General features: G+C 59.0%; 104 protein-coding genes and 4 pseudogenes (2 of these 108 cut by a window edge). 75 read left to right on the top strand and 33 right to left on the bottom strand.

All coding sequences use genetic code 11. The annotated features are described in order from the left end of the window. The 4 genes from ACQRAX_RS03645 to flgA form a co-directional block, all read right to left on the bottom strand. Window positions 1–360: the start of a flagellar brake protein gene (locus ACQRAX_RS03645; protein WP_412038177.1), read on the bottom strand. Its footprint begins 384 nt before the window's first position; only the first 360 of its 744 coding nucleotides appear in the window; the start codon lies at window positions 358–360; its stop codon lies beyond the left edge, outside the window. Between the two features lie 80 nt (window positions 361–440). Further along, window positions 441–908, bottom strand: coding sequence for a flagella synthesis protein FlgN (locus ACQRAX_RS03640; protein WP_412038178.1), 468 nt, complete (start codon window positions 906–908; stop codon window positions 441–443). Window positions 909–953: 45 nt separating this feature from the next. Further along, entirely contained in the window at window positions 954–1268 is a 315-nt protein-coding gene (gene flgM, locus ACQRAX_RS03635; protein ID WP_412038179.1) for a flagellar biosynthesis anti-sigma factor FlgM, read from the bottom strand. A gap of 166 nt (window positions 1269–1434) precedes the next feature. Continuing rightward, entirely contained in the window at window positions 1435–2187 is a 753-nt protein-coding gene (flgA, locus tag ACQRAX_RS03630) for a flagellar basal body P-ring formation chaperone FlgA (protein ID WP_412038180.1), read from the bottom strand. Window positions 2188–2258: 71 nt separating this feature from the next. Here flgA and ACQRAX_RS03625 point away from each other — a divergent pair, with 71 nt between their 5' ends. Both ACQRAX_RS03625 and cheR read left to right on the top strand, forming a co-directional pair. Next, on the top strand, window positions 2259–3188 hold the full coding sequence (locus tag ACQRAX_RS03625; protein WP_412038181.1) for a chemotaxis protein CheV: 930 nt from the start codon (window positions 2259–2261) through the stop codon (window positions 3186–3188). Window positions 3189–3240: 52 nt separating this feature from the next. Further along, window positions 3241–4068: a protein-glutamate O-methyltransferase CheR gene (gene cheR / locus ACQRAX_RS03620; RefSeq protein ID WP_412038182.1), complete on the top strand. Its 828-nt coding sequence runs from the start codon at window positions 3241–3243 to the stop codon at window positions 4066–4068. A gap of 129 nt (window positions 4069–4197) precedes the next feature. Here cheR and ACQRAX_RS03615 read toward each other — a convergent pair whose 3' ends face one another. The 3 genes and pseudogenes from ACQRAX_RS03615 to ACQRAX_RS03605 all read right to left on the bottom strand — a co-directional run bounded on the left by ACQRAX_RS03615 (window position 4198) and on the right by ACQRAX_RS03605 (window position 7180). Then, the gene (locus ACQRAX_RS03615; protein WP_412038183.1) at window positions 4198–4815 is read right to left on the bottom strand and encodes a GAD-like domain-containing protein; all 618 of its coding nucleotides are present in this window, start codon (window positions 4813–4815) and stop codon (window positions 4198–4200) included. Window positions 4816–5197: 382 nt separating this feature from the next. Continuing rightward, window positions 5198–5815: a GAD-like domain-containing protein gene (locus ACQRAX_RS03610; RefSeq protein ID WP_412038184.1), complete on the bottom strand. Its 618-nt coding sequence runs from the start codon at window positions 5813–5815 to the stop codon at window positions 5198–5200. Between the two features lie 18 nt (window positions 5816–5833). Continuing rightward, window positions 5834–7180, bottom strand: a pseudogene (locus tag ACQRAX_RS03605) (DUF6861 domain-containing protein). Window positions 7181–7516: 336 nt separating this feature from the next. Here ACQRAX_RS03605 and flgB point away from each other — a divergent pair. From flgB to ACQRAX_RS03535, 14 genes are all read left to right on the top strand, one after another. Then, a complete protein-coding gene (flgB, locus tag ACQRAX_RS03600) occupies window positions 7517–7924 on the top strand; it encodes a flagellar basal body rod protein FlgB (protein WP_412038185.1) in 408 nt (135 codons plus the stop codon). 3 nt (window positions 7925–7927) lie between these two features. Beyond that, entirely contained in the window at window positions 7928–8371 is a 444-nt protein-coding gene (gene flgC / locus ACQRAX_RS03595) for a flagellar basal body rod protein FlgC (protein ID WP_045189108.1), read from the top strand. Window positions 8372–8386: 15 nt separating this feature from the next. Then, window positions 8387–9118: a flagellar hook assembly protein FlgD gene (flgD, locus tag ACQRAX_RS03590; protein ID WP_412038186.1), complete on the top strand. Its 732-nt coding sequence runs from the start codon at window positions 8387–8389 to the stop codon at window positions 9116–9118. 31 nt (window positions 9119–9149) lie between these two features. After that, on the top strand, window positions 9150–10475 hold the full coding sequence (flgE, locus tag ACQRAX_RS03585; RefSeq protein WP_412038187.1) for a flagellar hook protein FlgE: 1326 nt from the start codon (window positions 9150–9152) through the stop codon (window positions 10473–10475). A gap of 72 nt (window positions 10476–10547) precedes the next feature. After that, on the top strand, window positions 10548–10736 hold the full coding sequence (locus ACQRAX_RS03580; RefSeq protein ID WP_412038188.1) for a hypothetical protein: 189 nt from the start codon (window positions 10548–10550) through the stop codon (window positions 10734–10736). A gap of 190 nt (window positions 10737–10926) precedes the next feature. Next, window positions 10927–11667: a flagellar basal body rod protein FlgF gene (locus ACQRAX_RS03575; protein ID WP_412038189.1), complete on the top strand. Its 741-nt coding sequence runs from the start codon at window positions 10927–10929 to the stop codon at window positions 11665–11667. A gap of 45 nt (window positions 11668–11712) precedes the next feature. Further along, on the top strand, window positions 11713–12498 hold the full coding sequence (gene flgG / locus ACQRAX_RS03570; RefSeq protein WP_412038190.1) for a flagellar basal-body rod protein FlgG: 786 nt from the start codon (window positions 11713–11715) through the stop codon (window positions 12496–12498). A 54-nt stretch (window positions 12499–12552) separates the two neighbouring features. After that, window positions 12553–13248: a flagellar basal body L-ring protein FlgH gene (flgH, locus tag ACQRAX_RS03565; RefSeq protein WP_412038191.1), complete on the top strand. Its 696-nt coding sequence runs from the start codon at window positions 12553–12555 to the stop codon at window positions 13246–13248. Window positions 13249–13260: 12 nt separating this feature from the next. Continuing rightward, on the top strand, window positions 13261–14370 hold the full coding sequence (locus tag ACQRAX_RS03560; protein WP_412038192.1) for a flagellar basal body P-ring protein FlgI: 1110 nt from the start codon (window positions 13261–13263) through the stop codon (window positions 14368–14370). Window positions 14371–14381: 11 nt separating this feature from the next. Beyond that, window positions 14382–15584, top strand: coding sequence for a flagellar assembly peptidoglycan hydrolase FlgJ (gene flgJ, locus ACQRAX_RS03555; protein ID WP_412038193.1), 1203 nt, complete (start codon window positions 14382–14384; stop codon window positions 15582–15584). A 10-nt stretch (window positions 15585–15594) separates the two neighbouring features. After that, window positions 15595–17631 carry a flagellar hook-associated protein FlgK gene (flgK, locus tag ACQRAX_RS03550; RefSeq protein ID WP_412038194.1) on the top strand — a complete coding sequence of 679 codons (2037 nt, stop codon included), beginning with the start codon at window positions 15595–15597 and terminating at the stop codon, window positions 17629–17631. Between the two features lie 13 nt (window positions 17632–17644). Next, window positions 17645–19219 carry a flagellar hook-associated protein 3 gene (locus ACQRAX_RS03545; protein ID WP_412038195.1) on the top strand — a complete coding sequence of 525 codons (1575 nt, stop codon included), beginning with the start codon at window positions 17645–17647 and terminating at the stop codon, window positions 19217–19219. A 78-nt stretch (window positions 19220–19297) separates the two neighbouring features. Beyond that, entirely contained in the window at window positions 19298–22864 is a 3567-nt protein-coding gene (locus ACQRAX_RS03540) for a glycosyltransferase (protein ID WP_412038196.1), read from the top strand. A gap of 55 nt (window positions 22865–22919) precedes the next feature. Further along, window positions 22920–25685: a glycosyl transferase gene (locus ACQRAX_RS03535; RefSeq protein ID WP_412038197.1), complete on the top strand. Its 2766-nt coding sequence runs from the start codon at window positions 22920–22922 to the stop codon at window positions 25683–25685. 66 nt (window positions 25686–25751) lie between these two features. On the opposite strand, the gene ACQRAX_RS03530 is transcribed toward ACQRAX_RS03535, so the two are convergent. From ACQRAX_RS03530 to ACQRAX_RS03495, 8 genes are read right to left on the bottom strand one after another with little or no spacing between them, the layout of a single operon-like run. After that, window positions 25752–30158: a glycosyltransferase gene (locus ACQRAX_RS03530; RefSeq protein ID WP_412038198.1), complete on the bottom strand. Its 4407-nt coding sequence runs from the start codon at window positions 30156–30158 to the stop codon at window positions 25752–25754. Continuing rightward, a complete protein-coding gene (locus tag ACQRAX_RS03525; protein ID WP_412038199.1) occupies window positions 30155–30571 on the bottom strand; it encodes a sugar 3,4-ketoisomerase in 417 nt (138 codons plus the stop codon). The genes ACQRAX_RS03530 and ACQRAX_RS03525 overlap by 4 nt, the downstream gene beginning before the upstream one ends. Further along, window positions 30562–31710 (bottom strand): DegT/DnrJ/EryC1/StrS family aminotransferase, encoded by a 1149-nt coding sequence (locus ACQRAX_RS03520; RefSeq protein ID WP_412038200.1) that lies wholly within the window; start codon window positions 31708–31710, stop codon window positions 30562–30564. Before ACQRAX_RS03520 ends, ACQRAX_RS03525 begins: the two co-directional genes overlap by 10 nt. Next, the gene (locus ACQRAX_RS03515; protein WP_412038201.1) at window positions 31694–32176 is read right to left on the bottom strand and encodes an acyltransferase; all 483 of its coding nucleotides are present in this window, start codon (window positions 32174–32176) and stop codon (window positions 31694–31696) included. The genes ACQRAX_RS03520 and ACQRAX_RS03515 overlap by 17 nt, the downstream gene beginning before the upstream one ends. After that, complete coding sequence (locus ACQRAX_RS03510; protein WP_412038202.1) at window positions 32173–33321, bottom strand: hypothetical protein; 1149 nt, start codon at window positions 33319–33321, stop codon at window positions 32173–32175. Before ACQRAX_RS03510 ends, ACQRAX_RS03515 begins: the two co-directional genes overlap by 4 nt. Then, on the bottom strand, window positions 33314–33985 hold the full coding sequence (locus ACQRAX_RS03505) for an NTP transferase domain-containing protein (protein WP_412038203.1): 672 nt from the start codon (window positions 33983–33985) through the stop codon (window positions 33314–33316). Before ACQRAX_RS03505 ends, ACQRAX_RS03510 begins: the two co-directional genes overlap by 8 nt. After that, window positions 33961–34563, bottom strand: coding sequence for an HAD-IB family phosphatase (locus tag ACQRAX_RS03500; RefSeq protein WP_412038204.1), 603 nt, complete (start codon window positions 34561–34563; stop codon window positions 33961–33963). The genes ACQRAX_RS03505 and ACQRAX_RS03500 overlap by 25 nt, the downstream gene beginning before the upstream one ends. Beyond that, window positions 34560–35327, bottom strand: coding sequence for a class I SAM-dependent methyltransferase (locus ACQRAX_RS03495; RefSeq protein WP_412038205.1), 768 nt, complete (start codon window positions 35325–35327; stop codon window positions 34560–34562). The genes ACQRAX_RS03500 and ACQRAX_RS03495 overlap by 4 nt, the downstream gene beginning before the upstream one ends. A 363-nt stretch (window positions 35328–35690) precedes the next feature. Here ACQRAX_RS03495 and ACQRAX_RS03490 point away from each other — a divergent pair, with 363 nt between their 5' ends. From ACQRAX_RS03490 to flhB, 27 genes are all read left to right on the top strand, one after another. Next, on the top strand, window positions 35691–36623 hold the full coding sequence (locus tag ACQRAX_RS03490) for a ketoacyl-ACP synthase III (RefSeq protein WP_412038206.1): 933 nt from the start codon (window positions 35691–35693) through the stop codon (window positions 36621–36623). 252 nt (window positions 36624–36875) lie between these two features. Then, on the top strand, window positions 36876–37727 hold the full coding sequence (locus tag ACQRAX_RS03485) for a flagellin domain-containing protein (protein WP_412038207.1): 852 nt from the start codon (window positions 36876–36878) through the stop codon (window positions 37725–37727). A gap of 72 nt (window positions 37728–37799) precedes the next feature. Continuing rightward, window positions 37800–38165 (top strand): flagellar protein FlaG, encoded by a 366-nt coding sequence (locus ACQRAX_RS03480; protein WP_412038208.1) that lies wholly within the window; start codon window positions 37800–37802, stop codon window positions 38163–38165. Between the two features lie 110 nt (window positions 38166–38275). Next, on the top strand, window positions 38276–39622 hold the full coding sequence (gene fliD, locus ACQRAX_RS03475) for a flagellar filament capping protein FliD (protein ID WP_412038209.1): 1347 nt from the start codon (window positions 38276–38278) through the stop codon (window positions 39620–39622). A 128-nt stretch (window positions 39623–39750) separates the two neighbouring features. Beyond that, entirely contained in the window at window positions 39751–40146 is a 396-nt protein-coding gene (gene fliS, locus ACQRAX_RS03470; protein ID WP_412038210.1) for a flagellar export chaperone FliS, read from the top strand. A gap of 9 nt (window positions 40147–40155) precedes the next feature. Beyond that, window positions 40156–40452 (top strand): flagellar protein FliT, encoded by a 297-nt coding sequence (fliT, locus tag ACQRAX_RS03465; protein WP_412038211.1) that lies wholly within the window; start codon window positions 40156–40158, stop codon window positions 40450–40452. 170 nt (window positions 40453–40622) lie between these two features. Continuing rightward, complete coding sequence (gene fleQ / locus ACQRAX_RS03460) at window positions 40623–42098, top strand: transcriptional regulator FleQ (RefSeq protein ID WP_412038212.1); 1476 nt, start codon at window positions 40623–40625, stop codon at window positions 42096–42098. A gap of 205 nt (window positions 42099–42303) precedes the next feature. Beyond that, window positions 42304–43518, top strand: coding sequence for a sensor histidine kinase (locus ACQRAX_RS03455; protein ID WP_412038213.1), 1215 nt, complete (start codon window positions 42304–42306; stop codon window positions 43516–43518). Then, complete coding sequence (locus tag ACQRAX_RS03450) at window positions 43515–44894, top strand: sigma-54-dependent transcriptional regulator (RefSeq protein WP_412038214.1); 1380 nt, start codon at window positions 43515–43517, stop codon at window positions 44892–44894. Before ACQRAX_RS03455 ends, ACQRAX_RS03450 begins: the two co-directional genes overlap by 4 nt. Before the next feature lie 119 nt (window positions 44895–45013). Further along, window positions 45014–45340, top strand: coding sequence for a flagellar hook-basal body complex protein FliE (gene fliE, locus ACQRAX_RS03445; RefSeq protein ID WP_010224994.1), 327 nt, complete (start codon window positions 45014–45016; stop codon window positions 45338–45340). Window positions 45341–45355: 15 nt separating this feature from the next. Beyond that, window positions 45356–47137 carry a flagellar basal-body MS-ring/collar protein FliF gene (gene fliF / locus ACQRAX_RS03440; protein ID WP_412038215.1) on the top strand — a complete coding sequence of 594 codons (1782 nt, stop codon included), beginning with the start codon at window positions 45356–45358 and terminating at the stop codon, window positions 47135–47137. Further along, the gene (gene fliG, locus ACQRAX_RS03435; protein ID WP_412038216.1) at window positions 47130–48149 is read left to right on the top strand and encodes a flagellar motor switch protein FliG; all 1020 of its coding nucleotides are present in this window, start codon (window positions 47130–47132) and stop codon (window positions 48147–48149) included. The genes fliF and fliG overlap by 8 nt, the downstream gene beginning before the upstream one ends. Window positions 48150–48206: 57 nt before the next feature. Next, complete coding sequence (gene fliH / locus ACQRAX_RS03430; protein WP_412038217.1) at window positions 48207–48968, top strand: flagellar assembly protein FliH; 762 nt, start codon at window positions 48207–48209, stop codon at window positions 48966–48968. Beyond that, window positions 48958–50325, top strand: a complete 1368-nt coding sequence (fliI, locus tag ACQRAX_RS03425; RefSeq protein ID WP_412038218.1) for a flagellar protein export ATPase FliI — start codon at window positions 48958–48960, stop codon at window positions 50323–50325. The genes fliH and fliI overlap by 11 nt, the downstream gene beginning before the upstream one ends. Window positions 50326–50331: 6 nt before the next feature. Further along, a complete protein-coding gene (gene fliJ / locus ACQRAX_RS03420) occupies window positions 50332–50784 on the top strand; it encodes a flagellar export protein FliJ (RefSeq protein WP_412038219.1) in 453 nt (150 codons plus the stop codon). Between the two features lie 93 nt (window positions 50785–50877). Continuing rightward, on the top strand, window positions 50878–51177 hold the full coding sequence (locus ACQRAX_RS03415; RefSeq protein WP_412038220.1) for an STAS domain-containing protein: 300 nt from the start codon (window positions 50878–50880) through the stop codon (window positions 51175–51177). Between the two features lie 8 nt (window positions 51178–51185). Then, window positions 51186–52886: an ATP-binding SpoIIE family protein phosphatase gene (locus ACQRAX_RS03410; protein WP_412038221.1), complete on the top strand. Its 1701-nt coding sequence runs from the start codon at window positions 51186–51188 to the stop codon at window positions 52884–52886. 25 nt (window positions 52887–52911) lie between these two features. Further along, window positions 52912–53259 (top strand): Hpt domain-containing protein, encoded by a 348-nt coding sequence (locus ACQRAX_RS03405; RefSeq protein ID WP_412038222.1) that lies wholly within the window; start codon window positions 52912–52914, stop codon window positions 53257–53259. Window positions 53260–53340: 81 nt separating this feature from the next. Beyond that, window positions 53341–54627, top strand: coding sequence for a flagellar hook-length control protein FliK (locus tag ACQRAX_RS03400; RefSeq protein WP_412038223.1), 1287 nt, complete (start codon window positions 53341–53343; stop codon window positions 54625–54627). A gap of 117 nt (window positions 54628–54744) precedes the next feature. Beyond that, on the top strand, window positions 54745–55242 hold the full coding sequence (gene fliL / locus ACQRAX_RS03395; RefSeq protein WP_412038224.1) for a flagellar basal body-associated protein FliL: 498 nt from the start codon (window positions 54745–54747) through the stop codon (window positions 55240–55242). A gap of 9 nt (window positions 55243–55251) precedes the next feature. Beyond that, entirely contained in the window at window positions 55252–56220 is a 969-nt protein-coding gene (gene fliM, locus ACQRAX_RS03390) for a flagellar motor switch protein FliM (protein WP_101293421.1), read from the top strand. A 49-nt stretch (window positions 56221–56269) separates the two neighbouring features. Beyond that, window positions 56270–56737, top strand: coding sequence for a flagellar motor switch protein FliN (gene fliN, locus ACQRAX_RS03385; protein WP_412038225.1), 468 nt, complete (start codon window positions 56270–56272; stop codon window positions 56735–56737). Next, entirely contained in the window at window positions 56738–57190 is a 453-nt protein-coding gene (fliO, locus tag ACQRAX_RS03380) for a flagellar biosynthetic protein FliO (RefSeq protein ID WP_412038226.1), read from the top strand. Then, on the top strand, window positions 57190–57942 hold the full coding sequence (gene fliP / locus ACQRAX_RS03375) for a flagellar type III secretion system pore protein FliP (protein WP_412038227.1): 753 nt from the start codon (window positions 57190–57192) through the stop codon (window positions 57940–57942). The genes fliO and fliP overlap by 1 nt, the downstream gene beginning before the upstream one ends. 20 nt (window positions 57943–57962) lie before the next feature. Next, window positions 57963–58232 carry a flagellar biosynthesis protein FliQ gene (gene fliQ / locus ACQRAX_RS03370; RefSeq protein WP_412038228.1) on the top strand — a complete coding sequence of 90 codons (270 nt, stop codon included), beginning with the start codon at window positions 57963–57965 and terminating at the stop codon, window positions 58230–58232. A gap of 7 nt (window positions 58233–58239) precedes the next feature. Continuing rightward, the gene (gene fliR, locus ACQRAX_RS03365) at window positions 58240–59016 is read left to right on the top strand and encodes a flagellar biosynthetic protein FliR (protein WP_412038229.1); all 777 of its coding nucleotides are present in this window, start codon (window positions 58240–58242) and stop codon (window positions 59014–59016) included. A 2-nt stretch (window positions 59017–59018) separates the two neighbouring features. Further along, window positions 59019–60155 carry a flagellar biosynthesis protein FlhB gene (gene flhB / locus ACQRAX_RS03360; protein ID WP_412038230.1) on the top strand — a complete coding sequence of 379 codons (1137 nt, stop codon included), beginning with the start codon at window positions 59019–59021 and terminating at the stop codon, window positions 60153–60155. Window positions 60156–60200: 45 nt separating this feature from the next. On the opposite strand, the gene ACQRAX_RS03355 is transcribed toward flhB, so the two are convergent. The 3 genes from ACQRAX_RS03355 to ACQRAX_RS03345 are packed head-to-tail and all read right to left on the bottom strand — an operon-like array spanning window position 60201 to window position 65348. After that, window positions 60201–60932 (bottom strand): hypothetical protein, encoded by a 732-nt coding sequence (locus ACQRAX_RS03355; RefSeq protein ID WP_412038231.1) that lies wholly within the window; start codon window positions 60930–60932, stop codon window positions 60201–60203. A gap of 1 nt (window position 60933) precedes the next feature. Continuing rightward, complete coding sequence (locus tag ACQRAX_RS03350; RefSeq protein WP_412038232.1) at window positions 60934–64419, bottom strand: T6SS effector BTH_I2691 family protein; 3486 nt, start codon at window positions 64417–64419, stop codon at window positions 60934–60936. Continuing rightward, on the bottom strand, window positions 64416–65348 hold the full coding sequence (locus tag ACQRAX_RS03345) for a DUF4123 domain-containing protein (RefSeq protein ID WP_412038233.1): 933 nt from the start codon (window positions 65346–65348) through the stop codon (window positions 64416–64418). Before ACQRAX_RS03345 ends, ACQRAX_RS03350 begins: the two co-directional genes overlap by 4 nt. 235 nt (window positions 65349–65583) lie before the next feature. On the opposite strand from ACQRAX_RS03345, the gene flhA reads away from it, so the two are divergent. The 14 genes from flhA (at window position 65584) to ACQRAX_RS03275 (ending at window position 79628) form a co-directional block, all read left to right on the top strand. Then, a complete protein-coding gene (gene flhA / locus ACQRAX_RS03340) occupies window positions 65584–67713 on the top strand; it encodes a flagellar biosynthesis protein FlhA (RefSeq protein WP_412038234.1) in 2130 nt (709 codons plus the stop codon). A gap of 11 nt (window positions 67714–67724) precedes the next feature. Then, window positions 67725–69035, top strand: a complete 1311-nt coding sequence (gene flhF, locus ACQRAX_RS03335) for a flagellar biosynthesis protein FlhF (protein WP_412038235.1) — start codon at window positions 67725–67727, stop codon at window positions 69033–69035. A 119-nt stretch (window positions 69036–69154) separates the two neighbouring features. Continuing rightward, entirely contained in the window at window positions 69155–69988 is an 834-nt protein-coding gene (gene fleN / locus ACQRAX_RS03330) for a flagellar synthesis regulator FleN (protein WP_412038236.1), read from the top strand. Further along, on the top strand, window positions 69985–70725 hold the full coding sequence (gene fliA / locus ACQRAX_RS03325) for an RNA polymerase sigma factor FliA (protein ID WP_412038237.1): 741 nt from the start codon (window positions 69985–69987) through the stop codon (window positions 70723–70725). Before fleN ends, fliA begins: the two co-directional genes overlap by 4 nt. 104 nt (window positions 70726–70829) lie before the next feature. After that, window positions 70830–71204, top strand: a complete 375-nt coding sequence (locus ACQRAX_RS03320; protein WP_036990294.1) for a chemotaxis response regulator CheY — start codon at window positions 70830–70832, stop codon at window positions 71202–71204. Window positions 71205–71223: 19 nt separating this feature from the next. After that, window positions 71224–72012, top strand: coding sequence for a protein phosphatase CheZ (locus ACQRAX_RS03315; RefSeq protein WP_045189019.1), 789 nt, complete (start codon window positions 71224–71226; stop codon window positions 72010–72012). 12 nt (window positions 72013–72024) lie between these two features. Next, window positions 72025–74214, top strand: coding sequence for a chemotaxis protein CheA (locus ACQRAX_RS03310; protein ID WP_412038238.1), 2190 nt, complete (start codon window positions 72025–72027; stop codon window positions 74212–74214). Between the two features lie 44 nt (window positions 74215–74258). Beyond that, window positions 74259–75365: a protein-glutamate methylesterase/protein-glutamine glutaminase gene (locus tag ACQRAX_RS03305; protein ID WP_412038239.1), complete on the top strand. Its 1107-nt coding sequence runs from the start codon at window positions 74259–74261 to the stop codon at window positions 75363–75365. Next, entirely contained in the window at window positions 75365–76105 is a 741-nt protein-coding gene (locus tag ACQRAX_RS03300; RefSeq protein ID WP_412038240.1) for a flagellar motor protein, read from the top strand. The genes ACQRAX_RS03305 and ACQRAX_RS03300 overlap by 1 nt, the downstream gene beginning before the upstream one ends. A gap of 3 nt (window positions 76106–76108) precedes the next feature. Continuing rightward, on the top strand, window positions 76109–76996 hold the full coding sequence (gene motD / locus ACQRAX_RS03295; protein WP_412038241.1) for a flagellar motor protein MotD: 888 nt from the start codon (window positions 76109–76111) through the stop codon (window positions 76994–76996). A 45-nt stretch (window positions 76997–77041) separates the two neighbouring features. Beyond that, window positions 77042–77830 (top strand): ParA family protein, encoded by a 789-nt coding sequence (locus tag ACQRAX_RS03290; protein WP_412038242.1) that lies wholly within the window; start codon window positions 77042–77044, stop codon window positions 77828–77830. Continuing rightward, window positions 77830–78693: a CheW domain-containing protein gene (locus tag ACQRAX_RS03285; protein ID WP_412038243.1), complete on the top strand. Its 864-nt coding sequence runs from the start codon at window positions 77830–77832 to the stop codon at window positions 78691–78693. Before ACQRAX_RS03290 ends, ACQRAX_RS03285 begins: the two co-directional genes overlap by 1 nt. Window positions 78694–78754: 61 nt before the next feature. Continuing rightward, entirely contained in the window at window positions 78755–79234 is a 480-nt protein-coding gene (locus tag ACQRAX_RS03280) for a chemotaxis protein CheW (protein ID WP_028945467.1), read from the top strand. A gap of 1 nt (window position 79235) precedes the next feature. Next, window positions 79236–79628 carry a DUF2802 domain-containing protein gene (locus ACQRAX_RS03275; RefSeq protein WP_412038244.1) on the top strand — a complete coding sequence of 131 codons (393 nt, stop codon included), beginning with the start codon at window positions 79236–79238 and terminating at the stop codon, window positions 79626–79628. A 180-nt stretch (window positions 79629–79808) separates the two neighbouring features. Here the strand turns inward: ACQRAX_RS03275 and ACQRAX_RS03270 are convergent, their stop codons facing one another. Beyond that, window positions 79809–80144, bottom strand: a complete 336-nt coding sequence (locus ACQRAX_RS03270; protein ID WP_412038245.1) for an EscU/YscU/HrcU family type III secretion system export apparatus switch protein — start codon at window positions 80142–80144, stop codon at window positions 79809–79811. Continuing rightward, the gene (locus ACQRAX_RS03265; RefSeq protein WP_412038246.1) at window positions 80141–81709 is read right to left on the bottom strand and encodes a flagellar hook-length control protein FliK; all 1569 of its coding nucleotides are present in this window, start codon (window positions 81707–81709) and stop codon (window positions 80141–80143) included. Before ACQRAX_RS03265 ends, ACQRAX_RS03270 begins: the two co-directional genes overlap by 4 nt. Window positions 81710–81873: 164 nt before the next feature. Here ACQRAX_RS03265 and ccmA point away from each other — a divergent pair, with 164 nt between their 5' ends. The 10 genes from ccmA to ACQRAX_RS03215 are packed head-to-tail and all read left to right on the top strand — an operon-like array spanning window position 81874 to window position 89241. Beyond that, window positions 81874–82506 carry a cytochrome c biogenesis heme-transporting ATPase CcmA gene (gene ccmA / locus ACQRAX_RS03260; RefSeq protein WP_412038247.1) on the top strand — a complete coding sequence of 211 codons (633 nt, stop codon included), beginning with the start codon at window positions 81874–81876 and terminating at the stop codon, window positions 82504–82506. Then, a complete protein-coding gene (gene ccmB, locus ACQRAX_RS03255; RefSeq protein WP_028945462.1) occupies window positions 82503–83171 on the top strand; it encodes a heme exporter protein CcmB in 669 nt (222 codons plus the stop codon). The genes ccmA and ccmB overlap by 4 nt, the downstream gene beginning before the upstream one ends. Window positions 83172–83214: 43 nt before the next feature. Next, complete coding sequence (locus ACQRAX_RS03250; RefSeq protein WP_412038248.1) at window positions 83215–83991, top strand: heme ABC transporter permease; 777 nt, start codon at window positions 83215–83217, stop codon at window positions 83989–83991. Then, window positions 83988–84164, top strand: coding sequence for a heme exporter protein CcmD (gene ccmD / locus ACQRAX_RS03245; protein WP_045188995.1), 177 nt, complete (start codon window positions 83988–83990; stop codon window positions 84162–84164). Before ACQRAX_RS03250 ends, ccmD begins: the two co-directional genes overlap by 4 nt. Further along, window positions 84161–84616, top strand: a complete 456-nt coding sequence (gene ccmE / locus ACQRAX_RS03240) for a cytochrome c maturation protein CcmE (protein ID WP_045188993.1) — start codon at window positions 84161–84163, stop codon at window positions 84614–84616. Before ccmD ends, ccmE begins: the two co-directional genes overlap by 4 nt. An 11-nt stretch (window positions 84617–84627) precedes the next feature. Then, window positions 84628–86601, top strand: coding sequence for a heme lyase CcmF/NrfE family subunit (locus ACQRAX_RS03235; RefSeq protein ID WP_412038435.1), 1974 nt, complete (start codon window positions 84628–84630; stop codon window positions 86599–86601). Further along, entirely contained in the window at window positions 86598–87134 is a 537-nt protein-coding gene (locus ACQRAX_RS03230; RefSeq protein WP_412038249.1) for a DsbE family thiol:disulfide interchange protein, read from the top strand. Before ACQRAX_RS03235 ends, ACQRAX_RS03230 begins: the two co-directional genes overlap by 4 nt. Beyond that, window positions 87131–87607, top strand: coding sequence for a cytochrome c-type biogenesis protein (locus tag ACQRAX_RS03225; protein ID WP_412038250.1), 477 nt, complete (start codon window positions 87131–87133; stop codon window positions 87605–87607). Before ACQRAX_RS03230 ends, ACQRAX_RS03225 begins: the two co-directional genes overlap by 4 nt. After that, complete coding sequence (ccmI, locus tag ACQRAX_RS03220) at window positions 87600–88814, top strand: c-type cytochrome biogenesis protein CcmI (RefSeq protein WP_412038251.1); 1215 nt, start codon at window positions 87600–87602, stop codon at window positions 88812–88814. Before ACQRAX_RS03225 ends, ccmI begins: the two co-directional genes overlap by 8 nt. 10 nt (window positions 88815–88824) lie before the next feature. After that, entirely contained in the window at window positions 88825–89241 is a 417-nt protein-coding gene (locus tag ACQRAX_RS03215; protein WP_412038252.1) for a hypothetical protein, read from the top strand. A gap of 70 nt (window positions 89242–89311) precedes the next feature. Here the strand turns inward: ACQRAX_RS03215 and ACQRAX_RS03210 are convergent, their stop codons facing one another. The 3 genes from ACQRAX_RS03210 to ACQRAX_RS03200 form a co-directional block, all read right to left on the bottom strand. After that, on the bottom strand, window positions 89312–90205 hold the full coding sequence (locus ACQRAX_RS03210; RefSeq protein WP_412038253.1) for a hypothetical protein: 894 nt from the start codon (window positions 90203–90205) through the stop codon (window positions 89312–89314). A 178-nt stretch (window positions 90206–90383) separates the two neighbouring features. After that, on the bottom strand, window positions 90384–91076 hold the full coding sequence (locus ACQRAX_RS03205; protein ID WP_412038254.1) for a hypothetical protein: 693 nt from the start codon (window positions 91074–91076) through the stop codon (window positions 90384–90386). 230 nt (window positions 91077–91306) lie between these two features. Then, window positions 91307–94417 carry a hypothetical protein gene (locus tag ACQRAX_RS03200; RefSeq protein ID WP_412038255.1) on the bottom strand — a complete coding sequence of 1037 codons (3111 nt, stop codon included), beginning with the start codon at window positions 94415–94417 and terminating at the stop codon, window positions 91307–91309. A gap of 173 nt (window positions 94418–94590) precedes the next feature. Between ACQRAX_RS03200 and ACQRAX_RS03195 the strand changes: the two genes are divergently transcribed. The 3 genes from ACQRAX_RS03195 to ACQRAX_RS03185 all read left to right on the top strand — a co-directional run bounded on the left by ACQRAX_RS03195 (window position 94591) and on the right by ACQRAX_RS03185 (window position 101084). Then, window positions 94591–96636 (top strand): hypothetical protein, encoded by a 2046-nt coding sequence (locus tag ACQRAX_RS03195; RefSeq protein ID WP_412038256.1) that lies wholly within the window; start codon window positions 94591–94593, stop codon window positions 96634–96636. A 156-nt stretch (window positions 96637–96792) separates the two neighbouring features. Next, window positions 96793–99108 (top strand): autotransporter outer membrane beta-barrel domain-containing protein, encoded by a 2316-nt coding sequence (locus ACQRAX_RS03190; RefSeq protein WP_412038257.1) that lies wholly within the window; start codon window positions 96793–96795, stop codon window positions 99106–99108. 53 nt (window positions 99109–99161) lie between these two features. Beyond that, window positions 99162–101084 carry a hypothetical protein gene (locus ACQRAX_RS03185; RefSeq protein ID WP_412038258.1) on the top strand — a complete coding sequence of 641 codons (1923 nt, stop codon included), beginning with the start codon at window positions 99162–99164 and terminating at the stop codon, window positions 101082–101084. Between the two features lie 163 nt (window positions 101085–101247). On the opposite strand, the gene ACQRAX_RS03180 is transcribed toward ACQRAX_RS03185, so the two are convergent. Further along, window positions 101248–102141 carry a LysR substrate-binding domain-containing protein gene (locus ACQRAX_RS03180; protein WP_412038259.1) on the bottom strand — a complete coding sequence of 298 codons (894 nt, stop codon included), beginning with the start codon at window positions 102139–102141 and terminating at the stop codon, window positions 101248–101250. A gap of 154 nt (window positions 102142–102295) precedes the next feature. On the opposite strand from ACQRAX_RS03180, the gene ACQRAX_RS03175 reads away from it, so the two are divergent. The 3 genes from ACQRAX_RS03175 (at window position 102296) to ACQRAX_RS03165 (ending at window position 104488) form a co-directional block, all read left to right on the top strand. After that, a complete protein-coding gene (locus tag ACQRAX_RS03175; RefSeq protein ID WP_412038260.1) occupies window positions 102296–103237 on the top strand; it encodes a DMT family transporter in 942 nt (313 codons plus the stop codon). 39 nt (window positions 103238–103276) lie between these two features. After that, window positions 103277–103615 carry an FKBP-type peptidyl-prolyl cis-trans isomerase gene (locus ACQRAX_RS03170; RefSeq protein WP_412038261.1) on the top strand — a complete coding sequence of 113 codons (339 nt, stop codon included), beginning with the start codon at window positions 103277–103279 and terminating at the stop codon, window positions 103613–103615. 210 nt (window positions 103616–103825) lie between these two features. After that, window positions 103826–104488: a histidine phosphatase family protein gene (locus ACQRAX_RS03165; protein WP_412038262.1), complete on the top strand. Its 663-nt coding sequence runs from the start codon at window positions 103826–103828 to the stop codon at window positions 104486–104488. 14 nt (window positions 104489–104502) lie between these two features. Here ACQRAX_RS03165 and ACQRAX_RS03160 read toward each other — a convergent pair whose 3' ends face one another. Further along, window positions 104503–104940: an Lrp/AsnC family transcriptional regulator gene (locus ACQRAX_RS03160; protein ID WP_412038263.1), complete on the bottom strand. Its 438-nt coding sequence runs from the start codon at window positions 104938–104940 to the stop codon at window positions 104503–104505. Window positions 104941–105070: 130 nt separating this feature from the next. Between ACQRAX_RS03160 and ACQRAX_RS03155 the strand changes: the two genes are divergently transcribed. Continuing rightward, entirely contained in the window at window positions 105071–105976 is a 906-nt protein-coding gene (locus ACQRAX_RS03155; RefSeq protein WP_412038264.1) for a DMT family transporter, read from the top strand. Here ACQRAX_RS03155 and ACQRAX_RS03150 read toward each other — a convergent pair. Further along, on the bottom strand, window positions 105963–106655 hold the full coding sequence (locus ACQRAX_RS03150) for an alpha/beta hydrolase (protein ID WP_412038265.1): 693 nt from the start codon (window positions 106653–106655) through the stop codon (window positions 105963–105965). The two genes, ACQRAX_RS03155 and ACQRAX_RS03150, sit on opposite strands and share 14 nt — an antisense overlap. 136 nt (window positions 106656–106791) lie before the next feature. Between ACQRAX_RS03150 and ACQRAX_RS03145 the strand changes: the two are divergent. Further along, window positions 106792–107709 (top strand): annotated as a pseudogene (locus tag ACQRAX_RS03145) (class I SAM-dependent methyltransferase); the annotation flags it as partial. A 37-nt stretch (window positions 107710–107746) separates the two neighbouring features. Here ACQRAX_RS03145 and ACQRAX_RS03140 read toward each other — a convergent pair. The 7 genes and pseudogenes from ACQRAX_RS03140 to ACQRAX_RS03110 all read right to left on the bottom strand — a co-directional run. Then, window positions 107747–108010 (bottom strand): annotated as a pseudogene (locus tag ACQRAX_RS03140) (PepSY domain-containing protein); the annotation flags it as partial. After that, window positions 108003–108293 (bottom strand): annotated as a pseudogene (locus ACQRAX_RS03135) (PepSY domain-containing protein); the annotation flags it as partial. The pseudogenes ACQRAX_RS03135 and ACQRAX_RS03140, both read right to left, overlap by 8 nt. Window positions 108294–108446: 153 nt before the next feature. After that, window positions 108447–110615: a TonB-dependent receptor gene (locus tag ACQRAX_RS03130; RefSeq protein ID WP_412038266.1), complete on the bottom strand. Its 2169-nt coding sequence runs from the start codon at window positions 110613–110615 to the stop codon at window positions 108447–108449. Window positions 110616–110702: 87 nt separating this feature from the next. Then, window positions 110703–111089: a DUF2946 domain-containing protein gene (locus ACQRAX_RS03125; protein ID WP_412038267.1), complete on the bottom strand. Its 387-nt coding sequence runs from the start codon at window positions 111087–111089 to the stop codon at window positions 110703–110705. A 43-nt stretch (window positions 111090–111132) separates the two neighbouring features. Then, window positions 111133–113172, bottom strand: coding sequence for a mechanosensitive ion channel family protein (locus ACQRAX_RS03120; RefSeq protein ID WP_412038268.1), 2040 nt, complete (start codon window positions 113170–113172; stop codon window positions 111133–111135). A 143-nt stretch (window positions 113173–113315) separates the two neighbouring features. Beyond that, the gene (locus tag ACQRAX_RS03115) at window positions 113316–114317 is read right to left on the bottom strand and encodes a sulfate ABC transporter substrate-binding protein (RefSeq protein ID WP_412038269.1); all 1002 of its coding nucleotides are present in this window, start codon (window positions 114315–114317) and stop codon (window positions 113316–113318) included. A 93-nt stretch (window positions 114318–114410) separates the two neighbouring features. Beyond that, window positions 114411–114857: the 3' portion of an ion transporter gene (locus ACQRAX_RS03110; RefSeq protein ID WP_412038270.1), read on the bottom strand. Its footprint extends 378 nt past the window's final position; 447 of the gene's 825 nt are visible here — the last part of the coding sequence; its start codon lies beyond the right edge, outside the window — the gene reads right to left on this strand; it ends in the stop codon at window positions 114411–114413.

Raw genomic sequence — 114857 nt, 5'->3', positions numbered from 1 at the left:
GTGGTAAGCCACTTCAGTCGGCAGCGCACCGCGATAGCAGCGATGGCCGTCAACTTCGCTGATGCTCAGCGGGGTAGAACACTCCCAAGCGATACGCACGCCATCATGAAAGCCCTCGACCCGAAACGGCTCGCCATTCTCAAGGTAGCGTTCGCCGTCGCGAGGAATCATTTCATCAAACGCCAGGCGATTGTTTTCGCGGTCGACTTCGACCACATAACTCTGGAAGCGCTGGCTACGTTCGTGGAAGGTGATGATCAGTGGGTCATGGCTCTCTTGCAGCGACCGCAAGTTGGCGGCAATTTCCAAAGGGGTGGTAAGCACCTTTGGAGGCTGCGGAGCTTCTGCTTCATTGAACACGGGTAATCAATCTCCAGGCAAAAACGGCACACGCAAGTAACGGCATTTTGCCAGTATGTTTCGCGCCTTGATACAGGGAATCAAGCCTGGCTGAGCGCCCGCGGCTTGGCCAGGGGCGAGGTCGACCCGCGGGCATCATAGAGCGACGGTGATTCGCCACCCATGAGGATTCTGATCTGATTGGCGGTGGTGCTTTGCTGAAGCTGGATCGCGCGGCCATTGCGCTCGTTCACGGTCTGGCAGTCGGCAAGCAGTTTGCCCAGGACATCCAGCTGTTGCAGAAGCAGCTCGCCCAGGTCCGACTGGCTGGCCAGTTGCGCAACGCCTTCGCGGTCCTGGCTCAGGCCAAGATTTGCGAGCAGTTCACTGCGGCGCCGACCTTGCTGATCAAGAAGGATCACCAGCGATTGCTTGCGCGCCAGGATTTCTTCCAGCAGCGGCATGTCGCGGCCGTGCAGGGCAGTCGCCTCGGAGTGCAGCAATTCGAGCAATTGTTGCGCTGGAGCAAAATCATCTTCGATCAATTGCAGCAAGGTAGTGTCGTGCATGGCTGGCTCTTTGGTTCAAGCGTCCTGAAGTCAGCGCGCCAGGGGCTAGCGCTGGGCTTCGAAATTAAGCAGTTTGCTGGCGACGCGGTTGCTGTCGACCTGGTAGCTGCCGTCGGCGATAGCCTGTTTCAACTCCGCCACCCGGGCGCTGTTGACAATCGGCTGGTCGCGCAGCTTGTCGCTGACCTTTTGCAACTGCTGGGCCTCGTGGCTGAGGTGTACGGCTTCCCCGCTGGCGCCGCCCTGGGCGACAGTGTCGGCCTTGGTTGCGCGGGTTTCGGTGGCACTTTCCTGGCTGTTGCCAGTGCGCACGCCGGTAACCGCCGGGGAGTTATTCAAACGACTGAAGTCGATGACCATGATCAGAAAACCTCTGGGTATATGGACGCTTGCCTTGTTTTCGGCCAAGCCGAAAGAAACTTTAGGCGCAATTACTCTGCAACCTGCACGGCATTCGGCGCACCCAATGGGACACAGTTTAGGAAAAGCAGTTCCTGATCGCCAGAGTTCTTCGCAGTTCGCGCCTTTACATGGCCACTTCCACCTGGCCCGGCGCAGTTACCCTGGCCTTGACCACCCGTTTGGAATTGAGGTTGCGGACCCGAATTTGCTCGCTAAGGCCGCCTTTGCTCAGCGCTTCGCCGGGCATGCGCACGGCAAGGCTGCCGCTGCGCGCGGTGATGACCACCTGATCGCCCTTGCGGATCACTTCGGCTTGCTCCAGGTGTTGCGGTGTCAGTACCTGGTCCATGACCGTCGGTCGGATAAGTTTGAGTCCAAGTGCCTGGTCCAGGCTGCTGAGAAAACCCTGGTTCAGTACGCCGACGTCGCGCTCGCGCAAGGCGACGTCCTGTTCACCGACAATACTCTCGCGCTTGAGCGGTCGGACCACGGTCACGACATTGCGAAACAGGCGCACCTGGGCGGGCACAAACACCGTCCACGGCGAGCTGCCCTCGCAACGAACCTTGATGGTCACGCGGCCTAGTGGCTGCGCCGGACTTTCCAGGCTGGCGTCGAGCTGACGGTCACATAACGGCATGCGCAGGCGCGGATCAAGGCTGTTGACCTGAATTTCATAACGCCCTTCGGTCTGGCTGTTGGCCAGGTAATCTTCAACGGTGAATTCAAGAAACCCTTGGGTGACACCGATAAGCTGTTCAGGCAAGGTAAAAGTGTCAGCCAAGGGGCGCACGCCAGGAGCCACCAAACACAGCGCAGCAAGGAGGCTGGGCAGGTGGCGGGTCAGGCGTCGGAAAAATGTCGTTTTCGTGTTCATACGATTAAAAAAAGCAAAGCGCGTGCCGACACTGGGTACGAAGCTGTAGCGTTAGGTGAAGGAGTTCTGGCATGGCTGGTGTAATGGATTCGGTGAACCAGCGCACACAATTGGTGGGGCAGAATCGTCTGGAGCTGCTGCTGTTTCGTCTCAATGGCGAGCAACTCTACGGGATTAACGTATTCAAGGTGCGGGAAGTGCTGCAATGTCCGCCCCTGACCGTGATGCCCAAGTCCAACCCGGTAGTGCGCGGTGTCGCGAATATTCGTGGGGCAACCATCCCGATCCTCGATCTGGCGATGGCGACTGGAATGCCCGGTCTGAGTGAGGAGTTGCGCAACAGCTTCGTTATCATTACCGAGTACAACACCAAGACCCAGGGGTTTCTGGTGCACTCGGTGGAGCGCATCGTCAACATGAATTGGGAGGAGATCCATCCGCCACCCAAGGGTACCGGGCGCGATCATTACCTGACCGCGGTGACCCGAGTCGACAACAAGATGGTCGAGATCATCGATGTGGAGAAAATTCTCGCCGAAGTCGCACCGACTTCCGAGGCCATCTCTGCCGGTGTGGTCGATGCCGAGGTACAGGACAAGGCGGTATTGCTGCGCGTACTGACGGTCGATGATTCGTCGGTGGCGCGCAAGCAGGTCAGCCGTTGTCTGCAGACGGTCGGGGTGGAGGTGGTGGCGCTCAATGACGGTCGCCAGGCGCTGGATTACCTGCGCAAGCTGGTCGATGAGGGCAAGCGTCCGGAGGAAGAATTCCTGATGATGATCTCCGATATCGAGATGCCGGAGATGGATGGCTACACCCTGACGGCCGAGATCCGCAGCGACCCGCGCATGCAAAAGCTGCACATCATCCTGCATACTTCGTTGTCCGGGGTGTTTAACCAGGCGATGGTCAAGAAGGTTGGCGCGGATGATTTCCTCGCCAAGTTCAAGCCGGATGACCTCGCCCAGCGCGTCGTTGATCGGATCAAGGCCACGCACTAGCGGCCGGGGGGTGACCCCCTGGCGGTTCACACGATTTAAGAGGCGGCATCATTTGTCTACGGGTAATTTGGATTTCGAACAGTTCCGGGTCTTCCTGGAAAAAGCCTGTGGCATCCTGCTGGGCGAAAATAAGCAGTACCTGGTCTCCAGCCGTCTCAACAAGCTGATGGAGCAGCAGGGCATCAAGTCCCTGACTGAACTGGTGCAGCGTATTCAGAGTCAGCCGCGCAGCGGATTGCGTGAGCAGGTGGTGGATGCCATGACCACCAACGAAACCTTGTGGTTTCGCGATACTTACCCCTTTGAAGTGCTCAAGAACAAAGTCTTGCCGGAGCAGATCAAGGCCAATCCGGGGCAGCGTCTGCGCATCTGGTCGGCCGCCTGTTCCTCAGGGCAGGAACCGTATTCGATTTCCATGGCGATCGACGAGTTCGAGCGCAGCAATATCGGTCAGTTGAAAATGGGCGCGCAGATTGTTGCCACTGACTTGTCCGGGACCATGCTCAATAACTGTAAGAGCGGCGAATACGACAGCCTGGCCATTGCTCGCGGCTTGTCCCAGGAACGCTTGCAGCGTTACTTCGATGTCAAGGCGCCGGGGCGCTGGGCGATCAAGGCGCCGATTCGCAGTCGCGTGGAGTTTCGCTCGTTCAACCTGCTCGACAGCTATGCCGCGTTGGGCAAGTTCGACATCGTGTTCTGCCGCAACGTGTTGATCTACTTCTCGGCCCAGGTCAAGAAAGACATCCTGCTGCGTATCCACGGCACCCTCAAGCCGGGTGGCTACCTGTTCCTCGGTGCGTCCGAGGCGCTCAATGGTTTGCCGGATCACTACCAGATGGTGCAGTGCAGTCCGGGGATCATCTATCAGGCCAAGTGAGGGGCGCTGGAGGATTGTGTCAGGGCCATGCGACTCAAGCGCCGTGCACGCGGCGCGCGAGTTTAGTCGGCGCTCTTCAGTTCTACGAGCTCTCAGGCGGAATGCATGGCAGTTCAAAACTATGCGCCATCAGATGCCCGTGAAACTGTAGGGCTGAAGATCGGTGATCTGCGACAAAAATATCAAGTGCTCTACAATTTTGAATTTTTCGAGATGTTCGAGCGTCTCAGGGCCGCCTCGCTTTAGCGCTGGTGTAAAGCCATACATCTCGTCATCGCGAAGAAGCCCCAGCTTCTTCTTTGCTGGGCTGAACAGTTCGCCGTAATCATTGGTATCTACCCGTTTTGACACCAAGTAGGCCCTGACCCCTTTATCCATTTTGTCTCCGGTATAAATAGAATCGTGAGTTCTGTAACGCGAGAGAATGCTGGTGATCTTGAGTGATGCCCCAGTCTTCTCATCCCAGAGATACAGATCACCGAACGCGCTTCTGGCAATCACATGGTAGGTGTCGAGTGTCTCGAGTTTGGTGTCTTCAAGCCAGGAGGCTACAACGCCATCATACTCTTGAGGGTTGACCATCCAGAAAATACCGTCGCTGTAGCCGCACCACCCATGCTCGCTCCAATACGCTAATAACTGGTCGGGAAGCTTCCCGTGGTAGCGTTGAATGCTTGAGGGTGGAACCTCTCTGCGCTCGATTGGAGACCCGAACGCTTCCAGAAAAATGGAAAATGCCTCATCCATACTCTAATTTTCCCTAGCATTTATGAAGATTAACATTAACCAATGTTTTTCCACGCGAGGCTTCAGGTACTGCCTGCGCGGCATTCCTTAAGTGTTCGATCTTCGTTTTCCATTGCGGCCCAATACTGGCGTTCACCTGGCGTTCACCTGGCGATCTCCAAAATCCGAAATCACATCTTTCCCCCGGCGATGAGGTCAGGATTATGCAGGGCCGCGTGTGCAATGGCATGCTATAGGGCTTGTCTGTGGAAGGTTTCTTGTCTTTCCCGGCAGGTTGATTCACCTGCGCCGGCTGTGGATCATCCAGCGCCCCCTTGCGCCGCTCCGGCACCCGCAGATCCGGCCGCTTCTTAAATCCCTCTTCATGCTTGAGTATCCAAGGTCAGAAATCAGAGAAGCTGTAAGGTTCAAGCCCTGCGATTTGCGATAGAAGGATCAGGTGCTCTATAGCTTTGACCTTTTCAAGATTTTCGAGGGTGGCGCGTCCTCCGAGCATTATTGCCGGAACGAACGCGTACATTTCATCATTTTTCAATGTGCCTAACTTTTTCTTTGCAGAGTCAAAAAGATTGTCGAAGTCGTTATATTCTTTCTCCCGTGACAGAAAGAAGTTGTGGACTTCTCTAGTAGCATCGCTTTCGCTGAATTGATAATTATCACCTGTGTAGCGTGATAGTAGGCTGGTGATCTTTACTGAGAATCCGCTTTTTTCACCCCAAAGGTACAAATCGCCAAAAGCGCTTCTGGCGATCAAGTGATAAGTGTCGCGATTTTCCAGGTTCGTGCCTTCGAGCCAAGATGCGATGACGCCCTCATATTCTTGGGGGTCAACTAACCAAAAGATACCATCGCCAAAGCCGCACCAGCCATGTTCTTTCCAATATGACAGCAGCAGTTCGGGTAGTTTGCCTCTAAAGCGTTCAATGCTCGTTGGAGGAACTTCACGGCGTGAGATGGGTGTGCCTACTTTTTCGATGAAGATGGAGAATACTTCGTCCATTTACGATCCCCTGACTGCCTAGCATTTATGCAGATTGATACTCATATAAATTGGCGCGTCGCTCGATTTTGGTGCATTTTCGGCAGCTTTTTTGAGGTTGGCTATCTTGGCTCGCCATTGTGCGCCAATGCTGGAGTTGACTCGCCTGTCGCCAAAGTCTGATATCACGTCTTTTCCTCCGGCGCTCAAGTCGGGGTTGTGCAATGCAGCAAGGGACGCCATTGTCTCTTTAGCTTTTATTGCTGACATTTTCATGGCTTCAAGTGGACTCATTTCTGCGAGCAACTCTCTCTGGATCCTTTTTTGCAGCTTATCTTGCAATTCTCTGCGTGCGGTTCGGGCGATGGCTGGGTCACGTTTTACTGGATTGGCAATGTTCTCAAGAAACTCTTCAACCGATAATCGGTTCAGTCCTTCCTGCTGGCCTTTCAATTGCCGCTCGAACTCACCAATCTTGGATGCCGGTCATTTATCAGCCTTGAAGCACTCTACTGTATGTAAAGGCATGCTACCGGTCTTGCCGGTAGAAGGCTCCTTGTCTTTCCCGGTAGATCGATTCTGCTGCCCTGGGAGATGATCATTCAGCGCACCTTTGCGCCGCTCCGGCACCTGCAGATCCGGCCGCTTCTTAAGTCCCTCTTTATGTTTGAGTATCCACTGCCCGAGTCGAGCCCCTCTGCTGCTGGTGGCCATCTCCTGCGCCAGCACGCCGGCATTCCCGCGCCCACGGGTGAGGTAGGACACAATTGCCCCCAGTAGCAGTACCACGACATCCACATGGCCCAAGGCAATGTGGTGGGCGGCTCGGGATATCGCATGCGGATCGTCCTGGCTGAACGGGCTTAACCCCTCATCGCCGCGCGTCCCGTCCCAGGCGGTGCGGATGCCATCCCGGTAGTACTCGCCGATGCGCGGCAAGCCGTCGATAAAGAATTCGGCGATGGACGACAGGCCCAGTACACCGAGGATCCAGCCGCCGACCTTGAGGCCCATCACCGCGCCAGCGCCGGCAAAGGGGATGGCCCCGGCACCTGCGCCAAATGCCCCGATCCCGGCGCCAATGGCACCGCCGCCCAGGGTGCTGCCGACGACGATCATCGCCATCTGCCTTACGACGATGAGCAACTCATCGAGAATGCTGGTGATTTCCAGCTCGGCGAAGCGCTGGCGCAACCTATGTGCGGCTTGCCATTCTGCCTTGTTGAAGGCGGACTGCACCGCCCTGACCCGGCGCAGGTTGAGGGCCAGCGAGGCGACCTGTTTGTTGAGGTGGGTACGCAAATGGGCGCCTCCTTGATAGCCCATTTCATCCGTGATGCGCGATTCGATCTCGTGCCATGAGGGCACAAGGTGGCTCAGAAACATAAGGGTCTCCCTGACAACTCTGTGCAGGGGGAAATCACATCATGAATCGAGGGTAAATATTTCCGCGTGAGCTGTAGGAGGATTCCCAAATATCTCTCAATGAGGCGTGTGCTCCAGGCCCAGCCAATGTGACGTCAATTTTTTGTTTTGCCGTTTTTGCCACCCGGTAATTGCCGCTTTCCCTTCTCGAGGCGGAAACACTTTGCCGCTTTTCTGGCATGGCGTTGTCAATGTTGCCCGTCCAGCCCAGTGTTTTCGGGCTTTCAGAGTGTTGGCACAGCCCTTGCTATAGCTTGGCCAACGAGATTCCGGTCAACCTTCGAAGGTTTCCCCGACATGAGCATCAGCTTCGACAAAGCGCTTGGCATTCACGAAAAGGCACTGGGCTTTCGCGCCCAGCGTGCTGAAGTGCTGGCCAACAACATCGCCAACGCCGACACGCCCAACTACAAGGCGCGTGACATGGACTTTGCTTCGGTATTGGCGGCGCAGAGCGAGAAGACCAGCAAGGGCCACTTCTCGCTGGATCGCACCAACACCCGGCACATCGAGGCTGAAGGCCTGAGCATGGGTGACGAAACCCTGCAGTACCGCACGCCGATGCAGCCTTCGGTCGACCAGAACACCGTCGATGCTCAGCTTGAACAATCGAGCTATGCGGAAAACGCCGTCGGTTTCCAGGCCAGCTTTACGCTGCTCAACAGTAAATTCAAAGGGCTGGTATCGGCCCTGCGCGGAGAGTAAGTCATGTCCCTCGCCAGTGTGTTCAACATTGCCGGTAGCGGCATGAGTGCGCAGACCACCCGTCTGAACACCGTCGCTTCGAACATTGCCAACGCCGAGACCGTCTCGTCGAGCATCGATCAGACCTACCGTGCTCGTCATCCGGTGTTCGCCACCACCTTCCAGCAGGCACAGGGTGGCGTCAGTCAGTCGCTGTTCCAGGATCAGGACGCGGCCGGTCAGGGCGTTCAGGTGCTCGGTGTGGTCGAAGACCAAAGCAACCTTGAGGCACGCTACGAGCCGAATCACCCGGCGGCGAACAAGGACGGCTACGTTTACTACCCGAACGTCAATGTGGTCGAGGAGATGGCGGACATGATCTCTGCCAGTCGCTCGTTCCAGACCAACGCCGAGTTGATGAACACGGCCAAGACCATGATGCAGAAGGTCCTGACCCTGGGTCAGTGATAAGGGACGAAGCCAATGGCAAGCATTAACGACACCACCGCCGGGGTAAACCTGAACGACGTACTCAAAGCGTCGGTCAAGCAGACCTCCGACACCAACAACACCAGTGGCGTTGCCTCGGCAACCAACAGCAAGAGCGGCAACCAGGCGTTGGGCAAAGACGCGTTCCTGCAGATGCTGGTTACCCAGATGCAGAATCAGAACCCGCTCGATCCTCAGGACAACAGCGAGTTCGTCGCCCAGTTGGCGCAGTTCAGTAGCCTGGAAGGCATCACCACGCTCAACGAGACGGTGACGGCGATTTCCGGCAACTTCAAATCGTCCCAGGCGCTGCAGGCGTCATCGTTGGTTGGTCGCTCGGTGATCGTCCAGACCGACAAGGCCATGGTCGACACCACCAAGAGCTTCACCGGTTCCGTGGTAGTGCCGCAGTCGCTGAGTAACGCCACCGTCACCATCACCGACAAGGATGGCAAGGTGGTCAAGACCATCGACATGGGTGAGCAGAAGGCCGGCAATTCCGAGTTCGTCTGGGATGGCACCAATGACGCCGGTGAGAAGGTCGATCCTGGTACTTACACCTTTGCCGCCAAGACCACCATCGAAGGCAAACAGTTGGATATGTACACCCTGCTGCCCGCCACGGTCAGCAGCGTCACCCTCAGTCAGACCGGCGGCGAGATGATGCTCAATCTCGCTGGCCTGGGCAGCATCGCACTGTCCAAAGTCCAAACCATCGGTATATAGAGCCGGCTAACGCGGCACAAGGAGTTGAAAGATGTCATTCAATATCGGCCTTAGCGGTCTCTATGCAGCCAACAAGCAACTGGACGTGACCGGCAACAACATCGCCAACGTTGCCACCACCGGTTTTAAATCCTCGCGTGCGGAATTCGCCGACGTGTATTCGGCCAACAAGCTGGGTGTCGGCAGTCAGAGCGTGGGTAACGGCGTGCGCCTGGCTTCGGTGTCGCAGCAGTTCACCAACGGTGAAATCACCAATACCGGCAACGTGCTGGACATGGGTATCCAGGGGCAGGGCTTCTTTGTGCTGAGCGACAACGGCTCGCTCAGTTACTCCCGTGCCGGTGCCTTCCAGACCGATAAAGACAATTACGTGGTAACCGCCGATGGCCTGCGCCTGCGCGGCTACGGTGTGGATGAGAATGGCAAGATCATCAATGGCGTGCTGACTGATCTTAAGATCGACACCTCGGCGTTGGCGCCAAAGTCCACCACTTCGATCAATCAGGGTATCAACCTGAACTCGTCGGACAAAGTTATCCCGGCGACCACCACTTTTGACCCAAGTGATGACACTACCTGGAACAAGACCTTTGCTACCAAGATCTATGACAGCCAGGGTAACGAGCACGTCATGGATCAGTACTACGTCAAGACCGACACCAATGAGTGGAAGTCGTACACCCTGATCGACGGTCGCAACCCGCTTGATCCAAGCCAGGAGCCACCGCAGCCGCTGGAAGGAACTATCACCTTCAAACCGGACGGTAGCGTCGACACCATGACGGCCGGCGCTGTTGGGTCTGGCTACGAAGTTGAGAACAAGGTCTTCAAGTTGACCGGTTGGGTGCCTGCCACCATTACCGATCCGGACGCCAAGCCACCGGTATGGGGCTCCAACGGTTCGGAAGCGAGCGCGGGTGGTATCGCCATCGACATGAATGCGACCACCTCCTACAACACTCCGACCACGCGTCTGTCGCAGAGCCAGGACGGTTACGCTACCGGCATCTTGTCGAGCCTGAGCATCGACTCCAGCGGTGTGATGTTCGCCAGCTTCAGCAACCAGCAGTCGCGCGCGATTGGTCAGGTAGCGATCGCTTCGTTTGCCAACGAGCAGGGCCTGCAGCCTATGGGGGGTACGCGTTGGGCGGAAACCTATTCCTCGGGCATTCCGGGTATTGATGCGCCGAAGACCGGCACCCTGGGCGCCATCGCTTCCAACTCGCTGGAGGCCTCGAACGTCAACCTGACTAACGAGTTGGTCGAGCTGATCAAGGCGCAGAGCAACTATCAGGCAAACGCCAAGACCATCTCTACCCAGAGCACCATCATGCAGACCATCATTCAGATGACCTGATACGGGTATGAGGCAATAGGTATGGATAGGCCCCTTTCTCGGAAGGGGTCTTTCATTTCGGAGGTGTCGATCATGTTGCAGCGAATGGCGTTGCTCTTGTTTGCGCTGTTGCTGGTGTCTCAAGTCCGGGCCGATGCTGCGCCTTGGTACCGTTGGGAAAGCCAGGCCGATGGCCGTCTGGTGTGTGCCCAGTTTTCTCCGGGCGATGGCTGGAAGCGTTTTGCCGGCCCCTTCAATAATGGCGCATGCCGTGCCTACTGAACCTTGCCGCTAGCGGCAAGCGGGCGCCGTAATTTCGACGGCGCTACTCTCCGTTGTATTCTCCTGCAACGCGCAAGCCCTTGTCTGGCGGGGCTTTTGGCTACTTCTGCAAAGTTGGTTTGAAACTTGCTACAAGCACTGCAAAGCAGCGGCGAACGGCAAGTGTTCGCCAGCGCAGGGGAGAAATACTGTGGACAAGATGCTGTACGTGGCCATGACCGGTGCCAGCCAGAACGCGCTGGCGCAGAAGGCGCATGCCAACAACCTGGCGAACATTTCCACCACCGGTTTTCAGCGTGACCTGGAGCAGGCGCGTTCGATGCCGGTGTTCGGTGACAGCTTTCCGGCGCGCGCCTACGCGATGACCGAGCGCCCGGCGACGGATTTCTCGCCAGGTTCGATGCTGGAAACCGGGCGTGACCTGGACGTGGCCATTGGTGGTGACGGCTTTATCGCCGTGCAAGCGCCTGATGGCAGCGAAGCCTATGTGCGTACTGCGAGTATGAATATCGATGCCCTGGGGGTGCTGCGTGCCGGCAACGGCATGCCGATCATGGGCAACGGTGGGCCGATTGCCGTGCCGCCAGAGCAGAAGATCGAGGTCGGTGAAGACGGCACCATCACCATCCGCGCCATGGGCGAGGGGCCGCGGGTGATGGCCGAAGTCGACCGGATCAAGATGGTCAACCCTGACCTCAAGACCATGAGCAAAGGCCTGGACGGTTTGATCCACACCAACAATGGCCAGCCGGCGGTGGCTGACGCCAACGTCAAACTGGTGTCGGGCTTCCTTGAGGCCAGTAACGTCAACGCCGTCGAGGAAATGACCTCGGTGCTGGCGCTGTCCCGTCAATTCGAACTGCACATCAAAATGATGACCACGGCCAAAGAAGGCGATGAAGCCATGGCTCGGGTTTTGCAGATCGGCTAATTACATAGACGTAGCGCCGTAAAACAGGCGCACGAGGAGAACAGCATGCTTCCGGCTCTTTGGGTGAGTAAAACCGGTCTGTCCGCTCAGGACATGAACCTGACCACCATTTCCAACAACCTGGCCAACGTCTCGACCACCGGCTTCAAACGTGATCGTGCCGAGTTCCAGGACCTGCTGTATCAGACCCGCCGCCAGGCTGGTGCCCAGTCGACCCAGGACAGTGAGCTGCCTTCGGGCCTGCAGCTGGGTACCGGTGTGCGCATTGTTGGCACGCAGAAGAGCTTCACCGCCGGTAGCCTGCAGACCACTGAGAACCCGCTGGACATGGCGCTCGATGGCCGCGGTTTCTTCCAGATCCTGCAGCCCGATGGCACTGTCTCGTACACCCGTGACGGTACCTTCCATCTGGACTCCGATGGCCAGATCGTCACCGCCAGCGGTTTCGCCCTGGAGCCGGCCATTGTCGTTCCGCCAGAAGCGCAAACCTTCACTGTCGGTCGTGACGGCACGGTGTCGATCACCATCGCCGGCAACCCGGCTGCGCAGGTCATCGGCAATATTCAAACCGCCGACTTCATCAACCCGGCCGGATTGCAGGCAACCGGTGGCAACCTGTTCCTGGAAACCGCAGCCAGCGGTGCGCCACAGGTGGGTACGCCGGGCCTGAACGGTTTCGGTGTGGTCCAGCAGCAGACCCTGGAAAACTCCAACGTCAGCACCGTGGAAGAGTTGGTCAACATGATCACCACCCAGCGTGCTTACGAGATGAACTCCAAGGTCATTTCCACCGCTGACCAGATGCTCTCGTTCGTTACCCAGAACTTGTAAGTGAAGTCTTCGAGGTCGCTTTAACGGCGCCTGTTACACCGTGAGGTCAGAGTCATGAGTCGTTTGTTATCCATACTTGCCCTGAGTGGGATCAGCGTGCTGGCTGGCTGCGTTTCGCCGCCGCCCAAGCCCAATGATCCGTACTACGCGCCAGTATTGCCGCGTACGCCACTGCCGGCGGCGGCCAACAACGGCTCGATCTACCAGGCCGGTTTCGACCAGAATCTGTACAGCGACCGCAAGGCGTTTCGGGTGGGTGACATCATCACCATCACCCTCAATGAACGCACTCAGGCGAGCAAGAATGCCAACTCGCAGATCGCCAAGAACAGTAAGGCCGATATCGGCCTGACCTCGTTGTTCGGCTCCTCGATGACTACTAACAACCCGTTCAGTGATGGCGACCTGAGCCTCAGTGCTGGCTACAGTGGTGACCGGGCGACCAAGGGTGATAGCAAGGCCGGGCAGGGCAACAGCTTGACCGGTTCGATCACCGTCACCGTGGCTGACGTGCTGCCTAACGGCATCATCGCCGTGCGCGGTGAAAAGTGGCTGACGCTCAACACCGGTGATGAGCTGGTGCGTATTGCCGGCATGATTCGCGCCGATGACATCGCTACCGACAACACCGTGCCTTCGACGCGAGTGGCGGATGCGCGCATCACTTACTCGGGCACCGGGTCCTTTGCTGACGCCAGTCAGCCGGGATGGCTCGACCGTTTCTTCCTCAGCCCGCTTTGGCCTTTCTAGGTTCGGATGACCATGTTCAACTTCAAGCAGCTGATGACCGCCGCGCTTCTGATGACCGTCGCGTTTGCCGTGCAGGCTGAACGTCTGAAGGACATTGCCAGCATTTCCGGCGTGCGTAGCAACCAGCTGATCGGCTACGGCCTGGTGGTGGGGCTCAATGGCACGGGTGACCAGACCACCCAGACGCCGTTCACCCTGCAGACCTTCAACAACATGCTGTCGCAGTTCGGCATCAAGGTGCCGGCCGGTACCGGCAACGTGCAGCTCAAGAACGTCGCGGCGGTCTCGGTGCATGCCGATCTGCCGCCGTTCGCCAAGCCGGGGCAGGTGGTGGATATCACCGTGTCCTCGATCGGTAACTCCAAGAGCCTGCGCGGCGGCAGCTTGTTGATGACGCCGCTCAAGGGTATCGACGGCAACGTCTATGCCATCGCTCAGGGCAACCTGGTGGTCGGCGGCTTTGATGCTGAAGGCCGCGATGGTTCGAAGATCACCGTCAACGTGCCGTCAGCTGGACGCATCCCGGGTGGCGCGTCGGTAGAGCGTGCCGTGCCCAGTGGTTTCAATCAGGGCAACAGCCTGACCTTGAACCTCAATCGGCCCGACTTCACCACCGCCAAGCGTATCGTCGACAAGGTCAACGAACTGCTCGGCCCGGGTGTGGCCCAGGCCCTGGATGGAGGTTCGGTGCGGGTGACTGCGCCGCTTGATCCAAGCCAGCGGGTCGATTACCTGTCGATCCTCGAGAACCTGGAAATCGATCCGGGGCAGGCGGTGGCCAAAGTCATCATCAACTCGCGTACCGGCACCATCGTCATAGGCCAGAACGTCAAGGTGTCGCCGGCCGCGGTGACCCACGGCAGCCTGACCGTGACCATCACCGAAGACCCGATCGTCAGCCAGCCAGGGCCGTTTTCCAATGGCGAAACGGCTGTCGTACCACGCTCGCGGGTCAATGCCGAGCAGGAAGCCAAGCCAATGTTCAAGTTCGGTCCGGGTACCACCCTGGATGAAATCGTCCGTGCAGTGAATCAGGTGGGCGCAGCCCCGAGTGACTTGATGGCGATCCTTGAAGCGTTGAAGCAGGCCGGCGCGCTTCAAGCCGACCTGATCGTGATTTAAGGGACGCACGCATGGACATGCCGAAAAACCCAATGACCACGATGGCTGATAGCGGCGCGTACACTGACCTCAATCGACTCAGCTCGTTGAAGGTTGGTGATCGCGACAGCGAGGCTAACCTGCGCAAGGTTGCCCAGGAGTTCGAGTCGCTGTTTCTTAACGAGATGCTCAAGTCGATGCGTTCGGCCAGTGACGTGCTGGCCAAGGACAACCCGCTCAATACCGAAACCACCAAGCAGTACCAGCAGATGTATGACCAGCAGCTGGCGGTGAGTATGTCGCGTGAAGGTGGCGGTATTGGTCTGCAGGATGTGCTGATGCGTCAGTTGTCCAAGCAGAAAGCCGCCTCTGCGAGCAACACCAGCCCGTTCCCGCGCTTCGATATCGCGCCGAAGCCACTGGGTGCGACGGCGGTGGGCGTGGCCGAGCGACCGCAGGAAACCGCCGTCACCCGCAACGATGTGGCAGCCCTAAATTCGCGGCGCCTGGCCTTGCCGAGCAAGCTCACGGATCGCTTGCTGGCGGGCCTGGTGCCCGCAGCTGGCGCTGTACCGGGCACCACCAACACTGCACCGATCCCAGGCCGTTCGACCCTCACCGGCGACGCTGTGGCCAAGGGTGACTGGCAGCCGGCGCAAGCCTTTGCCGCGCCGGGCAACCTGCGCATTTATGGGCGTGTCATGGCGCAGCCGCCATTGGCGCCGGCCAAGCGTGCTTTCAGCTCTTCTGATGACTTTGTCGCCACTATGTTGCCGATGGCGGAGCAGGCGGCCAAGCGCATCGGTATCGATCCGCGTTACCTGGTGGCTCAGGCGGCGCTGGAAACCGGCTGGGGCAAGTCGGTCATGCGTCAGGACGATGGCCGCAGCAGCCACAACCTGTTTGGCATCAAGGCCACGGGTAATTGGCAGGGCGATCAGGCGCGGGCGATCACCAGCGAGTTCCGCGATGGTCAGTTCGTCAAGGAGACGGCGGCGTTCCGTTCCTACGCTTCCTATCAGGACAGTTTCCATGACCTGGTGAGCCTGTTGCAGAACAACGCTCGCTATAAAGAAGCGGTCAAGGCTGCCGATAAACCGGAACAGTTTGTACGCGAGCTGCAGCGGGCCGGTTACGCAACCGACCCGGATTACGCGAGCAAGATCTCGCAGATCGCCAAGCAAATGAAATCCTACGAAAGCTACGCAGCGATTGGCACCACTACGCAACTATAAGGTTTGAACCATGGCGAGTTTGATCAACATCGGGATGTCGGGGCTCGGCGCCAGTCAGTCGGGCCTGCACACCACGGGTAACAACATTACCAACGCCGATGTCGCTGGTTATTCGCGCCAGCAGAATGTGCAGCGGTCCAATGGCTCGCAGCAGAACGGCAACGTGTTCATCGGCACAGGTACCACCCTGTCCGATGTGCGCCGGGTCTACAACAGTTACCTGGAAAGCCAGCTGCGTACCACCACGTCGCTCAATAGCGATGCGGCGGCGTACCTCAATCAGGTTGCACCGCTCGACAGCATGCTGTCCGATGCCGACACCGGCATTACCGGCGCCTTGAAAAGCTTCTTCACCGCCATGCAAAGTGCGGCAGCCAAGCCCAACGAAGATGCATCACGCCAGTTGCTGCTGACCAGTGCCCAGTCGCTGAGCAAGCGTTTCAATACCATCGCCAACCAGCTCAACGAACAGAACAGCAACCTCAATGGCAACTTGACCTCGATGACCGATCAGGTCAACAAGTTGTCGGCGACCATTGCCCAGTACAACGACCAGATTTCGCAGATGCAGGGCACCCCGAACGACCTGCTCGACCAGCGCAACGAGGCCGTGCGCCAGTTGTCCGAACTGGTCGGTACCCAGGTCGTTGAGCGTGAAGGCAACCTGGATATCTACCTGGAGAACGGTCAGCCGCTGGTGATGGGCAAGACCATCAACACCCTGCAGACCGTACCAAGCAAGAGCGATCCGACCCGCGTCAGTATCCAGCTCAACCGCGGCACCACAGTGATGGACGTCACCTCCAGCCTCAACGGTGGCGAGATTGGCGGCCTGCTGCGTTATCGCAGCGAAGTGCTTGACCCGTCGCTCAACGAGCTGGGGCGCGTGGCCCTGGTCATGGCTGACCAGATCAACCGCCAGTTGGCCCAGGGTATCGACAAGAACGGCGAATTTGGCGCCGCTTTGTTCAACAACATCAACAGCCCTGAGCTGATCAGCCAGCGCAGCATTGCCAAAGCCGGCAACACCGGCAACGGTAGCCTGGATGTGATCATCAAGGACACCGGCAAGCTGAGCACCAGCGATTACCAGGTGACCTTCACCAGCGCCACCGGCTACAGTGTCAAGAAGCTGCCAGATGGCACCGCTTTGGGGCCTTACGACATCAACGATGACCCGGCGCCGGTAATCGATGGTTTTACCCTCAAGCTCAGTGGCGGTACTAACAGCGCCGGCGACAGCTTCAAGATCACCCCGACGCGCAACGCTGCCAGCAACCTGGACACCGTGCTCACCGATCCCAAGCGCCTGGCGCTGGCCTCGCCGTTGACCGCGACCAGTGGTTCGGGCAACCAGGGCACCGGCATCATCGCGCAGCCGGACCTGACCTCGGCCTTGGACATCTACGATCCAGCCCAGCGTCTTGACCTGCAGAACGGCCTGAAGTATTCGACACCGGTGAAACTGGTGTTCGGTGATGATAAAACCACCCCGCAGACCTACAAGCTGCTCGATGCCCAAGGCGGCACGCTGGGTACCGGCACGATCATTCCGGGCCAGGCCAACAAACTGCAGTTCTCGGTGCCGATGGTCGACTCCACTGGGGCACCGATCAACGATGCCAACGGTAACCAGAAGACCTTCACCTTTGAGATGGAAGTCTCGGGTTCGCCTAAAGAAGGTGACAACTACACCATCGCCATGACCGGTTCGGGCTCGGACAACAACCGCAACGGCCAGGCGGTGATTGATCTGCAGACCAAGGGGACGGTGGAAGTAGGTGCCAACGGCAAAGGCATCAGCCTCACCGACGCCTACGGCAAGCTGGTGGAAAACGTCGGCGGCAAGACTGCCCAGGCGCAGATGGACGTGGATTCGACCACGGCTCTGCACACCTCGGCCAAAGCTTCGCGCGATTCGCTGTCGGGCGTTCAGCTCGATGAAGAAGCCGGCAACCTGATCAAGTACCAGCAGTACTACACGGCCTCGTCGCAAATCATCAAAGCGGCGCAGGATATCTTCACCACACTGATCAATGCCCTTTAAGGAGTGGTAGACCGTGCGTATTTCTACTTCCCAGTTCTACCAAACCAGCGCTTCGAACTATTCGAACAATTTTTCCAATCTGGTCAAGACCGGTCAGCAGGCCAGTGACAACATTCGCGTGCGTACGGCTGCCGATGATCCGGTCGGTGCGGCGCGCCTGTTGCAGTTGCAGCAGCAGAGCAACCTGATTGATCAGTACGACGGCAACATAACCAGTGTGCGCAACAGCCTGGGTACGTCCGAATCGACGCTCAACGGTATCAGTAACATTCTGGCACGGGTCAAGGAGTTGGCGATTGGGGCGGGCAACGGCGGCTATACCGATGCCGACCGTAAAGCCAATGCCCAGGAACTGACCCAGCTCGAAGAGCAGCTCTACAGTCTGATGAACAGCCGTGACGAGAACGGCAAGTACATTTTCTCAGGCTCGCGTGGCGATACCCAGCCCTACGTGCGCAATGCTGATGGCACCTACACCTACCAGGGTGACCAGAGCACGTTGAGCCTGCAGGTGGGTGACATGCTCAGCATGGCCACCAATGAAAGCGGCTATGCCGTGTTCGAACAAGCCCTGAACACCAGCCGTAGCCAAGCTTCACTGACCGCGCCGACGCCGGATGATGGTCGTGTACGCTTGTCGGATGGCCAGGTTTCCGGTAGCACGGCGTATAACGATCGTTTTCGCAGTGGTGAACCCTACTCCATTTCGTTCATCAGTAGCACCGAGTTCAAGATCACCGACGCCAACAACAATGATGTCACGTTGGAAGCAACCGGCGGCGGCACATTCAATCCAAAGGACTCCGGCAGTATCAGTTTCCGGGGTGTCGACATGCGTCTGGACATCAATTTCCAGGATGGTGACAGCACCGACCCGGATGCGGCCATTGCCGGACATACCTTCAATTTGTCTTCAAAGCCCGATTCGATTAGTGGTTCGCGCAGCCCAGGTAACCCCTCGTCGTCGCAAATGACCGGGGCAAATATCGTTGATCCGGCGGCATACCACGATGCATTCCCTGGTGGTGGCGCAGTCATCAAATTCACCAGTGATACCGCCTATGAGGTCTATGCCCAGCCAATGGGGCCGGATGCCCGCCCGGTTGCCACGGGTACCTTGACGGGAACTACGGCCACCATTGCTGGTGTCGAGTTTGACTTCAGCGGTGCGCCGAATGCGCCGCAGGGCGGCGATCAATTCGCTGTCAAGGTGGATAGCCACCAGACTCAGAACATCCTCGACACCATCTCCGAGTTTCGCAAGGCGCTGGAGATGCCAGTGGATACAGATCTTGCGTCCAAGCAGAAGTACCAGGCAGCTCTGGATTCGGCGATTGGTAACTTGGAAAGTGGCGCCAACAAGATTGCCGAAGCCATCAGCTCGATCGGTGCCCGCGGTGCGGCATTAGATGTTCAGGCCAGCACCAACGAAAGCCTGAAGATCGCCAATACCCAGACGCAGGGCTCGATCCGCGATGCTGATCCTGCGGAAGTGCTGATTCGGTTGAACCTGCAGCAAACCATGCTGCAAGCGTCGCAGTTGGCCTTCTCCAAGATCTCCTCGCTGAGCCTGTTCAATCAGCTCTGATCGATTCCCTTCGCAGTGTCTCCTCTGTGAAGACGCCGTCGGCTGTCTTCACAGAGCGCTTTTCCCAGGTCTGTCATCGTGAACGAACGCGCCCTCGTCAGTATTGCCATTGCGGCCTTCAATCCAGAGTTTTTTCGCCGGGCACTGCTCAGTGCAGTCGGGCAGGATTATGCCCATCTGGAGATCGTCATCTGCGATGACAGCTCAGGCAATGAAATCGAGTTGATTACCAACGAGCTGGCTGAGCAATCGCCCGTGCGGCTACGTTATCTACGCAATACCACCACACTGGGGTTCGCGCGCAATCTGCAGCAGTGTCTGGAACAGGCTAGTGGGCAATTCATCAAGTTTCTTTGTGATGACGATGTGTTGTTTGCTGGCTGCATCAGCCGGCAGGCGCAGATTCTGGCGGCTTGCCCGGAAGTAAGTCTGGTCATCAACCAGCGCTTACTGTGTGCTGCCGATGACAGCTTGCTTCCCTCTCGGGCAAGCAACTGTGTGATTTCGCCTGGCAGCGCGGTGCTCAAGGGCGGTGATCTGCTGGAGATTATCGCTGAAGCGGCGACGAACCTGTTTGGTGGGATCAGCCATGCCTTGTTTCGTCGTTCGCTGGTACAGGAATACCTCCCTACGCTGGTGCAGGATGGCCAAGGATTTGTCGCTCGTCTGGACCTGGCGCTGTACGCGTGTCTTCTGCGTCGGGGGCATCTGGCCTGCATCAATCAGGTGTTGAGCCTGGAACGCATGCATGCGGCACAGCTCAGCCATCACACATCCATGTGCCTGGCTTTCAAGAGCGAAACCGACTGGTTGGTACAGATGCTGGCTTCGAGGACAGGTGAGCCTGCACCAGCCACTGGCTGGGTGCGTTATGTTCCGTTGGAGCGTTATTGCGCCGGGCTGGATATAGGCTGGGAAGAGTTCGAACTGCAGCGCATGTATACCGGCCAGTTAGCCAATTATCAGCAGCAAGTCGGTACCAGCAGCCTGAGTTTTGCCCAATGGTATGCCGAATGGTTGGAGTGCCGTAGCCTGTGCGCGGGACAACTGCGCATGTTGCCCAAGCGCATTGAACTGTGGCCTATCAAACCACGTATCGTGCCGGTGATTTCGTCGTGCAACGGTGATGACGCAGCGCTACGCATTACGCTGGAGAGCCTGGCGATACAGTCCTATGCGCCGAGTCGGACCTGGATATCGGCGCGGGGTGAGGTAAAAATCCCGGACATTGCTGGTATCCAAGTGCAGCGTATGCTGCTCGGTGAAGGGTTCGAGCAACTCAACCAGCGGCTGACTGATACTGACGAGCTTGATTGGGTCTTGCTGTTGCAGGCCGGTGATCGTTTGCATCCGCACGCCTTGGTCATCATGGCCGAGCGAATGGCGGTGCAGTCCGAGCGCTTGTGTTTGTATACCGACGAAGGGGCGAATGACAACTTGCAAGCCTCGGCGCCAGTGTTCAAGCCGGACTTCAATCTCGATCTGATGCGCAGCATGCCCTACGTTGGTCGCCTGCTGGCGTTCAATTGCCAGGCGTTGCGGGAGGCAGGCGGCTTTAACGACGATTTTGGTGTATTGGCGCCGCAGGATCTGTTGTGGCGCCTGGTCGAGACGCGTGGGCTGCAGGTGGTCGAGCACATTGCCGAGTTGTTGGTGCAGTGCCAGGTAGCCTACGCCGACTGGCTGCGCGATCCCGCTTGCCAGGCGCAAGCCCCGCGCATCCTCCAGGCTCACCTGCAACGGTTGGGAGTGGCTGCACAGGTCCAGCAGGTGGAAGGAACGCTGATGTCGCGGGTGTCGTACCTGCACGAGGTGACCCCGAGCGTATCGATCCTGATCAATGCCGGTTGCGTTCTGCAAGCCCTGGTACGTTGTGTCGAGTCGATTTTCGAGCGCACCGCCTATGGTAACTATGAAGTATTGATAGTCGTCAAAGGTGACGAGCCTGACCCGATTCGGCAGTGGCTCGGCGCGATGCGTGAACTGGGCAGTGATCAGCTACGGATTCTGGAGGTCGACACCCAGGGCGCAGCCAAAAGCCTCAATCAAGCCAGCCAACAGGCACGGGGCGACTACCTGCTATTGCTCGACAGCAGTTGTGTGATGCTCGACGAGCAATGGTTGAGTGAACTGATAAGCCATGGGCAGCGCCCTGAAGTCGGCGTGGTCGGGCCCAAGCTTTGCGGGGCAAATGGCAAGGTGCTTGGCGCAGGCCTGGTTCTAGGCTTGCATGGTCCGGCGAACAGCCCGTTCGAGGGCAGCGCTGTGGATGCTGGCGGCTACATGAACCGCCTGAGCCTAGTGCAGAACTGGAGCGCCGTCAGTCAGGACTGCATGTTGGTTCGGCGCGAAGTGTTCCTTGAACTCGACGGCCTGGATACTGATACCTTGCAGTGCGGATTGTTCGATGTGGATTTCTGCTTGCGTGTTCGGGAGCTGGGTTACCTGGTGGTATGGACGCCTTTTGCATGGGTCGCCAAGTCGGCGGATGTAGCGCCGCGGGAACTACGGCGAGATGATAAGGATGCGTTCTATCAGCGCTGGCTGTCACGTGTTGCCCAAGACCCGGCCTATAACCACAACCTGAGCCTGAAACAGTCCTGTTTCAACCTTGAGCCAGGCTTACGCAGCGGCTGGGACCCGTTCATCAGTCGCGCCTTGCCCCATGTCCTGGCCTTGCCAATTAACACCACAGCGATCGGACATTATCGAGTAGCCCAGCCATTTAGCGAGCTGGAAAGTGCTGGCTGGATCCAGGGGCGGATCAACTATGGCACCCCCGGCATGATTGAACTGGAGCGGGAAAAGCCGGATGTCATCATCGTTCAGTGCCGCTATAGTCCGGCAGCGGTCGAGGAGTGCGCGCGCATCAAGCGGTTCTCCAGCGCGCGACGCATCTACGAGATTGATGACTACATCATTGACGTTCCGCAAAAGAATGATCATGGCCGCAACATGCCAGGCAACATGCGTGAACTGGTCAGTCGCGCCATCGGCCTGTGCGATCGGCTGGTGGTATCAACTGAACCTTTGGCCGATGCATTGTCCTGCATGCACACAGACATTCGTGTCGTCCCCAACATGCTCGCCGCGCCACTGTGGAGTGGTTTGGTGACCCGCCGTCAGACGTCGGCGCGACCAAGGGTTGGCTGGGCGGGAGGCACCAGTCACCGTGGAGACCTGGAGTTGATCGCTGACGTGGTCAAGGCGCTTGCCGACGAAGTCGATTGGGTGTTCTTTGGCATGTGTCCGCAATTGCTGCGGCCTTATGTGAAGGAGTTTCACAAAGGCGTACCGCTGGCCCTTTATCCGCGCAAATTGGCCAGCCTCAACCTTGATCTGGCGCTTGCCCCGCTTGAAGTCAATCTGTTCAACGACTGCAAGAGCAATTTGCGCCTTCTTGAGTACGGTGCTTGTGGCTTTCCGGTGATCTGTACCGATACCAAGGCCTATACCGGCTACCTGCCTTGCACGCGAGTAAGTGAAAACACCACCGAACAGTGGTTGGCGGCGATTCGCATGCACCTGGACGACCCTCAAGCCAGTTATCGCCAGGGTGATGCCTTGCGCGAGGCGGTGCTGCGTGACTACGTGTTGATGCCTCACAACCTGCAGCAATGGGCGAATGCCTGGTTGGCAGACTGATCCGTTCCGCCTGGCAAGGGCCGGGTGGAGAACCTACAACGTGAATAGGTGCCCTATGGCCGAAATTGCAACCGGGTTGCGCGATGACGTGACTGTCGTCCTGTTGGGACATGAACAACCGGATCACCGGGGCCGTGCCATCCATTATTACCAGCAACTGGGGGTACCTTGCCTGGCGCTTGAGCATGTTGCAGACAGCTCGTGCAATGAGCGTTTGAACGTAGTGCTGGAGCGGGTTACAACGCCTTTCGTGGTGCTGGTGGGCGACGCTGACTTTCTCTTGTTGCCAGCACTCGCTACGGCGGTCAACCGCTTGCAGGAGCAACCCGATGTCATCGCGGCGCAAGGTTACAGCCTGGCCTATCGGCCAGGTAATCGCGAGGTGGCCTATCACAAGTGCGGTTCGGCAATTACCCAAGAGTTGCAAGAAGGGGCTATTGCCCGCCTGAAACAGTACGCCATCGCTGGGCAGCAGGCCTGGCGTGCGGTAATGCGCGTGCCGGTGCTTAACGCGCTGCTGAGGGACTTGCCGGATGATCTGGAATTCGCCACTTGGCGTACGGCGCTGTCCTGGGCGTTGCTGGCTCAGGGGCCGATTGCTCACTTGGCGCAGACCGATGTGGTTTGTGAGTATGCAAACTCGACGTTGAGCCCGGTAGCTCGCGCAGAACGCCTGGCCAGCGCCGTGCGCGTACTACGTCAGTGGGATAGCGAGCGTCAGGCGCTGTGTGCTGACGATTTGGGTTTCGCCGTACTGAGTCATTTTGTGCGCATGACCTACGACCACGGCGAAGCGCCTTTGCTGTTTACCTCGCGGTGGAACAGCGTGAAGGATGAGCCGCCACGTCAGTTCGAACCCACTCAATTTGTCGAGTTGCCTTATTACAATGGCGAACTATTCACCCAGCTGTCGACGCTTGAGTTCCTCTGGCATGCCTGGCCAACCGGCCAGGCTCACCGCCATGCCCTGGAAGGAACTTGGGTGCGCCAGCGTGAGCTGCTTATCGTACATCCCAACGACACTGCGGAAAGTTTGCAAGAGCGGTATTGGAAGGCGCAAGCCCTGAGCTTGTTCAACCCGCAGGTTTGTCAGCGTCTGCTCTCGACCCTGACCGGCGCAGACGATCAGCAGCTTGCCCAGGAGTTAAGTGATTGGCAGGCGCGCTTGCAACAGTTTCCGGGTATCGATCCGGCCGTCTGGCTCAGCGCAATGCCGTCTGGTCAAGTACTCGATGCCATTGCAGCCGCAACACCGGATGCCGTCGCGCAGCAAACGGTGTTGGCACATCTGGCCAAGCGTCCCGCCAGCCAGGTCGCCTTCGTGGTGCTAGACCTGGATAACGATGACCATGCCCTGCAGGCCACCTTCGACAGCTTGTTGGCCAGTGGCTTGCGCAATTTCAAATTGGTAGTGCTCAAGGCTGGCAAGCCCCCCGCGATCACCACGCCTCGCGATACTTTGCATTTCGTTCAGGTTACAGCGGGGAACTGGGTCTCGCATGTGAACCAGGTCGTGCGCCAACTGCCCAGTGAATGGCTGATGTTGTTGCAGGCTGGCGATGTGTTGACCACCGGCGGCCTGATGCGCCTGCAGGTGGAACTCGCTGAAGCGCCAGCTTGTCTGGCAATCTGTGCCAATGAAGTCCAGCGCGACGCTGATGGCCGTTTGCTCAGTGTGGTGCGTCCAGGTGGCAATCTGGACTTGTTGCGCAGCCGCCCAGACCTGATGTCCCGGCATTGGCTGGTACGCCGCCAGACGGTGCTCGACGTGGGGGGCTACAGCGAAGCGCATCGTCACGCGCTTGAGTTTGATCTGTTGTTGCGCCTGGTTGAACAGAACGGTTTGGGGTGTCTGGCGCACATGGACGAATACCTGGTCATTGGCCAGCAAGCGTCAACGAGCATGAATGCAGACGCCCTGTCTACACTCAATCGCCATCTGGCCCAGCTCGGCTATCGCGGTCAGGTTAGTGATCAGGGGGAGGGTGGACTGCTGATCGATTTCCGTCATTCCTCCACCCCACTGGTCAGTGTTCTGCTCGGCGCGGAAGGTGATCTGACGCAACTGCAGAGCTGCCTGACCAGCGTATTCCAGCGTACGCGTTATCCACGCTTCGAAGTACTAGTGGCCTGCGCAGGGGATAAGGCCGAAGCCTGCGCTACCGTCCTGAATGCTTTCGGCCCGCGCGTGCGCCTGTTGGCCGGTGATGCCAGAGATTCACGTAACGAACTGTTGAACCTGGCAGCCAGTCAGGCGCATGGGGAATACCTGATACTGCTGTCAGAGCGATGCCAAGTGTTGACCCCGGCCTGGATTGAGGGCTTGCTCAATCAGGGGCAGCGGCCCGAAGTGGGGGTTGTCGGCGCTCGCCTTTTGTCCCATAACGGCAATATCAGTCATGCTGGTTTCGACCTGCTCTGCGGCCCACGGGTTCATGCGCCCTGGACGGCGTTGTCGTTTGAGGAAGCCTCCAGCGTCTGGTGCGCGGCGGCGGTGCGCAGTTGTGTGGCGGTTTCCGGCGATTGCCTGATGGTGCGCAAAGCAGTGTTCGATCATTGCGGCGGCTTACAGCCGATAGCCGGTGCTGACATCGATCTGTGCCAGCGGGCGGCTGAAGCTGGACAATTGGTCATCTGGACGCCTCAGGCACAGCTGCTCGACAACGCTGTTCCAATGCCAAATGCTGACCAATGCCAAGGCTTGCAGTTGCTTTGGCCGGCAGCGTTCGGCAGCCGCATGGTGGTTGATGATCGCAGTGGTGTAGACATGTCCAGAACCGGGGTAACACCTGAGCTGGAGTGGCTCGCAGCGTTGAGCTAAAAACGAAGCAATAAAAAGCCGGGTCAGATGCCCGGCTTTTTATTGCTCAATCGCCTGCTTCAGTCGTCAGCCGGCAAGCCAGGCATGGCGCCAAGCTTGTAATCGGTCGCCTTCAAGCATCCAATCTCGACGTACCACTGCCTGCAGCTCAGCGCCGAGGCGTGCGGCGGCATCCAGGTCGCAAAGGTGTGAGCGGATAGCATCCAGCCAATCCTCAACACGATTCTTCACCCGCGTAACCGGCAATGCGCCATCCTGATAGCTGCGTAGGTCGCTGCAGATCACCGGATAGCCACAAGCGCCAAGCTCAAGCAGCTGCAGATTGCTCGCGCACTCGTTGAATACGTTCTGTTCCAAGGGGGCCAGTGCAAGGTCCAGGTTCAGTTTAGCTAGCACTGTGGGGTACTGATCGAGAGGCACCTCGGCATGATGCTCACTGATGCAAGGGCGAAGGTTGTCCGGGCATAGGCCGAAGAACACCCATTCGACTTCGTCTGTCAAAGCCTTGACCACATCGACCATCATCGCCATGTTGCCGCCAAGGCCTGCGCGACCTACCAGGCCTACGCGAGGTTTGGCGGTTGTTCGACGTTGGCCTTGCAGCCCCTGCCAGGCGCCAGGCAACAGGTGACTTCGGACCACTCGAATATCGCTGTGCAGCCCTGCAAACACTTCGGCAAGAGGCTCGCTGGAAACAACGAAGCGATCGACGAATGGCAGTCCCTGGCGCATTGACTTGACCACGTCTTCGACAGGTATGCCTTTCATCTGTTCCGGGAGGTAAGTATCTAGCTCGTAGACTTTGAAGGCATGCGACAACGTCTTCATTCGTCGCATGGCGCTCAGGCGTTCTTCATCGAGCAGCCGTTGCAGGATAATGCTGTCCGGCGCAAAGCGCTCCAGGTCAGGGGCATGCATCATTCCCAGGGACAGTGCACCATCAATCAGGCCGGCCTGCTGCAGTGCCGAGAAAGGTTGCACGATGCGTTGGTAGCTGCTGGCGGAGCTGTCGGCCGGGTGAGCCAGTACAGTCGGCAAGGGCTTCCAGGAGGAAAGCGGCCGCCAGGACAAGTCGCTGTCTGCGAGTTTGAAGCCACCAGATTGTGCCAGGGAAAAGTTTGGATTGTAGGCTGAATCTCGTGCCAGTGCGGGCAACCACTTCTCATAGAGGGCTTGCTGCTCGTCCAGCGAGCTCGCCGCCGGGGAGTCGCCGCCGAGCATCAATTTGGCATGAGCGGCCCAGACGGTCAGATAGCCAGCCTGCTTTACCCGCAGGCACAGGTCGAGGCCCAAGTAGCGATCCGCCACATCGCTAGCCAAGCCGCCCAGCGCCTCATGCAGTTCACGACGGATCATCAGGCATTCGCTGCTCACAGCACTGTAGTTCTGGTCGACTTTGAGTCGTTGCATGTAACCCGTGGATTCCATGGCCTCGCCAGCGAAGGCGTGCCCCATTGGCCCTTCCAGGCCCAGAATCAGGCCGGCATGACGAACCTTGCCGTCAGCAGACAACAATTTGCCTCCCACCACGCCCACCTCAGGGCGTTGGGCATGGTTGAGCAGTTCATCCAGCCAGTCGCCATCGATGATCGCCGCCTGAGGTGAAAGCAGCAGCAGATAGTCACCCACGGCCTGCGAGGCAGCAAAATCAATGATCTGTGCCTGTGCCGCCTGGACGTTCATAGGGTGAATAGTACGAAGCCGTTGTTCGCCCAGGCCAGCCATTGCCTGGAGCCAGCTATGGACCTCGCCTGCGGACGGCTGGTTTTCGATCAGTAGCAGTTCGTAATGGGGATAGCGGGTAGTTGTCAGCAAGCTTTCAACGCAGCGCTGCAAGTGTGCCAGTTTGTCACCGGCCATGATCAGGATCGACACCAGTGGTTGTTGGGCGTGCCCGTAACGGATCCGGTAGTGCCCTGGGTCGTCGCAGAGGATATCCGCCTGTTCGTAGCCCCGTGCCTGAAGATGCTCAAGGATGGCTCGCTTTTCATCCGCCACCTCAATCAGTTGAGGTGAACTGGTCACCAGCAACGGCTCTGCCACGTGCCCCAGGCCGTCCAGCCCGGCCAGGGTTATCAGGCGCAGGATCAATTCGAATTCCAGTGCCTGGGGGTAATCCGCATTGAACCCTCCAGCCTGCACAACTACTTCACGTCGGAACAGCCAATGACGACCCATGGCTGCTGGCAGGCTCAATAGGTAATCCAGGTTGAAATCAGGGTGCAGTGCCGCACCAAGGCAGCCCTCCGCCTGGCGGTACATTTCGTCGCAGTACACGGCCCGGGTGTTTGGTGCCGTCAGCAGTTCCAGGCCCGTGATGAGTAGGCCATTGGGGGTCAGCTCATCGCCTGCTTCAAGCAGGTTCAGCCACTCGAAGGACGACTCGCCAACCACCTGGTTGAGACGCCCAATCCAGTTGTCGCTTGTTACCGCGATGATCGGGCCGTGGAAGTGTTGCGCCGCGTCAGGCGCCACTGTCAGCAGTAGCGATTGAATGTTGGGATAGGTCTGGCGGGCACTTTGCAGCGATGCGAGAGTAGCATCGAGCTTGGCGGATTGCCCTTTAAGATCGAGCACGAGAACACCGAACGTCGGACCCTGGCCATGTTGCTGCAGGCGTTCCTCGACCAAGCGCAATTGCTGTGGTGTCAACGTTCGTTGTGCAAGCCAATCCTGCATGCCTGCTGTGCGCTCCTGGGCCGAGAGGTAGAGGCCAAGGCGCTTGAGCATGTCTCGACGGCCGCTGCGAATCACCTCGCTGCCAAGGTCCGTGTGACGGTGGTAAAGCTCGCGATACAGTTCGGGATAATTACTAAATGCCAGTTCAGAGCGACGAGTCGGGTCGCATTCGGCTTCTCGCATGCGCACCTCCACTGTCTCCCCCTGCACGTGGTGAAACGGTGTACGTACGGCAAGTTGCAGCAGCAAGTCCCAATCCTCCAGGGCCTGCAGCGACTCGTCAAAACCGCCACTGCTGGCGATCAGCGCACGTGGACAGGCAAAGGTGTTGACCGGGATGTAGTTATTGATGAACAGGCGTTCTTTGCTGTACTGGTCGTGCAAGTAGCGCTGCTCACGGCCTCGCTCGACGCGTTCATTGCCAACCAGTGCCTCCGAGATGAAGATCGCATCGGTGTAAACGATCTCGCCAGGATGGGCGTCAATTGCCTGGGCCAAGGTCTGCAGATGATTTGGCAGATAACGATCGTCATCATCCAGGTAGGTCAGGTAGCGTCCGCGAGCGATGCGATGCGCGGTGTTGCGCGCGGCGGCCGGACCTCGGTTGCGACCTTGGCGCAGATAGGTAATTGGAAAGTCGAAGTCTGCGATCAGCGTTTCTACAGGGGCGCCATTATCGTTCACCAGAATGACTTCAAAGTCCTTCAGTGATTGTTGTGCCAGGCTGGCCAATGCATCCGCCAGCAGGGTGGGGCGATTGTAGGTTGTGAGGATGACAGAGAACAGGCACTCAGACGTGACCTCCAGGTTTTGCACGGGAGCGAAGAGCATTTGGCGAATCAGCTCTTTTCGCTGTGCAAAACCTGCCTGAACCTCTGCCGGGTAGCCTGCCAGGCGACGTTGATAGAGCTGCCAGATGGCTGTTGCGCCGCGCTGCAGGCGTTGGCGAGCAGCAGGTTCTTGCAGGTTCAGCTCAAGAATTCGGGTGTGTTCGGCCAGGGGTTTGTCGGAGGCATAGAAGTCTTTAGAGATCTGTCCACCGTGAATGCGATAGCCTACCGTCGCTTGATTCAGGAACAGGAAGTCAGGGGCTACCTGAGCCATGCGCGTCCACAGTTCCCAGTCGCCCGCCAGCATATTGGCACGATGGATATTACCGTCTGGCAACGTCAGGCGCGGGAAAATGCTGCGTCGGAAGATGGCGGCAGATGGCGTGATATAGCTGTCATGGCTGAGCAGGTCGATCAGTTCGTCGCGCCCACCGACATAATGGTTGGCACGGTGACCTGGGTGGACGGCATGTTTGAGTACCTTGCTGTGCTCGTCGATCCACATGCACTGGGTGTAGCCCAGCGCCACCTGAGGATGCTGGTCCATGGCCTCCACAAGGCTGTGCAAGTGGCCAGGGTAGATCAGGTCGTCAGAACCGAGCACGACCACATAGCGACCAGAGCCGGAGCGCAAGCATTGGTTGTAGTTATCAATCATGCCAAGGTTACGGGCATTGACCTGGTAGCGCATGCGTGGGTCGTGGCGGTAGCGCTCCAGTACTTCCACGCTGTTGTCCGGGGAGCAGTCGTCGAACACGATCAGCTCAAGGCGCACACCTTCCTGCGCCAGCACCGATTCGATGGTCTGGTCAAGAAAGATGGCGTTGTTGTAGGACATCACTGCAACGGTTACGTCCACCGTTGGTGCCTTGGGCTTGCGGCGGCGCCCCTTGGCCTCGCGTACTCGGTCAAGGCCGTCGAGCAAACGTGCGATGGCCGCTTCCTGTCGATTCAGCTGAGTCATCGGCGTTCCCCTTGCACGACCGACTGGAACGTTTCGTAGTCCCGGTAATAGTCACTTTCGTCAAAGCGTTCGGAAGCCAGGACCATGCATACCGAGCCGCTGGAAAAGTTGTCGATTTCCCGCCAGATCATTGGCGGAATATACAGCCCGTAGTAGGAGCGGTTCATGTGGTACTTGAAACGGGTTCGACCATCATCGAGCAAGATATCGAAGCTGCCGGACATGGCGATGAGTAGTTGATGCAAGCCCTTGTGCGCATGCCCCCCGCGATGCGAGCCGCCTGGCACGTCGTACAGGTAATAGACACGCTCGATGCCAAAGGGAATGTGCTGGTCGGACTCGATGAAGGTGAGGTTGCCGCGGGGGTCCTCGATTTTGGGCAAGTCAATGATCTTGCAGTCTTTCAAAGACATGACGACTCCTTGGGCTTGGCCGCTGCGACATGGCCGGTGAAACGATTGCAGGCCTCGATCACCGCCTCGACCAATGCTTCTGGCATTTCTGGGTAGAGTGGCAAGCTGAGAATTTCTCCAGCTTGTTGCTCGGTGATCGGGAAGGTTTGTCCGGATAGCTCCTTGTAGGCGGCTTGCCGGTGAATCGGGACTGGATAATGGATCAGCGTGGGGATACCGCAGGCCTGCAGGTGGGCCTGGAGCGCATCGCGTGCAGCGCAGCGCACCACGAACAGGTGCCAGGCGTGAGAAGTTGATGGTTTGCCTACCTGAGGCAGCTCAATCAAAGGATTGCTGATTTCTGCCAGGTAGCGTTGGGCCAGGGTTCGGCGCGCGGTGATGTCGTCATCCAGGCGTCGCAGTTTTACTCGCAACATTGCCGCTTGCAGTTCGTCCAGGCGTGAATTCACACCTTTGACGGTGTGTACGTACTTTTCACTGGAACCATAGTTGCGCAGGCAGCGGACCGCTTCGGCCAACTGCGGATCGTCGCTGGTCACCGCACCAGCATCCCCCAGTGCGCCAAGGTTTTTGACCGGAAAAAAACTGAAGCTCGCCGCGTCTCCCAGGGCGCCCACCGAGCGTCCACTGGTATCGAATGCACCATGGGCCTGGGCGGCGTCTTCGATCAATAGCAGGTTGTGCTTGTCGGCAACCGTGCGCAGCCGATCCATATCAGCCAGGCGGCCATACAGGTGAACGGCAATGATCGCTCCGGTGTTCGGGCCGATGGCTGCCTCCACGCGCTGCGGATCGATAAGGAAGCTGTGTTCCTCAGGCTCCACCAATACCGGAACACAACCGGCCTCGTTTACCGCCAGGGCAGTGGCAACGAAAGTATTGTCAGGCAGGATCACTTCTGCGCCCTTGGCCAATCGACCTAACTGGCAGTATGCCTTGAGGATCAGGCTCAAGGCGTCCAGGCCATTGCCCACACCGACTGCATGGTCGACCCGGCAGGCCTTGGCGAACTCTTGCTCGAAGGCCTCCACTTCCGGGCCCAAGACAAACCAGCCGGAGCGCAATACTCTCAAGAATGCCTCAGTCAGCTCGGCTTCGTCGCGAGCATTGAGCAACTGCAGATCAAGAAAGCGATGCATTGTCGTTATCCAGGTAGCGCACGATGCGTGCAGGGTTACCGACTACCAGCGCCCGGGCGGGCACGTCGCGAGTCACTACCGCGCCAGCGCCGACCATGGCATGTTCGCCAATGGTCAGGCCGGGCAGGATCACGGCTCCGGCGCCCACGGAGGCGCCGCGCTCTATGCGCGTCTCGGGGAAATGCTGCGGCCATTGTTGCGAGCGCGGAAAACGATCATTGGTGAAGGTGGCGTTGGGCCCGATGAACACGTCGTCGGCGATACGCAGCCCATCCCACAACTGCACGCCACATTTCACCGTTACCCGGTCACCGATCACCACGTCGTTCTCGATAAAACAGTGCGCGGTAATGTTGCAGTCGCGGCCGATGCGGGCGCCTGGCAGGATTACTACGAATTGCCAGATACGCGTGCCTTCGCCAATGTTGCTGCTCTGTACGTCGGCCAATGGATGGCGTTGGCTCATGCCATCAGCTCCTTGAGCACAGCGACTACGCGCTGTCCGGCTTGGCCGTTGAAGCCGTGGAAAAAATCATCGATTGCCGCGCGACGGGAGGCACCTTGCGCGTCTTCGCCATGGCTTAGTTGGTCAAGAAACTTGCAGATACCGAGAGCATCGCTGGTGGACTGGTAATGACGGACTACGGCGCTACCTTCTTCGTTGAGTCCCAGGCCATCGGGATTGCAGAGGTACAGCACGGGTTTGCCGGTGCCCAGGTACTCCATCAGGAACGAGCCTACATCGCTCATCATCGCTTCGCTGGCAGCGAAGGCATGCCGGTGGTCGGCTCGCCCATCCACAATCACACCGCGTGCAAGCAACTCATTCTTGAGCGCCAATATGCCTGAGGCATCAAGGATGTTCAGATTGATCAGCTTTTGCCACAGCAGCGGGTGCGGACGAAATACCAGGGCCAGGTCTGGGCGACTGGCGAAAATGTCGAGCATGTCGCCAGCCAGTTGGTCGAACGTCGACCAGAGGTCACCGTCGAACGAAAAATGCGCATTCCAGAGTACAGCACGGCGCCCGGCGATTGCTTCACGCAGTGCCGGGTCCACCTCGAAGTTGGCCAGGTCCATCAGGCCATCCATGCGCGGGTGGCCAGTGACCTGGACGTGACCTGCGCCTGTGGGGCAATGGCGGGCGAACATCTGGCGTACTCCTTCGGAGCGCACGAACACCGCGGTGGCCAGGGCTGTCACGGGCTGTCCGTACTGGTACACATAGTTATGCTCGCCGCCACCTACCTCCAGGCCGTAGGGAATGTAGGCAGTGCAGGGTACGCGTTGGCGCAGGTTGGCAAAGCGATAAGCTGGCGGTCTAGTTTCGTCGTAGGGTGAGGTGTACAGCACAGCATCCAGGCCTGCCTTGTCCAGGTCAAAGGCATCCCAGGCCAGGAATGGCACACCCATGTCATTCAGGTGTGCCTCTGCCGCCTCGCGCTGCCATTGGTAATCGTTGTGGATGAAGGGCAGCATGACCACTATCACTTCCAGGTTCGCATCGTCGCGAGCTGCTTCCCAGACTGTGCGCACGTTGGCCCATGATTCAGGCAACTGGTAGAGGATGGCCAAGCGACGCTTGAAGGTTGAAGCTTTGTCGTTATGCATGCGCGTCTCTTTCCTGCCAACCACTGGCTATTACCTGGCGCGCCATGTCCAGGTCGGCAGTGGTGTCAATATCGAATGCCTTCAGGTCGGCCGCACGGATTGGCAAATACGGCTCAAGTGCTTGATAGACGTAGATGGGTTTATCTACGACCAAGTGCGGTTCGATCACGGCAATCCCCGTCCACTCCAGAGGGTGGTGCGGCTCGCGGGTGAAGCCAACGACTGACTCGCCATCGGCATCCAGCAACACACGAACGCCATCGCTGGTGGTGTAATGCGAGGTACCGATGAGTTGCCGATGTTCTCTGGCAGCCTCCATGAAGGCGAGGAACGAGCTTTCCTCGACTACAGTGTCGGCATCGATCACCAGAAACCTTTCCTGCAAGTGCTGTGAAACCCGATGCAGGCTTTGCAGGGTATTGGTTCGGGCGAACTCGGGGTTGCGCACAATGATCAGGTCGTTGCGCAGGGACATGGCATGAGCAATCACGTCCTCCTCTTGAAAGCCCACCACCAGCCAGATGGTCTCTGCCCAGGACAGGCGCTCCAGGTGGTAGTCGAGCAACGAGCGACCGTTCACCTCAACCAGGCATTTCGGCTTGTTCAAGCCCAGTCGCGAGCCGATGCCGGCTGCGCAAATCACAACATGCTTAATAGGCGACATAGGGCTTTCCCGTCGTTAATGACGAAATCACTCAGCTTGACCAGCAGGTGATTGGGCGAATGGGTGCCACCATAGGCGATACGCCAGTCGGCAGCTTCGAACATGGGGACGTCATTCATGCCGTCGCCAACTGCGATGATCCGATCAAAGCGGTCGCGAAGGCTGGTGACAGCGTCACCCTTGTGCAAAACATGCTGGATGCCAAGTAGGTTCTCGTCTTCGAAACTGGCGGTCGAGGTGAAGCTCTGGATGCCGAGGCGATCCAGCACCGGCCTGACCCAGACGTCCAGATTGCCAGTTACCACAAAGCACTGATCTGGTCGGCTGCGGATGAAGTCAAGCATGTGCGGATCGAACACCACTTGTTCGGACAACGCTGCATGAATCCAGTCCAGCCTGGCGTCGCGAAGCAGGCGCACACGCAACTTGAACGACTTATCAAACGGCAGCACGCCATTGATCGTCGCCTCAGTCAGGACGGATATCTCATCTTCGAGACCGACCGAAGAGGCAATCAGTGGCAGTAGCTCTTGACGCGTCAGCGTACCGTCCAGGTCGAAGCAGTAGGCGGTTTTCATGGGCATGCAGCCTTTTGCACAATGGTGTAGTACTGGCGTGTCTCAGCGCGCTTCTCCAGGTTGTCCGGGAAGAGGAACTCAGCAACCTGAACGTTGAAACAGCCCGGTTCCAATGCTTGATCCAACAGCTGATCAAGCTCGCCGATGGTCCGGTAGATTGCTGAATATTCCTGCTTCAGTTCGTTGGAATAGAAGCGATCCAAGGTAAAACGCTCTCCTACGCCGACCGGCTCGCGTAGATAAATATGGCCGCCAGGGGCACATAGGCGACCGGCGTCAGCAAGCACCTTGGCGCAGTCCTCATCATTCAGATAGATCAGAAGACCGGAAACGATTACCAGATCGTAACGAGGCGCAACTATCAGCGCGTCTGGGTCGATAGCGGTGGCCGACATGACCTGAAAGCGCAGCCCAGGCTTTGCGCGTCGCTGCGCCTCGGCCCCGGCCTTCTCGATCAGGGATGCCGAGAAGTCGATGCCGAGGTAGTTGGCATTAGGAGTATGATCATGGATAAACCACCCCCAGCGACCAATGCCACAGCCGATATCGAGGACGCGGCTGCCAGGGGCGAGCCGTAGTTGTGGCGCCAGTGCCTGCTTTTCCGCTTGGTCACGTTGGTCGACCAGTTCAGGACTCTGGTCTTGGTACATGGTCGCGCTGAGAACATTGGCGTAGTCACACTTTCCACGCGCATCGAAGAAGGCTTGGGTCGCGCTGTAGTCAATGTCAATCCGCTCGCCTTTCAATCGGCCCCGGGTGTTCATAGTCTTTCTCGCAAATAGGTGCAGTCAGCAGACGCGCTCAAGAATCAGCCCACGTCAGGTTTCCGACGTTGGCTGCGAGGATAAGCAAAAGATTTGCCAAGCCGTGTGATTGCTTCTTTTATCGAGGCGGCAAGCATTGTGCGCAGAGGGCGTTGCGGCCTGGCGCTGGCGTTTTTGGCGTGATGAACGGTGGGTCGCCTGGCACGACTGATACCGACAAGAAGTCATAAGCGTGACTTGGCAGTCGAAACGTGCATCTCTAAGCTATTGAGTCAGCGGGCAGCCACGTCGGCGCGGCATGCGATTCCTTGTGCCAAGGTTCCAGCACCCGCGAAAATCCGCCATATCTATCGGGAAGCCACAATGATTGGCATCAAAAGCATCGCGAGTTACGTACCTGCTGAAGGCGTGGATAATTACGCCCAGGGTGCGAAATTCGGCAAGGATCAGGATTTTATCTTCGGCAAGATAGGTTCGACTTTTCTGCCGCGCAAGGACGCTACCCAGGAAACTTCTGACCTGTGTGTTGAAGCGGTCAAGGCGTTGTTTGCTGCCAATCCGGCGCTGGACCCGGCATCAATCGATGCGTTGATTGTCGTGACCCAGAACGGCGATGCCGAAGGTCTGCCGCACACTGCTGCCATCGTCCAGCGCAAGCTGGGCCTGCCGACGCACATTGCTGCGTTCGATATTTCCCTGGGCTGCTCTGGCTACGTGTATGGCATCTATGCCTTGAAGGGGTTCATGGAGGCCGCTGGTCTGAAGAACGGCCTACTGATAACCGCTGACCCCTATTCGAAGATCGTCGATCCCGAGGACCGCAACACCACCATGTTGTTCGGCGATGCCGCCACGGCAACCTGGATGGGGGAGGATGCCGACTGGCAACTGGGTAAGTCGCTGTTTGGCACCGATGGTGCCGGTGCCGAGTTTCTGCGTACCACCGACGGCAAGTTCTATATGAACGGCCGTCAGGTCTACAACTTCGCCTTGGTCAAAGTGCCGGCACACCTGCAGCAGTTGCTTGAGGCCAGTCAGTTACAGGCGCAGGATATTGATCTGTACTGCCTTCATCAGGGCAGCGCGGCGATTGTCGACGCCGTCTCCCAGCGTTTCGAGGGGAGTGAGCCGGGCAAGTTCGTCAAGGATATGGTCGAGACAGGGAACACCGTGTCGTCGAGCATCCCGCTGCTGCTGGAGAAGCATGTTCTCGGTTCACAGCACAAACGTGTCGCGCTGAGCGGATTCGGTGTGGGTTTGTCCTGGGGGTCTGCGATCATCGAGCGTCGCGACTGAAACCAGGGAGCTGAAATCAACGCCGCCGCTTTTCGGGCGGCGTTTTGGTTTCTGCCCGGCAGGCGCAATGCCTTTAAAAGGCATCGATTCCCCCCGATTTTATTGGGCTGGCAGGATGCCAGTAATATTTTTCGAAAAAACCCTAAAGCAACTTGCCTTGACGACGATAACTACTACGAAGGTTCTCTGTGCCACACCCGGCGAATTGCCAAGGCCGGAAGCCGTAGTACCCAATCCAACGAGGAATTCGTCATGGCTTTGACTGTAAACACTAACACTACCTCTCTGGGCGTTCAGAAAAACCTGAACCGTGCTTCCGACGCACTGAGCACCTCGATGTCCCGTCTGTCCTCCGGTCTGAAAATCAACAGCGCCAAAGATGACGCTGCCGGCCTGCAGATTGCAACCCGTATGACTTCGCAGATCCGTGGTCAGACCATGGCAATCAAAAACGCCAACGACGGTATCTCCATCGCCCAGACTGCTGAAGGTGCGATGCAAGAGCAGACCAACATTCTGCAGCGTATGCGTGAGCTGGCTCTGCAATCGCGTAACGACTCCAACAGCGAAGACGACCGTAAAGCACTGGACAAAGAGTTCCAGGAAATGCTGAAGGAAATCGACCGTATCGCTGGCAGCACCCAGCTCAACGGCAAAAACCTGATGGACGGTTCCGCCAGTTCCATGGTCTTCCAGGTTGGTTCGAACGCCGGTGGCGTCAACCAGATCACCGTCGACCTGACCAAAGACATGCGTTCCACCGGCGACCTGGCCAGCCTGTCGGGCCTGAGCATCCTGGGTAGCGACAGCGCCGAAGCTGCCACTAACTTCGACGCAGCCATCAGCGGTATCGACAAGGCACTGCAAGGTATCAACGATGTTCGTGCTGACCTCGGTGCTGCACAAAACCGTCTGACCAGCACCATCAACAACCTGCAAAACATCAACGAAAACGCCGAAGCTGCTCGTGGCCGTGTACAGGACACCGACTTCGCTGCTGAAACTGCTCAGCTGACCAAGCAGCAGACTCTGCAGCAAGCTTCGACTTCGGTTCTGGCTCAAGCCAACCAGCTGCCATCTGCCGTACTGAAGCTGCTTCAGTAATCGCCTGATGGTTGTCGGCGGGGGAGTGCATCTTGTGCGCTCCTCCGCCTTTTGCATTGAGAGGTGGTAGACATGGATATGAGCGTCAAGCTGAATCTGTCCTATCCGGTCGCGCGTCCGGTCGAGCAGGCTGCGGACAAGCCGACCACCCAGACCGTTCAGGCAGTTCAGGCAGTCAAAGAAGCAAAGGCGTCTACCCAGGACAATCAGTCCGAGATTGAAAAAGTAAAATCTGCGGTCAGGGACATTGAGACATTTCTCGCCTCGAACCGCCGCAATCTAGAATTTTCCACGGATGAAGAGTCCGGCAGAATTGTCGTCAAAGTGATCGCCAGTGAGACTGGTGAGCTGATTCGTCAGTTGCCCTCGGAAGAGGCCCTGCGAATTGCCCACAGCCTGAGCGATGTGAACAGCCTGCTGTTCGACGCCAAGGTCTGATACCTTAAAGATTCAAGTGTCCGCTAGGGTGGTTGGCTAGGGGCAGCGCAACGGAGAGGGAGTTACCCATGGCAAGCCCAATTATAGCGAGTATCGGCACCGGTTCCGGTATGAACATCGGTGACATCGTCAAGGTACTGGTTGATTCCGACACCGCCGCCAAAGCGGGTCAGATCAAGCGCCAGACCGCCAACAACTCAGCGATGATCTCGGGTGTTGCCTCGCTCAAGGGCGCCTTGTCCACATATCAGGCTGCTTTGAATAAACTCAATGACAAGGACTCGCCATCCTTTCTCGCCTTTGCCGCGACCAGTGGCAATGACAGCTTGGTTAGTGCAAAGGCGAACAACTCTGCGGTGCCGGGTAGTTACCTGGTAGAGGTAGATAAGCTTGCCACCTCCTCTCGGGTCGCCAGTAAAGTGTTCTCCGGTGCAGATGCGCCTATTTCCGAGGGCACGCTGGAAATCACCCAGAATGGCAAGGTCTACAAGGTTGAGGTTGGGGCCAATGCGACCCTTCAATCGGTGCGCGACAGTATCAACAGTGCTTTGGGCAAGGACGGCATTACCGCCAACATCATTAATGACGGCACTGGCTCGCGCCTAGTGTTCGGCTCGACCACCACCGGTAAAGATTCGGATATTTCCGTGGCTGGCATCCCGGAATTGGTCATCGACAATACCAATGAAATGTCGGGTGATGCGGCTGGTCGTATCGGTGCGCTGGCTATCGATGCTGAGGTCAGAATCGATGGTATTGCCGTTACCAGCAAATCAAATCAATTGAACAGTACGGTCAGTGGTCTGAGCCTGGAGCTGAAGGCCGAGGGCAGCAAAACCACGGTTACAGTTGGGGTTAACAATGAGGGTCTAAAGAAAGACGTTCAGACCTTTGTTGATGCCTACAATGCGGTGGTCAAGACAGTCGCTAACTTGACCTCGACCGGCAAGGATGCTGACGGTAATACAGTCTTGGGGCCGCTGACCGGTGATCCGGCTACACGTGCGCTGCTGGCTTCGCTGCGTTCGGAGCTTGCCGTTGCCCAGACTGGCGGAGGGCTTACTTCGCTGAGTCAGTTGGGTATCAACACGACTAAGGACGGCACCCTTGAGTTCAACGACGTCAAGTTCAGCGCGGCATTGAATGACAAGAAACTTGGTGGCGAGGTGCAGGCACTTTTCACTAAAGATGACGGCGTGATCGCGCGGATGAATAAGGCCATAGAGCCGTTCCTGCAGTCGGGCGGAACGCTCGACAAGCGTAGCGATGCGCTCAATCGTTCGCAGCGCCAGTTGGAGTCACAGCAAGAAGCGCTGGACTATCGAATCGAAAGCCTGACAGCATCGTTGACCAAGAAGTACATCGCCATGGATGTCGCGGTCGGCAAGCTCAAGGCCCAGGGCGATAGCATCGCTTCGCTGTTCGATGCCCTAAACGCCCAAGCCAAAAAGTCCTGATTGATCAATCGCCAAAAGCCCGGCAGCATCGTTTAGGTGCGCCGGGCTTTTTCATTTTCTCTAAAGTTTTTTGACGCCCAGGCGATACAATCGCTATACGAAACCTTTTAGTTGTGACGAGGTAGAACATGAATCCGATGTTGGCTCTTCGCCAGTACCAGAAAGTCAACGGCGTGGCCCAGACCTCCGTGGCCAGCCCGCATCGTTTGGTACAGATGCTGATGCAGGGCGGCCTCGATCGCATCGCTCAGGCCAAAGGCGCCATGGCACGCAACGATATCGCCCAGCGCGGCATCCTGATCGGCAAGGCCATCGGGATTGTCGGCGGCCTGCGCGAAGGTCTGGATCTGGAAAATCATGCTGACTCGCTGGCCGAACTGGATAACCTGTATTCCTACATGAGCAAGCGCTTGGTCGAAGCCAACGTGCAAAACGATCCGGAAATCCTCAACGAGGTCGCCCGCTTGCTGATTACCGTCAAGGAAGGCTGGGACGCGATTGGCGATCAATCCGCCGACGTCTAGGAGGTTGTGATGAGTGTCGTGCTCGAACGTATCGAACAAACCCGCGAAGCGTTGCTGGGTGCCCTGGCCAGTCGCGACTGGGAGGCGATCAGCGAGCTCGACGTCAGCTGTCGGTTGTGTGTCGATGACGTACTGGCCGAGGCATCGGTCAACGAAGACGTGTTGCGCAGCAGTCTTGAGGAATTACTCGGGGTCTATCGGCAACTAATTGAGGTTGCAAGTGACGAGCGTCAATCTTTAGTTGATGAGATGACGCAGATCCGACATGCCAAAAACGCGGCAAAGGTATACCATTTGTTCAGCTGAAGCTGGGCAAAACCAAAAACAGAGCGCCATAAATTTGACTCTGTACGGTTTTTTGACTTAACTAGTAGCTGTTTTCATATTTCAGACGTCCGAACACTGACCGTTCAGTCGGAATGATGTCGAGCTTGCCCTCACTAGGGCGCCGAGATGACTAGGGAAGTTGCTATTGCATGTGGCGTGAAACCAAAATTCTGCTGATCGATGACGATAGCGTTCGCCGCCGCGACCTGGCGGTGGTGTTGAATTTTCTTGGCGAAGAAAATCTAACCTGCTCAAGCCATGACTGGCAGCAGGCGGTTGAGTCGTTGTCATCCAGTCGTGAAGTACTCTGTGTCCTGATCGGGACCGTAAATGCTCCGGCAAGTCTCATGGGCCTGCTTAAGACAGTGGCCGCTTGGGATGAGTTCCTTCCGGTTCTGCATTTAGGTGAAATTTCTTCTGCAGAGCTGCCGGAAGAACTGCGCCGTCGCATTCTTTCCAATCTTGAGATGCCGCCGAGCTACAGCAAACTGCTCGATTCGCTGCACCGTGCCCAGGTCTATCGCGAGATGTATGACCAGGCCCGCGAGCGCGGTCGCCAGCGGGAGCCGAATCTGTTCCGCAGCCTGGTCGGTACCAGCCGTGCTATCCAGCATGTGCGCCAGATGATGCAGCAAGTGGCCGATACCGACGCTAGCGTGTTGATCCTCGGCGAGTCGGGTACCGGCAAGGAAGTGGTCGCGCGTAACCTGCACTACCATTCCAAGCGCCGTGAAGCGCCGTTCGTGCCGGTCAACTGCGGTGCGATCCCGGCTGAGCTGCTGGAAAGCGAACTGTTCGGCCATGAGAAGGGTGCCTTTACCGGCGCCATCACCAGCCGTGCCGGGCGTTTCGAGCTGGCCAACGGCGGTACCCTGTTCCTCGACGAAATCGGCGACATGCCGCTGCCGATGCAGGTCAAGCTGCTGCGCGTGCTGCAGGAACGGACCTTCGAGCGGGTGGGTAGCAACAAGACCCAGGGTATCGATGTGCGCATCATCGCTGCGACCCACAAGAACCTGGAAAGCATGATCGAAGCGGGCACCTTCCGCGAAGACCTGTACTACCGCCTCAACGTATTCCCCATCGAGATGGCTCCGCTGCGCGAGCGCGTCGAGGACATCCCGTTGCTGATGAACGAACTGATCTCGCGCATGGAACACGAAAAGCGCGGCTCGATCCGTTTCAACTCGGCAGCGATCATGTCGCTGTGTCGTCATGGCTGGCCGGGCAACGTTCGCGAATTGGCCAACCTGGTCGAGCGCATGGCGATCATGCATCCGTACGGTGTGATTGGTGTCTCGGAGCTGCCGAAGAAATTCCGTTATGTCGATGACGAAGACGAGCAGTTGGTCGACAGCCTGCGTTCCGACCTGGAAGAGCGTGTAGCCATCAATGGCAGCTCGCCGAGCTTTGCCACTCACGCGATGCTTCCGGCAGAGGGTCTGGATCTTAAGGACTACCTCGGAGGCCTGGAACAAGGGCTGATCCAGCAAGCTCTGGATGACGCCAATGGCATCGTTGCGCGCGCCGCCGAGCGTTTGCGTATCCGCCGCACTACCCTGGTGGAGAAAATGCGCAAGTACGGCATGAGCCGTCGCGACGGAGAAGAACAGGCGGAGGATTGACGCCGGTCTGGCTGTGGCGGAGCGCAGGGATGCTCCCGTCATGGTTAATATCCCTACCTTTTTCAGGGCTGTAACGCCCGTCTCATCGGCCTTTGCCGCCGCTTTGCAACGTACCTCCGCACGCCCCTGAATCTATCCGGCACGGCTATTGCTATATCGCAGGTAACATACCGTTTTATGACGGTCAGCCACGCGAGAGAGCACGATGCCCCAGGCCGCCACCATCTCCTGTGTCCCTGAGCCGAAGGGGCCCAACGCCACCGAACAGGAAAGCCGTCTCGGACTTGAGCAGGCCTTTGCCCTGTTCGATCAGGTGTCCACTCAGCTTAGTGAGTCCTACAACTTGCTCGAAGCCCGGGTCACTGAGCTCAAGGGCGAACTGGCGGTGGTCAGTGCCCAGCGCATGACTGAGCTTGCCGAAAAGGAGCGCCTGGCTAATCGCTTGCAGAATCTGCTTGACCTGTTGCCGGGCGGGGTCATCGTCATTGATGGTCAAGGCCGTGTACGCGAGGCCAATCCTGCTGCCTGCGATTTGCTCGGCGAGCCGTTGGTGGGCGAGCTGTGGCGTCAGGTCATCGCGCGTAGCTTCGCGCCGCGTGAAGACGATGGCCATGAGGTGTCGTTGCGCGATGGTCGGCGGCTGTCGATTGCCACTCGCTCGCTGGATGCCGAGCCGGGCCAGTTGGTGCTGCTCAATGACCTGACTGAAACCCGTCACTTGCAGGGGCAACTGGCGCGCCATGAACGTTTGTCATCTCTGGGGCGGATGGTGGCTTCGCTGGCCCATCAGATTCGTACGCCATTGTCGGCTGCTTTGCTTTACGCCAGTCACTTGGCTGAACAGAGCTTGCCGCTGGAAACTCAGCAACGCTTTGCCGGCAGTCTCAAAGAGCGCCTGCATGAGCTCGAGCATCAGGTGCGCGACATGTTGGTGTTTGCCCGAGGCGAGCTGCCGTTGACTGACCGGATCACGCCAAAAGCCCTGTTCCAGTCGCTGCAGCAAGCTGCCCAGGCCCATATTCAGGGCCATGCGGTGCGCTGGCAGTGCGACAGTCATTTGGGTGAGCTGCTGTGTAATCGCGACACTCTGGTCGGCGCCTTGCTCAACCTGATTGAAAATGCCCTGCAGGCCAGTGGCGAGCCTGCGCGCCTGAAGGTGCATCTGTACCGTCGTGGGGCGATGCTGCGCCTGTGTGTCAGTGATGCGGGGGAGGGTATCGACGGTGCCTTGCTGGCGCGCCTGGGCGAGCCGTTCCTCACCACTAAGGCTACCGGTACCGGTCTCGGCCTGGCGGTGGTCAAGGCAGTGGCGCGGGCGCACCAAGGTAGCTTGGAGATACGTTCGCGGCCAGGCCTTGGAACGTGCGCAGTGGTCACGCTGCCGTTGATAAATGCGTTGGATATGGAGAAAGAGCAATGAAGGTCATCAAGGTGCTGCTGGTCGAGGATGATCGGGCACTGCGTCAGGCTTTGGGCGATACCCTGGAGCTGGGTGGCTTTGATTATCGTGCAGTCGGCTCGGCCGAAGAGGCACTGGAGGCGGTGGCGCAAGAGGCGTTCAGCCTGGTGGTCAGTGACGTCAATATGCCGGGGATGGACGGGCATCAGTTGTTGGGGTTGTTGCGTGCCGGTCAGCCGCAATTGCCGGTGTTGCTGATGACCGCCCATGCTGCGGTTGAGCGCGCCGTCGAAGCCATGCGCCAGGGCGCGGTGGATTATCTGGTCAAGCCGTTCGAGCCGCGAGCATTGCTTGATCTGGTTGCGCGTCATGCTCTGGGGGTGGTGGTCGGCGTCACCGATGAAGGGCCTGTGGCCTGCGAGCCCGCGAGTGCGCAGTTGCTAGAGCTGGCGACGCGGGTGGCACGTAGCGATTCGACGGTATTGATTTCCGGCGAGTCTGGTACTGGTAAAGAAGTCCTGGCGCGCTTCATCCATCAGCAATCGACGCGGGTCAACCAGCCGTTCGTGGCGATCAACTGCGCGGCGATTCCAGACAACATGCTCGAGGCGACATTGTTTGGCCACGAGAAGGGTTCGTTCACTGGTGCTATCGCCGCTCAGGCGGGCAAGTTCGAGCAGGCTGACGGCGGTACTTTGTTGCTCGATGAAATTTCCGAAATGCCCTTGGGACTGCAAGCCAAGCTGCTGCGGGTTCTGCAGGAGCGGGAAGTGGAGCGGGTTGGCGGACGCAAGCCGATAACCCTGGATATCCGTGTCGTAGCTACCACCAATCGTGATCTGGCCGGTGAGGTGGCGGCCGGGCGTTTCCGGGAAGACCTGTTTTATCGTCTGTCGGTGTTCCCTTTGGCCTGGCGACCGCTGCGCGAACGCAGCGCCGATATTCTGCCGTTGGCTGAGCGCTTGCTGGCTCGCCACGTCAATAAAATGAAGCATGCACCGGTGCGCCTGTCGCTTGACGCCAAGGCTTGCCTGCAAGGGTATGCCTGGCCGGGCAATGTGCGTGAGCTGGATAACGCCATTCAGCGAGCCTTGATCCTGCAGCAGGGCGGGGTGATCGAGGCGGCAGATTTTTGTCTGGCGGGCGCTATGCCGATGTTCACCAGTGCGCCGGTGCCAGCGCCGCCGCCATCGTCGGAGGGCGAGGCGCTGGGTGGCCTGGGTGATGACATGCGCCGCCACGAGTTTCAGATGATCATCGATACCCTGCGCGCCGAGCGCGGGCGCCGCAAAGAGGCGGCCGAGCGTCTGGGTATCAGCCCACGGACCCTGCGTTACAAGTTGGCGCAGATGCGTGATGCCGGAATGGACGTCGAGGCCAGTCTGTACGCCAGTTGAAGGGTTGAATATTCGCGCTTTTGTACGGCGATGACGCAGAGCTGGCACTTTTGTTGCTAAGTCCTGCCTATCCGCTGCGTGAGTGTCAAAAAAATGCGGGCCGTCGGAGAGAGAAGTACATGAGCCAAGGTGTTGAGTTTAATCGATTGATGTTGGATATGCGGGCCATGCAAATGGACGCTATGTCTATGCCCAAAGCGGCAGCCGCGCCTGAGCTCGGCTCGAGCAATTTTGCCGACATGCTGGGGCAGGCCATCAATAAGGTCAGCGACACCCAGCAGGCTTCCACGCAGTTGGCCAATGCCTTCGAGATTGGCAAGAGCGGCGTGGACCTGACCGACGTGATGATTGCCTCGCAGAAGGCTTCCGTATCGTTTCAAGCCTTGACCCAGGTGCGCAACAAACTGGTCCAGGCCTATCAAGACATCATGCAGATGCCGGTATAAGGGCGAGATTGAGTCATGGCCGAAGCAGTCGTCGATAACGTGCCCGCCAAAGGCAGCGCCTCAGCGCCCAAGCCGCCGTTGTTCGGCATGTCGTTCCTGGAAAACATCTCGCAGATGCCCATGCTGCGCCAGGTGGGCCTGCTGGTCGGCCTGGCTGCCAGTGTGGCGATCGGTTTTGCCGTGGTGCTCTGGTCGCAGCAACCGGACTACCGGCCGCTGTACGGCAGCCTGGCCGGCATGGACACCAAGCAAGTCATGGAGACCTTGGCCGCTGCCGATATCCCCTACAACGTCGAGCCCAATTCCGGTGCCTTGCTGGTCAAGGCCGATGACCTTTCCCGTGCCCGGCTGAAACTCGCCGCTGCCGGTGTGGCGCCGAGCGACGGCAATGTCGGCTTCGAGATCCTCGACAAAGAGCAAGGCCTGGGTACCAGTCAGTTCATGGAGGCGACCCGTTACCGCCGTGGCCTGGAAGGCGAGTTGGCGCGTACTGTGTCCAGCCTGAATAACGTTAAAGCTGCGCGGGTGCACCTGGCGATTCCGAAAAGCTCGGTGTTCGTCCGTGACGAGCGTCGGCCGAGCGCCTCGGTGCTGGTCGAACTGTATCCGGGCCGTGCGCTGGAAGCCGGTCAGGTAATGGCCATCGTCAACCTGGTGGCAACCAGTGTGCCGGAGCTGGACAAGTCCCAGGTCACCGTGGTCGACCAGAAGGGCAATCTGCTTTCCGAGCAACTCGCCAGCTCCGAGTTGACTATGGCCGGCAAACAGTTCGACTACAGCCGCCGTATGGAAGGCATGCTCACTCAGCGTGTGCACAACATCCTCCAGCCGGTGCTGGGTAATGACCGCTACAAAGCTGAAGTCTCGGCCGACGTGGATTTCAGTGCCGTCGAGTCCACTTCCGAACAGTTCAACCCGGACCAACCGGCGCTGCGCAGTGAGCAGTCGGTCAATGAGCAGCGTTCCAGCAGCATGGGGCCGCAAGGTGTACCGGGCGCCCTGAGCAACCAGCCGCCGGGCCCGGCTTCCGCGCCGCAGACCACCGGCGGCACGCCGGGGGCTACTGCTGCCGTTCAGCCAGGTCAGCCGCTGCTCGATGCCAACGGTCAGCAAATCATGGACCCGGCCACCGGTCAGCCGATGCTTGCGCCTTATCCTGCCGACAAGCGACAGCAGTCGACCAAGAACTTCGAGCTGGATCGCTCCATCAGCCATACCCGCCAACAGCAGGGTCGTTTGAACCGGCTGTCGGTTGCCGTGGTGGTCGATGACCAGGTCAAGATCGATCCGGCCACAGGCGATAGCAGCCGTGCTCCGTGGGGCGCTGAGGACCTGGCGCGCTTTACCCGCCTGGTTCAGGATGCGGTGGGCTTCGATGCCAGCCGTGGCGACAGCGTTAGCGTGATCAACGTGCCGTTCGCCGCGGATCGCGGTGAAGTGATCGCCGAAATTCCGTTCTACTCGCAGCCGTGGTTCTGGGACATCATCAAGCAGGTCATGGGTGTGCTGTTCATCCTGGTGCTGGTGTTCGGCGTGCTGCGCCCGGTCCTCAACAACATCACCGGCCATGGCAAGCAAAACGCCGGTGCCGATGGCGACATGGAACTGGGCGGTATGCTCGGTCTGGATGGCGAGTTGGCCAACGACCGCGTGAGCCTGGGTGGTCCGCAAAGCATTCTGTTGCCGAGCCCGAGCGAGGGCTACGATGCGCAGCTCAACGCAATCAAGAGCCTAGTGGCCGAAGATCCGGGTCGTGTGGCCCAGGTCGTGAAAGAGTGGATCAACGCCGATGAGTGATAACCGAGCCCTAACCGCCAAACTGACCCGGGTCGACAAAGCCGCGATCCTGCTTTTGTCCCTGGGTGAAACCGATGCTGCGCAGGTGCTGCGGCACATGGGGCCCAAGGAAGTGCAGCGGGTCGGTGTGGCCATGGCGCAGGTGGGCAATGTCCATCGCGAGCAGGTCGAGCAGGTGATGAGTGAGTTCGTCGAGATTGTCGGCGACCAGACCAGCCTGGGCGTCGGCTCCGACGGCTACATCCGCAAGATGCTTACCCAAGCGCTGGGTGAGGACAAGGCCAACGGTCTGATCGACCGCATTCTGCTGGGGGGCAACACCAGCGGCCTGGACAGTCTCAAATGGATGGAGCCGCGTGCCGTGGCTGATGTCATCCGTTACGAGCACCCACAGATCCAGGCCATCGTCGTGGCCTACCTGGACCCCGATCAGGCCGGTGAAGTACTGGGCAACTTTGACCACAAGGTGCGCCTGGACATCATCCTGCGCGTTTCCTCGCTCAATACTGTGCAGCCAGCGGCACTCAAGGAACTCAACCAGATCCTCGAGAAACAGTTCTCCGGCAACTCCAACGCGGCGCGTACCACCTTGGGTGGTATCAAGCGCGCTGCCGACATCATGAACTTCCTCGATAGCTCCGTGGAAGGTCAGTTGATGGATGCGATCCGCGACATCGACGGCGAACTCTCCGAGCAGATCGAAGACTTGATGTTCGTCTTCAACAACCTCGCCGATGTTGATGACCGTGGCATCCAGGCGCTGTTGCGCGAAGTGTCCTCCGACGTGTTGGTGGTGTCGCTCAAAGGTGCCGACGAGAAGGTCAAAGAGAAGATCTTCAAGAACATGTCCAAGCGTGCCTCCGAGCTGCTGCGCGACGACCTCGAGGCCAAGGGGCCGGTGCGCGTCAGTGATGTCGAGACGGCGCAAAAGGAAATCCTCACCATCGCCCGCCGTATGGCCGAAGCCGGAGAAATCGTGCTCGGTGGCAAGGGCGCCGAAGAGATGATCTAAGCGGGTCTCATCGCTGGCTGAGGTTCCCAAAAAACTGTTTTACGAGTGCGTGCAATCATGTCAACCAACGAGCACCTGAGTGAGCTGATTCGCGCCGATGACGTCGAGGCCTTCAATCGCTGGGCGTTGCCCAGCTTTGATCCAGAGCCGGAACCCGAGCCTGAACCCGAGCCAGAAGTGGTTCAGGAAGAAATCGAGGAAGTACCCCTCGAAGAAGTCCAGCCGCTGACCCTCGAAGAGCTCGAAAGCATTCGCCAGGAAGCCTACAACGAGGGCTTTGCCACCGGTGAGCGCGAGGGCTTCCACAGCACTCAGCTCAAGGTCCGGCAAGAGGCCGAAGTCGCCCTGACGGCCAAATTGGCCAGCCTTGAGCAACTGATGGGCAACCTGTTGGAGCCGATTGCCGAGCAGGACAGCCAGATCGAAAAAGCCCTGGTCAGCCTGGTTGCGCATATGACCAAGGAAGTCATCGGCCGCGAACTGCGCCGCGATTCCAGTCAAATCAGCCAGGTTCTGCGCGAAGCCCTGAAGCTGCTGCCAATGGGCGCAGACAACATCCGGATTCATATCAACCCGCAAGACTTCGAGCATGCCAAAGCCTTGCGTGAGCGTCACGAAGAGCGTTGGAAACTGCTTGAAGATGAGGCGCTGCTGCCGGGCGGTTGCCGCATCGAGACCGACCACAGCCGTATCGACGCGACCATGGAAACCCGGATCGAAAAGGCCTTGGTGCAGCTGTTCGATCAGTTGCACGATCAGGGGCTGCACCCGGCCGCGCCCGACCTGGCAGTCGATCTGGGCAGTACCGATGCGCCTTGAACGCACCAGCTTCGCTAAACGTCTGGGTACTTACGCCGATACCGTCAAACTACCGACCCAGCCGGTAGTCGAGGGGCGCCTGCTGCGTATGGTCGGCCTGACCCTGGAGGCTGAAGGCCTGCGTGCCGCGATCGGCAGCCGCTGCGTGGTGATCAATGACGACAGTTACCATCCGGTGCGGGTCGAGGCGGAGGTCATGGGTTTCGCCGGCAGCAAAGTGTTTCTCATGCCGGTCGGCAGTGTTGCCGGCATTGCCCCGGGCGCACGGGTAGTGCCGCTGGCGGATAACGGCCGCTTGCCGATGGGCATGAGTATGCTCGGGCGAGTCCTGGACGGTGCCGGACGAGCACTGGATGGCAAGGGCGGGATGAAGGCAGAAGACTGGGTGCCGATGGATGGCCCGACTATCAATCCACTCAATCGCGACCCGATCAGTCAGCCATTGGACGTTGGTATCCGTAGCATTAACGGCTTGTTGACTGTAGGGCGTGGGCAGCGTCTGGGTCTGTTCGCCGGTACCGGCGTGGGTAAGAGTGTGCTGCTGGGCATGATGACGCGCTTCACTGAGGCCGACATCATCGTCGTCGGCCTGATCGGTGAGCGGGGTCGTGAGGTCAAAGAGTTCATCGAGCATATTCTTGGCACTGAAGGCCTCAAGCGTTCGGTGGTCGTTGCTTCCCCGGCTGACGATGCACCGTTGATGCGTCTGCGCGCCGCAATGTACTGCACGCGGATTGCCGAGTATTTCCGCGACAAGGGCAAGAATGTCCTGTTGCTGATGGATTCACTGACCCGTTTCGCCCAGGCCCAGCGGGAAATCGCCCTGGCCATCGGCGAGCCGCCGGCCACCAAGGGCTATCCGCCGTCGGTGTTTGCCAAGCTGCCTAAGCTGGTGGAGCGTGCCGGTAATGGCGAGGCGGGTGGTGGCTCGATTACCGCGTTTTATACCGTCCTGTCTGAAGGCGATGACCAGCAGGACCCGATCGCTGACTCGGCGCGGGGGGTATTGGATGGGCATATCGTACTGTCTCGACGCCTGGCCGAAGAAGGTCACTATCCGGCCATCGACATCGAGGCCTCGATCAGCCGGGTCATGCCCCAGGTGGTCAGCCCGGAGCAGATGCGCGAGGCCCAGCAGTTCAAGCAACTGTGGTCGCGACTGTCGCAGAGTCGAGACTTGATCAGTGTCGGCGCTTATGTGGCCGGTGGTGATGCCGAGACTGACCTGGCGATTGCCTTGCAGCCAAAACTGGTGCACTTCCTGCGTCAGGGCTTGAATGATAATGTTGGCATGCAGCAGAGTCGTGAGCACTTGGCCAGCGTGTTCGCCCAGCCAAAATCCGACGCAGGCGGCTGATAGGCCATGGCCCAGCCCAGTCGTGCGGCGCGTCTGACGCCGGTGGTGGAAATGGCCGAGAATGCCGAGCGCCAGGCGGCTCAGCGCCTGGGGCAGTTCCAGCAGCAGGTGAACATGGCGCAGGCCAAGCTTGCCGAGCTCGATCGCTTTCGCGAAGACTACCAGTTGCAGTGGATTGATCGCGGCGGGCAGGGTGTGTCCGGCAGCTGGCTGGTCAATTACCAGCGTTTTCTCGGCCAGCTGGAAAGCGCCATGACCCAGCAGCGCCAGAGCCTGGCTTGGCATCAGAACAACCTCAACAATGCCCGCGGTACCTGGCAGCAGGCCTATGCCCGGGTTGAGGGCTTGCGCAAGCTGGTGCAGCGCTATATCGATGAGGCGCGGTTGATCGAAGACAAGCGTGAGCAAAAACTGCTCGACGAGTTGTCCCAGCGCCTCCCGCGTCATGATCGCTACTGATCCCGACGCTAGCGGCCAAGGGTTGCCGCCAGGTGCCCAGGCTGCTAAACCTTGTAGGTGTCTGCACTCGTCGTAATCGAAGGAATCGCCAACATGGCAGTTGAATCTGTGTGCTCCCAGGATGGGGGGAAATTGACGATCAGGGTCAAGGGGCGTTTTGACTTTGGCAAGCATCTGGAATTTCGTGCGGCCTATGAGTGCCAGCAACCCACGTTGGTGGTGGTCGATCTCAAGGACGCCACTTACCTCGACAGTTCGGCGCTAGGCATGCTGCTGATGCTGCGTGATCATGTCGGTGGGGATGACGCGGATATCCGTGTAGTCAACACCAGTTCGGATGTGCGCAAGATTCTTGCCATCTCCAATTTCGACAAACTGTTCGATATCAGTTGAGCCAGGCCATGCCTGGGTCAGGCCTGACCGTGCTCATCGCCGAAGACGGTGCGGCGGACCGTTTGCTACTGGCGCGCATCGTCAGCAACCAAGGCCATGCGGTGCTCACCGCTGAAAACGGTGAGCAGGCGGTCGCGTTGTTTGCTGAGCGCCGTCCGCAAATCGTTTTGCTCGATGCGCTCATGCCGGTAATGGACGGCTTTGAGGCGGCGCGGCAAATCAAGGCGTTGGCCGGTGAGGCGCTGGTGCCAATCATTTTCTTGACCTCACTCAGTGAAGAGCAAGCGTTGGTGCGCTGCCTTGAGGCTGGGGGCGACGACTTTCTGGCAAAACCCTATAGCCCTGTGATCCTGGCCGCAAAAATCAATGCCATGGATCGCTTGCGCCGGCTGCAGGCCACGGTCTTGGAGCAGCGTGATCAAATCACTCGTCACCACCACCACCTGCTCAACGAGCAAAGGGTGGCCAAGGCGGTGTTCGATAAGGTGGCCCATGCCGGTTGCCTGAGCGCAGCTAATATCCGCTACCTGCAATCGCCCTATGCGTTGTTCAATGGCGACTTGTTGCTGGCGGCGTTCACCCCGTCCGGAGATATGCATGTATTGCTCGGTGACTTCACCGGGCATGGCTTGCCTGCGGCGGTGGGGGCGATGCCGCTGGCGGAGGTTTTTTACGGGATGACCGCCAAGGGCTATGGCCTGGCTGAAACCCTGCGCGAGATGAACGCCAAGCTCAAACGCATCCTGCCTGTGGACATGTTTTGCTGCGCGCTGATGCTCAACCTGAGTTTTCAGCGGCGCATGGTCGAGGTCTGGAATGGTGGCATGCCGGATGGTTATCTGCTGGCAGCTGGCGGTGCTGAGCCTTTGCCGTTGGTGTCCCGGCACTTGCCCTTGGGTGTGCTGGCGCCCGAGCGCTTCGACGATGCTACCGAAGTCTTGCCCATGGCGTTGGAGGAGCGTTTGTTGCTGCTGTCTGACGGCGTGGTCGACACCAGTGACGAGAGCGACCAGTTGTTCGGGGTCGAACGGCTGCGCCGGGTGCTCAGCGCCAATAGCCAGCCAGAGTTGTTGTTCGAGGAAGTGCAGCAAGCGCTGGAGGCATTTGGTGGGCGTTACCGTGATGATGTGAGTCTGCTGCAGATTACGCTTGTCGAGCCGGAGGCCTTGTCGCCGGTGCCAGTGATCTATTCCGACAGTGGCCAGTCCACGCCGCTGGATTGGTCGCTGCAATTTGAGTTTCGTGCCGAGACACTAAAGCATTTCAATCCATTGCCGTACTTGCTGCAGCTATTGCAGGAGGTGCATGGTTTACGGGCGCAGAGCGGGGCGCTGTATTGCGTTTTGACCGAGCTGTATTCCAATGCCTTGGAGCATGGGGTGTTGGCGCTTGATTCCGGGCTCAAGCGTGATGCCCAGGGTTTTGGCGAATACTATCGTCAACGCAGCGAACGCCTGCAGGCGCTGTGCAGCGGCTATATTCGAATTGGTTTACGGGTTGAACCTCACGGCGCGGGCGGGCGTCTGATCATTGACCTCGAAGATAGCGGCAAGGGCTTCGATGTGTGTACTGTACTGGCGCGTCCACTGGTCGAGCAGGGTTTGTTTGGACGCGGTTTGAACCTGATACGGCGGCTGAGCCGGCGGGCCGAATGGGCTGACGAGGGGCGCCGCGTATGCGTGGAGTTTGCCTGGGAGGCTCTGGCATAATCCAACTTGATCAAGGAGTGAGCAAGTGTCCTATATTCATATCGATCACGAGGTGTTAAGCGGCCTTCAGGAGGTCATGGAAGATGACTACCTGACGTTGCTCGACACCTTTCTCAAAGACTCCGAAATTCGACTCAGCCAGTTGCATCAAGCGACCAGTCCTGAAGCGCTCGGCTATGCCGCACATAGCTTCAAGGGCAGCAGCAGCAACATGGGCGCCAAAGCCCTGGCCGAACTGTGTCGGCAATTGGAGGAGCGCGTCAAGCAGCCCCCGTTGAACGATATCGAGGATCTGATCAATCAGATTGATCGCGAGTACGCGGCTGTTCGCCAGTTGTACGGTGCTGAGCGCCAACGGGTTTCGATTGGTTGAGCGCTTTCACGGTAATTTGGCGCGACTCTTGCAGAATCTTCGCTAACTACTGTTCAAGACCTCTGTCGTGGAGATGCCCACATGCCTGTCGCTTCCAATCCATTGCTGCAAGTCGGTGCCGCGACAAAACCGTCGCGCGCGACCGTCAATCAGTTGGACAAGCCGCTGCAGGCGGCGGGCGACAAGGCCTCGGGCTTTTCCAGTGTGTACGCACAGCAGTCCCGGGATAAGTCGCCGAGCACCGCCGACACGCTAAAACACGGCAAAAGTGCCGCGGCCAGCAAAGACGCTGTCGATGGCAGGGACGATGCCGCCGAGCAGTCGAAGCTTGCCGATAGCGGCAAGGCCTTGCCTGAGGGGCAGGACGGCACGCTCGTGGATGGCGCCGCGGATCCGGCGCTGCTCGATCCTAACCTGGTGGCAGGGCAAGTGACCGATGCCCAGCCGGGCGCACAGTTGATTCAGGCCCAGGCCGAAGCCGTGGCGCCGGTGGTCCAGGCGGCGCAACTGCAGGCCCAGGCGGCGCCAGCAGTTGCGCCGGCGCCTGAGTTCGATCCAGAGGCGGACCCGCTGGCCGATCTCCCCGCCTTGCGCATGGCCTTGGAGCAGAGCGCGCAAGCCCAGGGAACCACCTCGGCGCATGCTGCCAGCAAACCGACGACAGCTCAGCCTGAAGCGGCGTCTGCCCAGCCGGCCGTCAATACCCTGGCGGCGCTGCTCGATAAACCCGGTGCTGATGCCGAATTGGGCGAGGGGGGTGAGAAAGCCTTCAGCGGATTACTGGATGATGGCCTCAAAGACCTCAAGAGTGCCGCCAGTGACACGCGTGTGGATAACTTTGCTGAGCGCTTGAGCACCCTGACCCAGGCGGCCACGGCAAAAACCGCCAACGCGGTGCCGGTCGCCCCGGCACCGTTGCATCAGCCGCTGGCGATGAACCAGGGCGGTTGGACTGAAGGCCTGGTCAATCGGGTGATGTATCTGTCCAGCCAGAGTTTGAAGTCGGCTGACATCCAGTTGGAGCCGGCAGAATTGGGTCGATTGGATATTCGCGTCAACCTGGCGCCTGAGCAACAGGCGCAGATTACCTTCACCAGTGGCCATGTCGGCGTGCGTGAAGCGCTGGAAAACCAGGTCCACCGCCTCAAAGAGATGTTCGCTCAGCAAGGGCTCGGCCAGCCGGATGTCAACGTCGCTGATCAGTCGCGTGGCCAGCAGCAACAACAGGACAATCCTGATTCACCGCGACTGAGCGGCGTCGCTGCGCGGCGCAATGAGGGGGGCGAGGGGGGCGAACTCGCCTCCAGCTCTGTGCCTGTCGAGCAGCAGAGCGTGATTGGCTCGAGTGCGGTGGATTACTACGCCTGATCGGCCTTGCCCATCGCACATTCCGCAAGGGGCCTGATACGACAAGCGAGGTTGGCATAACACTTGCTCAACCCACGCCATGTGACTGAATTCTCCGATGAATGACGGAATATTGGCATGGCGAAGAGCGACGCAGAGAAAGACCCCGCCGCTAAAGGCAAACTCAAACTGATCCTGCTGCTAGTGCTGGCATTGTTGCTGGCCATCGGCCTGTCGGTGGGGGCCACCTGGTTTGTCCTGCACAAGTCTGCGGACCAGCCGGCTGCAGACACAGCCCAGACCGGCAACCTCAAACCTGCGGCGATCTATGAGCCACTGGCCCCGGCCTTCGTGGTCAACTTCAACCAGAACGGTCGTCAGCGCTACATGCAGGTGAGCATCACTTTGCAGGGGCGTGACCAGGCGGCGCTGGATAAATTGAAGGTGCACATGCCGGTGATCCGCAACAACTTGGTAATGCTGTTCTCGGGGCAGGGTTTCGACACCCTGGCAAGCCCTGTTGGCCAGGAAATGTTGCGCCAGAAGGCCACCGCCAGCGTGCAGGAAGTCGCCCAGAAGGAAGTCGGCAAGCCGGTCATCGACCAGTTGCTGTTCACCAATTTCGTATTGCAGTAGGAGCCACCGATGGCCGTGCAGGACCTGCTGTCCCAGGATGAAATCGATGCCCTGTTGCACGGTGTCGACGATGGGCTGGTACAAACCGAGACCAACGCCGAGCCGGGCAGCGTCAAAAGCTATGACTTGACCAGTCAGGATCGCATCGTTCGCGGACGTATGCCGACCCTGGAAATGATCAACGAGCGCTTTGCCCGTTACACCCGTATCAGCATGTTCAACCTGTTGCGTCGCTCTGCCGACGTGGCGGTCGGCGGTGTGCAGGTAATGAAGTTCGGTGAGTACGTGCATTCGTTGTACGTACCGACCAGCCTCAATCTGGTCAAGATCAAACCGTTGCGTGGTACGTCGCTGTTCATTCTCGACGCCAAGCTGGTGTTCAAGTTGGTGGATAACTTCTTTGGTGGCGACGGTCGTCACGCCAAGATCGAAGGGCGTGAGTTCACCCCGACCGAGCTGCGCGTAGTGCGCATGGTCCTGGACCAGGCTTTCGTCGACCTCAAGGAAGCCTGGCAGGCGATCATGCCGGTCAACTTCGAGTACATAAACTCCGAGGTCAACCCGGCCATGGCCAACATTGTCGGGCCAAGTGAGGCCGTGGTGGTGTCGACGTTCCACATCGAGCTCGATGGCGGTGGCGGTGACCTGCACGTGACGATGCCGTACTCGATGATCGAGCCGGTGCGCGAAATGCTCGATGCCGGCTTCCAGTCTGACCTGGACGACCAGGATGAACGCTGGATCAAGGCCCTGCGTGAAGACGTACTGGATGTCAGCGTGCCACTGAGTGCCACGGTTGCCCGGCGTCAGTTGAAGTTGCGCGACATCCTGCACATGCAGCCGGGCGATGTGATACCGGTCGAGCTGCCGGATGAGCTGATCCTGCGGGCCAACGGCGTGCCGTCGTTCAAGGCCAAGCTGGGTTCGCACAAAGGCACCCTGGCCCTGCAGATTATCGATCCGATCGAGCGCCGCTAAGCGGTGTCGATTGTTCCAACTCCCGAATTGATTGCCCGTCGAGGACAAAATGGCTAACGAAAACGACATCACCTCACCGCAAGAGCAAGCGCTGGCCGATGAGTGGGCGGCTGCCCTGGAAGAAACTGGCGACGCTGGTCAGGCTGACATTGACGCTTTGCTGGCGGCAGACGTTGGCGCTGGGGGCGGGTCCAATCGCCTGCCCATGGAAGAGTTCGGCAGCTCGCCGCGCAGCAACGAGCAAGTCACGCTCGACGGCCCGAACCTGGATGTGATCCTGGACATCCCAGTGAGCATTTCCATGGAAGTGGGCAGCACCGAGATCAACATCCGTAACCTGTTGCAGCTCAACCAGGGCTCGGTGATCGAGCTCGATCGCCTGGCCGGTGAACCGTTGGACGTGCTGGTCAACGGCACCCTGATCGCTCACGGCGAAGTGGTCGTGGTCAACGAAAAGTTTGGCATTCGCCTGACTGACGTGATCAGCCCAAGCGAACGCATCAAGAAGCTGCGCTAAGTGAGCAAGCGTCTGTACCGCGGCCTGGCCGCGACCGCTGCCCTGTATGCGGACGTGGCACTGGCCGCCGCGCAACCGGCTGCTGCTGTGGTGGCGCCGGGCAGTGGTGGCAGTGCTGTCGGCCAGCTGACTCAGTTGGTGCTCGGGTTGCTGCTGGTGCTGGGGCTGATCTTTCTGCTCGCCTGGTTGTTGCGGCGGGTACAGAACGCGGCGCCGGGTGGCGGCCAGGTCATCGAAATACTGGGCAGTCGTACATTGGGACCTCGGGATCGTCTGCTGCTGATTCAAGTCGGCAAGGAACAGATCCTGATCGGTCACTCACCCGGCAGTATTGAGGCGTTGCACGTGCTCGCTGAGCCGGTTGATGTGCCGGTCAGTGCGCGGCAGGCCACACCGGAATTCGCTCAGCGCCTGCTGGAACTGATGGGCAAGGATCAGAAGGGTAAGTCGTGATGGGCGCACTGCGCATGATGTTGACGCTGCTGTTGCTGTTGGCAGCGCCGCTGGCTTTGGCCGCCGATCCGTTGTCGATCCCGGCCATCACCTTGTCCAGCGGTACGGACGGCCAGCAGGAGTATTCGGTCAGCCTGCAGATCCTGCTGATCATGACTGCGCTGAGCTTCATTCCGGCCTTCGTCATTCTGATGACCAGCTTCACCCGTATCATTATCGTCTTCTCTATCCTGCGCCAGGCGCTGGGCCTGCAGCAGACACCGTCGAACCAGATCCTCACGGGCATGGCGTTGTTTCTGACCATGTTCATCATGGCGCCGGTGTTCGATCGGGTGAACAAGGACGCCTTGCAGCCTTACCTGAACGAACAAATGGTCGCCCAGGAAGCCATCGCCAAGGCCCAGGTGCCGCTCAAGGATTTCATGCTGGCGCAGACCCGCCAGAGTGATCTCGACTTGTTCATGCGCCTGTCCAAGCGTACCGACATCGCCAGTCCCGATCAGGCGCCGCTGACCATTCTGGTGCCAGCCTTCGTCACCTCGGAGCTGAAAACGGCGTTCCAGATCGGCTTCATGATCTTCATTCCATTCCTGATCATCGACCTGGTGGTCGCCAGTGTGCTGATGGCCATGGGTATGATGATGCTTTCGCCACTGATCATTTCGTTGCCGTTCAAGATCATGCTGTTTGTGCTGGTCGATGGCTGGGCATTGATCATGGGCACTCTGGCCGGCAGTTTCGGCGGCGTCTAGCGCCTCTAGGAGAAAGACACATGACCCCGGAAGTCGCCCTTGACCTGTTTCGTGACGCGCTGTGGCTGACCACACTGATTGTTGCTGTACTGGTGGTGCCGAGCCTGCTGGTGGGCTTGATGGTGGCGATGTTCCAGGCCGCGACCCAGATCAACGAACAGACGCTGAGCTTCTTGCCGCGACTGTTGGTCATGCTGGTGACGCTGATTGTGGCGGGGCCGTGGCTGGTGCAGAAGTTCATGGAATACATCCTGTCGTTGTACGGCAGTATTCCACAGCTGATCGGCTGACCTGTGCATGCTTGAGCTGACCGATGCGCAGATCAGCACCTGGGTGGCCAGTTTTATCCTGCCGCTGTTTCGCGTGACCGCCGTGTTGATGACCATGCCGGTGTTCGGTACCACCCTGGTGCCCGCACGTATTCGCCTGTATTTCGCCCTGGCAATCACCGTCGTGATAGTGCCCGGGTTGCCGCCGATGCCAGCGGTTCATGCGCTGGATCTCAGTGCGCTGCTGCTGATTGCTGAGCAGATCATTATCGGTGCGCTGTTTGGCCTGTCGCTGCAGTTGTTCTTTCAGGTATTTGTGATTGCCGGACAGATCGTCGCGATCCAGATGGGGATGGCATTCGCCTCTATGGTCGACCCGGCCAATGGTGTCAACGTCGCCGTGATCGGCCAGTTCCTGACCATGCTGGTGACCTTGCTGTTTCTGGCATTCAACGGTCATCTGGTGGTGTTTGAAGTGCTGACTGAAAGCTTTACCACGCTGCCGGTGGGCAGTGGCTTGCTGGTCAATCACTTCTGGGACCTTGCCGGGCGGTTGAGCTGGGTGCTCGGCGCGGCGCTGCTGTTGGTGTTGCCGGCGATCACTGCGTTGTTGGTGGTCAACATCGCTTTTGGCGTCATGACGCGTGCGGCGCCGCAGTTGAACATCTTTTCCATTGGCTTCCCGCTGACGCTGGTGCTGGGGCTTGGTATTTTCTGGATCACGTTGGCTGACCTTCTTCCTCATTACCATCTACTGGCCTCCGAGGCCTTGCAGTGGATGCGTGAACTGGCACGGGCGCGCTGAGCATGGCAGAGAGCGAAAGCGGTCAGGACAAAACAGAAGACCCCACCGACAAGCGCAAAAAAGACGCGCGGGAAAAGGGCGAGATTGCGCGCTCCAAAGAGCTCAACACGGTGGCGGTGACCCTGGCCGGTGCTGGCGCGCTGTTGGCCTTCGGTGGTGGCATGGCCCAAGCCTTGATGGAGTTGATGCGCAGCAACTTTATGCTGTCGCGCGAAGTGATCACGGATGAGCGCTTCATGGGGATTTTTCTCATGGCGGCAGGTAAATCTGCGCTGCTCACAATCCAGCCGGTATTGCTGGTGTTGCTGGTGGCCTCAATCATCGGGCCGGTGGCCCTGGGTGGTTTTCTGTTCTCCGGCAGTCTGCTGCAGCCCAAGTTCAGTCGCATGAACCCGTTCGCCGGGATCAAGCGGATGTTCTCGGTCAATGCGCTGTCCGAGTTGCTCAAGGCGCTGGCCAAGTTCTTCGTGATCCTGATTATTGCCCTGGTTGTGCTTTCGGCAGACCGTGACGACCTGCTGGCAATTGCCAATGAGCCGTTGGATCAGGCCATCATCCACTGCGTTCAGGTGGTCGGTTGGAGTGCGCTCTGGATGGCGGCAGGCTTGCTGCTGATTGCCGCGGCGGACGTGCCGATTCAGTTGTGGCAGACGCACAAAAAGATGTTGATGACCAAGCAGGAAGTGCGCGACGAATACAAAGACAGCGAAGGTAAACCTGAGGTCAAGCAGCGCATCCGGCAGTTGCAGCGTGAAGCGTCGCAGCGGCGGATGATGGCGGCGATCCCCGACGCTGATGTGATCATTACCAACCCGACGCACTATGCCGTTGCGCTCAAGTACGACCCGGAGAAAGGCGCTGCGCCGCTGCTGTTGGCCAAGGGGGTTGACTTCATTGCCTTGAAAATTCGTGAAATTGGCAATGAACACAAGATTCAGGTACTTGAATCCCCGGCGCTGGCGCGTTCGATCTACTACTCCACGGAGCTTGAAGAGGAGATTCCGGCCGGACTGTACCTGGCAGTAGCCCAGGTGCTGGCCTATGTCTTCCAGATTCGTCAGTACCGGGCCGGCAAGGGCAAGCCGCCGGAGCCGCTTAATGACGACCTGCCGATACCGCCGGATCTTCAGCACGAATGACCCTTTAACAGGGCAGGGGAGACTATCCGGCATCCGGGCACCTAGTCAGTCGGTAGTCAATAGCGAATTAAGCTTGGCGGTAATGCAAGGCACCCCTGGGGAAAGGTGCGGTTTGATGAAATCGGCGACTTGGTTTTTTTTGTGGCGTTTACAGAAAATATTGAGATGCCAGTCCATGATGTAAACCCCGTCTACTTTAGGGATGCTGTACTTTACATCCACCACTTCTCGGTTAGATGCAATGGTCGCCTGGGTGAGCTCTTCCCACTTTAGAAAGTAATGGTGGTATTGAGTTTGCATTTCTCGAAAGCTTTTGGAGTTTGCTAGTGAAAAGTACGTTAAACCCATAGCGCCGGGCCCGATCAGTGCAATAATAGACATGCTCGGGTCGTTGAGGGCAATGCTGATACAGAAAACCATGGCAATGCCTGTGAACCACTTTAAGAACGTCAGCATCCACTCGGGAAACTCTTTCCATTTGCAATATTCAATTCCCGAAACAGTAAAGCGGTAGGCGACTTTTACGCGCTGATGAGTCATGGACGTGACTGCTGCCATCATGATTATGTAGAAAATAATTCCATTTAATGGGCTATAGCTTGTGTAGAAGTCATAGGAGGGAAACAGTACTACTATGGAGAAGAATGCAAACATGAGGTTTGCCGGTAGGGTGAAGTAATTGCGAGCGCGAATCGTCCACGCCATCAGCTCGGGTTCATGGGCATATTCCCACGTGAGCTGCGGCGGCAGGTTTGGTGGCTTGATAAAGTTGAACACCCTACTCTTCCCCGGTTTGGTGGTGAGGTACGGTTAATGACACCCACTGAGTGCTTTGAATGGTCAGTACGATGTCGTTGTTCAACTCACCACTGAAGGCGTTGTTTTCCCTGTCCGCCTCGTTGCTCAGGCCGGTCAGGGCGATACGGAACATATAACCGCGGCCGTCGTTACGTTGGAGAATGCCGAAGGGATAGCTCACTTCGAGCTCCAGCACGGGGTAGGATTGCGGTGTTTCGATCCACACTTGCCAGAGGCGATGTTGATCCGTTGCTGCGTAGGTGTAATCGGCGGGGTTGATCGTGCTGCCTGGCCTGTTCGGTAATTGGCCGAGTAGTTTTGGATCGATCCATGAGCCAATGAGGAACTGCTCATAAAAACTTGAATGAGTGACGCGTAACCGGTCGTCGATAGAGTAGTACGTGTCGATTATTGCCGGCTGCAAGTGCGTTTCGCGTCCGGCGAGTGTGTGTGGTAGTTGAATCTGCAGCCAGAAGCCTGACCAGCGCGGGGTGCCGTAACCGGCCAAAACCGATTTGCCCAGGACGCTTGGCCGTTGCAGCGTTTCCAGTAGCGCGTTCATTTGAGCTTTGTGCCCATTGTTACCGGCCCAGGCGGGCTCAGGGGCGAGCCCCCAACTGCAGCGATGGAGCCAGAGGCGCAGCCCTTCGCGCTTGTACATATTGGCCAGTATGGAGCTCAGGAAGTAGGCAATCCCAAGCACGGTCAGCAGGATGGTGATGGGGGTTGACATGACCCAGGTGAAACTGAACCAATAGCCGAGGAAGGCACCGATGGTCTGCGTGGCGGCGGTAATCGCCATCCCGATCACAATTTGGCGCTTCCAACTAAGGGCGTTTGTTTCCTCTTCGCTGGTAGCGTTCCTTTCATCGATCGAAAGTTGCCAGGCCTCAAGCCCGGCCGCAATCGCCCCCAGCGTCGCCCACGTAACCGTTCGCAAAATCAGACGTTTGGAAAACGTCGCAAACTCCTCCGCGGTGGCGGCGGTGGCGCTATCTCCGAGTTTGGCGGCTGTGGCCATAGCAGCTTTCCAGGCGTGGTATCCCGCTTCCGCAACTTTCGCCGTTTCCCGACCAAGTGGCGCAAACATCTTCCCCGCCTGATGCCACCCCGGAATCACCCACAGCGCGACGAGCGCATTAGCCGTATACGCAGCGCTGGAACCTATCTTTCGCCATTCATCAGCGCTGAAGCGGCCATTGTTCTGCGCCTGCTGGGTAGTGTTGAAGAAATTCCACAGGTTCAAACCCACCAGCAGCACAGGCAGAGCCTGGCCAAGGTACTGGTTGGCCCAGGCTTCGTTATGGGGTTGATGCTGTCGGCTGCCCGTTTGCCGCAGGTGCCTTTGGGCCAAAACCTCGTTGCGGCCCAGGTCAGTGAGCCAGCCGAGGATTGTTTGCCGGTTAACATGCAAGCGGGTAGTGTTGCCAGTCGCCAGGGCGGTGATCTGGTTCGGCTTGTGCAACAGCAGCGTCTGCATCTGCGCCTCAAGCTGGTGCAAGGCGATGCGCGCGGCGCGTTGGTCATAAGGATGGCCGGGGCGTTGCAACACCTGCGCTGCGCCGGCGATCTTGCCTTGCAATGCCCTGACGTGCCCAAGCCAAGTCTGCAGCAGGTCTGGGTACACGGGGTTGAAGACCAACTGGGTGTGGGTGGCAATTTCGCTGGAGATTAGCACTTGGGTGGCGGCGAGCGCCAGCACGTCATGGCCCTTCAGGGATGGTAGCAACAAGCTGCTAAGGCCGTGCCAGGCGTTCATGGCCTGGTCGTTCGCCACCTTGGTCAGGGTGTGTAGCGCCTGTTTACCGACGCTGCTCATGCTGCGATAAAGCTCACTGTTTTTGACCGCCTCCAAATCGAGCACGCCTTTAATTTCGTTGAGGCGCGAGGCGGTGCTTGTGGCGTCACCCGGCTGCCTGAGGTTCAGCGGCGGCATGCTGCCATCGCCTTCGCGAGCCTGGTCTTCAAGGTGTCCGGTGGTGCTGAAGTTGTACGACACCTGTTTGATCAGGACGGCTACTTCCGGGTTGAAGTTGAACAGCGCCAGGCCCAGCAGAGTGTTCGGCGCCTTGGCTTGCTCGCTGAGCCATCGCTGGCCCCCTTCACCGTTACCCAGGTTGATGTAGAGGGCATGGGCGGTTTCCAGCAGTTGGCTGGCTTGGTCCTCGTTGCCGCTGTCGTGGTACAACGCTTCGGCGCTGTTGCCGAGGCGATTTACCCAACTCAGCAGGTCGCCTTCGCTGCGTTGGCAGTGGGCCTGCAGTTGCTGCGCCTGCAGGGTGGTCTGGCCCAGGTACTGCTGCATCTGGGCATAGCGAACATCTTGGCGCCACAGGCGTTTGGCATTCCATTCGGCAAGCACCGCTCGCCACGTGTCCCGGTCTGGCAGGTGTCCCCACTTGGCCTGGAATCTGCTCTCGGCGTCGCCCAGCACTTTGGCCCCGGCGATGCCCGCCATGACCTGATCTTCAGGCAGTTGCAAACTCTTTGCCTGCTCGATTTCATCGTTAACGCGCAACAAGCCGTAAAGATCGTCGGTGTAGTCCCGGCGTTGGGCGGGATCTTCGAGGGGCTGGGGAATAAACGCATCGGCGTCGACACCACAGAGTTGCTGCACTGCCAAGGCGCTTTGCAGGGGCTGCTCATGCAGCGCCTCGAACTGGCTTTGTTCCAGCAGCCGTCCGCTCAGGTTCATGTTGAGGTCGTCGATCAGCGCCAGAGGGTCGTCGAGGGCTACGAGTAACGCCGTGTCCTGTTCTGGTACATGCCCGCGCACCAGGCATTCTTCAAAGGCGGCTTTGTAGGGCGCGCCTGGCTCTGTCACGGTGGTCGGCAAAAGGGTGCTGGTGAAGTCCGGGATGGATGCGCCGTGGACCAGGATGTCCGCCACGCTGTTGCCCAGTTCAGTGAGTGGCGCGCCATGTTCGAGTTCGCCGCTGTTGCAATAGGCCGGCAAGTCGACGTGGCGCAGCCAGGGCGACTGTGCGCCGGCAGTGTCGTTCATCAGCTCGCAGAGGTGCCAGGTCCACTGTACGGGGGAGTAGGCGATACGTAGTCGGCTACCGCGCGGATAAAGTAGATAAGGCTGCGTTGTGCCGGGATTGTTGCGCACATCCTGGTGTCGCTCGGTGCTGGTCCAAGGGTGACGGGTAAATTGATTGCCCTGGACCCGGTATTCATGGAAGGCGCTGTCTTCGCTGCTCAACACATAGAGCCAGCCGTCGCGCAGTTGGCGCAAGGTGTAGCTGCGGGTCTGAAGTTCGGGCGGCGCGCCCGACCAGTTCTTCGGTAGTGGGTTCGGCCCTTGGTTGCTGCCCTTTGCGGGCGACTCGTCAAGGGCATAGCGTACCGGGAACAGGGCAACCTCCTTTGCTCTCAAGCCGCATTGCCCGATTGATGTGCCATGATCAAACAATTGATTGCGGTAGGCTTGGCGCCATTGGGCTGGAGTTGTATGGAATTTCATAACGCTTCCTTGGCGAGTTCAATATCTAGGCAGTCGGCATCCATTTGCTCGATACGTTGCTCCGGGGACAGTTGTGGTGCGTTGGGCGTTGCGGTTAGCCAGTGCTGGTAAGGCGAGTCGCGGAGTTGGATAAAACCTTCGCCCCAGCGCAAGCTGTACTCGACCCAGATTGCTTGGCAACGAGCGCTAGCCAGCCCCCACTGATCGGCTTCATCAAGGCGGCGGTCGAACCACTCCGTGAGGGTGTGGCTTTGCAGTCGGGCCAGGTGACGGGGGTAGGTTTGTTGCAAGAAGGCGTGCAGCTGTTCCATGAACCGCCATCGCCATGCCTGGTCCAGCGCATCGAATTGGCTTTGGCCGAGGTGACGGTGTGTGCCGCACGCCGTTGTTTGTGCTGAAGCATGCGTAAAGCTAAGCCAGCGCGACGGCTCGTCGGACATCCAGGTGTGGGGAGGCTCGGGCACGTGCCAGGCCGCTATTGGGCCCAGGACGGCATTCAGTTGTGCCTCGGGGTAACTGCCAAGCCAGTAGCGAGTCACCAATGGATCGCCAAAGCGCAGCAAAGCGGCGACGCCGTTGTCGGTGGGCGGAGCGATAAAGGACCGCAGGTGACCGCACAGCGCAACAGACGGTGCGTCGCTGTACAGCACGCTGGCACAGTTTGGCCAGTCGGGGATGTGCGTCAGTACCTCCTCAGGGGTGGCCATCTCGGGCTCTATCCTGGCCAGTATGGGCCCCAGATCTTTGCAGCTGTCCCAGCGGGTACCCTGGTAGATAGGGACGATTTCTGTAATGCCTTCCACTCTCCACAAGGTGGCCAGGGCCTTTGGCAACATCACACCATCTACCAGTAAGTAACTGGCGCTCGGCTGATTGCCGGTTGACAGGGAGGGCGGCTGGACGGGCAGGTTTTCAGTGGCTGCAAACATCTGGCTCTTCCTTAAAGCACAATCCGTTGGTGCAAATAGCCTGTATCAGGCTCGAAGGGGAAGGGACGCTAGCAAATAGAATCGCAGGTGTATGTCGGAAGGATCTGAAAATTGTTTTCAGATATCGCAGGTTCACCATCGTCGTTAAATCGCAAAGTTGGAAGGCTTCTTGCAAAGGCAGCGCTGCGCGCGTCAAACGCGTCAAAGTTTTGCTTGAGCTAGACGAGGAATACCGGTGGATCGCTCTCAGTTAATCAACAGTGCCCGTAACAACCTGGCCGGCTTAGGTCGGGGGAATCTGGGTGTGCCGCTGTTGCTGCTGGTGATGCTGGCAATGATGATGTTGCCGATTCCGCCGTTCCTGCTCGACGTGCTATTCACCTTCAACATCGCCTTGTCGATCGTGGTTCTGCTGGTTTGTGTCTACGCCCTGCGCCCGCTCGACTTCGCCGCATTTCCAACCATTCTGCTAGTGGCAACGCTGCTGCGCCTGGCCCTCAACGTGGCCTCCACCCGAGTGGTCATGCTTCACGGTCATGATGGTCACGCCGCCGCCGGTAAGGTGATCCAGGCCTTCGGTGAGGTGGTGATCGGCGGCAACTACGTGGTCGGTATCGTGGTGTTTGCGATCCTGATGATCATCAACTTCGTGGTAGTGACCAAGGGTGCCGGGCGTATTTCTGAGGTGAGCGCGCGTTTCACCCTCGATGCGATGCCCGGTAAGCAAATGGCCATTGACGCCGACCTCAACGCCGGCTTGATCGATCAGGCTCAGGCCAAGGCGCGACGTTCCGAGGTGGCCCAGGAGGCTGAGTTCTACGGTTCGATGGACGGGGCCAGCAAGTTCGTGCGCGGTGACGCCATTGCCGGTCTGTTGATCCTGTTCATCAACCTGATTGGCGGCATGCTGGTCGGCATGTTCCAGCACGGCATGACCTTCGGCGATGCCGGTAAGGTCTATGCCCTGTTGACCATTGGTGACGGTTTGGTGGCGCAATTGCCATCTCTGCTGCTGTCCACTGCCGCGGCGATCATGGTAACCCGTGCCTCCGGCTCCGAAGACATGGGCAACCAGATCAATCGGCAGATGTTCGATTCGCCCAGGGCATTGGCGGTGTCGGCGGGCATAATGATCGTCATGGGCCTGGTGCCGGGTATGCCGCACTTCGCCTTCCTCAGCCTCGGTCTGCTCGCGGGTGGCGGTGCCTATCTGGTATGGCGTAAGCAGAATCAAGCCAAGCTCAAGGCTCAGGAGGAGGTGCAGCGCCAGCAGGATCTGTTGCCTTCACCGCAGCGTGCGATGGAAACCAAAGAGCTGGGCTGGGACGACGTTACGCCGATCGACATGATCGGTCTGGAGGTCGGTTACCGGCTGATTCCGCTGGTCGATCGCAACCAAGGTGGTCAGTTGCTGGCGCGGATCAAGGGAGTGCGCAAGAAGCTCTCTCAGGACCTGGGTTTTCTCATGCCCACCGTGCATATCCGTGACAACCTCGACCTGGCACCCAGTGCCTATCGCTTGACCCTGATGGGGGTGATCCTGGCCGAGGCCGAGATCTACCCGGATCGCGAACTGGCGATCAACCCCGGGCAAGTGTTTGGCACCCTCAACGGGATTGCTGCCCGCGACCCGGCCTTTGGTCTGGAGGCGGTGTGGATCGACGTCAACCAGCGCAGCCAGGCGCAGTCGCTCGGCTATACCGTGGTCGATGCCAGTACCGTGGTTGCCACCCACTTGAACCAGATCCTGCACAAGCACTGTCACGAGCTGATTGGCCATGAGGAAGTCCAGCAATTGCTCCAGGTGCTGGCCAAGGCCTCGCCCAAGCTTGCTGAAGAATTGGTGCCGGGCGTCATTTCCTTGTCGGGGCTGCTCAAGGTCCTGCAGGCATTGCTTGCCGAACAGGTGCCGGTGCGTGATATTCGCAGCATTGCCGAGGCTATCGCCAACAACGCCGGTAAGAGTCAAGATACCGCCGCGCTGGTGGCCGTGGTGCGCGTCGGATTGTGTCGCGCTATCGTCCAAAGCATTGTCGGCGTTGAGTCTGAGCTGCCTGTGATCACCCTTGAGCCAAGGTTGGAACAGATTTTGCTCAATAGTCTGCAAAGGGCCGGGCAAGGTCAGGAAGACGGTGTTCTTCTTGAGCCGAGCATGGCCGAAAAGCTTCAGCGTTCGTTGATCGAGGCCGCCCAGCGTCAAGAGATGCAAGGGCAGCCGGCGATTCTGCTGGTCGCAGGACCGGTGCGGGCAATGCTGTCGCGCTTCGGTCGCCTGGCTGTACCGAATTTGCATGTTTTGGCGTATCAGGAAATACCTGACAACAAGCAAGTTACCATCGTTGCCACAGTAGGCCCCAACGGCTGAGGTAGTGGGTTATGCAAGTTAAGCGTTTTTTCGCCGCCGATATGCGTCAGGCCATGAAGCTGGTTCGAGATGAGCTGGGGGCTGATGCCGCCATCATCGGCAACCGACGGATTGCTGGCGGTGTCGAGCTGACGGCGGCGCTGGACTACAAGCTGTCTGCCCTGGCGCCCCGGGTTCCGAATGTCGAGCTCGAAGATGAATTGCGCAAGACCCAGTCGCGCATCGTCACCGCCCAGGCCGAGCTCAGTAGTCGTAGCGAAAGCGAAGACGGCAACCGTCAGCTGTTTGCCGGTTTGCCACTGACCGCTTCTGAGCCGCTGGTCGAGGCGCACGTCGAAGCCCCCGTCGCTCCCGCACCGGCGGCTGCCGCGCCGGTCGATCCGCGACTGTTCGATGCCATGCGTTCGGAGCTTACCGGGCTGCGCGAACTGCTCGAAGTTCAGCTCGGCTCGTTGGCCTGGAGCCAGTTGCAGGGCAATCAACCGCAGAAGGCCAACCTTTGGCGGCGCCTGCAGCGTATTGGCCTGTCCGGCCCGCTGGCGCATGAACTGCTGGAGCAGATCAGCGGCATCGAAGAGCCGCGTCATGCCTGGCGCATGCTGTTGGCGCACCTGGCACGCAGAATTGATGTGCCGCAAGTCGAACCGATCGAGGAGGGCGGTGTCATTGCTATGGTCGGTCCGGCCGGCATGGGCAAGACCACTACCCTGGCCAAATTGGCGGCGCGTTACGTGCTCAAGTACGGCGCACAGAACCTGGCGTTGGTGAGCATGGACAGTTTCCGTATCGGTGCCCAGGAGCAGCTCAAGACCTTGGGGCGGATCCTCAATGTCTCGGTCACTCATGTAGATCCGGGTCAGTCCCTGGCTCAGGCCCTTGAGCCGTTGCTGCGCAAGCGTGTGGTGTTGATTGATACCGCTGGCTTGCAGGCCAGTGATCCAGCCCTGCGCATGCAACTGGAAACCCTTGCCGGACGTGGTATTGCGTCTAAAAATTATCTGGTACTGGCGACCACCAGCCAGAAACAGGTGCTCACCGCCGCCTATCACAGCTACAAGCGCTGTGGGTTGGCCGGGTGCATCCTGACCAAGCTTGATGAAACGGCCAGTCTCGGAGAAGTCCTGAGCCTGGCCATCAGTCACGAATTGCCTGTGGCCTATCTTACCGATGGGCCGCGCATTCCTGACGATCTGCACCTGCCGCGCCGCCACCAATTGGTCAGTCGCGCGGTCAGTGTGCAGATGCAGGACGAGCCCAGCGAAGAGGCGATGGCCGATATGTTCGCTGATCTCTACCACAGCCCCGGCAAGCGTGTCGGCTGAGGTGATTGTGAAGACGTTGCAAAGTATCTGCATGGATGGACTGCCAGGCATTTTTCAGGTGTTGAAAGCGCAGCCGGTCATGTGGCCTCGGTCTAAGCAAGACAAGGTAATGAACAAACATGGGTAGCATGCATCCCGTACAGGTGATCGCCGTAACTGGCGGCAAAGGTGGCGTCGGCAAGACCAATGTGTCGGTGAACCTGTCATTGGCGTTGGCAGAGCTTGGCCGTCGGGTCATGCTGCTGGACGCCGACCTGGGCCTGGCCAACGTCGACGTATTGCTCGGCCTGACGCCCAAGCGCACCCTGGCTGACGTCATCGAAGGCCGCTGCGAACTTCGTGATGTGCTGCTGCAGGGGCCCGGTGGGGTGCGCATTGTGCCTGCCGCCTCCGGCACGCAGAGCATGGTGCATCTGGCACCCGCGCAGCACGCTGGCCTGATTCAGGCTTTCAGCGAAATTGGCGACAACCTCGACGTCCTGGTGATCGATACCGCTGCGGGTATTGGTGACTCAGTAGTCAGTTTTGTCCGCGCCGCCCAGGAGGTGCTGTTGGTGGTGTGCGATGAGCCCACCTCGATCACCGACGCTTACGCGCTGATCAAACTGCTCAACCGCGATTACGGTATGAACCGCTTCCGGGTCCTGGCCAACATGGCACAGAGCCCTCAAGAGGGGCGCAACCTGTTCGCCAAGTTGACCAAGGTCACAGATCGCTTCCTTGACGTGGCCCTACAATACGTCGGCGCGGTGCCTTACGACGAATGCGTACGCAAGGCGGTGCAGAAGCAGCGAGCGGTCTATGAAGCCTTTCCGCGTTCCAAGTGCGCGCTGGCGTTCAAGGCCATTGCTCAGAAGGTCGATACCTGGCCGTTGCCTGCCAACCCGCGCGGTCATCTGGAGTTTTTTGTCGAGCGCCTGGTGCAACCGACGAGTGCAGGTCCGATGCTATGAACGCCAGCGGTTATCGGATGTACAGCAAGGCTTCGCGCGATGGCCAGTATGAATTGATCGAGCGCTACGCGCCGTTGGTCAAGCGTATTGCCTATCACTTGCTGGCACGATTGCCGGCCAGTGTGCAGGTGGAGGATCTGATCCAGGCCGGCATGATTGGTCTGCTCGAGGTTTCCAACAAGTATGACGCGAGCAAGGGTGCCAGTTTCGAGACCTACGCCGGTATCCGGATCCGCGGGGCAATGCTTGACGAAGTACGCAAAGGAGACTGGGCACCACGCTCGGTTCACCGCAATACCCGCATGGTCAGTGACGCGATTCGGGCAATTGAAGCAAAAACCGGCCGTGACGCTAAAGATCACGAGGTTGCTGCCGAACTCCAATTGAGTCTCGATGATTACTACGGGATTTTGAATGACACCCTGGGCAGCCGCCTGTTCAGTTTCGACGACCTGTTACAGGACGGCGAACATGAAGGCCTGCACGAGGATGGCGCCAGTGCCCAGCTCGAGCCTTCGCGCGACCTGGAAGACGAGCGCTTTCAGGCAGCTTTGGCCGATGCCATTGCCAACTTGCCCGAACGCGAGCGCCTGGTACTGGCGCTGTACTACGACGAAGAGCTGAACCTCAAGGAAATCGGTGAGGTGTTGGGTGTCAGCGAGTCGCGTGTCAGCCAGTTGCACAGCCAGTGCGCGGCGCGTTTGCGCAGCCGCCTGGGAGAATGGCGGGCGCGTTGAACGCAGGTTCAATGCAGTCGTGAAATGTAGTGCCCGAATTGATTGAATGCGCGTTCAGCGCTGAGCGCGTTAAAGACTGCTTGGAGGTCTAATTGAACAAAGACATGAAAATCCTCATCGTCGACGATTTTTCGACGATGCGGCGGATCATCAAGAACTTGCTGCGTGACCTGGGCTTCACCAATACCCAGGAAGCTGACGACGGCAACACCGCGCTGCCAATGCTCGAAAGCGGCCATTTCGACTTTCTCGTCACCGACTGGAACATGCCGGGCATGTCCGGCATCGATCTGTTGCGCAAAGTGCGTGCTGACGAGCGCCTCAAGCACCTGCCGGTGTTGATGGTGACGGCTGAAGCCAAGCGCGAGCAGATCATCGAAGCAGCCCAGGCCGGCGTCAACGGCTATGTGGTCAAGCCGTTCACCGCGCAAGTGCTGAAAGAAAAGATCGAGAAGATCTTCGAGCGCGTCAATAGCTAAGACACGCCACGGGGGCGCTATGGAGCAAACACATTCATCGTTGGACGGCTTCGAGTCGACACTGAAGAAGCATGCCCACGAACTGGTCGACAGTCTCGAGCGGGGCAAATTTGGCGACGCGGTGCAATTGATCCATCAGCTAAACCAGACCCGTGACCGTGGCCTGTACCAGGAAGTGGGTAAGCTCACGCGTGAGCTGCACAGTGCGATCGTCAGTTTTCAGATCGATCCGCAAATGCCTCAGGCCGAAGAGGTTTCACAGATCACTGACGCCACCGAACGCCTGTCCTATGTGGTCAAGCTGACGGAAGGGGCGGCCAACCGGACCATGGATCTGGTTGAAGCCAGCACGCCAGTGCTCAATGAGCTGAGTGACGAAGCTCAGGCATTGAGTGTCGACTGGCAGCGCTTCATGCGCCGCGAAGTGGCGGCGCCGGAGTTTCGTGAACTGGCCAAACGCGTCGACAGTTTTCTCACGCGCAGCGAGGAGGGCAACCGCAAGGTCGCCGGCCACCTCAATGATATTTTGCTGGCTCAGGACTATCAGGACCTGACCGGTCAGGTGATCAAACGTGTAACCGCACTGGTCACCGAAGTAGAAAGCAATCTGCTCAAGCTTGTGCTGATGGCCAGTCAGGTCGATCGTTTTGCCGGTATCGAACATGACCACCAACAGCTGCGCGCTGAAAAAGATCAAGAAAAACATCCAACTCGGGGTGAAGGTCCGCAGATTCATGCCGATAAGCGTGAAGACGTTGTGTCCGGTCAGGACGATGTCGACGATCTGCTGTCCAGTCTGGGTTTTTAGGGAGCACGTTTAATGAGCTTCGGCGCCGATGAAGAAATCCTTCAGGATTTTCTGGTAGAAGCCGGCGAGATTCTTGAGCAACTGTCCGAGCAACTGGTCGAGCTGGAAAGCCGTCCGGATGATGCCGATCTGCTCAATGCGATCTTTCGCGGTTTTCACACTGTAAAAGGGGGCGCCGGCTTCCTCCAGCTCAACGAGCTGGTGGAGTGCTGCCACATCGCCGAAAACGTCTTCGACATCCTGCGCAAGGGTGAGCGGCGCGTTGATGCCGAACTGATGGACGTGGTCCTGGAAGCGCTGGACACGGTCAACAGCATGTTTGGCCAGGTGCGCGAACGCAGTGACATCACCCCAGCCACGCCTGAGCTGCTGGCAGCCTTGGCGCGCCTGGCTGAGCCTGCGGCGGCGGTGCAGGCCCCCGCGCCTGAGCCGGCTCCGGAACCGGCGCCCGAGGCAGACATTACCGACACCGAATTCGAGCAGTTGCTTGACTCGCTCAATGCGGTCAAGGCCGAAGCTGAAGCGCAGGTGCAAGCGCCTGCCGAGGCCAGCGACGAAATCACTGATGCCGAGTTCGAGTCGCTGCTCGATCAGTTGCACGGAAAAGGTCAGTTTGCCCCTGATAGCGTCAGTGCGCCCGCGCCAGCGGCTACCACGGCGGCAGGTGCTGGCGACGAAATCACCGATGACGAGTTCGAGGCATTGCTCGATCAGTTGCATGGCAAGGGCAGCTTTGCTGTGGATGCCTTGCCGGCTGCCAGCGCGGTACAAGCGGCACCCGCTGCTTCAGGCGATCACATCTCTGAGCATGAATTCGAAGCGCTGCTTGATGAGCTGCACGGCAAGGGTAAATTCGCCCCGGACAGCGTAGCTACCGCCGCTCCAACTGCTCCAGCCGCTGCAGTTGCGGTCAAGCCCGCAGCAGCTCCGGCACCCGCGGCGGTCAAGCCTGCGGCGGCGCCGGTCAAGGCCGCAGCGCCCGCACCTGCGCGCCAAGCTGCTGCGGCGGCCGAAAAGCACCCGGCCAGCGAAACGGAAACCACCGTACGGGTCGATACCGCACGCCTTGATGAGATCATGAACATGGTCGGCGAGCTGGTGCTGGTGCGTAACCGCCTGGTCCGTCTGGGCCTGAACAGTGGCGATGAAGCCATGTCCAAGGCGGTGTCGAACCTCGACGTGGTCACCGCCGACCTGCAGACCGCGGTGATGAAAACCCGCATGCAGCCGATCAAAAAAGTCTTCGGGCGCTTCCCGCGCCTGGTTCGCGACCTGGCCCGGCAGCTGAAAAAAGAGATCAACCTGGAGCTGGTCGGTGAAGAAACCGACCTCGACAAGAACCTCGTTGAAGCCTTGGCCGACCCGTTGGTGCACTTGGTGCGCAACGCTGTCGACCACGGCATTGAAACGCCGGAAGAACGCGAAGCAACGGGCAAGTCCCGTAGCGGCAAAGTGGTGCTTTCGGCCGAGCAGGAGGGTGATCACATCCTGCTGTCGATTTCTGATGATGGTAAGGGTATGGACGCCGATGTCCTGCGCGCCATCGCGGTCAAACGCGGGGTGATGGACAAGGACGCTGCCGACCGTCTGAGCGAAAGTGAATGCTACAACCTGATCTTTGCCCCAGGGTTCTCGACCAAAACCGAGATCTCCGACGTCTCCGGGCGTGGTGTGGGCATGGATGTGGTGAAAACCAAGATTTCCCAGCTCAATGGCTCGATCAATATCTATTCGACCAAGGGCCTGGGCTCGAAGATTGTCATCAAGGTGCCGTTGACCCTGGCGATCATGCCGACGCTGATGGTCATGCTCGGCAATCAGGCGTTTGCCTTCCCGCTGGTCAACGTCAACGAGATTTTCCACCTGGACCTGTCGCGCACCAATGTCGTCGACGGTCAGGAGGTGGTCATCGTTCGCGACAAAGCCTTGCCGCTGTTCTACCTCAAACGCTGGCTGGTCAGTTCCGCCGCTCATGAAGAGCAGCGCGAGGGCCATGTGGTGATCCTTTCGGTCGGGACCCAACGCATTGGCTTCGTTGTCGATCAACTGGTGGGTCAGGAAGAAGTGGTCATCAAACCGCTGGGCAAGATGCTCCAGGGCACGCCGGGCATGTCGGGCGCCACCATTACCGGTGACGGGCGCATCGCGCTGATCCTCGACGTTCCGAGCATGCTCAAGCGTTACGCCGCCCGGCGTATTTGATTCTGGTGGCGCGGCCGCAAGCCGCGCCCCGTAATGGAGTGTTTATGGCAGTCAAGGTCCTGGTGGTGGATGATTCCGGTTTTTTCCGCCGCCGTGTCTCGGAAATTCTTTCAGCGGACCCGACTATCCAGGTCGTCGGCACCGCGACCAACGGCAAGGAAGCGATCGACCAGGCGCTGGCGCTCAAACCCGATGTCATCACCATGGACTACGAAATGCCCATGATGGATGGCATTACCGCCGTGCGCCACATCATGCAGCGCTGCCCGACGCCGGTGTTGATGTTCTCTTCGCTGACCCATGAAGGCGCGCGAGTAACCCTCGACGCCCTGGATGCCGGTGCGGTCGATTACCTGCCGAAAAACTTCGAAGACATCTCGCGCAACCCGGATAAGGTCAAGCAGATGCTGTGTGAAAAGGTTCATACCCTTTCTCGCAGCAACCGCCGCCTGAGCAGTTACGCCGCGCCGGCGCCGCAGCCGACTTCGCATGCCCAGCCAAGTGTCAGCAGCCTGGGCAGCAGCCCGGCACTACGTGCAGCGGCACCGGTACGTGCAGCAGCTGTTGCCTCGCCAGCGCCCAAGCGCAAGCCTTATAAATTGGTGGCCATTGGTACTTCCACCGGAGGCCCGGTAGCGCTGCAGCGGGTCCTGACTCAGTTGCCAGCCAATTTCCCGGCGCCGATCGTGTTGATCCAGCACATGCCAGCAGCGTTCACCAAGGCTTTTGCTGAACGTCTGGACAAGCTGTGCAAGATCAGTGTCAAGGAAGCCGAAGACGGCGACATGCTGCGCCCTGGCCTGGCATTGCTGGCCCCAGGTGGCAAGCAGATGATGGTCGACGGTCGCGGTGCGGTGAAAATCCTGCCGGGTGACGAGCGCCTCAATTACAAGCCGTGTGTGGACATCACCTTCGGCTCGGCGGCCAAGTCTTACGGCGACAAGGTGCTATCGGTAGTGCTCACCGGCATGGGGGCAGATGGTCGTGAAGGCGCGCGCCTGCTCAAGCAGGGCGGCAGTACGGTCTGGGCCCAGGATGAAGCCAGTTGTGTGATCTATGGCATGCCCATGGCCATCGTCAAAGCCAACCTGGCTGACGCGGTCTACAGCCTGGACGAGATCGGCAAGCACCTGGTCGAGGCGTGCGTCTGATGGATGTCTTGAGCCTGATCGGGATCATCCTGGCGTTTGTTGCAATTGTCGGTGGCAATTATCTCGAGGGTGGTCACCTCTCGGCGTTGATCAACGGCCCTGCCGCCCTGATCGTGCTCGGCGGTACCTTGGCCGCAGCGTTGCTGCAGTCCCCCATGAGTGCCTTCAAACGTGCTTTGCAGATTGTGCGCTGGATTCTTTTTCCGCCACGCGTCGACCTCGCCGGCGGCATTGATCGCGTGGTCAACTGGAGCCTGACAGCGCGCAAAGAAGGCCTGCTGGGCCTGGAAGGTGTGGCGGATGCCGAGCCCGATCCCTACGCGCGCAAGGGCTTGCAACTGCTGGTCGATGGCGCTGAGCCAGAGGCCATTCGCAGCATCCTCGAAGTAGATTTCTACACCCAGGAAAGCCGTGATATCCAGGCGGCCAAAGTGTTCGAATGCATGGGCGGCTATGCGCCGACCATCGGCATCATCGGTGCGGTGATGGGCCTGATTCACGTCATGGGCAACCTGGCCGACCCTTCGCAATTGGGGAATGGTATTGCCGTGGCCTTCGTTGCCACCATCTACGGGGTGGCCAGTGCCAACCTGATCCTGCTGCCGATTGCCAACAAGCTCAAGGCCTTGGCCATGCGTCAGTCGCGCTACCGGGAAATGCTCCTGGAAGGGCTACTGTCGATTGCCGAAGGCGAGAACCCGCGCTCGATCGAGCTGAAGCTTCAGGGCTTCATGGAGTAACACATGGCGCGGCGCAGACAACCCGAAGAACATGAAAACCACGAGCGCTGGCTGGTGTCCTACGCGGACTTCATCACCTTGCTGTTCGCCTTCTTCGTGGTCATGTACTCGATTTCCTCGATCAACGAGGGCAAGTACAAGATCCTCTCGCAGGCATTGATCGGGGTGTTCAACGACCCCGAGAAGAGCGTGCGGCCGATCCCCATTGGCGAAGAGCGTCCGCTGACGGTGAAACCGGCCGAGCCGTTGATCAAGGACAGCGAGCAGGTGGACGCCGGGCTGGCGCAGACCAACAGTGATCCGCTGAAAACCATCACCGATGACGTGCGTGACGCCTTTGGCGATTTGATCAAGTCCGATCAGATGACCGTGCGTGGCAACGAGTTGTGGGTCGAGATCGAACTCAATTCTTCGTTGCTGTTTGGCAGTGGCGATGCCATGCCTAGCGATGTCGCGTTCAACATCATCGAAAAGGTCGCGAAGATCCTCAAGCCCTTCGCCAACCCGGTGCATGTCGAAGGGTTTACCGACGACCTGCCTATCCGTACCGCGCAGTACCCGACCAACTGGGAGCTGTCCTCGGCGCGCGCTGCCAGTATCGTCCGTTTGCTGGCGATGGAAGGGGTCAACCCGGCGCGCATGGCCTCGGTGGGCTATGGCGAATTCCAGCCCATTGCAGGCAATGACACCGCCGAGGGCCGCGCACGTAACCGCCGGGTGGTGCTGGTGATCTCCCGTAACCTTGAAGTGCGCCGCAGCCTTACCGGTACCGGCAGCGCCAATGCCACTGCGGATGCGGCATTGAAGCGGGCTGGCACACAAACTGCACCGCCAGCGGTATCACCGACGGTAGGGGGCAATCGCGTCAATCCTCCGTCACCGAATCTATAACCGTTCCTGGTCTGGCCGCTGGCTGTACCGGGAGGAAGCAACGTAATGAGAGTCTGGGCAGTAGCCAATCAAAAAGGTGGAGTCGGTAAGACCACCACGTCCATCGCCCTGGCCGGCTTGCTGGCCGAGGCGGGCAAGCGCGTGGTCGTGGTCGACCTCGACCCCCACGGCTCGATGACCAGCTACTTCGGCCACAACCCGGACACGCTGGAGCACAGCTGCTACGACCTGTTCCTGCACAAGGGCACGGTTCCCGAAGGCTTGCCGGGACAGCTGTTGCTACCGACCAGCGACGACAACATATCCCTGTTGCCCTCCAGTACCGCGTTGGCGGTGCTGGAGCGCCAGTCGCCAGGGCAGAGTGGCCTGGGCCTGGTGATCGCCAAGTCTCTGGCGCAACTCTGGCAGGATTTCGACTATGCCATCATCGACAGCCCGCCATTGCTCGGGGTGCTGATGGTCAATGCGTTGGCGGCAAGCCAACAATTGGTCATCCCGGTACAAACCGAATTTCTTGCGGTCAAGGGCCTGGAACGTATGGTCAGTACCCTGGCCATGGTCAATCGCTCGCGCAAGCAAGCCTTGCCCTATCACATCGTGCCGACCCTGTTCGACCGCCGCACCCAAGCCTCCATGGGCACCTTGCGGGTGTTGCGTGACGCCTATCCGGAAAACATCTGGCAAGGTTACATCCCGGTGGATACCCGTCTACGTGACGCCAGTCGGGCCGGGCTGACGCCGTCGCAATTCGATGGCAAGAGCCGTGGGGTGGTGGCTTACCGGGCGCTGCTCAAGCATCTGTTGACGCATAACATCGCCCAGCAGGTGGCCTGATGAATCGCCCGCAGAAGATTGCTAGCGGCCCGCAACTGGCCTTGCAGTCGTACCTTGATGGCCTGCTGCATGAGGCCACCGAGGAACTGGTGCAGCTTGAGTCGTCGGTTGAAATCGATGAGTTCCACGCCGCAGTGCTTGAGGAGCAGGCCCGTGATGCCCAGGTAAGTCATCAGCGCGAGCCGGCGGTTGTCGCGGTGGCGCCGCTGCCCTTTGCCGAACCTGCGCCAGTGGTGCTCCCGGCCGTGATGCCGGTTGTAGCCCCGGTTGAGCCTGAGCCAGTCAGTGTCGAAGTGGGCGTTGAGCAACGTGCAGCGGTCGAACCGCTGGTGGACGTCCACTTGCCGCCGGCACCCAATCTGCCGGTGCCACCGGTCACCAGCGACGGGCGACCGGTTTGGGCTGCCGAGCCTTTCGAGTGCCTGCTGTTCGACGTTGCTGGACTGACCCTGGCCGTACCGTTGGTGTGCCTGGGTTCGATCTACTCGCTGGCCGGTCACGAGCTGACGCCGTTGTTCGGTCAGCCTGACTGGTTTCTTGGCATCTTGCCGAGTCAGAGCGGCAACCTGAAAGTGCTGGATACCGCGCGCTGGGTCATGCCCGACCGCTACCGCGAGGACTTTCGTCAGGGGCTGCAATATGTCATTTCGGTCCAGGGCTATGAGTGGGGACTGGCCGTGCATCAGGTTAGCCGCTCTCTGCGTCTGGACCCCAACGAAATCAAATGGCGTAGCCAGCGCGGTCAGCGACCCTGGCTGGCGGGCACGGTCATCGAACACATGTGCGCGCTGCTGGACGTTGCCGAGCTGGCCGAATTGATCGCCAGTGGCGCAGTCAAGCAATCGCATGCCAACAATAAATAATCGGTCGCGCCTGCGACCGCACTGAGTACTCCGCCGAAGGTGGATTTTGAGGGATAGGGGAATGAAAAAATCGTCTGCACAAGGTTCCGAAGATCCGATCCTGCAGTGGGTTACCTTCAAGCTGGACAATGAGTCCTACGGCATCAATGTGATGCAGGTGCAGGAAGTGCTGCGCTACACCGAGATTGCTCCGGTCCCGGGTGCCCCGAGCTACGTGCTGGGCATCATCAACCTGCGAGGCAACGTGGTGACCGTGATCGACACCCGCCAGCGCTTTGGCCTGATGTCGAGTGAAATCACCGATAACAGTCGCATCGTCATCATTGAAGCCGACAAGCAAGTGGTTGGCATCCTGGTCGACAGCGTTGCTGAAGTGGTTTACCTGCGCCAGTCGGAAATCGAGACCGCGCCGAATGTCGGCAACGAAGAGTCGGCCAAGTTCATTCAGGGCGTGTGCAACAAGAACAACGAATTGCTGATCCTGGTCGAGCTGGACAAGATGATGACCGAGGAAGAGTGGTCCGAGCTGGAGAACATCTGAGTTGATCTTTGAGGTTGCAGTCATATTTCTGGCATTGCTCTGGGTGCTGAGCCTGTGGTTCTTCCTGAACTACAGCAAGCGCCAGCGCGAGCTGGCCGCTCAGCAGGCTCAGGGTGATGCGCTGCGAGACCAACGCATCAAGGACCTGGCCAAGCGCCTGGACGACTACCAGAACGGCACCGTGCGCATGGGCGAAGCCCTGCATGAATTGCGTGCGACCGTGGCGCCCCTGCCGGACAAGCTCCTGCAACTGGAGCAGCGCGACCCCAACAGCCTGTCGTTCGCCCAGGCAGCGCGGTTGGTCGGCATGGGGGCGAGCGTCGATGAACTGACCCAGTCGTGTGGTTTGACCCAGGCTGAGGCCGAGTTGATGAGCAAAGTGCACCGCAGCTGAGCTCTTCGGCGTGCTTACCGCCGGCAACGCCGGCTTCCACAATGCTCCAGTGAATATGCCGGCCCTGTGGGAGCCGAGGTTGCCGGTTTACAGCGTGGACTTATCCAGTTGCTAGATCAAATGGATAAGCTCGCTCCCAAGTCGAAGAGGATCTTCCCCGGCAATCGGTGAAGTACCTTTTTAGTTGACCCCTGGCAGGCGCCGTTCTGCTGGCGTGATATCCCGTTCCTGCGGGCCCTCATAGTCAAATCCAACTGGCACCTTGCCCTTGAGCTGCCAAGCAAAGGCAATGATTTCAGCAATCGTCAGGTACAGCGCTTCGGGAATCCTGTCGCCCAGCTCCATGCGTGCGAGCAGGCGGACCAGTTCGGCGTTCTCGTAGATGGGCACTTCGTGTTCGCGGGCAATGGCCAGGATGGCTTCGGCCAGTTCATCGTCACCCTTGGCACTCAGCGTAGGGGCCTGTTGACCGTCATAGCTCAGGGCAATGGCCTGGCGCGGGTTCTTCTCGATCATGCGGTTTCATCCACCCAGCGTTGCTCTACACGGGTACGTGGGCCTTGTGGCGGTGTACCGTGATGGCAATGCAGCTCCGTCACGTTCAGACCACGCGCCAATAAGCGTTCACGCAAGTTGCCCAGCTGACTTTCGATCAACTGCGCGGTGCTGGGTAACTCAGCCCAGAGTTGACTCGACAGCGCGCCCTGGCTGATCTGCGCCTGCACCTGCAACGGCCCCAGCGGATGTAAGTCGAAAGACAGTTCGATACGCCAAAGCATTTCCAGTGGGTCGCGACGTTCGCGCTCCGGATCTTCTTGCTGTTCTGGGGTTTCTTCGCGTTGCAGTTTCACTTGCAGAGGCATGAAGTCTTGCCCAGTACGCAGGGGGATCTCCAACTGCCAGGTAGTCTGCAGGTTGCCATCAGCGGTGGTGCCGGTTTGTTCGAGGCTAGCCAGCTGATGGCTCTGCAGGCGCGAAATGGCTGCAGCGGCCAGGCGCAGCAGATGCTCCAGATCGCCTTCGCCGTCCTGGCTTTGCAGCAGCCGTAAGGGCAGGGGGAAACCGCCGGGGTGCGGACGTGGACTGACCTGGCCGAGCATGCCGAGGGCATTGCGAACCATGCCGGGCATCGCCTGCGCCAGGGTGCTGGCTGCCGCGGCCGGGTTGAACTGAGCGTTACTCGGCAACCCTGGCATTAGCTGCGCCACCAGTCGCACAACCTGAGCCTTGAAGTCGGGGGCAAGGTTGGCAGGGAGGCCAGCGAGCAGCTTGGCCTCAAGGAAGGCTCCGCTGTTGCTCAGGGCCTGAGCGACGCCTTTGGGGTCGCTGAGCTGACGCACGTCCGGCAGGCTGGACAGCAGCTTGTCTACCGTGGCGCGCTGTTCGTTGGGCGACGTATTGCTGTCACGCAGCTGTTGCAAGGCGCTGAGCAGGCCTTGCAAGGACGCCTGGCGACTTTGCTGACTGCTCAACTGCTGGGCGATGGCCAGTTGGTCCTGGCGCCCGCTCAACGGCACGAACGCTAACGACTGATCACCTTGGACCCGCGCGCTGAGCAAACTACCCACGGGCAGTGGGCGAGGGCTGTCGATGGTCAAGGTGGCACCCGCTTTGGGGCCTGCCAGTAGCGTGACCAGCGAACGGAACTGGGCCAGTTGGCCTGCCGTCTGGGGCAACGCCTGACTGGTCAGGACCTTGCCTTGCAACAGCGTGCCGATGGGCAGTTCGCGGGTATCGATACGGGTCAGGCTGGCCACATTGTTGGCGATAGCCTGTTGCACCGTGATAGTCAGATTCGAGCTATTGCTCTGGCTGACTGCCAGTTGGCTACCTTGGGCCAGCGGTTGGTTGCTGCTGGCCTGAAGGTTGGTCTGCTTGCCGTTTTCTTGGGTCAGCTTGAGCAACATCTGAAAATCCTGGCCGACTTGACGCAGTGCCAGCACTTCAGCCTTGGCGGTTTCACCAGGGGCTAGCAGGGCCTGTTGTGGCTGTAGCAGGCGCAGCAGTTCGCCAGTCATCGCCGTGCGCGGTGGGGGGCTGGCTGGAATCTGCGCACCGAGGTTGTTAATTTCACCTGTCATCCGCTGGCAACCTGTTGAAATAGCCCTCTTTGCAGTAGGACATCGCATGTATAATGCCGCCCGATCTTTTGCGATCAGAGCGGCCGGGCTGTATCTCCACTGCCCAGTATAACGGCAGGGCCGGGACCGACTTGAGACAGGCATCCCAAGCATAAGGCGAAACTGTGACCCCTCATTTGGAAGCCGTGGGCCTGGCCTGCGAGCGCGACTGGCGAATGCTGTTCGAAAACCTCCAATTGCACCTGGCTGCAGGCGACATGCTGCAGATCAGTGGCCCCAACGGCAGCGGCAAGACCAGCTTGCTGCGCCTGTTGGCCGGCCTCATGAGCCCGACTGCCGGGCAGATTCGCCTCGACGGCAAACCCCTGGCCGAACAGCGCAATGAACTGGCGCGGATTCTGCTCTGGATCGGGCATGCTGCGGGCATCAAAGACCTGCTCAGCCCCGAAGAGAACCTGGCCTGGCTGTGTGCCTTGCATACACCCGCCGAGCCTGCTGCGATCTGGAAGGCCCTGGAGGCGGTTGGCCTGCGCGGTTTCGAAGATGTGCCCTGTCATACCCTGTCGGCCGGCCAGCAGCGCCGCGTGGCTTTGGCCCGCCTGTACCTGGACAGCCCACCGCTATGGATTCTCGATGAACCCTTTACCGCGCTCGACAAGCAGGGCGTGGCCCAGCTTGAGGCGCACCTGGCAGCGCATTGCGAGCAGGGCGGGATGGTCGTATTGACCACCCATCACACACTGGAGCGCAAGCCGTCCGGTTACCGTGAACTGAACCTGGGGCAGTGGGCCGCATGAGTGTCTTTGTCCTGTTGTTGCGTCGCGAAGCGCGACTGTTGTGCCGCCGTCCGGCGGAGCTGGCCAACCCGCTGGTATTCTTCGCCATTGTCATCGCCTTGTTCCCGCTGGCGGTCGGTCCCGAGACTCAATTGTTGCAAACCTTGTCGCCGGGGCTGGTCTGGGTAGCTGCCCTTTTGTCGGTTTTACTCTCGCTGGACGGGCTTTTTCGCAGTGATTTCGAGGATGGCTCACTGGAACAGTGGGTCCTTTCGTCGCACCCCCTGCCTCTTCTGGTACTGGCAAAAGTACTGGCACACTGGGCCTTTTCCGGCTTGGCACTGGTATTGTTGGCACCCTTGCTGGCACTGATGCTAGGTTTGCCGGCAGCCTGCCTGCCGGTACTGCTGGCATCGTTGTTGCTCGGCACCCCGGTGCTGAGCCTGCTGGGCGCTGTGGGTGCAGCCCTGACAGTCGGTTTGAAACGTGGCGGCCTGCTGTTGGCGCTGCTGATTTTACCGTTATATATCCCGGTATTGATCCTGGGCAGTGGCGCCTTGCAGGCGGCATTGCAAGCTATGCCGGCGACCGGTTATCTGCTCTGGCTTGGTAGCCTGACCGCCTTGGCAGTAACTCTGGCACCCTTTGCAATAGCGGCTGGCCTGAAGATCAGCGTCGGCGAATAATGAGGTCTGGGCCCTGCCCAGCAAAGACCCTGGATGTACCGTGATGAAAAGCAGCGTAATCAGCTGGACGTGGTTTCATAAACTGGGTTCGCCCAAGTGGTTCTATGCCATCAGCGGCCGCATGCTGCCGTGGCTGACGGTGGCCGCGATCTTGTTGATCGGTATCGGCGTGATCTGGGGCCTGGTCTTTGCCCCGCAGGACTATCAGCAGGGCAACAGCTTCCGGATCATCTACATTCATGTACCGGCCGCGATGCTCGCTCAGTCCTGCTACGTGATGCTGGCCGTGGCCGGGGTGGTCGGGCTGGTGTGGAAAATGAAGATTGCCGACGTCGCCTTGCAATGCGCCGCGCCGATCGGTGCCTGGATGACCGCCGTAGCGCTGGTCACCGGCGCTATCTGGGGCAAGCCGACCTGGGGCAGTTGGTGGGTCTGGGATGCCCGCCTGACGTCGATGCTGATCCTGCTGTTCCTGTACTTTGGGCTCATCGCGTTGGGCCAGGCCATCAGCAATCGCGAGAGCGCGGCCAAGGCCTGCGCCGTGCTGGCGATTGTCGGCGTAATCAACATCCCGATCATCAAGTATTCGGTGGAGTGGTGGAACACCCTGCACCAGGGGGCCACCTTCACCCTCACCGAGAAACCCGCGATGCCCGCAGAAATGTGGTTGCCGCTGCTGCTGACGGTGTTGGGTTTCTACTGTTTCTTCGGTGCCGTGCTGTTGCTGCGCATGCGCCTTGAAGTGCTCAAGCGCGAGGCGCGCGCCAGTTGGGTCAGGGAGGAGGTATTGAATAGCCTGGGTCGGGAGATGGCACGATGAGTTTTGCCTCTTTCAGTGATTTTCTCGCCATGGGCCATCACGGCCTGTACGTCTGGTCGGCCTACGGCATCTGCCTGCTGGTGCTGGCCGTCAACGTTGCCTTGCCCTTGATGGCCCGGCGCCGTTACCTGCAAGAAGAGGCGCGTCGTCTGCGCCGGGAGAGCAACCAGTGAATCCGCAACGCAAGAAGCGCCTGTTCATCATCCTCGGCCTGCTGGCCGGGGTTGGCATCGCTGTTGGCCTGGCCCTGAGTGCCCTGCAGCAGAACATTAACCTGTTCTATACCCCGACCCAGATCGCCAATGGCGAAGCGCCGCTCGATACCCGGATTCGCGCTGGCGGCATGGTCGAGAAGGGCTCGCTGCAGCGGTCCGGCGACTCGCTGGATGTACGTTTTGTGGTGACCGACTTCAGCAAATCGGTGCCGATCACCTACCGCGGCATCCTTCCTGACCTGTTCCGTGAAGGGCAGGGCATCGTTGCCCTGGGCAAACTCAACGCCGAAGGCGTGGTGGTGGCCGATGAAGTATTGGCCAAGCACGATGAGAAATACATGCCGCCTGAGGTGACCAAAGCCCTCAAGGAAAGCGGCCAAGTGGCCACCGACGCGGGAGCCAAGCCATGAACGCCGCACTGATCATTCCTGAGCTCGGCCAGTTGGCGATGATTCTGGCGATCTGCTTTGCCGCTGTGCAAGCCACGGTGCCGCTGCTCGGCGCCTGGCGCGGAGACAATCTGTGGATGAGCCTGGCCCGGCCTGCGGCCTGGGGGCAGTTCGCCTTCCTGGCCTTTGCTTTTGCCTGCTTGACCCACGCCTTCATGACCGACAATTTCTCGGTTGCCTATGTCGCCAACAACTCCAACAGCGCCTTGCCCTGGTACTTCAAGTTCAGCGCCGTGTGGGGTGCCCACGAAGGCTCGCTGCTACTCTGGGCGATGATCCTCGGTGGCTGGACCTTCGCGGTGTCGATCTTCTCCCGACAACTGCCGCAGGTGATGCTGGCCCGGGTGCTGGCGGTGATGGGCATGATCAGCGTCGGCTTCCTGTCGTTCCTGATCGTTACCTCCAACCCATTCCAGCGCCTGTTGCCGCAGGTGCCGACCGATGGCGCCGACCTCAACCCGTTGCTGCAGGACATCGGCCTGATTGTGCACCCGCCGATGCTGTACATGGGCTACGTAGGGTTCTCGGTGGCCTTCGCCTTCGCCATCGCCGCCTTGCTCGGCGGCCGTCTGGATGCCGCTTGGGCGCGCTGGTCGCGGCCGTGGACCCTGGTGGCCTGGGCGTTCCTCGGGATCGGCATTACCCTCGGCTCCTGGTGGGCGTACTACGAACTGGGCTGGGGCGGTTGGTGGTTCTGGGACCCAGTGGAAAACGCCTCGTTCATGCCTTGGCTGGTCGGCACCGCACTGATCCACTCCTTGGCCGTCACCGAAAAACGCGGTGTGTTCAAGAGCTGGACCGTGTTGCTGGCGATTGCTGCATTCTCCCTGAGCCTGCTGGGTACCTTCCTGGTCCGCTCCGGGGTGCTGACTTCGGTGCACGCATTCGCTTCCGACCCGGAGCGTGGCGTGTTCATCCTGATCTTCCTGTTGTTTGTGGTGGGTGGTTCGCTGACCCTGTTCGCCTTGCGCGCGCCGGTGGTCAAGAGCCAGGTCGGCTTTGCCCTGTGGTCGCGGGAAACATTGCTGCTGGCCAATAACATCGTGTTGGTCGTTGCTGCGTCGATGATCCTGCTCGGCACCTTGTATCCGCTGATTCTTGATGCGCTGACCGGGGCCAAGCTGTCGGTCGGCCCGCCGTACTTCGATGCCTTGTTCATTCCGCTGATGGCCTTGCTCATGGTGGTGATGGCCATCGGCGTGCTGGTGCGCTGGAAGGACACGCCAAGCAAGTGGTTGCTGAGCATGCTCACCCCAGTACTGATCGCCAGTGCGGTGCTGGCACCAGTCGGCGGACTGCTGGTCGATGACTTCGACTGGCAAGTGCTGACCACCTTCGCCCTGGCCGCGTGGATTGTGCTGGCCGGTGCCCGTGACATCCTCGACAAAACCCGCCACAAGGGTCTGTTCAAGGGCTTGCGTGGCCTCAATCGCAGTTACTGGGGCATGCATGTGGCGCACCTGGGCCTGGCGGTATGTGCCCTGGGTGTGGTGCTGTCGAGCAACAACAGCGCTGAGCGCGACCTGCGCCTGGCGCCAGGCGAGTCGGTTGAGCTGGCCGGTTATCAGTTCATTTTCGAAGGTGCCAAGCACTTCGAAGGGCCGAACTTCACCTCTGACAAGGGCACCGTGCGGGTGGTCGAGGATGGCCGCGAAATCAGCGTGCTGCATCCGGAAAAACGCCTGTACACCGTGCAGCAATCGATGATGACTGAAGCCGGTATCGACGCCGGCTTCACCCGTGATCTCTACGTCGCCCTCGGCGAACCGCTGGACAACGGCGCTTGGGCCGTGCGCGTACACGTTAAACCCTTCGTGCGTTGGATCTGGCTGGGCGGTCTGCTGACCGGCCTGGGCGGCCTGCTGGCGGCCATGGACGGGCGTTATCGAGTCAAGGTCAAAGCCCGTGTGCGTGAAGTACTGGGCATGTCGGGAGCAACTGCATGAAGCGTTGGATCATGGTGCTGCCGCTGGCGGTGTTTCTGCTGGTGGCGGTGTTTCTCTACCGGGGCTTGTTCCTCGACCCCACTGAGCTTCCGTCGGCAATGATCGGCAAGCCATTCCCGGCCTTTGCGCTCAAATCGGTGCAGGACGGCAAGACCCTGACCCAGGCCGATCTGATCGGCAAGCCGGCGCTGGTCAACGTTTGGGCCACTTGGTGCCCGTCGTGCAAGGTCGAACACCCGTACCTGAACAAACTGTCCGAACAAGGCGTGGTTATCCATGGGGTCAACTACAAGGACGACAACGCTGCGGCCATCAAGTGGCTGGCCGAGTTCCATAACCCGTATCAACTGAACATTGGCGACGACCAAGGCAGCCTTGGCTTGAACCTGGGCGTCTACGGTGCACCGGAGACGTTCCTGATCGACGCTCAAGGCATCATTCGCTACAAGCACGTCGGTGTGGTTGACGCCACGGTCTGGCGTGAACAACTGGCGCCGCTGTATCAGGGCCTGGTCGATGAGGCCAAGCCATGAAGCGCTGGCTCGTAGCGGCGGTATTGGGCTTGAGCCTGGCCGGTGTGACCCAGGCGGCCATCGACACTTATCAGTTTGCCGATGACGCTGAGCGTGAGCGTTACCACGAGCTGACCAAGGAACTGCGATGCCCCAAGTGTCAGAACCAGGACATTGCCGACTCCAACGCGCCCATTGCCGCCGACCTGCGCCGGGAAATCTTCCGCATGCTCGGCGAGGGCAAGAGCAATCAGCAGATCATCGACTTCATGGTCGATCGCTATGGTGATTTCGTGCGCTACAAGCCGGAGCTGAGCGCCCGAACCTGGTTACTGTGGTTCGGCCCGGGTGTGTTGCTGGTGGGTGGTTTTGGCCTGCTGGCGCTGATCGTGCGCAAGCGTCGGGCGCAGAGCGCTGGTGGCCCTGTCGACCTTTCCCCCGAGGAGCGTGAGCGCCTCGCCAAATTGCTGGACAAAGAACAGACCCATGATTGATTTCTGGCTTTCTGCAGGCCTGCTGTTGCTGGTGGCCCTGAGCTTTTTGCTGATCCCGGTGTTGCGCGGCCGTCGCGCGCAACTGGAAGAAGACCGCACCGCACTGAACGTCGCTCTGTACCAGGAGCGCGTTGCCGAGCTGACTGCTCAACAGGCGGCTGGCGTGCTTGATGAGGCGCAACTGGCCAAGGGCCGGGATGAAGCTGCCCGTGAGCTGTTGGACGACACCGAGAACGCCGAACCGCAGCGCCTGGGGCGTCTGGGTAAACCATTGCCATTGCTGGCTGCAGTGCTGGTGCCACTGATGGGCCTGGGGCTGTACCTGCATTTTGGTGCCAGCGAGCAGGTCGAACTGACCCGCGAATTCGCCGAAGCGCCGCATTCGATGGAAGACATGACTGCACGCCTGGAGCGGGCCGTCGAGGCGCAACCGGATTCGGCCGAAGGCTTGTACTTTCTCGGTCGCGCCTATATGGCCCAGGAACGACCGGCCGATGCCGCCAAGGTGTTCGAACGTGCGGCCAACTTGGCCGGTCGGCAGCCGGAGTTGCTCGGGCAGTGGGCCCAGGCAATGTACTTTGCCAACGGCAAGCAGTGGACGCCACAGCTGCAAGCGCTCACCGATGAAGCGCTCAAGGCCGACCCCAATGAAGTCACCAGCCTCGGCCTGCTCGGTATTGCCGCTTTCGAAAGCGAGCATTTCCAGCAAGCCATCGACTACTGGAACCGCCTATTGGTCCAGCTGCCAGAGGGTGATGCCTCGCGGGCCGCGTTGCAGGGGGGTATCGAGCGTGCCCAGGACAAACTCAAGGCGGGTGAAGGCAAGCTGGCCTCTGCACAGGCGCCCGTATCGGCAGCCGTAGCAGGGCCACGCTTGAAAGTACGGGTCGAACTCGCCGCCGCGCTCAAAGACAAGGTCAAGGCGGACGACACGGTGTTCATCTTCGCTCGTGCCAGTTCCGGTCCGCCCATGCCGTTGGCGGCCAAGCGAGTGACCGTGGCGCAGTTGCCGATCGAAGTCGAGCTCAGCGACAGCGATGCAATGATGCCGAGCATGAAACTGTCGAGCTTTGCTGAAGTCCAACTGGTTGCACGCGTCTCGCGGGCTGGCCAACCGACCCAGGGTGAATGGATTGGCCGAAGCAGCCCGCTGGCCAGCAGCACCACCGCTGCGCAGCACCTGACCATCGACAGCCCGGACCAGTAAGAGAATCACTATGAACAGTATCGCTCGCCTTGCCCTCCTATCCCTGGCCGTGGGCCTGAGCGCGTGTACTGTTCATCAGCCCTCCGAACCGACCACTCCGCCGATCGAAACCGTGCCCCCGGGGCCAACTACCAAGCCGGCTCCACCTCCAACTACAGTACCAAGTAAACCCGCGGTAACCACCCCGGCACCCAAACCGATGCCACGCACCTCAGCCAGCTTCGCACCACCGCCCGGTGGTGCCAGCCACTGGGATCCACGCCTGGGTGTGTATGTGCTGGAAGGTCAGACCAACACCTTCTACCGCCAACGCACCTACTACCGCTGGAACAGCGGCTGGAGCTGGTCGACCAACCTCAACGGCCCCTGGCAGGAAACCGACAGCAGCGGTGTGCCAGGCGGCCTGGGCCGGGCTTTCGCGCAGTAAGCCAAGCCGCCCACAATGCCTCTTCATGGTTTGGCACGGGTGGAAACGGTAAGGCTGTGGATATCCAACGTTAGTTGTCGCCCGCTATGTATTCGAAGCGCGCATCTTGTGCCTGAGTGGTCGGCAGCGTGATTTTGATCAGCGGCAGGCTGGTTCCCGTCTGTGTGAGAAAATTGGCTCTGTCTTTCTTGGCGTCTGCAAGTCCGACTGCCGTCGTATAGAAGAATGCCTGGATCGGCAATACCTTGGCCTGACCGGTCGCCCAAGGTGCTATCACCAGCTCGTTGTGCCCGGTAAATCGCTTGTCAGTTGGGTTGCCGTTGCTTTTGGCAAGTACACTTGCATAGAACGCCGGCCCACTGAGATGGTTTCTGCTGTCGCGAACATTAAAAGCGCAGAGACGTGAATTGTTGCCAGCCTGTTGCGTGTAGAGGGTTGTCCATTGGGCTGCAGTGGAAATGTTCTGAAGTTCACACGGTCGGCTGGTTGTCTGATTAGGGTAAGTGCCGCACCGTTCATTTCGCGAATCTGTCCAACCATCGATGGGGTAGGAGCAAAGCACGTCAGGGTCCATTTTATCCTTCGGTGCACCAAAGATGGGGTAGAGGATTAATCCATTCTGGCCATCCCAGGGGGTACGCGAAAATTTACTGTCTTTGCGTAGGTAGGAGAAGGAGACACCTTTGAGTCTAATGGCGGTGGGGCTCGGGTCCCAAGAATCATAGGCGGTGGAGTATGTTGTAACGCGAAAAATCACGCCGCTGCACAAAAAGGCCGGGGTGCTGGCTGATCCACAGTTCTGCTTGGTGTCGTTGTAGCGTGCTGTCAGGGCAGTAGCGGTTTCTGGGCCATCAACTGTGGCTTGAAGTAATGGACGCGTTGCCGGAGGCGAGGGAAGAGGTTCACGGGCAGTGGTACAGGAAATCAATAGCACTGAAAACATCAATAGCAGATAGCTTTTCATGTCGTTGTTCTCATCTTTTCATGGGCGTGCAAGTGCCAGCTTCTGTTCTCGGAGATATAGTGGAGGAGTGCGCTTGATGGCGTTGTTTCTAGCCAGGTTGATAACTTAATGTAACTATAAGTTACTATCGCTACGTACACCTCAGTCTAGGTGCGTAGCTGCGCACTCCTGGGTTGCCTCATGCGTTACTTGGAGCTTGTAATCGCTCGATGTAGAGCAGGCGAGAGAAGATTCGTCGTGAATCACCAGATCTTTTCACTGCATAGTTTATCCAAACAGTTTTACCGTTATTAGCGACGAACCAGGAATGAGGAATTACGATATAGACTCTTCCGTTGTCGACCACTACCTCCTGAGTGTCGAAATATTGGGTCGCTGATGAAAACAGCCTTGCACGGACTGTATGCCCGGACGTCATGCCGGTGTACTGGACCTCAAGTGTTCTGCTTCCAAGAGGCAAGGCCGGAGCTTGTAGTTCGAGCGCTTGACGCTCAATGCGTACGTAGCGGCTCTGGGAGATCAGCCAGTCTCCGCCACCTTGTTTGCGCAAGGCAAAGTTCAAGTTTAATGAAGCGCCTGAGCTGCCGTACAACATGAATTTCGGAAATGCGATCGAGAAACCGACGGGGGGTGAAGATAACCTGAATTCAGGTGCGTCATAGGTGACGCTGCCGTATTGGCCGCGTACACGTACGATGTCGTTGGCCTGCATGCCACTCGAGATGGAAACATCACAATTCAGTGTTTCTCCAGATATGCCATATATTCTATCAATTGTCAGGTATTGACCTGACGGGTTGTTCGGGTCTTCTGAAGCTTCTCTCAGGCGTGGGGCAGACCAAGCCTGATTTGTTATCTCGGTGTTTTTCATGGTTCATCTCCAGTTGGTTGCTCATGGACTTCAGGGGTAAGGGATATTTTATATAACAGCGCGAATATAACTTGGTAATGGTTTGGCGCTGCAGTGCTGTGATCTGATGCATTTACGAGATCGCATGATTGTGTTTGTTTATATGATCTGCACGCCTACTGTTTGGGCTATAACGAGTGGGAAGTTGTCGCCAGCTTCCCGGTATGGCTCGTGCAGTCAATAGTCGGCTTTCAGAGTTTCAGCCTGAGTACGCGTGAAAACCTGAAGCGTTCTTGATTGCCACGATAGATGCTGTAGTTGATCAATACCTCCTGGCCTTGGTTCTCGGTTACCCATGCTTTAGGGATCTGAAAATATTCAATTACGTTCTTCTGCAGATCTTGCTCACCCGAATCGCGTGCTACCACGCCGTTCCAGCGCACACGTCCCGTGTGACGATCTTGCTGATCCGGGGACAGGATGGAAACCTCATACCTATCCCCCCTATCGAAGTAATGCGGTGGCGGCATCACCATCCCTTGACTGTCGATGATTAGGGGGAAGGCCGGGGAGGGGATCGTGCCATTGACGGTGTAGCGCACCTTTACCTCCGTGCCTATGGCGTCGATGACCTCGAGCCTGGGCACCTCAAACTGCAAGCTGCCAACGGTTGTGACGCTTTGCGGTGGGCTCGACCATTTGAAATGGAGGCTTTCCCACTCCACCACGATGGACTGCCCGGCGGCCATTCCGGGGAACTGAAGAACCTCGACGGTGAGATAGTCGCTGTAGTACATGTCTTCATGAAAATTGAGCCTGCCGTCAGGAGCTATCGGTATGCGAGGCTGGCTGGGGATGATCGCTGCGTCTTTCAGTAGCGTCAGCGTCAAATCTGGGAAGATCCGCGCCGCAGCCTCGACGGTCCCACCGTCGAACGCCACCTTGACTTCTAGCCTCAGCGAGCTACCAGACTGCAGCCTTTCAAGTTCGCTACGTTGTATGCCCATGCTCAGACCATTGCCGATTTGACCTTCATCAAGCAACTGCCCCTGTGCTACATAGAAGCTGTACGCGGCACCGCTCTCCAATGTGCCACTGACCTTGATCCAATAGCGCTGCCCTACGGCAATCAGCGGCCAGCGCTGGACGTTGGCCGTGGCATCGCCTTGGAATTTGGTGAGATCGAGCGTGAGATTGCTGGCTTGTGGGACGGTCGGCGCTGGCAAATAGTTTTGAGTCAGTTCACTGACAGGTAGCGACAGAGGTTCGGACAGTACCGGGTTACCCCCGCGGCCAACGGCATAGCGCACGGTGATGATTTTGCCCTGGCTCGCCGCCACCACCGAGACTGGGATGTCGAAATCGACATGGCCGGAGGCACTACCGTTCTGTTGTGCAGTTTCGATCGTGTCGGCCCCGCCCACGCCGGTCCAGGCCACGGCGATGATATCGGTGAGCTGCATCCCCTTGTAGGCGACCCGTACCGTTGCACCCTGTTCGGCGTTGATCGGATCCAGCGTGCCCGTGGGGGCCTGCATCACCGAGGGGGCGACGAAATTGTCTTGCACCTTGCGGCGGATGAGCAGGTCCAGTACCGCCGAATGGGCCCGGCTGCCGTTGTTGCGTTGCACTCGGTAACTCACCGCCACGTTGCTGTTGAGGTTGTTGATGATGTACGGGTCATAGGCGATGGCGAAGTTGATTGGCGAGCCGAGGTTGTCGGTGGTGACGTCGATGAAATCGCTGTAGCTGGCGCCGGACAGGCCTTGCCAGGTCAGGGTGATGCGGTCGCCCACGTGCTTGCCGACGTACAGTGGTACCTGGGCGGTGGTGCCATTGGGTACGACGTCGGGATCGAGGACACCATCGACCACGCCGACCACGCTGGGCGTCTGCAGCTCGGCACCGCCTTGGCCGACCACGTTCAGTGGCAACGCCTGAGAGTCCTGTCCCTTGACCCGGTAGTACACACGTAGCGAACCGTTGAGCAAGGGGGGGAAGAAGACCCACGGCACGGTGAAGGAGACCGGTTGGCCCTCCATGCCACCGCTAATGTCCCTGAAATCGTAATAGGTCGAAGGTGCACCATCGGCGGCGGTGCCGATGCAGAACAGTTCCACCCGATCACCCGATACCATGCCCGGATAGACCGCCACTACAACCGTGGCCCCTTCCTCAGGGATTTGTCCGAGATCAACGTTATCGCCCACAGCCTCTCGCAAGGTCGGCGGCTCGAGCCGCTGTACCTGTCCGATGATCTCGACCGAGGTGCGCCGGGAGTGGCGCAGTGCAGTGTTGGAACGCACGCTGTAACTAATGGCGGCAATCCCGCCAGCGCTGGCCCGGACGATGGCATTGGGTACTGTGACTTCGACCGGCAGGCCCTCATTGTCTGCGTTCACGTTGTAGACGTGTGAGTGCTCGACTGGGTCGCCTACCGGTGGGCGGGCACGCCAGGTGATGGTGATGGTGTCGCCTTCGGCCATTTCGGCGTAGGCCCGCACGCGCACTCGGGCATCCTCGTCGCCCAGTTGTGCGAGGTCAATCTTGCCATCAGCGGCATCCAGAGCATCCGGCGCACGCAGCAGGCCACTGCCGACCTCGGCCTCGACCGGGAAGGGGGGCGACCAGCGCGACCAGTTGTTAACGATATCGCGGATCTCATACTCGATCACCAGCGGCCCGGCGCCGACCAGATCGATGGTTTCACGAGGGACGGGCAGGTGGATGGGGTTGTCGACTTCGCTCGCTTGTACTACATGCTCGTCAACAAACTCACCGCCCCAACTGAGGTGGAGTTTGTCGCCTTCGGTCATGTTCTTGTACGGGGCAATGATGGCAACGATGCTATTGGCATTGTCCTCGTCGACCAATTCCGGTACCCCACTGACGGCCTGCAGATTCTCGTTGATATAGGGGGTTGAGGGGGCGGGATCAGTGCCGCCGGGCACATTGGTCTTGACCCGGATGTTGAGGGGATGGGATTTGTACACATTACCACCGATGGCGCTGGTGACCCTGTGGTGCACCGGCGGGGTGCCCTCCTGAATAACGGCGGTAGGGACATTGAGGGTCATGGTGCCCAGGTCGATGTGATCCTGGTTGATCAGCAGCGTATCGATCAGGCGGTTGTTCCAGAACAACTCGACCTTGTCGTTGACGAGGATCTGTGAGTAGGAGGTGATGAGCACCTGGATGGGCGCCCCGGGATCGGCGATGTCGACCTGACGGATGCCGCCATTACCCTCGGCGATGGGAATGCGCGGGGGCTGCAGTGTCGGCTCGGGGTCCTGAAAAATACTGACGGAACGCAGGTTGGCGAGCAGACGGCTGATAGCGCTGAGCTGATGGTAGGTGGTCACGATGCCTCCGACAGTAATGGGAAAGACCGTCAGGAGCATTGCACTAGCAGGAACATTTGACACCTAGCATTTTTGTCAGGTTACGAACAGCTCGGTGGCGCGTATAAAAACCCAGCGCTGTCACTGAAAGACGAGCGACTCCAACTTCTCTTACCGTTCCAAGGAGCGTCACAATGACCACCAAAGGGCCTAATCTGGATGCGGGGCAACTACTGCGGGATGACTATCGACTCGCCAAGCAGGAACGACGCCAGCAGGAAAGGCTGAAAAATAGACGTGCCGTGAAGGTCGATGCCGATCTAGTGCCAATCGATCTTCCTGACGTGTTGCCCAATGATGAGGGGGTTGAACTCAACCTGATTCCCACTGCAATGCTTTCGGAGGATCTGAATGCTCAGATTCCTACTGCCTGGACAGGAGTAACGAGGGCGAGACTACAAGTCTTTCTGAATGATCAAGACAGCAACCCAATCTTCGACCAGACCTATCCGGCATTACCGTCATTTCCGTTAGAGATAAAGGTTCCCTCCGACCAATTCCAGGCTGCCGGGGGACATAGGGTCCGCTATATGGTGTCGACTAGCGGGGGAACGGAAAGGGCTGATTACACTTACTTCACTGTCGACCGAGACGACCCTAATCGGAATATCATTCCAGATAGCTTAGTGTTACCCACCGATAGGGTGACACTCGAATACCTGAATACCAACGGCGGTCTGCCTTTCACCATCAACGCATTTACGTATGCAAGACCTGGCGACCGCGCTGAAATCTTCATGATTCCGTTTGCAAGCTCAGAGCCTGTACTTGTTGCCGAAATCGCCGCCCGCCCTGTGGCAGATTTCGACCCATCAGCCCCCATGACAGGCGTCATCGCCAAAGATAAATTCGTCAATGAGAATGACGACCCCCTATACCTGGATGGCGTGCTCAGTTTCTATTACCTAGGGTATTCCCGCGCGGGCAATCAGACCAGAAAGCCGATCGATCTAAACATTTCCATGGCATTCCAGCCGTTGCCCACCGGTTTGCAAAATGCTGTGATTCCACTGGCGCAGGAAGAAGATGCGCCTCTGATCGACCGTGCCGATGCCATCCTCGGGGTTATCGTTCGAATCCCGGAGTTTACTCATCACCAACCCACAGATCGGGTTGTGGTTACCTGGGGCAGCCGGAACGTGGACGACTTTGCGGTTGGCGGCAGTCCGACCTTCCCACTCGAAACACGTTCGGTCCCCTATGCAACGCTACTGAGCGAAGGTGAGGCCGTTGGCGAAGGCCCCAAGAACGTCACCGCTACTTACAGAATCGTCCGAGGACTGCTGGAGTTCACTCCGACCGCAGCCGCTAGTTCAGGCGTGGATCTGCGTATTCCAGGCCCGGAAAACCCTGATCCGGGCCCTGAAAACCCGCTACTGGGACAGGTCACAGTACGGGGCGGAAGCGGGGATTCGGAAGACAACAAGATCGGGGTGGGGGATATCGACCTTCCCGTTTCGGTGACTTTGCCAGCCTATGATCCGATGGTGGCAGGCGAAGTACTGCAGGTCTTCTGGAACAACAAGCTAGTCCCAGACGCCAGCTATACCGTGGTGGGCGGCGAGACCGACTTTAACATTGCCGTTCCGTTCAGCTTCGTTGCCGAGGAAGGCGACGGCCCGGATGTTCCGGTGCATATCCAACTGACCTCGCCAAACCTTCCTCCGGGTAACGCGCCCATCACCGTGCCCACTCCTGTCGAGGTCAATACCTTTGAGTTCGGCCCGTTGACCGACCCCGTTTTCCCTGACATGGACGACTTCTTCGAGTCGCTGGGCTGCTGTCAACGAATCTGGGAAGGGGCAAAGTTACGCGTCTCGGGTGATACCCGCAATTTCGCCGCAGGCGATACGGTGACCGTGCACTGGGAAGGTCGCGATTCCGATGGCACAGCTATCCCCGAAACCACGGGCAGCCAGCCCTATGAACTGGATGCCGATCAGGCCACTAGAGGCTTCGATCATTCCATCGATTTCACGAGTGTCGTCAGGCCCATCGCGGATGTCGCCGGTTACCTGTTCGCTTGGTATGTCGTGGCCAAGAAGAGTGGCGCTAGTGTCAAATCGTCTGAAGCCAAGGTTGAAGTGTCCTACACCATGCCAAGTGGATGCGAGTGCATTGCCGAAGGGGTCTGCGATATCAGTGCTTGCTCACCCAGAAGCAAGGCCGGTTCGAAGTAGCCACGGCTGATGAATAATCCGCCGCATTGTAGGAATTGGACTACATCGAGGTCGGAGCGTTCACGCTAATGTCTCGTGTCTTCGCCTAGGAGAGCCCATGGATCGAATCTGTAAGCGATTCATGGGGCTTTTACATTAACGACATAGGGACCCACGATGCCAGCCGAGTGCAAACCTATTACACCTGTCACGCACAAGTGGCGTTACGCTGTATTTGCCTGTTTTACCCTGTCCACGAGCCCGGTGCTGGCGGACCAGGTACTCGACAATGAACAAAGAACGTTACCGCCAGGCACCACGCCGGACCATTACACCCTGCTCAATGGCTCGGTGTTAACCGTCAACTCAGGCAGCATCCTGGGTGTATCGCTGACCGATTCGACCCTTAATCTCAATAACGCCGATGGCGGGCGCGTGTTCGGTACAGGCTCAAGCGTAAACGTCAGTAATGGCCGCCTCACAGGCAGCGGTCTGTTCGATGAAGCACTGTCCCTGACAGCCGGGACCGCCCACATCAATGGCTCGACCTTGGTGAACGAGGGGGCCGAAGGGGCAGCGATGGCCGTCAACAGCAGCGTCAGCGGCGTCACCTCCCATGTGCAGGTCATCGACAGCGTCCTGCGCGGCGCCGATGAGGGCGCCTACGTCACCGACCGAAGCGTGCTGGAACTGCGCAATACCAGCATTGATACCACCCAGGAGACCGGCATCGGGCTGACAATACGGGCTGCCACTGTCAGTGCCAGCGGTGGCCGGATCGAGGGCGGCCTGCACGGGATAAATTTCTGGACGGGGCGCAATGACACCCGTGATAGCACCGTCACCCTGGAGGGCACCCAAGTTGTTGGCCGCAATGGCTCGGCGATTCGGGTAGCAGAAGGCACCGAGGTGACCCTCGAACTGCTCAATGGCGCCACCCTGCAGGGCAAGGATGGCCATGTTCTCGAAGTGGCGGGCGCCTCGACCGCCACAGTGGGTGTACGCAACAGCGCGCTGGAAGGCAACATCACGGTCGCCGGCGACAGTATCGCCAGCTTCGACTTCAATAGCGCGAGCCTGACCGGGAATATCGACAACGAAGCGGGTAGCACCACCAACATCAGCCTCAACAGCAGTGCGCAATTGACAGGAACCCTGCACAACGTCTCTGGTTTGACCATCAACGACAGCCATTGGCGGATGACCGGCAATAGCAGCGTTGCCAACCTTGCCCTACAAGGCGGAACCGTCAGCCTTGGCGAACCTGGAGAGTTTTACACCCTGTCGCTGGGCAATCTGTCAGGCAGCGGTACGTTCGTCATGGCCACAGACTTTTCCCAGCGCCAACACAGCTTTCTCGACATCAGTGGCACCGCGACGGGTAATCACGCCCTGGTGATCGGCAGCACCGGTGCAGACCCGGTGACCAACACCAGCCTGCACGTGATCCATGCCGAAGCTGGAGATGCCCAGTTCGATCTAGCGGGCGGTACTGCGGATCTGGGTGCCTGGTCCTACAAACTGGTACAAGATGCCAACGGCCAAGACTGGTATCTCGACGCGACGACCCGCACGGTGGGGCCTGGCACCCGGACCGTGATGGCTCTGTTCAACACCGCGCCTACTGTCTGGTATGGCGAACTGGCATCCCTGCGCAGCCGCATGGGCGAGTTACGTTACAGTGATGGCCGCAATGCGGGCGGCTGGATGCGCGGCTATGGCAACAAATACAACGTTGCCGATGCTTCCGGTGTCGGTTATCAGCAAAATCAGCACGGCATTTCCTTTGGTGCCGACGCACCGCTACCCGTTGGCGACGGCCAATGGCTGGTGGGGCTACTGGCCGGTCACAGTCGCTCGGACCTCGACCTGGCTCGGGGCAGTTCCGGCAGCGTTGACAGCTACTATGCCGGCGTCTACACCACCTGGCTGGACGCGCACAGCGGCTTCTATTTCGACGCACTGGTCAAGTTCAATCGCTATCAGAACAACGCCAAGGTGGCGTTCAGCGATGGCACACGAGCCAAGGGCGACTACGACAACCATGGCATTGGCAGCACCGTGGAGTTCGGTCGTCATATCAAGCTCGACCAAGGCTACTTCCTTGAGCCGTTCGCCCAGCTCTCAGCCGTGGTTATCCAGTCCAAGGACTATGCCCTGAGCAATGGCCTGCAGGCCGAGGGCGATCAGACCCGCTCCTATCTGGGCAAGCTCGGTGCCACCGCCGGTCGACGTTTCGACCTAGGTGAGGGCCGTAGCTTGCAACCTTATGTCAAAGCCGCGTATGCCCATGAATTCGCCAACAACAATAAAGCACGGGTCAATAACAATGTGTTCAATAACGACCTGTCCGGCTCGCGTGCCGAGTTGGGGTTGGGGGCTGCCTTGTCGTTTTCGCGGAGCTTCCAGGTCCATGCAGACTTGGACTACAGCAATGGTAAACACATCGAACAGCCCTACGGCTTGAACCTGGGTGCTCGCTATTTCTGGTGACCCACGCCATCGGGAAGGTCAGCGGATCCAACCATGCTCATGAGTAAATAGCTATGTCAGATTCTAAGTCGATCGCTTCCGGCAGTACCTACCTGGCAGATGACCTAACTGTACCTTCGCTTCCCGATGCGCTGCCGCCGCTGGCAGGTGACTCCGCGTTCCTGATACCTGTCTCGAATCGGACAGGGGCGTTGAGAGCCAACATTGATGAGCGCTGGGAAGGTGCCAGCCAAAGACAGACGGTGATGTTTTTCTGGAATCGCAATCAAGTCCATGAGCAAGAAGTGCTTGATCCTGACCCGGGCGAGTTCCCGATGACGTTCGAAATCGGCGGTCTTCATCTCTCTGGTGGTGGCATTCACCAGCTCTACTATGAAGTCGTCTCAGTGGGTGGCACCAGTCGATCTTTAGCTGTACAGGTCGACCTTGATAACACGCCACCCAACTTTGGCCTGCGTCCCGGAGCGCTGACTTTTCCTTCGGAGATTGTCAACGACGGCGTGACCGAAAGCTATCTGGCAGACAATCAGGATCAAGTCATCGCCACGCTGGCGCATTGGTCGGACATCCGTCTGGAAGACGAGATCGTATATTTTCTCGAGCGTGCTCCAGGCTTGGCAAGCAACCGGCGGCTTCCTGCCGGCAGCATTGTCATCACCCAAATGCATCTGGATCATCCACCTCTGGAGGTGCCTTTCAAAGGTGATGACTTTCGTACGCTGGGCAATGGCAACGCCGTAGCACACTTTTATTTGCGCGACAGGGCCGGTAACGAAGGGTTGGAAAGCTCACCAAGCACAGTGTTCAAGATAGTACTGACCCCGCAACCGCAACTACTGCCGCCGCTTGTACCGCTGTACGACCAGCATGGGCTGATCAGCGAGGCGGTCGCACGTCTCCCTGTACAGGTTGAGATTCCGGCACTCGAGCATGTCGCCACAGGCGATCAGATTCTTCTCCACTGGGGGAACGTGGCATTGCCCGCCATCACCGTTCCCGACCCGAACGCCAACCCCCTCCTGCGCATTCCCGTTTCCTATCGATCGATTCAAGGAGGTGGCAACGGAACCCTGCAGGTAACCTATGACCTGCTGCGCGCAGCAACACCCATTGGCCGATCACCTGCTAAACAGGTCGAAGTGGACATCACCCTGCCCGGTGGCCCCGACCCCGACCCGGAGAGTCCCTGGCACGGTAATCTACAATTGCCCACAGCACTCGGTGCCAGCGCAGTGCCCAACATCATCTCGCCCTCCGACATCGAACAGCCCGCCAATGTAATCATTGCGTGGCATGGCAAGGATGGCCAGGAAGTTTTCGAGAGCCTCGATGCAGTCGAGGCACACTGGGAGACTATCGTACTGCCCTACGTCATAACCGACGCCGACGTCATTGCCAAGCAACCCTTGCGAATGGAAATCAGCAGCGCGCAGATGAAACAGGCCGGTACCGGTAGGCGAGCGCTGCACTACCGCGTGACCCGGCAACTGAGTGCGCACCCCGGCTACAGCAATACCGCCTACTCTGCCGAGCAGGAAGTTTCCGTCAGTGACAGTACTGGCTTACCGGGCGGCAACGATGGACTCCCCGCCGGGGACTTTCCGGAGAAGAATCCGAACAACGCCATCAACAAGGAAGCCGCCATGGATGGGACACCGTACGAAATTCGGCTCGATTACCATAACGCTGCAGTCGGCGATAGGATCGACTTCACCTTCCGCGGCCATCAAGGTTTTGCTGACGATCCAAAAGTTGAGCCAGATAGGCCCATTGCAGGCTCGTACATAGAGGATACCCATGAGGTGACCCAGCACGATCTGGAACAAGGCAGCTATTCCTTTATCGTGGGGCGTAAGCAGTTGGTCGCGATCAAGTTCGCTTCTGGCAACGGTTACCACTGGATCACCAACGACGTTGGTACGGTGCAAGCATTGCACTACCACGTACTCGTCGATACCGGCGACCTCGTGCCTTGAATTGCAGACTCAAGCAGCACCCTCGAAGCGGTTAATACTGCGACGCCGTTGTTCAGGATGGCACCCCACTGGAGCACTTCAAGGTCACCAGCGCCATCGGCGGTAATGTGTGCAAATCCCATCCTCTCGACAGCCATGACCGGCGCCGAAGTCCAGGCCCTGTTCACTTGAGCGCCAGCAACCAGTCTGCAAATACCTGCGCTGCCGGTGAGCAGGGCGCTTGTTTGTCGTGCACCAGATAGTCGGCTTGCCCGGTGTGCACGACAAACGCCGATACCTGGCGGATCGCACCCTGCTCAATGCGTTCGCGGGCCATGAATTCCCAGCCAAGCCCGACCCCCATGCCTTGCAACACCGCTTCGAACACCAGATTGACCTGGTTGAAGGTCACCGCATCGGCGGGCGCCTGGTAACGCAGGCCCTGGTGGCTGAACCAGTCTTGCCAGTCCAGGCAGTTCCAGGCCGAAGCATCCAGTTGAATCAGTGGTAAGGTTTGCAGCGCCTCCAGCGAGTCGATTGCGGGCAGGGCGCGCTTGATGCTGGCAATCGGGTAGATGGTCTCGTCGAACAGTTTGGCGGCCTTGAGTGAGCTCCAATGGCCGTGGCCATAGAGAATACCGAAGTCGTAATGGGCAATATCGCTTTCACCGATCTCATTACTGGCGTGAATATTCACTGTCAGTTCCGGGTGCTGTTCGTTGAAGCGCAGTAGCCGTGGGAACAGCCAGTACTGGGCGACGGCATGGGTACAGATGACGCTGACATTGCGGCTGCTGTGACCCGCTTTCAGGCGCAGCACGTTGGCCAGCAGGCTCTCCAGCATCGGCTCGACAATCGCGTTGAAGCTTTCGCCGGCCGAGGTCAAGGCGATCCCCCGAGCGCGGCGTTCGAACAGCACCGCGCCGAGGTGTTGTTCCAGCAACTTGATCTGTTTGCTCACGGCGCTTTGGGTCAGGTAGAGCTCGCTGGCGGCACGGGTGAAACTGCCAGTGCGTACCACCGTCTCAAAAGCGATCAGGGTGTCCAGCGGGGGCAGGTGACGGCTGAAGCGACTCATGCTGAAGGTCCGTTCTGAGGAATGGCTACATCATAAAGTCGATACTCACGGGCTTAAAGGCATTCCCTGTGGGAATGGCTGCATGCCGAATGATCTTTTGTCCAGACACTGGCCACGCGTTAGCCTGCGCACTTCTTTGAACAGGAGCAGGCAAGTGAAACAGGGTGTGGCCTACGCTGCAATAGCCGGCGCGATGTGGGGGCTGGTGCTGATGGTGCCGCAATTGTTGCCAGAGTTCAGTCCAGTGCTGCTCAGCTGTGCCCGCTTCGTGCTGTTCGGTGCGGTGACCCTGGTGCTGGCGGTGCCGATGCGCAAGGCCCTGGGCCGCTTGACCCTGGCAGATCTGTGGATGCTCGGACGCTTGGCGCTGATCGGTAACCTGCTGTACTTCATCTGTCTGGTGGCCGCCATCCAGCGCCTTGGGGTGGCACCGGCTTCGCTGATTGTCGGTGTCTTGCCGTTGACCATCACCCTCTATGGCCGCCATGACAATGGTGGTGTAGCGCTCAAGCAACTGCTTGTGCCGCTGTTGCTGATTCTCGCCGGGATGCTCTGTATCAATGTGCAGACGTTTGCCGTTGAGCCGGGAGCACTGGGCGACAAAGTTGCCGGCGTGCTCTATGCCTTGGCCGCATTGGCTTGCTGGACCTGGTACGCGGTCAACAATAGCCGCTACCTGAAACAGTGCGGGCATTTTGACAGTCACCAGTGGTCGGTGCTGTGCGGGGTGATGACCGGGCTGTTCAGCCTGGCGCTGGTGGCGTTTATCGCACTTTGGCAGCCCGCGCAGCTGCAGGTGCAGGCAGCGGCCGAGCGCTGGTGGCTGTTCTGGCTCTACAGTCTGGGCTGCGCGATTTTCGGTTCGTGGCTGGCGGCGCTGCTGTGGAATGCTGCCTCCAAGCGCATGCCGCTGACCTTGAGCGGCCAACTGATTGTGTTCGAAACCCTGTTTGCCTTGCTCTACGCCTTCATCTGGCGGCAAAGCGGGCCGAGCGTGCTGGAGGCTGCAGCAATCATCCTGGTCATCGGTGGGGTCTGCTGGTCGATGCGTCAACACGGTACACCGGCAAACCTTGCCAAACCTGCGCATTCTTGAGAAAAGGCAGCCTCGAAATAGGCATCAACGAGGTCACGCATGAGCAGCGAACTGCAAATTTTCGATATCCAGCTGGGCGAAGGCAAGGAAGCAATCAAGGGCGCGCTGATTACGACCCAGTACACCGGGTGGCTGGAGGACGGCACGAAATTCGATTCCTCCTACGACCGCGGCAAGCCGTTCCAGTGTGTGATCGGCACCGGCAGGGTTATCAAGGGCTGGGACCAGGGCCTGATGGGGATGAAGGTCGGCGGCAAGCGCAAGCTGCTGGTGCCGTCGCATTTGGCCTATGGCGAGCGCAGCATGGGGGCGATCACGCCACATTCGAACCTGACCTTCGAGATCGAGTTACTGGAAGTCCTGACCCGCGATGATTGACCCGCGGCTGTCTTAATTCGGCAACATCGCCGCGCTAATGTCACAGGTGCTCAGGGATTGAGTATTCAGGGATCGAACCAAACGGGATTAATGCACTCTCAGTTAGCCCGCTTCACGGATGAAACGATAGACAGGGATCACCCGCGGCTTCGGCCGCGGCGTGTCACCGGCGGGGTCAGCCTCATCCCTTATCGCCGCAAGAGCCCCTCCATGAAGTTGTCGACCCTGTTTCAACGCCACCGCCATGCCTTCTGTTCGCTGGTCCTGCTCGGGGGCGTCTCGCTGCTGGCTGTGGAGGCGGTCGAAAGCCACGCCGAGCCGGTGGACGGTACCCAGACACTGGTGTTCCTGCGCCACGCCGAAAAGCCGGGTGAAGGCTTGGGGCAACTCAACTGCCAAGGGCTCAATCGTGCTCTGGACTTGGCCACCTTGCTCCCGGAGAAATTCGGCAAGGCTGACTACGTGTTTGCCGCCAATCCGTCTCGCCATGTTGAAGAAGGCAGCAAGGACGATGCCTACAGTTATATTCGCCCGCTGATGACCATCAGCCCCAGCGCCATCAAGCTCGGCCTGCCGGTAAACATCGACTTTGGCGCCAATGACACTGGCGAGCTGGCCGATGAACTACTGCAGGACAAGTACCGCAACGCTACCGTTTACACTGCCTGGTCTCATGGTTACCTGCCTGAGCTGATCAATACCGTGGCCGGCAAGGCCGTGGGCGAGAAGCGGGTGATCACTGAAGACTGGGATGGCGGTGATTTCGATTCGCTCTACGTACTGACCCTGACCTGGCGTGACGGCAAAGCCAGCCTTTTGAGCCGTAACTACAAGCAGGGCCTTAACAACGGCGAGCATAGTTGCCCGAGTTGATGCGCTCCCTCAGCCTATGCCATGGGCGGTAACCGCCTTTTTACCGGGGTTTTCTTGACGATCGCGGTATTGGTTTCAGCATGGCTGTTGAGTTTATCCAGCACCGTGTCGAGCTGTTCCATCGAGCGCACATGCAAGCGGGCAATGAAACAGTCGTCACCAGTAACTTTGTCACACTCGGTGAACTCGGGGATGGCCATGATTTGCCGTTCCACCTCCTGCAATTGCCCCGGCAATGGCCGCACGCGCACGATGGCCTGCAGTTGATAGCCAAAGCAGCGTGGGTCGATTTCCACGGTATAGCCTGTAAGCACCCCGCGTTCTTCCAGGCGGCGCAGGCGCTCGCTGACACTGGGTGAAGACAAGCCACTGAGCTGCGCCAGGGCTTTAAGAGAGCGCCGTGAATCGTCCATCAGCGCCTTTATCAGCAATTGGTCAATATCGTCGGTCATCACAGCCTCGTTAGGCAGATTGTGAAAACTGCCTTGATAGTAAAGGTGTATCTACAGTTTAGCCTGCTTTATCCACTGGAGCGGGCGCCTCCAGGCTCGCATAATTTAGCCATCGTCAAGGAGGTGAGTGATGGACAGTTCAATACGCCGTGGGTCGTTTGAGATGGTTGCCGCGATGCTGATTTCGGGGACCATTGGCTGGTTCGTGCTGGTGTCCGGGCAACCGGTTCTGGATGTGGTGTTCTGGCGCTGCGTGTTCGGCGCAACCACCTTGCTGCTGATCTGCCTGGCCATGGGTTTTCTCAAACCCGGGATTCTAACCCTGACTACGTTCGCCTTGGCGGTGCTCAGTGGCGTGGCGATCGTCGGTAACTGGGTGCTGTTGTTCGCCTCTTATTCGCGGGCCTCGATTGCCATTGGTACGGCGGTGTACAACGTCCAACCGTTCATGCTGGTGGGGCTGGCGGCGCTGTTTCTCGGCGAGAAGATCACTCTGCAGAAACTGTTCTGGCTGGTGCTGTCGTTTTTCGGGATGCTGGCGATCGTCAGCGCCCATGGCAGCCAAGGAGGCAGCGGCAATGACTACCTGCAGGGCATCGGCCTGGCGCTCGGTGCAGCGTTTCTCTATGCCGTGGCCGCGTTGATCATCAAGCGCCTGAGTGGCACGCCGCCGCACCTGATCGCGTTGATTCAGGTGTGCACCGGCATCCTGTTGCTGGCGCCCTGGGCCAATACCTCAGGCCTGCCCAGCGAGACCGCTGCACTGGCCTCGCTGATTACCCTGGGGATCGTGCACACCGGGGTGATGTATGTGCTGTTGTACGGTGCAATCCAGAAGCTGCCGACCGCATTGACCGGCGCCTTGTCGTTCATCTACCCGATCGCGGCGATCCTGGTTGACTGGTTCGCCTTTGGCCATCGCCTGCAGCCGTTGCAGTGGCTGGGGGTAGCGGCAATCCTGCTGGCTGCCGCCGGTATGCAGCAAGGCTGGTGGTGCAAGCCTGCGGCCAAGGCTGCGGCGGTCAAGCCAGACTGACGGCGGCACGATCGATCAGGGCTGCCACTTCGGCGGCCCTGGAGACCAGCGAGGCATGGCTGGCGTCCAGACGTAACACTTCTCTGGGGTTCATTCGTTTCGACATCAATTGCTGGTTGGCCGGGGCGATCATTCGGTCGTGGGTAGAGAGCTGATACCAGGTGGGTTTGTGTTTCCACGCCGGGTTACTGATGGTGTCGCCAAAGGTACCGGCCAGCGGTGCTTTCTGGGTCACACTCATGATCAGGCCCTCGTCCTTGCTCAGGTCCTGGCAGAAGCTTTCGTGCAGTTTTTCCGGCTTGATCCACAGGTAGCCGTCCGTGTCCGGCTGCAAGTTGGCGGCCGCTTCGGGCGGGTTCTGCGCGGTGATGTCGCCTGGGCTTTCGCCATCATCCGGGGCAAAGGCGGCAATAAAAACCAGACCGGCAACATTGGGCTGGTTGCCCATTTGAGTGATCACTGCGCCGCCATAGGAATGGCCGACCAGCAACACCTTGCCAGCAATGGACGCGACCATCTTACGCGTGCGTTCGGCATCATCGGCTAGTGAGGTCAGTGGCATTTCCACTGCGTGTAGATTGCGGTGGCCCAAGCGCGACAGTTCAAGGATGACCTTGCTCCAGTGGGCGGCACCGCCCCAAAAGCCATGGACCAGAACAATTGCAGGTTTCTCGCTCATGATGGTTGTCCAACGCAGGGAATGGGAATGCTAGTTTAGATGCAATTGCCCAACGCTGAGTCATGGATGGTCAAACGCGCTGGCGGCGGTGGGTGGGCAGAGTAGAATAGGCAGCTTTAGCCAATCGAAATTGCCCATGACCTCTGTGATCGATACCCTTCAACAGCATCTGCTTACGGCCCTGAGCCCGGCGCCGACTGAAACCCGGCGGCTGTTCCATGGCCGTGGACGCTGCTGGCCGGGGCTGGAACAGATCACCGTGGACTGGCTGCAAGGTGTGTTGCTGGTATCGCTGTTTCGTGAGCCTCCCGAGGGGCAGTTACCGGCCCTTGAGCAGATGCTGCTTAACCTGGCCCAGGCGCCATGCTGGAGTGGTCAGGTCATGCTCATTCAGCACCGCTATCTGCCTGACAGTCCAGGGCAGTGGCTACTGGGCGAGCCCAGCGAGCATTGGTTGATCGATGAAGACGGTTTGCGCTATGAGCTTGATCTTGGCCTGAAGCAAAACACCGGGTTGTTCCTCGACATGCGCTATGGCCGGCACTGGGTGCGGGAACAGGCTACGGGCAAGCGGGTGCTCAATTTGTTTGCCTACACCTGTGGGTTTTCCGTTGCAGCCATTGCTGGCGGCGCCGAGCAGGTCGTCAATCTGGACATGGCCCGTTCAGCACTGAGCCGTGGGCGCGATAACCATCGGCACAATGGTCATGATCTGGGGCGTGTGAGCTTTCTGGGCCACGAGCTGTTCAAGTCCTGGGGCAAGGTCCGCAAGTTCGGCCCTTATGACCTGATCATCATTGATCCACCGACTTTCCAGAAAGGCAGTTTTGTTCTGACCCAGGATTACCGCAAAATCTTGCGACGCTTGCCTGAGCTGTTGAATGAGGGCGGGACCGTGCTGGCCTGCGTGAATGATCCGGCCATTGGGCCTGAGTTCTTGATTGAAGGGATGGCTGAAGAAGCGCCGCAACTGCGTTTCGTTGAGCGCCTGGCCAACCCGCCGGAGTTTCCGGACAGCGATCCGGCAGGTGGGCTCAAGGCGTTGGTATTCCAAACCGAGCCAACAAGGCTGGCGCCCACAGTGGCTGGTGTCAGTGGCGCAATCGGCGCCATCCCAGCACCACCCCGCTGAGGCTGAGTATCAGGCCTGCGGCACTGAAGACGATCATCCAGATATCCCAAGCTGGCCGCAATTGCAGCAACGGCAACCAGTCCCAACTGTGCAGCAACGCAAACAGCCAGCGCGATACCCGCTTGGGTCGATCCAGAACCCCGACTATTTCTCCCGTGTACAGATCCACATGCAGCCAAGTCTGTTGTGGATCATCAAAGCGTACCCGCAGCACCGGCAGCCGTATTGCGGCCCGGATAGCTGAACAGGTAGCGTGGCTGACCCGCTACCGTGCTCAGGCGAATGCTTGCCGGAGCACGGTACGGGTCGGCCGCCGCGAGGGCAGCGCCTAGATCTACGCAGCACGACTGCAGGTTTAGCTCGGGCAGGTGCGCCAGGTGTTCGCGCGGTGTCAGCTTGGGGTAGCCAACATAGAGCATGACCACCCCGGAGAAAAACCACAGGGCCATGAACAAACACACACAGATGCCCAACCAGCGATGCTCCAGGTACAGATAGCGTTTCATCGGCCGTGTCCTAGGCTCTGTACGAAAAGCCTTGATACTCGGTGATGCTGCGTTGAAAACAGCCTCGGAATGCTCATTTACAACCCGTAAACTCCGCTTCCTCGGCTGTTTTCGCCTTGCCTGACCTTCGTCTCAAAACTTTTCATACAAAGCCTAAAAGCGAGTCTGCAAGGCCAGTTCCAGGGTTCGCGGCGCGCCCAGGTAGAGCATGCTCGAACTGGTCCAGCGGGCATAGACTTCATCGGTCAGGTTGCGCACCCGCGCGCTGATGCGCGTGTCGGTGTCAACCTGGTAGCCGACGAAGGCGCCAAACACGGTGTACGACGGCGCGTAACGGGTGTTGGCCGCATCAGCGTAAACCGATGATACGTAACGGCTGTCACCGCCCACCTGCCAGTTGGGGTTGATGTCATAGGTCAACCACAGGTTAGCCACTCGCTCAGGGATGTTGGTCGGGGTATTGCCCTTACGCGAAACACTGGTGCCGCCGACGTTTTCATTGAACTCATCGTACTGAGCGTCGACGTAGGCGAAGTTGCCTTCAGCCAACAGTTGCGGGGTGATGCGCAGCGAGCCGGCCAGTTCCACGCCACGTGACGATTGCTTGCCCACCGGTTGGGTAACGCCGGGGTTGGCCGGGTCAGCGGTGGCCAGGTTCTTGCGCTCGATATGGTAGGCGGCGAGGGTGGCGGCGCCACGGCCGTCGAGGAAGCTGAATTTGCTGCCGACTTCGACCTGTTTACCGGTGCTCAGGTCAAAGTCGCGCACCTGGGCGAAACTGGCCGTGGTGAGGATCCCGGCGGGCGGGTCGGCTGCGGTGCTGTACTGCACGTAGACGTTGGCTGCGGGCGTCAGTTCGTAGACCAGGCCGACGCGCCCGGTAGTGGGTTCATAAATGCGTTTGAAGTCGCGCGGGTTATTGGCATCGACGCTGCGGTAGTTGTGCACCTGAAGGTCGATATGGTCGTGGCGCAGGCCGGTCAGCAGCGACAGGTGCTCGCTGAGCTGCAGGCGGTTTTCCAGGAACGCGGCCCAGGTATCGACGGTGTTCTGACGGTTCTTCTGATAACCCGGGACCATGCCATTGAGGTCATAGAAATGACCGGGGTCGAAGTGGTCCGGGTCAACACTGTCGAATACCCCGGTCACCGAACGCGGGTAGTTGGTTTGCACGTTATGGCTGTAGTCCAGGCCTGTCGACCATTGGCTGTTCATGCCCAACAGTTGCCCCTGGTGGAGCAGTTCGATGCGGTTGCCGTTGAGTTCTTGGTCATGCCGTTGCAGCAGCGCATTGGAGCGGTTCACCTGGCTGTTGTCGGCGTTGTAGGCGTAACTCTCAAGGTTGCGGAAGTTTCGCTCGGTGTTGTAGTGGTAGAGGGTGTTGCGCAGCGAGGTGTCGTCGTTGAACCGGTACTCGGTGATCGAACGCAGCCAGCGTACGCGTTGTTCGTAACGGCCGTCCTCGACGTTGTAGTTCTCGAAGCGACGGCTGTCGTCGACCTTCATTTCGCCCCCGAGCGGATTGAGTACCGGGCTGCCCCAATAGGGGCTGTCGACGCTTTCGTTCTGGTACTCCAGGGCCAGGGTGTGCGACAGCTGGTCATTGATGTCAGTCAGCAGCGAGAAAGCCACGCTCCAGGCGTCGCGCTCTTCGCGATCGACATAGCCGTTGCTGGTGGTATGGCTGAAATCCAGACGTGCATAGTTACCAATACCGTCACCTTCGTTCAAGGCATGGTTGAAACCGAACGAGGTTTCGCTGCTGTCGTAGGAGTCGTACTTGATGCGGCCTTCGTTGAAGTTCTCGTCACGGCTGGCCAGTTTGGTGATGTAGTTGATCGAACCACCCACAGCGCCGGCGCCAAACAGAAAGCTTGAGGGACCGCCAATGGCTTCGACGCGGTCATAGATCCAGCTGTCCACCGGCCGCGCGGCAATCGAGTCGTACTGCACGCTGATGCCGTTGAACAGTTGGGTAATTTGCGCCCCGGAAAAGCCACGGTAGGCCACTGAGCCTGCTGAACCTGGCGGCGAGGCGGCGGTCATTCCCGGTACGCCGGCGAGCATGTCCTGGGTGGTCTGGGCACCGCGCTGTTCGATTTGCTGACGGTTGACGATGCTTACTGACGCCGGGGTTTGCCGTGGGGTCAGGCCCAGGCGTGAACCGGTTTGCGAGGGCGTGTCGAGGAGTACGCCGTCTTCGCTTTCAGCGCGGCCCTCAATGCGCAGGTCGGGCAGGGTGAGCGGTACTTCGGCACCCGCATTGACAGACAGCGCACACAGCAGCGCCGCGCATCCGGAAAAGCGATAGGAGTAGGGCATGATACGAACTCTGGAAATTGAGCCAACGGCCAACGGCACCTGTCAGTCAGGCACGGTAAACAGGCCGAATACATATAGCTGTACGGTTCAAGCCAGAAGCGGAGAGGCGCGGGGGTTGGCGGCAGGCCAGCAATAGCGCGGTGGCGCCTTGCTGCGCAGTTCACGGTGATAGCGACGCGTGCGGGCGGTTGCCATCAGCCAGCCGATGACCAGCATCAAGCCCAGGCAGACTACTGCTGCGGCACACACCGGGCAGGTCTGCAGGCTGTCCCAGCCGGCAACCGATTGCTCGCCAAAATCGCTTTTCAGGCTCGGGCCGGCGCTGCCCATGGCCGAGCAGAAGGCGCCACCGATGCCGTTGAGCTTGAGCCCCATCATCTGCCCATGCCCGATGCCGCAGGCGAACAGATTGAACAGGACACAGAAGTACAGGGTCCAGGCAATCAGCGGGCGGTGGGCGCGGGTGGGGTTCATGGCCGCGACTTTAGCATCGAACTCCGCTTGCCAGAAAGGCCAATCAAACGGGCCCTTCACCTATCCGTGCAGGGGGAGGGTTGTACTGGGCGAAACTGACATCATCGGTCTCGTCCACGCGTTTTTTCAGGCGCTCGTTGAACGCCCGATTGACTGCGTATTGGCCACCGGAGCTGGTGCGAAACTGCGCGGTGAGGGTGATACCGTTGAGGTTCATGCTATCGACCCCGAACACTTGCAACGGCCCCTGCAGGCTGTGGCGCAGCATCGGGTCTTCGCTGATCGAGTGGCCGACTTCACGGATCAGCTTCAAGGCGCTGTCGACATTGGTGGCATAGCTGAACTGCACCGAGAAGAAGGCGTAGGCGAATTGCCGTGACTGGTTGGTGACCGCCTTGATCTGGCCGAATGGCACCGAATGTACAAAGCCCTTGCCGTCACGCAGGCGCAGGGTGCGAATGGTCAGGCTTTCAACCGTGCCAGCGTGGCCGGAGTCGAGCACCACCCAATCGCCAATGGCAATGGTGTCTTCGATGAGGATGAACAGCCCGGTGATCACATCCTGGACCAATTGCTGGGAGCCGAAGCCGATGGCCAGGCCGACGACCCCGGCGCCCGCCAGGAATGGCGAGACGTTGATGCCCAGATTGGCCATGGTGGTGATGGTGCAGATCACCACCAGGATGATTTTGATCGCGTTGCGCAGCATCGGCAAAATGGTCCGCACGCGGGTGCTCGGCTGGCGCGCGGAGCGGCGCCCGACGGTGGGTTTGAGCGCTTCCTGGATGGCCGTGTCGATCACCACCCAGAGTAACCAGGTCACCAGCAGGATCAGGCCGATGCTGCTGAGTGAATCGCTGATGGCCCGTCCGAGGCTGTTGCGCAGGGCGAAATCGAGCACGGAAAAGCCCCAGATCCGCCCCAGCAGTTCGATGAACGTAACGGCTATAACCACCCGCAACAGGGCATAGGCAAGGTTGCGCAACAGCTCCTTGTAGGGGCGCAGGCGTTGTCTGGCGTCAACTTCTTCGCGATGTTTGAACATGCGTTGCAAGATGGTGCTGAGAAACACCGTGCCAATCAGCAAAATGGAGGTCAGCAGGGCCTTTTGCAGGGCGCGCTGGCTTTCTTCACCGGCACCGATCAGGTGCACGGCCGAGACCAGGATCATCATCAGGATCGGTAGGAACCACAGTGCCGAAAAGATCCTCAGGGTTTCCTGCACAGCGCGGTGTTGCAGACGGTCGGGCAGTGCGCGGTTGCGGATCAGGTGCGCCACCGGCCGTCGCAGTTTGAGCACTAAAACGGCGAACGCCAGGGTCGCCAACAAACCGGTCACGGCAGCGACACTGCTGGTGATATTGCCGCCCAGTTGGCGGGCGATCTGCGGGCTGGTCAGGGCATCGCTCCAGGCGGCGAGAAAGCCGATCATGAACAACGGGCGGGGTGCTAGCTCGCGAATGATCCGTACCGCTGTGCGTTTGTGCCCGGTGTCGAACAACGTGATCAGGCAGAGAATGATCGAGGTTGAGAAAATACCGCTGCTGGTGGCATAAGCCAGGCTCATGCCCAGCGCGCGCCCGGCGGAAATCGCCAGGAAGTGACCAACATAGAGCGTGATGATCAGGCTGGCCAGGGCGGGCAGGGTATAGGTCAGCAGGTACTTGATCACACGCCGGGGGCGCGGTCGCTCGCGCAGCAGGCGCGAATGACTGCTGGCACGTTCGAGCATGCGCCCCAATTGAGAGAGCAGGGCAAAGGCAATCAGCCAGGTGACCGTGAGCACTGCAAAATCGCGCCACAGTTCCAGGGAGCTGAGGCCTGAGGGTCGCGCGACCAATTGGTCGACCTCATCGGCGGCGCGATCGGCGCGCAAGCGCCAGTTGTCGATCAAGTGGTTGTCGACGTCCAGCTCCTCGCTGACATCGTCCAGGCCATCGGCAATGGCGCCGAGCAGGCCGCCCTGAACCACAGGCTCGGCAGGTTGTGCAGCTTTGTCAGACTTGGGTAGCAGGGGTACGGCGGTTGCCAGCTGGACGCTCAGCAGGCAACTGAACAACAGGGCGAAGAAAGATCGGATCACTGGGTACTCCTTGAACCGTGGATGACGGAAAGGGTAGTCAATGAACCGATCAATGGAGGCGCGGCGCGTTCGAAATAACGCTGAAACGAACGTCGGGGCCAGTTGATCCGTAGCCGCAGCCTGGTGGCAGCGGCTCCAGGCGATTACTGCCCGGTATAGATCTGGTCGAACACGCCGCCGTCATTGAAGTGGGTCTTCTGCACGGTGCGCCAATCGCCGAAGGTCTTCTCTACCGAAAGGAAGTCGACTTTCGGGAAACGGTCGGTGTACTTGGCCAATACAGCTGGGTCGCGTGGACGCAGGTAGTTGTTGGCGGCAATTTCCTGCGCCTCTGGCGACCACAGGTATTTAAGGTAGGCCTCGGCAGTGGCACGGCTGCCTTTCTTGTCCACCACCTTATCAACCACGGTCACTGGCGGCTCGGCTTCAGCAGAAACGCTTGGATAGACCACTTCGAACTGATCACGACCAAATTCGCGGGCGATCATCTCGGCTTCGTTTTCGAAGGTCACCAGTACGTCGCCGATCTGGTTGGTCATGAACGTGGTGGTGGCGGCGCGGCCACCGGTGTCGAGCACTGGCGCTTGTTTGAACAGCTTGCCGACAAAATCCTTGGCCTTGGTTTCGTCACCACCATTCTTCAGGACGTAGCCCCAGGCCGAGAGGTAGGTATAGCGGCCGTTACCGGAAGTCTTGGGGTTCGGGACGATGACCTCAACACCATCTTTGAGCAGGTCTGGCCAGTCCTTGAGGGCTTTTGGGTTGCCCTTGCGCACGATGAACACAGTGGCGGAGGTGAAGGGCGCGCTGTTGTTCGGCAGGCGCGTGACCCAGTTGTCGGGTACCAGTTTGCCGTGATCGGCCAAGGCATTGATGTCGGTGGCCATGTTCATGGTGATGACGTCAGCCGGCAGGCCATCGATGACTGAACGCGCTTGCTTGCTCGAACCGCCGAAAGACATCTGTACGGTGATTTTCTCTTTGTGCTCAGCTTCCCAGTGCTTCTGGAAGGCGGCGTTGTAGTCCTTGTAGAAGTCGCGCATCACATCATACGAAACGTTCAGCAGTGGCGCTGGCGCGGCCTGGGTCAGGGCGCCGAGCGTGAGGCCGGCGGCCAGAAGCGAGGCACTAAAGAGTTTTTTCACTGCGCATTCCTTGTTCGAATTGGCGTTTAGGGCATTATGCCAGCGACTATAGCGGCTCAAGCTTAGGCACTAAAAGATTAAAAAGTGCTTTGCTTATTCCATTTTCTTGAATAACGCATTGCCACAACGCGAGCAGAACGCGGCGCCGTGCTCATGGTTGTTTTTCCGGCATACCGGGCAGTCGTGTTGCAGCTGCTCGCCGCGCATGGCATTGGCCAGTTCCGCAGTGAAGATGCCGGTGGGCACGGCAATGATCGAGTAACCGGTGATCATCACCAACGAGGAGATCACCTGGCCCAGCGGCGTCTTGGGCACGATATCGCCAAAGCCGACCGTGGTCAGGGTGACGATCGCCCAATAGATCCCTTTGGGGATGCTGGTAAAGCCATGTTGCGGGCCTTCGACCACATACATCAGGGTGCCGAACACCGTTACCAGGGTCGAGACACTGAGCAGAAAGACGATGATCTTCTGTTTGCTGCCGCGCAGTGCCGAGAGCAGGTAATGTGCTTGCTTGAGGTAGGGGCTGAGCTTGAGCAC

This window comes from Pseudomonas sp. UM16 (genome assembly GCF_050312595.1).
In the GTDB taxonomy this organism is placed as follows: domain Bacteria; phylum Pseudomonadota; class Gammaproteobacteria; order Pseudomonadales; family Pseudomonadaceae; genus Aquipseudomonas.
Note: the sequence above shows the minus strand (reverse complement) of the source record. Positions and strands in the feature narration are given on the sequence as shown.

Bases quoted from the DNA above. Each gene is read 5' to 3' on its own strand.
- ACQRAX_RS03640 (WP_412038178.1), bottom strand. From the start codon at position 908: ATGCACGACACTACCTTGCTGCAATTGATCGAAGATGATTTTGCTCCA.
- flgM (WP_412038179.1), bottom strand. From the start codon at position 1,268: ATGGTCATCGACTTCAGTCGTTTGAATAACTCCCCGGCGGTTACCGGC.
- flgA (WP_412038180.1), bottom strand. From the start codon at position 2,187: ATGAACACGAAAACGACATTTTTCCGACGCCTGACCCGCCACCTGCCC.
- ACQRAX_RS03625 (WP_412038181.1), top strand. From the start codon at position 2,259: ATGGCTGGTGTAATGGATTCGGTGAACCAGCGCACACAATTGGTGGGG.
- ACQRAX_RS03615 (WP_412038183.1), bottom strand. From the start codon at position 4,815: ATGGATGAGGCATTTTCCATTTTTCTGGAAGCGTTCGGGTCTCCAATC.
- ACQRAX_RS03610 (WP_412038184.1), bottom strand. From the start codon at position 5,815: ATGGACGAAGTATTCTCCATCTTCATCGAAAAAGTAGGCACACCCATC.
- flgB (WP_412038185.1), top strand. From the start codon at position 7,517: ATGAGCATCAGCTTCGACAAAGCGCTTGGCATTCACGAAAAGGCACTG.
- flgC (WP_045189108.1), top strand. From the start codon at position 7,928: ATGTCCCTCGCCAGTGTGTTCAACATTGCCGGTAGCGGCATGAGTGCG.
- flgD (WP_412038186.1), top strand. From the start codon at position 8,387: ATGGCAAGCATTAACGACACCACCGCCGGGGTAAACCTGAACGACGTA.
- flgE (WP_412038187.1), top strand. From the start codon at position 9,150: ATGTCATTCAATATCGGCCTTAGCGGTCTCTATGCAGCCAACAAGCAA.
- ACQRAX_RS03580 (WP_412038188.1), top strand. From the start codon at position 10,548: ATGTTGCAGCGAATGGCGTTGCTCTTGTTTGCGCTGTTGCTGGTGTCT.
- flgG (WP_412038190.1), top strand. From the start codon at position 11,713: ATGCTTCCGGCTCTTTGGGTGAGTAAAACCGGTCTGTCCGCTCAGGAC.
- flgH (WP_412038191.1), top strand. From the start codon at position 12,553: ATGAGTCGTTTGTTATCCATACTTGCCCTGAGTGGGATCAGCGTGCTG.
- ACQRAX_RS03560 (WP_412038192.1), top strand. From the start codon at position 13,261: ATGTTCAACTTCAAGCAGCTGATGACCGCCGCGCTTCTGATGACCGTC.
- flgJ (WP_412038193.1), top strand. From the start codon at position 14,382: ATGGACATGCCGAAAAACCCAATGACCACGATGGCTGATAGCGGCGCG.
- flgK (WP_412038194.1), top strand. From the start codon at position 15,595: ATGGCGAGTTTGATCAACATCGGGATGTCGGGGCTCGGCGCCAGTCAG.
- ACQRAX_RS03535 (WP_412038197.1), top strand. From the start codon at position 22,920: ATGGCCGAAATTGCAACCGGGTTGCGCGATGACGTGACTGTCGTCCTG.
- ACQRAX_RS03530 (WP_412038198.1), bottom strand. From the start codon at position 30,158: ATGACTCAGCTGAATCGACAGGAAGCGGCCATCGCACGTTTGCTCGAC.
- ACQRAX_RS03525 (WP_412038199.1), bottom strand. From the start codon at position 30,571: ATGTCTTTGAAAGACTGCAAGATCATTGACTTGCCCAAAATCGAGGAC.
- ACQRAX_RS03520 (WP_412038200.1), bottom strand. From the start codon at position 31,710: ATGCATCGCTTTCTTGATCTGCAGTTGCTCAATGCTCGCGACGAAGCC.
- ACQRAX_RS03515 (WP_412038201.1), bottom strand. From the start codon at position 32,176: ATGAGCCAACGCCATCCATTGGCCGACGTACAGAGCAGCAACATTGGC.
- ACQRAX_RS03510 (WP_412038202.1), bottom strand. From the start codon at position 33,321: ATGCATAACGACAAAGCTTCAACCTTCAAGCGTCGCTTGGCCATCCTC.
- ACQRAX_RS03505 (WP_412038203.1), bottom strand. From the start codon at position 33,985: ATGTCGCCTATTAAGCATGTTGTGATTTGCGCAGCCGGCATCGGCTCG.
- ACQRAX_RS03500 (WP_412038204.1), bottom strand. From the start codon at position 34,563: ATGAAAACCGCCTACTGCTTCGACCTGGACGGTACGCTGACGCGTCAA.
- ACQRAX_RS03495 (WP_412038205.1), bottom strand. From the start codon at position 35,327: ATGAACACCCGGGGCCGATTGAAAGGCGAGCGGATTGACATTGACTAC.
- ACQRAX_RS03490 (WP_412038206.1), top strand. From the start codon at position 35,691: ATGATTGGCATCAAAAGCATCGCGAGTTACGTACCTGCTGAAGGCGTG.
- ACQRAX_RS03485 (WP_412038207.1), top strand. From the start codon at position 36,876: ATGGCTTTGACTGTAAACACTAACACTACCTCTCTGGGCGTTCAGAAA.
- ACQRAX_RS03480 (WP_412038208.1), top strand. From the start codon at position 37,800: ATGGATATGAGCGTCAAGCTGAATCTGTCCTATCCGGTCGCGCGTCCG.
- fliD (WP_412038209.1), top strand. From the start codon at position 38,276: ATGAACATCGGTGACATCGTCAAGGTACTGGTTGATTCCGACACCGCC.
- fliS (WP_412038210.1), top strand. From the start codon at position 39,751: ATGAATCCGATGTTGGCTCTTCGCCAGTACCAGAAAGTCAACGGCGTG.
- fliT (WP_412038211.1), top strand. From the start codon at position 40,156: ATGAGTGTCGTGCTCGAACGTATCGAACAAACCCGCGAAGCGTTGCTG.
- fleQ (WP_412038212.1), top strand. From the start codon at position 40,623: ATGTGGCGTGAAACCAAAATTCTGCTGATCGATGACGATAGCGTTCGC.
- ACQRAX_RS03455 (WP_412038213.1), top strand. From the start codon at position 42,304: ATGCCCCAGGCCGCCACCATCTCCTGTGTCCCTGAGCCGAAGGGGCCC.
- ACQRAX_RS03450 (WP_412038214.1), top strand. From the start codon at position 43,515: ATGAAGGTCATCAAGGTGCTGCTGGTCGAGGATGATCGGGCACTGCGT.
- fliE (WP_010224994.1), top strand. From the start codon at position 45,014: ATGAGCCAAGGTGTTGAGTTTAATCGATTGATGTTGGATATGCGGGCC.
- fliF (WP_412038215.1), top strand. From the start codon at position 45,356: ATGGCCGAAGCAGTCGTCGATAACGTGCCCGCCAAAGGCAGCGCCTCA.
- fliG (WP_412038216.1), top strand. From the start codon at position 47,130: ATGAGTGATAACCGAGCCCTAACCGCCAAACTGACCCGGGTCGACAAA.
- fliH (WP_412038217.1), top strand. From the start codon at position 48,207: ATGTCAACCAACGAGCACCTGAGTGAGCTGATTCGCGCCGATGACGTC.
- fliI (WP_412038218.1), top strand. From the start codon at position 48,958: ATGCGCCTTGAACGCACCAGCTTCGCTAAACGTCTGGGTACTTACGCC.
- fliJ (WP_412038219.1), top strand. From the start codon at position 50,332: ATGGCCCAGCCCAGTCGTGCGGCGCGTCTGACGCCGGTGGTGGAAATG.
- ACQRAX_RS03415 (WP_412038220.1), top strand. From the start codon at position 50,878: ATGGCAGTTGAATCTGTGTGCTCCCAGGATGGGGGGAAATTGACGATC.
- ACQRAX_RS03410 (WP_412038221.1), top strand. From the start codon at position 51,186: ATGCCTGGGTCAGGCCTGACCGTGCTCATCGCCGAAGACGGTGCGGCG.
- ACQRAX_RS03400 (WP_412038223.1), top strand. From the start codon at position 53,341: ATGCCTGTCGCTTCCAATCCATTGCTGCAAGTCGGTGCCGCGACAAAA.
- fliL (WP_412038224.1), top strand. From the start codon at position 54,745: ATGGCGAAGAGCGACGCAGAGAAAGACCCCGCCGCTAAAGGCAAACTC.
- fliM (WP_101293421.1), top strand. From the start codon at position 55,252: ATGGCCGTGCAGGACCTGCTGTCCCAGGATGAAATCGATGCCCTGTTG.
- fliN (WP_412038225.1), top strand. From the start codon at position 56,270: ATGGCTAACGAAAACGACATCACCTCACCGCAAGAGCAAGCGCTGGCC.
- fliP (WP_412038227.1), top strand. From the start codon at position 57,190: ATGGGCGCACTGCGCATGATGTTGACGCTGCTGTTGCTGTTGGCAGCG.
- fliQ (WP_412038228.1), top strand. From the start codon at position 57,963: ATGACCCCGGAAGTCGCCCTTGACCTGTTTCGTGACGCGCTGTGGCTG.
- fliR (WP_412038229.1), top strand. From the start codon at position 58,240: ATGCTTGAGCTGACCGATGCGCAGATCAGCACCTGGGTGGCCAGTTTT.
- flhB (WP_412038230.1), top strand. From the start codon at position 59,019: ATGGCAGAGAGCGAAAGCGGTCAGGACAAAACAGAAGACCCCACCGAC.
- ACQRAX_RS03350 (WP_412038232.1), bottom strand. From the start codon at position 64,419: ATGAAATTCCATACAACTCCAGCCCAATGGCGCCAAGCCTACCGCAAT.
- ACQRAX_RS03345 (WP_412038233.1), bottom strand. From the start codon at position 65,348: ATGTTTGCAGCCACTGAAAACCTGCCCGTCCAGCCGCCCTCCCTGTCA.
- flhF (WP_412038235.1), top strand. From the start codon at position 67,725: ATGCAAGTTAAGCGTTTTTTCGCCGCCGATATGCGTCAGGCCATGAAG.
- fleN (WP_412038236.1), top strand. From the start codon at position 69,155: ATGGGTAGCATGCATCCCGTACAGGTGATCGCCGTAACTGGCGGCAAA.
- fliA (WP_412038237.1), top strand. From the start codon at position 69,985: ATGAACGCCAGCGGTTATCGGATGTACAGCAAGGCTTCGCGCGATGGC.
- ACQRAX_RS03320 (WP_036990294.1), top strand. From the start codon at position 70,830: ATGAAAATCCTCATCGTCGACGATTTTTCGACGATGCGGCGGATCATC.
- ACQRAX_RS03315 (WP_045189019.1), top strand. From the start codon at position 71,224: ATGGAGCAAACACATTCATCGTTGGACGGCTTCGAGTCGACACTGAAG.
- ACQRAX_RS03310 (WP_412038238.1), top strand. From the start codon at position 72,025: ATGAGCTTCGGCGCCGATGAAGAAATCCTTCAGGATTTTCTGGTAGAA.
- ACQRAX_RS03305 (WP_412038239.1), top strand. From the start codon at position 74,259: ATGGCAGTCAAGGTCCTGGTGGTGGATGATTCCGGTTTTTTCCGCCGC.
- ACQRAX_RS03300 (WP_412038240.1), top strand. From the start codon at position 75,365: ATGGATGTCTTGAGCCTGATCGGGATCATCCTGGCGTTTGTTGCAATT.
- motD (WP_412038241.1), top strand. From the start codon at position 76,109: ATGGCGCGGCGCAGACAACCCGAAGAACATGAAAACCACGAGCGCTGG.
- ACQRAX_RS03290 (WP_412038242.1), top strand. From the start codon at position 77,042: ATGAGAGTCTGGGCAGTAGCCAATCAAAAAGGTGGAGTCGGTAAGACC.
- ACQRAX_RS03285 (WP_412038243.1), top strand. From the start codon at position 77,830: ATGAATCGCCCGCAGAAGATTGCTAGCGGCCCGCAACTGGCCTTGCAG.
- ACQRAX_RS03280 (WP_028945467.1), top strand. From the start codon at position 78,755: ATGAAAAAATCGTCTGCACAAGGTTCCGAAGATCCGATCCTGCAGTGG.
- ACQRAX_RS03270 (WP_412038245.1), bottom strand. From the start codon at position 80,144: ATGATCGAGAAGAACCCGCGCCAGGCCATTGCCCTGAGCTATGACGGT.
- ACQRAX_RS03265 (WP_412038246.1), bottom strand. From the start codon at position 81,709: ATGACAGGTGAAATTAACAACCTCGGTGCGCAGATTCCAGCCAGCCCC.
- ccmB (WP_028945462.1), top strand. From the start codon at position 82,503: ATGAGTGTCTTTGTCCTGTTGTTGCGTCGCGAAGCGCGACTGTTGTGC.
- ACQRAX_RS03250 (WP_412038248.1), top strand. From the start codon at position 83,215: ATGAAAAGCAGCGTAATCAGCTGGACGTGGTTTCATAAACTGGGTTCG.
- ccmD (WP_045188995.1), top strand. From the start codon at position 83,988: ATGAGTTTTGCCTCTTTCAGTGATTTTCTCGCCATGGGCCATCACGGC.
- ACQRAX_RS03230 (WP_412038249.1), top strand. From the start codon at position 86,598: ATGAAGCGTTGGATCATGGTGCTGCCGCTGGCGGTGTTTCTGCTGGTG.
- ACQRAX_RS03225 (WP_412038250.1), top strand. From the start codon at position 87,131: ATGAAGCGCTGGCTCGTAGCGGCGGTATTGGGCTTGAGCCTGGCCGGT.
- ccmI (WP_412038251.1), top strand. From the start codon at position 87,600: ATGATTGATTTCTGGCTTTCTGCAGGCCTGCTGTTGCTGGTGGCCCTG.
- ACQRAX_RS03215 (WP_412038252.1), top strand. From the start codon at position 88,825: ATGAACAGTATCGCTCGCCTTGCCCTCCTATCCCTGGCCGTGGGCCTG.
- ACQRAX_RS03210 (WP_412038253.1), bottom strand. From the start codon at position 90,205: ATGAAAAGCTATCTGCTATTGATGTTTTCAGTGCTATTGATTTCCTGT.
- ACQRAX_RS03205 (WP_412038254.1), bottom strand. From the start codon at position 91,076: ATGAAAAACACCGAGATAACAAATCAGGCTTGGTCTGCCCCACGCCTG.
- ACQRAX_RS03195 (WP_412038256.1), top strand. From the start codon at position 94,591: ATGACCACCAAAGGGCCTAATCTGGATGCGGGGCAACTACTGCGGGAT.
- ACQRAX_RS03190 (WP_412038257.1), top strand. From the start codon at position 96,793: ATGCCAGCCGAGTGCAAACCTATTACACCTGTCACGCACAAGTGGCGT.
- ACQRAX_RS03185 (WP_412038258.1), top strand. From the start codon at position 99,162: ATGTCAGATTCTAAGTCGATCGCTTCCGGCAGTACCTACCTGGCAGAT.
- ACQRAX_RS03180 (WP_412038259.1), bottom strand. From the start codon at position 102,141: ATGAGTCGCTTCAGCCGTCACCTGCCCCCGCTGGACACCCTGATCGCT.
- ACQRAX_RS03170 (WP_412038261.1), top strand. From the start codon at position 103,277: ATGAGCAGCGAACTGCAAATTTTCGATATCCAGCTGGGCGAAGGCAAG.
- ACQRAX_RS03165 (WP_412038262.1), top strand. From the start codon at position 103,826: ATGAAGTTGTCGACCCTGTTTCAACGCCACCGCCATGCCTTCTGTTCG.
- ACQRAX_RS03160 (WP_412038263.1), bottom strand. From the start codon at position 104,940: ATGACCGACGATATTGACCAATTGCTGATAAAGGCGCTGATGGACGAT.
- ACQRAX_RS03155 (WP_412038264.1), top strand. From the start codon at position 105,071: ATGGACAGTTCAATACGCCGTGGGTCGTTTGAGATGGTTGCCGCGATG.
- ACQRAX_RS03150 (WP_412038265.1), bottom strand. From the start codon at position 106,655: ATGAGCGAGAAACCTGCAATTGTTCTGGTCCATGGCTTTTGGGGCGGT.
- ACQRAX_RS03130 (WP_412038266.1), bottom strand. From the start codon at position 110,615: ATGCCCTACTCCTATCGCTTTTCCGGATGCGCGGCGCTGCTGTGTGCG.
- ACQRAX_RS03125 (WP_412038267.1), bottom strand. From the start codon at position 111,089: ATGAACCCCACCCGCGCCCACCGCCCGCTGATTGCCTGGACCCTGTAC.